Source organism: Bradyrhizobium sp. CCBAU 53415, assembly GCF_028128735.1.
In the GTDB taxonomy this organism is placed as follows: domain Bacteria; phylum Pseudomonadota; class Alphaproteobacteria; order Rhizobiales; family Xanthobacteraceae; genus Bradyrhizobium.
In genome coordinates this window covers 342,313-457,655 of the sequence record NZ_LBJF01000027.1, presented here as the reverse complement: position 1 = coordinate 457,655, position 115,343 = coordinate 342,313, and the positions used below count along the sequence as shown (strand labels likewise).

At 64.7% G+C, this 115,343-nt stretch carries 98 protein-coding genes (1 of these 98 running past the window's edge); 34 read left to right on the top strand and 64 right to left on the bottom strand.

Annotation, left to right across the window (positions count from 1 at the left end; genetic code table 11):
* Together XH87_RS30340 and XH87_RS30335 are read left to right on the top strand one after the other, a co-directional pair.
* Window positions 1–307 carry the 3' portion of a sulfite oxidase-like oxidoreductase gene (locus XH87_RS30340; RefSeq protein WP_271590060.1) on the top strand. 353 nt of this gene lie to the left of the window's left edge, so 307 of the gene's 660 nt are visible here — the last part of the coding sequence; its start codon lies off the left edge, out of view; its stop codon occupies window positions 305–307.
* 25 nt (window positions 308–332) lie between these two features.
* The gene (locus tag XH87_RS30335) at window positions 333–1,553 is read left to right on the top strand and encodes a bifunctional alpha/beta hydrolase/OsmC family protein (protein WP_271590059.1); all 1,221 of its coding nucleotides are present in this window, start codon (window positions 333–335) and stop codon (window positions 1,551–1,553) included.
* Between the two features lies 1 nt (window position 1,554).
* Here the strand turns inward: XH87_RS30335 and pdxR are convergent, their stop codons facing one another.
* Window positions 1,555–2,985 carry a MocR-like pyridoxine biosynthesis transcription factor PdxR gene (gene pdxR / locus XH87_RS30330; RefSeq protein WP_271590913.1) on the bottom strand — a complete coding sequence of 477 codons (1,431 nt, stop codon included), beginning with the start codon at window positions 2,983–2,985 and terminating at the stop codon, window positions 1,555–1,557.
* Between the two features lie 100 nt (window positions 2,986–3,085).
* On the opposite strand from pdxR, the gene XH87_RS30325 reads away from it, so the two are divergent.
* Complete coding sequence (locus XH87_RS30325) at window positions 3,086–4,000, top strand: DMT family transporter (protein ID WP_035710773.1); 915 nt, start codon at window positions 3,086–3,088, stop codon at window positions 3,998–4,000.
* Here XH87_RS30325 and XH87_RS30320 read toward each other — a convergent pair.
* From XH87_RS30320 to XH87_RS30245, 16 genes are all read right to left on the bottom strand, one after another.
* A complete protein-coding gene (locus XH87_RS30320) occupies window positions 3,979–5,037 on the bottom strand; it encodes a YeeE/YedE family protein (RefSeq protein ID WP_271590058.1) in 1,059 nt (352 codons plus the stop codon). The genes XH87_RS30325 and XH87_RS30320 overlap by 22 nt on opposite strands.
* Window positions 5,038–5,039: 2 nt before the next feature.
* Entirely contained in the window at window positions 5,040–6,044 is a 1,005-nt protein-coding gene (locus tag XH87_RS30315; RefSeq protein WP_271590057.1) for a quinone oxidoreductase family protein, read from the bottom strand.
* A 77-nt stretch (window positions 6,045–6,121) separates the two neighbouring features.
* Window positions 6,122–7,453, bottom strand: a complete 1,332-nt coding sequence (gene paaK / locus XH87_RS30310) for a phenylacetate--CoA ligase PaaK (protein ID WP_271590056.1) — start codon at window positions 7,451–7,453, stop codon at window positions 6,122–6,124.
* A gap of 33 nt (window positions 7,454–7,486) precedes the next feature.
* Window positions 7,487–7,936, bottom strand: coding sequence for a hydroxyphenylacetyl-CoA thioesterase PaaI (gene paaI / locus XH87_RS30305; RefSeq protein ID WP_199763294.1), 450 nt, complete (start codon window positions 7,934–7,936; stop codon window positions 7,487–7,489).
* A gap of 101 nt (window positions 7,937–8,037) precedes the next feature.
* Window positions 8,038–9,120, bottom strand: a complete 1,083-nt coding sequence (gene paaE, locus XH87_RS30300) for a 1,2-phenylacetyl-CoA epoxidase subunit PaaE (protein ID WP_271590055.1) — start codon at window positions 9,118–9,120, stop codon at window positions 8,038–8,040.
* 136 nt (window positions 9,121–9,256) lie between these two features.
* Window positions 9,257–9,760 (bottom strand): 1,2-phenylacetyl-CoA epoxidase subunit PaaD, encoded by a 504-nt coding sequence (gene paaD, locus XH87_RS30295; RefSeq protein WP_271590054.1) that lies wholly within the window; start codon window positions 9,758–9,760, stop codon window positions 9,257–9,259.
* Entirely contained in the window at window positions 9,754–10,530 is a 777-nt protein-coding gene (gene paaC, locus XH87_RS30290) for a 1,2-phenylacetyl-CoA epoxidase subunit PaaC (RefSeq protein ID WP_271590053.1), read from the bottom strand. Before paaC ends, paaD begins: the two co-directional genes overlap by 7 nt.
* Entirely contained in the window at window positions 10,530–10,817 is a 288-nt protein-coding gene (paaB, locus tag XH87_RS30285) for a 1,2-phenylacetyl-CoA epoxidase subunit PaaB (RefSeq protein ID WP_008136594.1), read from the bottom strand. The genes paaC and paaB overlap by 1 nt, the downstream gene beginning before the upstream one ends.
* A gap of 9 nt (window positions 10,818–10,826) precedes the next feature.
* Complete coding sequence (gene paaA, locus XH87_RS30280) at window positions 10,827–11,819, bottom strand: 1,2-phenylacetyl-CoA epoxidase subunit PaaA (RefSeq protein WP_271590052.1); 993 nt, start codon at window positions 11,817–11,819, stop codon at window positions 10,827–10,829.
* A 76-nt stretch (window positions 11,820–11,895) separates the two neighbouring features.
* Window positions 11,896–12,762, bottom strand: a complete 867-nt coding sequence (gene paaX, locus XH87_RS30275; RefSeq protein ID WP_035710716.1) for a phenylacetic acid degradation operon negative regulatory protein PaaX — start codon at window positions 12,760–12,762, stop codon at window positions 11,896–11,898.
* A 324-nt stretch (window positions 12,763–13,086) separates the two neighbouring features.
* A complete protein-coding gene (locus tag XH87_RS30270; protein ID WP_271590051.1) occupies window positions 13,087–13,857 on the bottom strand; it encodes an esterase/lipase family protein in 771 nt (256 codons plus the stop codon).
* Window positions 13,858–14,047: 190 nt separating this feature from the next.
* Window positions 14,048–15,334 carry a DUF445 domain-containing protein gene (locus tag XH87_RS30265; protein ID WP_271590050.1) on the bottom strand — a complete coding sequence of 429 codons (1,287 nt, stop codon included), beginning with the start codon at window positions 15,332–15,334 and terminating at the stop codon, window positions 14,048–14,050.
* A gap of 226 nt (window positions 15,335–15,560) precedes the next feature.
* Complete coding sequence (locus XH87_RS30260; RefSeq protein ID WP_271590049.1) at window positions 15,561–16,016, bottom strand: phasin; 456 nt, start codon at window positions 16,014–16,016, stop codon at window positions 15,561–15,563.
* 326 nt (window positions 16,017–16,342) lie between these two features.
* Window positions 16,343–16,936, bottom strand: a complete 594-nt coding sequence (locus tag XH87_RS30255) for a GNAT family N-acetyltransferase (RefSeq protein WP_271590048.1) — start codon at window positions 16,934–16,936, stop codon at window positions 16,343–16,345.
* A complete protein-coding gene (locus XH87_RS30250; protein ID WP_271590047.1) occupies window positions 16,933–18,015 on the bottom strand; it encodes a PHA/PHB synthase family protein in 1,083 nt (360 codons plus the stop codon). The genes XH87_RS30255 and XH87_RS30250 overlap by 4 nt, the downstream gene beginning before the upstream one ends.
* On the bottom strand, window positions 18,012–18,392 hold the full coding sequence (locus tag XH87_RS30245) for a hypothetical protein (RefSeq protein WP_158668827.1): 381 nt from the start codon (window positions 18,390–18,392) through the stop codon (window positions 18,012–18,014). The genes XH87_RS30250 and XH87_RS30245 overlap by 4 nt, the downstream gene beginning before the upstream one ends.
* Before the next feature lie 161 nt (window positions 18,393–18,553).
* On the opposite strand from XH87_RS30245, the gene XH87_RS30240 reads away from it, so the two are divergent.
* Window positions 18,554–19,468, top strand: a complete 915-nt coding sequence (locus XH87_RS30240) for an alpha/beta fold hydrolase (protein WP_271590046.1) — start codon at window positions 18,554–18,556, stop codon at window positions 19,466–19,468.
* On the opposite strand, the gene XH87_RS30235 is transcribed toward XH87_RS30240, so the two are convergent.
* The 6 genes from XH87_RS30235 to XH87_RS30210 form a co-directional block, all read right to left on the bottom strand.
* Window positions 19,465–20,139: a spermidine synthase gene (locus XH87_RS30235; protein WP_271590045.1), complete on the bottom strand. Its 675-nt coding sequence runs from the start codon at window positions 20,137–20,139 to the stop codon at window positions 19,465–19,467. The two genes, XH87_RS30240 and XH87_RS30235, sit on opposite strands and share 4 nt — an antisense overlap.
* A 128-nt stretch (window positions 20,140–20,267) precedes the next feature.
* Window positions 20,268–23,504, bottom strand: coding sequence for a bifunctional cytochrome P450/NADPH--P450 reductase (locus XH87_RS30230; RefSeq protein ID WP_271590043.1), 3,237 nt, complete (start codon window positions 23,502–23,504; stop codon window positions 20,268–20,270).
* Window positions 23,505–23,635: 131 nt separating this feature from the next.
* The gene (locus XH87_RS30225) at window positions 23,636–24,631 is read right to left on the bottom strand and encodes an alpha/beta fold hydrolase (RefSeq protein WP_271590042.1); all 996 of its coding nucleotides are present in this window, start codon (window positions 24,629–24,631) and stop codon (window positions 23,636–23,638) included.
* 10 nt (window positions 24,632–24,641) lie between these two features.
* Complete coding sequence (locus XH87_RS30220) at window positions 24,642–26,192, bottom strand: WS/DGAT/MGAT family O-acyltransferase (RefSeq protein WP_271590041.1); 1,551 nt, start codon at window positions 26,190–26,192, stop codon at window positions 24,642–24,644.
* 48 nt (window positions 26,193–26,240) lie between these two features.
* The gene (locus tag XH87_RS30215; protein ID WP_271590040.1) at window positions 26,241–27,041 is read right to left on the bottom strand and encodes an esterase/lipase family protein; all 801 of its coding nucleotides are present in this window, start codon (window positions 27,039–27,041) and stop codon (window positions 26,241–26,243) included.
* A complete protein-coding gene (locus tag XH87_RS30210; RefSeq protein ID WP_035710680.1) occupies window positions 27,041–27,298 on the bottom strand; it encodes a DUF6489 family protein in 258 nt (85 codons plus the stop codon). Before XH87_RS30210 ends, XH87_RS30215 begins: the two co-directional genes overlap by 1 nt.
* A gap of 373 nt (window positions 27,299–27,671) precedes the next feature.
* Between XH87_RS30210 and XH87_RS30205 the strand changes: the two genes are divergently transcribed.
* From XH87_RS30205 to XH87_RS30150, 12 genes are all read left to right on the top strand, one after another.
* Complete coding sequence (locus XH87_RS30205) at window positions 27,672–29,273, top strand: ABC transporter substrate-binding protein (protein ID WP_271590039.1); 1,602 nt, start codon at window positions 27,672–27,674, stop codon at window positions 29,271–29,273.
* Window positions 29,274–29,375: 102 nt separating this feature from the next.
* Window positions 29,376–30,356: an ABC transporter permease gene (locus XH87_RS30200; protein WP_271590038.1), complete on the top strand. Its 981-nt coding sequence runs from the start codon at window positions 29,376–29,378 to the stop codon at window positions 30,354–30,356.
* A gap of 10 nt (window positions 30,357–30,366) precedes the next feature.
* Window positions 30,367–31,338, top strand: coding sequence for an ABC transporter permease (locus XH87_RS30195; RefSeq protein WP_271590037.1), 972 nt, complete (start codon window positions 30,367–30,369; stop codon window positions 31,336–31,338).
* Window positions 31,339–31,366: 28 nt separating this feature from the next.
* On the top strand, window positions 31,367–32,353 hold the full coding sequence (locus XH87_RS30190; RefSeq protein WP_158668815.1) for an ABC transporter ATP-binding protein: 987 nt from the start codon (window positions 31,367–31,369) through the stop codon (window positions 32,351–32,353).
* Complete coding sequence (locus XH87_RS30185; protein WP_035710664.1) at window positions 32,350–33,339, top strand: ABC transporter ATP-binding protein; 990 nt, start codon at window positions 32,350–32,352, stop codon at window positions 33,337–33,339. Before XH87_RS30190 ends, XH87_RS30185 begins: the two co-directional genes overlap by 4 nt.
* An 81-nt stretch (window positions 33,340–33,420) precedes the next feature.
* Entirely contained in the window at window positions 33,421–35,226 is a 1,806-nt protein-coding gene (locus XH87_RS30180) for a gamma-glutamyltransferase family protein (protein ID WP_271590036.1), read from the top strand.
* A gap of 10 nt (window positions 35,227–35,236) precedes the next feature.
* Complete coding sequence (locus XH87_RS30175; RefSeq protein ID WP_271590035.1) at window positions 35,237–35,947, top strand: DUF1028 domain-containing protein; 711 nt, start codon at window positions 35,237–35,239, stop codon at window positions 35,945–35,947.
* Window positions 35,944–36,933, top strand: coding sequence for an ABC transporter ATP-binding protein (locus XH87_RS30170; protein WP_271590034.1), 990 nt, complete (start codon window positions 35,944–35,946; stop codon window positions 36,931–36,933). The genes XH87_RS30175 and XH87_RS30170 overlap by 4 nt, the downstream gene beginning before the upstream one ends.
* A gap of 169 nt (window positions 36,934–37,102) precedes the next feature.
* Window positions 37,103–38,212 carry an ABC transporter ATP-binding protein gene (locus tag XH87_RS30165; RefSeq protein WP_271590033.1) on the top strand — a complete coding sequence of 370 codons (1,110 nt, stop codon included), beginning with the start codon at window positions 37,103–37,105 and terminating at the stop codon, window positions 38,210–38,212.
* Window positions 38,213–38,229: 17 nt separating this feature from the next.
* Entirely contained in the window at window positions 38,230–39,741 is a 1,512-nt protein-coding gene (locus XH87_RS30160) for an ABC transporter substrate-binding protein (protein WP_271590032.1), read from the top strand.
* A gap of 160 nt (window positions 39,742–39,901) precedes the next feature.
* Window positions 39,902–40,843: an ABC transporter permease gene (locus XH87_RS30155; protein WP_271590031.1), complete on the top strand. Its 942-nt coding sequence runs from the start codon at window positions 39,902–39,904 to the stop codon at window positions 40,841–40,843.
* A 3-nt stretch (window positions 40,844–40,846) separates the two neighbouring features.
* Entirely contained in the window at window positions 40,847–41,731 is an 885-nt protein-coding gene (locus tag XH87_RS30150; protein ID WP_271590030.1) for an ABC transporter permease, read from the top strand.
* A 63-nt stretch (window positions 41,732–41,794) separates the two neighbouring features.
* Here XH87_RS30150 and cnbZ read toward each other — a convergent pair whose 3' ends face one another.
* The 9 genes from cnbZ to XH87_RS30105 all read right to left on the bottom strand — a co-directional run bounded on the left by cnbZ (window position 41,795) and on the right by XH87_RS30105 (window position 53,247).
* Window positions 41,795–42,541: a 2-amino-5-chloromuconate deaminase CnbZ gene (gene cnbZ / locus XH87_RS30145; RefSeq protein WP_158668807.1), complete on the bottom strand. Its 747-nt coding sequence runs from the start codon at window positions 42,539–42,541 to the stop codon at window positions 41,795–41,797.
* A gap of 9 nt (window positions 42,542–42,550) precedes the next feature.
* Complete coding sequence (locus XH87_RS30140; RefSeq protein WP_271590029.1) at window positions 42,551–43,801, bottom strand: adenylate/guanylate cyclase domain-containing protein; 1,251 nt, start codon at window positions 43,799–43,801, stop codon at window positions 42,551–42,553.
* On the bottom strand, window positions 43,798–44,187 hold the full coding sequence (locus tag XH87_RS30135) for a response regulator (RefSeq protein WP_035710643.1): 390 nt from the start codon (window positions 44,185–44,187) through the stop codon (window positions 43,798–43,800). The genes XH87_RS30140 and XH87_RS30135 overlap by 4 nt, the downstream gene beginning before the upstream one ends.
* Window positions 44,184–46,790: a sensor histidine kinase gene (locus XH87_RS30130; RefSeq protein ID WP_271590028.1), complete on the bottom strand. Its 2,607-nt coding sequence runs from the start codon at window positions 46,788–46,790 to the stop codon at window positions 44,184–44,186. The genes XH87_RS30135 and XH87_RS30130 overlap by 4 nt, the downstream gene beginning before the upstream one ends.
* A gap of 129 nt (window positions 46,791–46,919) precedes the next feature.
* Entirely contained in the window at window positions 46,920–50,015 is a 3,096-nt protein-coding gene (locus XH87_RS30125; RefSeq protein ID WP_271590027.1) for a MexW/MexI family multidrug efflux RND transporter permease subunit, read from the bottom strand.
* Between the two features lie 68 nt (window positions 50,016–50,083).
* Window positions 50,084–51,274 carry an efflux RND transporter periplasmic adaptor subunit gene (locus tag XH87_RS30120; RefSeq protein ID WP_035710635.1) on the bottom strand — a complete coding sequence of 397 codons (1,191 nt, stop codon included), beginning with the start codon at window positions 51,272–51,274 and terminating at the stop codon, window positions 50,084–50,086.
* A 1-nt stretch (window position 51,275) separates the two neighbouring features.
* Window positions 51,276–51,962, bottom strand: coding sequence for a helix-turn-helix domain-containing protein (locus tag XH87_RS30115; RefSeq protein ID WP_035710633.1), 687 nt, complete (start codon window positions 51,960–51,962; stop codon window positions 51,276–51,278).
* Window positions 51,963–52,117: 155 nt separating this feature from the next.
* The gene (locus XH87_RS30110) at window positions 52,118–52,708 is read right to left on the bottom strand and encodes a thiamine pyrophosphate-dependent enzyme (RefSeq protein WP_271590026.1); all 591 of its coding nucleotides are present in this window, start codon (window positions 52,706–52,708) and stop codon (window positions 52,118–52,120) included.
* A complete protein-coding gene (locus XH87_RS30105; RefSeq protein WP_035710616.1) occupies window positions 52,705–53,247 on the bottom strand; it encodes a phosphonopyruvate decarboxylase in 543 nt (180 codons plus the stop codon). Before XH87_RS30105 ends, XH87_RS30110 begins: the two co-directional genes overlap by 4 nt.
* Window positions 53,248–53,352: 105 nt before the next feature.
* Between XH87_RS30105 and XH87_RS30100 the strand changes: the two genes are divergently transcribed.
* From XH87_RS30100 to XH87_RS30090, 3 genes are all read left to right on the top strand, one after another.
* Window positions 53,353–54,585 (top strand): cytochrome P450, encoded by a 1,233-nt coding sequence (locus XH87_RS30100; protein WP_271590025.1) that lies wholly within the window; start codon window positions 53,353–53,355, stop codon window positions 54,583–54,585.
* 227 nt (window positions 54,586–54,812) lie between these two features.
* Window positions 54,813–56,027, top strand: a complete 1,215-nt coding sequence (rocD, locus tag XH87_RS30095) for an ornithine--oxo-acid transaminase (protein ID WP_271590024.1) — start codon at window positions 54,813–54,815, stop codon at window positions 56,025–56,027.
* Between the two features lie 257 nt (window positions 56,028–56,284).
* On the top strand, window positions 56,285–57,985 hold the full coding sequence (locus XH87_RS30090; protein WP_271590023.1) for a Spy/CpxP family protein refolding chaperone: 1,701 nt from the start codon (window positions 56,285–56,287) through the stop codon (window positions 57,983–57,985).
* Window positions 57,986–58,003: 18 nt separating this feature from the next.
* Here the strand turns inward: XH87_RS30090 and XH87_RS30085 are convergent, their stop codons facing one another.
* From XH87_RS30085 to XH87_RS30045, 9 genes are all read right to left on the bottom strand, one after another.
* The gene (locus XH87_RS30085) at window positions 58,004–58,867 is read right to left on the bottom strand and encodes a sugar phosphate isomerase/epimerase family protein (protein ID WP_271590022.1); all 864 of its coding nucleotides are present in this window, start codon (window positions 58,865–58,867) and stop codon (window positions 58,004–58,006) included.
* Complete coding sequence (locus XH87_RS30080; protein WP_271590021.1) at window positions 58,867–60,057, bottom strand: dihydrodipicolinate synthase family protein; 1,191 nt, start codon at window positions 60,055–60,057, stop codon at window positions 58,867–58,869. Before XH87_RS30080 ends, XH87_RS30085 begins: the two co-directional genes overlap by 1 nt.
* Window positions 60,058–60,193: 136 nt before the next feature.
* On the bottom strand, window positions 60,194–61,345 hold the full coding sequence (locus XH87_RS30075; RefSeq protein WP_271590020.1) for a Gfo/Idh/MocA family protein: 1,152 nt from the start codon (window positions 61,343–61,345) through the stop codon (window positions 60,194–60,196).
* Window positions 61,342–62,739 carry a hypothetical protein gene (locus XH87_RS30070; protein WP_271590019.1) on the bottom strand — a complete coding sequence of 466 codons (1,398 nt, stop codon included), beginning with the start codon at window positions 62,737–62,739 and terminating at the stop codon, window positions 61,342–61,344. Before XH87_RS30070 ends, XH87_RS30075 begins: the two co-directional genes overlap by 4 nt.
* Window positions 62,740–62,743: 4 nt before the next feature.
* On the bottom strand, window positions 62,744–63,589 hold the full coding sequence (locus tag XH87_RS30065) for an ABC transporter ATP-binding protein (protein ID WP_158668556.1): 846 nt from the start codon (window positions 63,587–63,589) through the stop codon (window positions 62,744–62,746).
* Between the two features lie 117 nt (window positions 63,590–63,706).
* Complete coding sequence (locus XH87_RS30060) at window positions 63,707–64,699, bottom strand: ABC transporter substrate-binding protein (RefSeq protein ID WP_271590018.1); 993 nt, start codon at window positions 64,697–64,699, stop codon at window positions 63,707–63,709.
* 63 nt (window positions 64,700–64,762) lie between these two features.
* The gene (locus XH87_RS30055) at window positions 64,763–65,572 is read right to left on the bottom strand and encodes an ABC transporter permease (protein WP_035710598.1); all 810 of its coding nucleotides are present in this window, start codon (window positions 65,570–65,572) and stop codon (window positions 64,763–64,765) included.
* A 424-nt stretch (window positions 65,573–65,996) separates the two neighbouring features.
* On the bottom strand, window positions 65,997–66,704 hold the full coding sequence (locus XH87_RS30050) for a TetR/AcrR family transcriptional regulator (RefSeq protein ID WP_271590017.1): 708 nt from the start codon (window positions 66,702–66,704) through the stop codon (window positions 65,997–65,999).
* A 242-nt stretch (window positions 66,705–66,946) separates the two neighbouring features.
* Window positions 66,947–67,795 carry a VOC family protein gene (locus XH87_RS30045; RefSeq protein ID WP_271590016.1) on the bottom strand — a complete coding sequence of 283 codons (849 nt, stop codon included), beginning with the start codon at window positions 67,793–67,795 and terminating at the stop codon, window positions 66,947–66,949.
* 212 nt (window positions 67,796–68,007) lie between these two features.
* Here XH87_RS30045 and XH87_RS30040 point away from each other — a divergent pair, with 212 nt between their 5' ends.
* Window positions 68,008–68,901: a sugar kinase gene (locus tag XH87_RS30040; RefSeq protein WP_035710593.1), complete on the top strand. Its 894-nt coding sequence runs from the start codon at window positions 68,008–68,010 to the stop codon at window positions 68,899–68,901.
* An 18-nt stretch (window positions 68,902–68,919) separates the two neighbouring features.
* Window positions 68,920–69,828 carry a ribokinase gene (locus XH87_RS30035; protein WP_271590015.1) on the top strand — a complete coding sequence of 303 codons (909 nt, stop codon included), beginning with the start codon at window positions 68,920–68,922 and terminating at the stop codon, window positions 69,826–69,828.
* Between the two features lie 49 nt (window positions 69,829–69,877).
* On the opposite strand, the gene XH87_RS30030 is transcribed toward XH87_RS30035, so the two are convergent.
* Window positions 69,878–71,098, bottom strand: coding sequence for an NAD(P)/FAD-dependent oxidoreductase (locus XH87_RS30030; RefSeq protein ID WP_271590014.1), 1,221 nt, complete (start codon window positions 71,096–71,098; stop codon window positions 69,878–69,880).
* Window positions 71,099–71,326: 228 nt separating this feature from the next.
* Between XH87_RS30030 and XH87_RS30025 the strand changes: the two genes are divergently transcribed.
* On the top strand, window positions 71,327–72,121 hold the full coding sequence (locus XH87_RS30025; RefSeq protein WP_271590013.1) for an enoyl-CoA hydratase/isomerase family protein: 795 nt from the start codon (window positions 71,327–71,329) through the stop codon (window positions 72,119–72,121).
* Between the two features lie 19 nt (window positions 72,122–72,140).
* On the opposite strand, the gene XH87_RS30020 is transcribed toward XH87_RS30025, so the two are convergent.
* On the bottom strand, window positions 72,141–73,853 hold the full coding sequence (locus tag XH87_RS30020; RefSeq protein ID WP_271590012.1) for an IlvD/Edd family dehydratase: 1,713 nt from the start codon (window positions 73,851–73,853) through the stop codon (window positions 72,141–72,143).
* 218 nt (window positions 73,854–74,071) lie between these two features.
* Between XH87_RS30020 and XH87_RS30015 the strand changes: the two genes are divergently transcribed.
* Window positions 74,072–74,998, top strand: coding sequence for a hypothetical protein (locus XH87_RS30015; protein WP_271590011.1), 927 nt, complete (start codon window positions 74,072–74,074; stop codon window positions 74,996–74,998).
* 454 nt (window positions 74,999–75,452) lie between these two features.
* A complete protein-coding gene (locus tag XH87_RS30010; RefSeq protein ID WP_271590010.1) occupies window positions 75,453–76,373 on the top strand; it encodes a hypothetical protein in 921 nt (306 codons plus the stop codon).
* 156 nt (window positions 76,374–76,529) lie between these two features.
* On the opposite strand, the gene XH87_RS30005 is transcribed toward XH87_RS30010, so the two are convergent.
* Window positions 76,530–77,354: an NAD-dependent epimerase/dehydratase family protein gene (locus XH87_RS30005; RefSeq protein WP_271590009.1), complete on the bottom strand. Its 825-nt coding sequence runs from the start codon at window positions 77,352–77,354 to the stop codon at window positions 76,530–76,532.
* A 90-nt stretch (window positions 77,355–77,444) separates the two neighbouring features.
* On the opposite strand from XH87_RS30005, the gene XH87_RS30000 reads away from it, so the two are divergent.
* Window positions 77,445–78,413 (top strand): SMP-30/gluconolactonase/LRE family protein, encoded by a 969-nt coding sequence (locus XH87_RS30000; RefSeq protein WP_271590008.1) that lies wholly within the window; start codon window positions 77,445–77,447, stop codon window positions 78,411–78,413.
* Window positions 78,414–78,608: 195 nt separating this feature from the next.
* Here the strand turns inward: XH87_RS30000 and XH87_RS29995 are convergent, their stop codons facing one another.
* Both XH87_RS29995 and XH87_RS29990 read right to left on the bottom strand, forming a co-directional pair.
* Window positions 78,609–80,039 carry an aldehyde dehydrogenase family protein gene (locus XH87_RS29995; RefSeq protein WP_271590007.1) on the bottom strand — a complete coding sequence of 477 codons (1,431 nt, stop codon included), beginning with the start codon at window positions 80,037–80,039 and terminating at the stop codon, window positions 78,609–78,611.
* A gap of 325 nt (window positions 80,040–80,364) precedes the next feature.
* Window positions 80,365–82,728: a transketolase gene (locus XH87_RS29990; protein ID WP_271590006.1), complete on the bottom strand. Its 2,364-nt coding sequence runs from the start codon at window positions 82,726–82,728 to the stop codon at window positions 80,365–80,367.
* Between the two features lie 134 nt (window positions 82,729–82,862).
* On the opposite strand from XH87_RS29990, the gene XH87_RS29985 reads away from it, so the two are divergent.
* Entirely contained in the window at window positions 82,863–83,324 is a 462-nt protein-coding gene (locus tag XH87_RS29985; RefSeq protein WP_035715451.1) for an Lrp/AsnC family transcriptional regulator, read from the top strand.
* Between the two features lie 3 nt (window positions 83,325–83,327).
* On the opposite strand, the gene XH87_RS29980 is transcribed toward XH87_RS29985, so the two are convergent.
* The 11 genes from XH87_RS29980 to XH87_RS29930 all read right to left on the bottom strand — a co-directional run bounded on the left by XH87_RS29980 (window position 83,328) and on the right by XH87_RS29930 (window position 98,319).
* Window positions 83,328–84,407 carry a zinc-binding dehydrogenase gene (locus tag XH87_RS29980; protein ID WP_271590005.1) on the bottom strand — a complete coding sequence of 360 codons (1,080 nt, stop codon included), beginning with the start codon at window positions 84,405–84,407 and terminating at the stop codon, window positions 83,328–83,330.
* Window positions 84,408–84,467: 60 nt separating this feature from the next.
* Entirely contained in the window at window positions 84,468–85,409 is a 942-nt protein-coding gene (locus tag XH87_RS29975; protein ID WP_271590004.1) for a DMT family transporter, read from the bottom strand.
* Between the two features lie 184 nt (window positions 85,410–85,593).
* Window positions 85,594–86,433, bottom strand: coding sequence for an aldo/keto reductase (locus XH87_RS29970; protein ID WP_271590003.1), 840 nt, complete (start codon window positions 86,431–86,433; stop codon window positions 85,594–85,596).
* 45 nt (window positions 86,434–86,478) lie between these two features.
* Window positions 86,479–87,381 carry an SMP-30/gluconolactonase/LRE family protein gene (locus tag XH87_RS29965; RefSeq protein WP_271590912.1) on the bottom strand — a complete coding sequence of 301 codons (903 nt, stop codon included), beginning with the start codon at window positions 87,379–87,381 and terminating at the stop codon, window positions 86,479–86,481.
* 367 nt (window positions 87,382–87,748) lie between these two features.
* Window positions 87,749–90,454, bottom strand: a complete 2,706-nt coding sequence (locus XH87_RS29960) for a nitrate reductase (RefSeq protein WP_271590002.1) — start codon at window positions 90,452–90,454, stop codon at window positions 87,749–87,751.
* 2 nt (window positions 90,455–90,456) lie between these two features.
* Window positions 90,457–91,674, bottom strand: coding sequence for an NAD(P)/FAD-dependent oxidoreductase (locus XH87_RS29955; RefSeq protein WP_271590001.1), 1,218 nt, complete (start codon window positions 91,672–91,674; stop codon window positions 90,457–90,459).
* Between the two features lie 10 nt (window positions 91,675–91,684).
* Complete coding sequence (locus XH87_RS29950) at window positions 91,685–92,113, bottom strand: globin family protein (RefSeq protein WP_271590000.1); 429 nt, start codon at window positions 92,111–92,113, stop codon at window positions 91,685–91,687.
* 129 nt (window positions 92,114–92,242) lie between these two features.
* Entirely contained in the window at window positions 92,243–93,634 is a 1,392-nt protein-coding gene (locus XH87_RS29945) for an MFS transporter (RefSeq protein WP_271589999.1), read from the bottom strand.
* Between the two features lie 327 nt (window positions 93,635–93,961).
* Complete coding sequence (locus XH87_RS29940) at window positions 93,962–95,680, bottom strand: ABC transporter ATP-binding protein (RefSeq protein WP_271589998.1); 1,719 nt, start codon at window positions 95,678–95,680, stop codon at window positions 93,962–93,964.
* Between the two features lie 10 nt (window positions 95,681–95,690).
* Window positions 95,691–96,779 carry an ABC transporter permease gene (locus XH87_RS29935; RefSeq protein WP_271589997.1) on the bottom strand — a complete coding sequence of 363 codons (1,089 nt, stop codon included), beginning with the start codon at window positions 96,777–96,779 and terminating at the stop codon, window positions 95,691–95,693.
* A gap of 76 nt (window positions 96,780–96,855) precedes the next feature.
* Window positions 96,856–98,319 (bottom strand): CmpA/NrtA family ABC transporter substrate-binding protein, encoded by a 1,464-nt coding sequence (locus XH87_RS29930; protein WP_271589996.1) that lies wholly within the window; start codon window positions 98,317–98,319, stop codon window positions 96,856–96,858.
* 731 nt (window positions 98,320–99,050) lie between these two features.
* Here XH87_RS29930 and XH87_RS29925 point away from each other — a divergent pair.
* Window positions 99,051–99,890 carry a formate/nitrite transporter family protein gene (locus tag XH87_RS29925; RefSeq protein WP_158671514.1) on the top strand — a complete coding sequence of 280 codons (840 nt, stop codon included), beginning with the start codon at window positions 99,051–99,053 and terminating at the stop codon, window positions 99,888–99,890.
* A gap of 60 nt (window positions 99,891–99,950) precedes the next feature.
* A complete protein-coding gene (locus XH87_RS29920; protein WP_271589995.1) occupies window positions 99,951–101,687 on the top strand; it encodes a bifunctional protein-serine/threonine kinase/phosphatase in 1,737 nt (578 codons plus the stop codon).
* A 75-nt stretch (window positions 101,688–101,762) separates the two neighbouring features.
* Here XH87_RS29920 and XH87_RS29915 read toward each other — a convergent pair whose 3' ends face one another.
* A complete protein-coding gene (locus XH87_RS29915) occupies window positions 101,763–102,632 on the bottom strand; it encodes an SDR family oxidoreductase (RefSeq protein WP_271589994.1) in 870 nt (289 codons plus the stop codon).
* Between the two features lie 101 nt (window positions 102,633–102,733).
* Here XH87_RS29915 and XH87_RS29910 point away from each other — a divergent pair, with 101 nt between their 5' ends.
* Window positions 102,734–103,627, top strand: a complete 894-nt coding sequence (locus XH87_RS29910; protein WP_271589993.1) for a LysR family transcriptional regulator — start codon at window positions 102,734–102,736, stop codon at window positions 103,625–103,627.
* A gap of 16 nt (window positions 103,628–103,643) precedes the next feature.
* Here the strand turns inward: XH87_RS29910 and XH87_RS29905 are convergent, their stop codons facing one another.
* On the bottom strand, window positions 103,644–104,561 hold the full coding sequence (locus tag XH87_RS29905; protein ID WP_271589992.1) for an intradiol ring-cleavage dioxygenase: 918 nt from the start codon (window positions 104,559–104,561) through the stop codon (window positions 103,644–103,646).
* Between the two features lie 163 nt (window positions 104,562–104,724).
* Between XH87_RS29905 and XH87_RS29900 the strand changes: the two genes are divergently transcribed.
* On the top strand, window positions 104,725–105,999 hold the full coding sequence (locus XH87_RS29900) for a serine hydrolase domain-containing protein (protein ID WP_271589991.1): 1,275 nt from the start codon (window positions 104,725–104,727) through the stop codon (window positions 105,997–105,999).
* A gap of 52 nt (window positions 106,000–106,051) precedes the next feature.
* Here XH87_RS29900 and XH87_RS29895 read toward each other — a convergent pair whose 3' ends face one another.
* The 3 genes from XH87_RS29895 to XH87_RS29885 form a co-directional block, all read right to left on the bottom strand.
* Window positions 106,052–107,371: a TRAP transporter large permease gene (locus XH87_RS29895; protein ID WP_035715487.1), complete on the bottom strand. Its 1,320-nt coding sequence runs from the start codon at window positions 107,369–107,371 to the stop codon at window positions 106,052–106,054.
* A complete protein-coding gene (locus tag XH87_RS29890; RefSeq protein WP_035715490.1) occupies window positions 107,368–107,883 on the bottom strand; it encodes a TRAP transporter small permease in 516 nt (171 codons plus the stop codon). Before XH87_RS29890 ends, XH87_RS29895 begins: the two co-directional genes overlap by 4 nt.
* Before the next feature lie 82 nt (window positions 107,884–107,965).
* Window positions 107,966–108,964 (bottom strand): TRAP transporter substrate-binding protein, encoded by a 999-nt coding sequence (locus XH87_RS29885; RefSeq protein WP_271589990.1) that lies wholly within the window; start codon window positions 108,962–108,964, stop codon window positions 107,966–107,968.
* A 382-nt stretch (window positions 108,965–109,346) separates the two neighbouring features.
* Between XH87_RS29885 and XH87_RS29880 the strand changes: the two genes are divergently transcribed.
* A complete protein-coding gene (locus XH87_RS29880; RefSeq protein WP_271590911.1) occupies window positions 109,347–110,804 on the top strand; it encodes a sensor histidine kinase in 1,458 nt (485 codons plus the stop codon).
* 276 nt (window positions 110,805–111,080) lie between these two features.
* Here XH87_RS29880 and XH87_RS29875 read toward each other — a convergent pair whose 3' ends face one another.
* On the bottom strand, window positions 111,081–111,812 hold the full coding sequence (locus XH87_RS29875) for a cytochrome c biogenesis CcdA family protein (RefSeq protein WP_035715495.1): 732 nt from the start codon (window positions 111,810–111,812) through the stop codon (window positions 111,081–111,083).
* 205 nt (window positions 111,813–112,017) lie between these two features.
* Window positions 112,018–112,284, bottom strand: coding sequence for a hypothetical protein (locus XH87_RS29870; protein ID WP_158671508.1), 267 nt, complete (start codon window positions 112,282–112,284; stop codon window positions 112,018–112,020).
* Between the two features lie 481 nt (window positions 112,285–112,765).
* Here XH87_RS29870 and XH87_RS29865 point away from each other — a divergent pair, with 481 nt between their 5' ends.
* The 3 genes from XH87_RS29865 (at window position 112,766) to XH87_RS29855 (ending at window position 115,325) form a co-directional block, all read left to right on the top strand.
* Window positions 112,766–113,815 carry a LysR family transcriptional regulator gene (locus XH87_RS29865; protein WP_158671507.1) on the top strand — a complete coding sequence of 350 codons (1,050 nt, stop codon included), beginning with the start codon at window positions 112,766–112,768 and terminating at the stop codon, window positions 113,813–113,815.
* A 29-nt stretch (window positions 113,816–113,844) separates the two neighbouring features.
* The gene (locus tag XH87_RS29860; protein WP_020608151.1) at window positions 113,845–114,216 is read left to right on the top strand and encodes a helix-turn-helix domain-containing protein; all 372 of its coding nucleotides are present in this window, start codon (window positions 113,845–113,847) and stop codon (window positions 114,214–114,216) included.
* A gap of 287 nt (window positions 114,217–114,503) precedes the next feature.
* A complete protein-coding gene (locus tag XH87_RS29855; RefSeq protein ID WP_271589989.1) occupies window positions 114,504–115,325 on the top strand; it encodes an enoyl-CoA hydratase in 822 nt (273 codons plus the stop codon).
* Window positions 115,326–115,343 lie beyond the last annotated feature (18 nt).

Below are 115,343 nucleotides of genomic sequence, written 5' to 3'. Positions count from 1 at the left end.
CTGCCGACCGCGCGAGGATGCACGCTTCGTCGTGCTGCACTCCTACGACGGCTACACCACCAACCTGGCGCTGGATGACTTCGCCGCCGAAGACGCTCTGCTCGCCCATAGCTGGTCGGGACAGCCGCTGTCGGAGGAGCATGGCGGCCCGGTGCGGCTGGTCGTGCCGCATCTGTATTTCTGGAAGAGCGCCAAATGGCTCCAGGCCATCGAATTCGTGACCGACGACGCACCCGGCTTCTGGGAAGTCCGCGGCTATCATAATCGCGGTGATCCCTGGGCCGAGCAGCGCTATTCGGGCGACTAGATTCAGACAAGGACGGGAGGACCTCATGCCGACGGAACGCTTCCAGTTCACCGGAGAGGGCGGCCATCAGCTTGCGGCTGCGCTGGAGTTGCCGGACGGCGAGCCCGTGGCCTTCGCGCTGTTCGCGCATTGCTTCACCTGCGGCAAGGATACGCTGGCAGCCAAGCGCATCTCTGTCGCACTTGCCGCCAGCGGCATTGCGGTGCTGCGCTTCGACTTCACCGGGCTCGGCTCCAGCGAAGGCGAATTCGCCAATTCGACCTTTTCCTCCAACGTCGCCGATCTCGTGCGCGCGGCCGATCATCTACGTAGCGTCCGCAAGGCGCCATCGATCCTGATCGGGCACAGCCTCGGCGGCGCGGCGATCCTGGCCGCAGCCGACCAAATCCCGGAAGCCCGGGCGGTCGCGACCATCGCGGCGCCGTCCGATCCCGCCCATGTCACCGGTCTGTTCAAGGAGCACATCGACGAGATCCGCACCCAGGGCGAGGTCGAAGTCTCGCTCGCGGGACGCCCGTTCCGGATCAAGCGCGAATTCATCGACGACATCGCCGAGCACGAACTGATGAAGGATGTCACCGGCCTGCACAAGGCGCTGCTGGTGATGCATTCGCCGGTGGACGACACGGTCGGCATCGACAACGCGACAAGGATTTTCGTTGCGGCCAGGCATCCCAAGAGTTTCGTCTCGCTCGACCACGCCGATCATCTGTTGACCAAGCCGACCGACGCGCTCTACGCGGCCGACGTGATCGCGGCCTGGGCGAGCCGTTACATCGCAGCAAAGCCCGCCAAAGCGATGGATCTGCCCGGGGAACCGCGAAAGGTCGTGGTGCAGGAGACCCGCAAGAGCAAGTTCAACCAGACCATCACCGTCGGGCCGCATCATCTCGTGGCGGACGAACCCGTTGCGGCCGGCGGCGCAGATGCCGGGCCCGGACCGTATGACTTCCTGCTCGCCGGGTTCGGCGCGTGCACCTCCATGACCATGCGTCTCTACGCCGACCGCAAGTCACTGCCGCTCGAGCGCGTGACCGTCACCCTGAAGCATTCCAAGATCCATGCAAAGGACTGCGAAGAGTGCGAGACACGCGAGGGCATGCTCGACCAGATCGAGCGCGACATCGCGATGGACGGAGCCCTCGATGCCGAGCAACGCAGGAGGCTGATGGAGATCGCCGACAAGTGCCCGGTGCACCGAACGCTGACATCGGAGATCCGCATCGTGACGAAGGCAGTGGACTAAACTAGAAGCACGATGCCATCGTCCGCACGGCCGCGCTGATCTCGCTCTCGCGCCACGCCGCAAAGCCGAGCAGCAGGCCGTGATCGCGCGGCCGGCCGAGCGCCAGGCCGGACAATGCGCGCGTCTCGACCCCCGCCGCAACCAGCCGCTTCACCGCCGCGTGATCAGTACGACGGCGCTTGAGGCGGGCGACGAGTTGAATACCGCCAGGAGGTACTTCGACCGAGAGCATCCCGCCCAGTTGCCGCTCCAGTTCCTCGACGAGATGATCGCGGCGTGCGCGATAGAGCCGACGCATCCGGCGCAGATGCGCGAGGAAGTGCCCGTCGGCAATGAATTCGGCGAGCGCTTCCTGAATGTGGCTGGCGGCGATCAGCCCGATATGCCGCTGCGCAATCTCCAGAGTGCTGGCCAGTGCCGGCGGAGCGACGAGATAGCCGAGCCGGATCTCCGACGTCATCACCTTCGAAAAGGTGCCGACATAGAACACGCGGCCATGGGCGTCGAGCCCCTGCAAGGCCGGGACCGGCCGGCTGTCGTATTGAAATTCGCCGTCGTAGTCGTCCTCCACGATCCAGGTCCTGCCGGACCTGCTCAGATTGAGAAACTCGGTGCGGCGGGCCAGCGACATCAGCCGCCCGGTCGGATGCTGATGCGAGGGCGTCATGAAGATCAGCTTTGGCGCCGCAAGGCCCGGCATCCGTTGCATGCCCTGCTCGTCCAGTCTGATACCGGTCACGCGCGCGCCGGAGGCCCGGAAGGCCGCCGCAGCACCGGGATAACCGGGATCCTCGACCCAGACCTCGTCACCGGCCGCAAGGACGGTCGCGGCAATCAAGGTCAATGCAGCCTGCGCGCTCGGCAGAATCAGGATCTGGTCTGCGGTGGCCCGCACACCCCGGCTGGTCGCCAGATAATGCGCGAGCACCTCGCGCAGGCGCGTCCGGTTGACCGGGCCGAGCTCGCGCCTCGCAGCACGCACGGCACTGCGGCGCAGACAACGCGCCCAGACCTCGTTCGGAAACTCTCTGAAATCGCCATGCCCCGGGCGCAGCGGCTTCAGTGATGCCTGATAGGACATCGGCCAGTCGGTCTGCCCGAGATTCAAGGCCCAGGGCGAAAGTCGCGGCTTTGCCGAGCGGCCGCGCGCCACGGCGGCACCCGTTCCTGCACTGCGTTCGCCTCCATCGACCGTGACCACCGGACGGCGGCCGTGCGACGCCTCGACATATCCCTCGGCGGCAAGCTGCTCGTACGCATAGGAAACCGTGTTGCGCGAGACGCCAAGATCGCCGGCAAGGCGACGGCTCGACGGCAGCGCGCGCCCCTTGCCGAGGCTGCCGGTCGCAATCAGCTCTCTGAGCCGGCTCGTCAGTCGCGCCGCCAGCCCGCCGTCGTCGGCCGGCGTCAGGTCGATCAGGGCCGAGATCATGTCTTCCGAAACTGGCACCTTTTTATTCTCCAGTCTGGCACTTTCTCAGGTGCCAGCGGCAATGCTATCCGGCGAACCGGACTGCTTCAAGGACTCCTAGATGAACTCGCTCTCACCCCGCGCCGCCGTCGGCCTGTTTCTCATCGTGGTGCTGGCCTGGGGCGTGAACTGGTCGGTGACGAAGCAACTGGTGCAACTCGTCCCGCCATTGTGGAGCTCGGCGATCCGGAGCTGGATCGCGTTGATTGGCCTCGCCGTGATCCTCGGACTGAGCAGGAATCTGGTGATCCCGGAACGAGGCGACGTGCCGGTCATCCTCAGTGTCGCGCTGCTGCACATGACGCTGTTCTCGATCCTCGTCGCCGCGGGCCTGCGCTTCCTGCCCGCCAGCAAGGGCGTCGTGCTCGGCTACACCACGCCGCTTTGGGTCGCCCTCGCCGCGCCCATGCTCGGACAGGACACCTTGACCGCGCCCAAGCTTGCCGGCGCTCTGCTCGGACTGATCGGGCTTGCCGTCATCCTGAATCCGTCCTCGATCGACTGGACCAATACAGGAGTCCTGCTCGGCGCCGGCATGGTCATCCTCGCCGCGATCTCATGGGCCGCGAACATCATCTATATCCGCGCGCATCGCTGGATCGCCTCCCCGCTCCAACTCCTGCTCTGGCAGGTGCTCGTCGCCACGGCCGTGCTTTCGACCCTGGCGATGATCATCGACGGGCTGCCGCAAGTCGAGTGGTCATGGCGGCTCGCGTCGCTCTTCCTGTATTCGGGCCTGATCGGGACGGCGCTGGCCTATTGGGCGATGTCGATGGTCAACAAGAGCATCTCTGCGCTGACGACGTCGCTCGGAACCACTGCGACGCCAGTCGTCGGCATCGCCAGTGCCGCAATCCTGCTGAGTGAGCCGATCGACACGAGCCTTGCCATCGCGGCCGGGCTGATCGTTACCGGCATCGGTCTTGCAACGCTCGGCGATCGGCTGCTGCGCGGTCAGGCCACTGCGAGGGGTTGAACCCGCAGGCTTCCGCGCAGGCCTGCCGTCGTGCCGAGAAGGATGCCGGCGAGCGCCACGAACGACCCCAGCGCGAGCGTCGATAGGCCAGTGAGCCCCTGCCCGATCGAGCAGCCGAACGCCATCACGCCGCCGACCCCCATCAACGCAGCACCAGCGCCCGAGCGCAGCATGTGGCGTGGTGAGGAATAGCCCTCAAGCTTGAAGCGGCCCGTAGCGAGCGCCGTCGCGAGGCTACCGGCGAAGACGCCGACGACCGTCGCGACGCCGAAGTTGAGTGTCAGTCCGGTCGAGAGCATGGCATATTGCAGGGCATCCGCGATCGGCGCGATGAAGGTGAGCGAGGTCACCGGGACGGGGTTGAAGTCGTCGGCGCCGAGATAGCCGGTGACGTACCAACCGCCGGCGACGAGCAGGCCGACAATCACACCCGCCGCGATCTGGCCCGGTGACCGGCGGAACGCCGGCTGCGCGAAAGCGAACAGGATCAGCGCGACGACGGTCGCGGCGGCGGCAAGCGCGCGCGAAAGCGATTCGGCAAGACCGAACACCACCAGCAGGGACGGCAGCGAATTTACGCTGACGGTCGTTTGCGAGGCCTGGACCAGCGCGATACGCGCCGGCGCGATCAGGCCTTTCAGCGTCATCTGCGCGGCGATGGCCAGCACGATCACGACGACGAAGGAGCGGAGATTGCCGCGGCCGAGCAGCACCAGCGCCCGCGAGCCGCAGCCGTTCGACAGCACCATGCCATAGCCGAACAGCAGGCCGCCGAGGAACAGCACCGGTACCGAGAATGTCTGTTGCAGGTAGATCGACTTGCCGAGATCGACCATGCCGCTGCCCGCCAGGAACTGACTCGTAGCGATCGCGATCGCGATTGCCAACGCGTAAGTCCGCACCAGTCGCCCATCGCCCTCCGCCAGCCAGCCGCGCATGCTGCTCATCAGGCAGAAGCCGCTAAGCAGGCCGACGGCGCCGTAGATGAGGCCGATGGCGAGGCCGGCGAGGATGACGAGTTGCGCGGAGGATTCCATCGTTACGGCTTCAGGATCACACGGTCGCGCGACGAGCCCGCGACCGCAGCGTATGCCTCCTTCGCGCGTTCCAGAGGATAGATCGCGTTCGTCTTGATCGGGAACGGCTTCAGATGGCCGCTCGCGAAACCCGGGCCGAGGTCCCGCAGCACCGCGCCCGTCGCAGACGACGACAGGCCCAGCGTGTCGATGCCGACATAAGTGTGCTGGCCGCGATAGAATTCGAGGATGTTGAACTGCACGATGCGGTCGATCGCGGCGATCAGGACCTGACGTCCGCGCAAGGCGAGCGACTTGTGAGCGGCCTGGAAATAGGGGTCGCCGACCGTGTTGAAGACGATGTCGGCGCCCGTGCCGCCGGTCAATTCGCGCACGCGTTCGGCAACGTCGGTTGCGGAGGCGTCGATCACCTCGATGGGCGCGTTGGCGTGGCCTTCATAGGCTTCCGCCTTGCGCACCACGCCGACGACGCGCGCGCCCTGCCAGGTCGCTATCTGCACCGCAGCCTGACCGACCTTGCCGTTGACGCCCATCATCAGCACGGTCTCGCCGCCCTTTGGCACGCCGGCACGGCGAAAGCCTTCCATCGCGGTGACGAAGGGCACGCCGATGCCGGCGGCCTCCTCCCAGGATACGGTCTTGGGCTTCTCCACGACAGCATCAGCCTCGACGACGAGATGGCTCGCATGGGTACCGTCGCGGCGGATGCCGAGATCGCCGGACGAGCCGAACACCTCGCGGCCGACCGTTCCAGCCGGTCCGTCGATCACCACGCCGGAGTAATCGCGGCCGGGGGTCCGGGGGAACACGGCATAGGGCATCAGCCCGGTCGCGGCCTTGACGTCGGACGGATTGACGGCGGCGGCCTTCACCTCGATCAGCAGATCGTTCGGCCCGCGCGTGAGCGTCCGGCGCTCGACGACCGGCGCGAGCGCTGCGGCATTTTCAGCTTTGGCATTGAGGCGCACACAACGCGCCTCGACGGTCTTGGTACCGGCTGGTGACATCGAAAAACCCGCGATTTCTCGCGGGCCTTGTCGCCTCTTGGACCGGTCAAGTCAATCCGTCAAGTCAGTCCGTCAAGTCAGTCCTTGGGCCGCTTGTCGTAGAGCCGCTTGGCCTTGCCGAGCGAACGTTCCAGCGTGGCGGGCGCAACCACCTGCACCCTGGAGCTGATCCCGATCGTGTTCTTGATGTGGGTCGAAACACGGTCGGCGTGATCGATCAGACCCCGGCCGTCCCAGCTTTCGGGCCGCGCCTCCGCGATGATGGTCAGTTCGTCCATGCGGCCTTCGCGGGTCAGTTCCAGGATGAAGTGCCCGCCGCACCAGTCGGTCGCAAGCAACACTTCCTCAATCTGGGTCGGAAACAGGTTGACGCCGCGCAGGATGATCATGTCGTCCGAGCGGCCGGTCACCTTCTCCATCCGCCGCATGCCGGGGCGCGCCGTGCCCGGCAGCAACCGCGTCAGATCGCGGGTGCGATAGCGGATCACCGGAAAGGCTTCCTTCGTCAGCGAGGTGAACACCAGTTCGCCCTTCTCTCCGTCCGGCAGCACCGCGCCGGTCTCGGGGTCGATCACCTCGGGGTAGAAATGGTCCTCCCAGATGTGCAGCCCGTCCTTGGTCTCGATGCATTCCTGGGCGACGCCGGGGCCGATCACCTCGGAGAGACCGTAGATGTCGGTCGCATCCATGTCGAAGGCCTCCTCGATCTCGCCGCGCATCGCATTGGTCCAGGGCTCGGCCCCGAAGATGCCGACCTTGAGCGAGCACTGGCGCGGATCGAGCTTCTGCCGCTTGAATTCGTCGAGGATCGCGAGCATGTAGCTCGGCGTCACCGTGATGATGTCGGGGCGGAAGTCGTTGATGAGCTGCACCTGCCGTTCGGTCATGCCGCCGGAGATCGGCACCACCGTGCAGCCGAGCTTCTCGGCGCCGTAGTGCACCCCTAACCCGCCAGTAAAGAGCCCGTAGCCATAGGCATTGTGGATGATCATCCCGGTGCGCCCTCCGGCGGCACGGATCGATCGCGCCATGACCTCCGACCACGTATCGATATCGCGCTGGGTGTAGCCCACGACGATCGGCTTGCCCGTCGTGCCGGACGAGGCATGCACGCGCACCAGCTTCTCGCGCGGCACGGCGAACATGTCGAAGGGATAATTGTCGCGCAGGTCCGTCTTCGCGGTGAATGGGAATTTCGCGAGATCGGACAGCTCGCGAAAGTCGGACGGATGCACGCCGGCCTTGTCGAACGCGTTGCGAGAATGCGCGACGTTGTCGTAGGCGTGCTTCAGCGACCAGGCCAGCCGCTGCTTCTGCAACGCCATGATCTCGTCGCGCGAGGCGCGCTCATGCGCGTCCATCTCGGCGCTATAGGTGCTGGCACCTTCCCTGAGCTTCGTCAGAGCCATCCTCGTCTCCCCACATTGGTTTGTTCTTTTGTCTTATTGATCTTGCCCCGGCAGCCACGTGCCGGGAATGACGCGCGAATGCCCGCGGAATTCCGCGATGAGAGCGTCGCCCGCCGTGACACGCACGTCGTAGATGCCGGAGCGGCCACCGCGAGCGATCTCCCGCGCCTTCGCAGTGAGGCGGTCGCCAAGCTTGCCCGGCTTGATGAAGGTGATCTGCCCCTGCGCCGCCACCACGCGCTCATTGTGCGAGTTGCAGGCGAACGCGAAGGCGGAATCGGCGAGCGTGAAGATGAACCCGCCATGGGCGATGCGCTGGCCGTTGACCATGTCCGGCCGCACCGTCATTGCGAGCGTCGCGAAGCCCGGGCCGACCTCGACGATCTCCATGCCGAGTCCCTTGGAGGCGTCGTCCTCCGCCCACATCGCGTCAGCGCAGGCGCGGGCAACATCTTCAGGTGACAGGACGGCTTTGACGTTCACGCGCTTCTCCCGGCCAGATGCTTGCACACGATGTTCTGCTGGTTGGCTCAAGCTGTCAAATAATGCGACGCATTTGCATTCATGGGGCCCGATCTGCCCGATCAGACATGGTCATAATCGACCACGACACGCTCGGACGCCGGCTTTGCCTGGCAGGTCAGGACGAAGCCGGCCTTCAGCTCCCACGGTTCCAGCGAATAGTTGATGTCCATCGGCGCCTCACCCTCGACCAGCTTGGCGCGGCAAGTCGAGCACATCCCGCCCTTGCAGGCGAACGGCAGGTCGACCCCGGCGCGCAATGCGGCATCGAGGATCGCCTCATCCTCGGCGACCGGCACGTCGCGACGCTTGCCGTCGATGATCAGCGACGCGATCGCCTTTGGCGGCGCGTCAGGCGCAACGGCCGTCTTCGGCCGCGGCTTGCCGCCGAATTCGGAGACGAAACGCTCGACGTGAATGCGCTCGTCTGCAATGCCGAGATCGCGGCAGGTCGCCTCGATCTCCTCGCTCATGCCAAGGGGACCGCAGACGTAGACGTGATCGACGCTGCCTGCCGGCACCAGCGAACGCAGCAGCACCCTCACCTTGTCACCGTCGAGCCGGCCATGCAGGATCGGGATGTCCTGGTCCTCGCCGGAGATGACATGGAAGATCGAGAGGCGATCGATGAAACGATCCTTCAGCTCCTCGAGCGCTTCGAGGAACATGATCTTGTTGGTGGTGCGGTTGCCGTAGAACAGGAAGAAGCGGCTGTTCGGCTCGCGCGCGAGCACGCCCTTCACAATCGACAGGATCGGCGTGATACCGGAGCCAGCGGCAAAGCCGACATGAATACGGCCGCCATCGGCGGGCGGGACGACGCCGAAGCGGCCCGTCGGCGTCATCACGTCGAGCTCGTCGCCGCATTTCAGTTCTTCGGCCGCCCAGTTCGAGAACGCACCGCCGTCGACCTTCTTCACGGCAATGCGGATCTCGCCGTCGTCGGGGCCGGAGCAGATCGAATAGGAGCGGCGCACTTCCTCGCCATCCAGCATGGTGCGGAGCGTGAGATACTGGCCGGGTGCGAAGGCATAATCGCCGGCGAGCTCGCCGGGGATGGCGAAGGTCATCGAGACGGCGTCGGACGCCTCGCGGCGGAGGTCGTTGACGGCCAGGCGATGGAAGCGCGGTGCAGCTGCAGACATTACGGGTAACCTCGTTCCGTCTTTCCGTCGTCATTGCGAGGAGCCCTTGCGACGAAGCAATCCAGACTGTCTCCGCGGAGGTAGTCTGGATTGCTTCGCTTCGCTCGCAATGACGATGAGGTTGGCATTTGTGCGCTCAATGACACTTGAAGTAATCAAAAGGTTCGCGGCAGGACCTGCAGCGCCACAGCGCCTTGCAGGAGGTCGAGCCGAATTCGGACAGCAGCTCGGTGTTTACGGAGCCGCATTGCGGGCACGCAACGGCCTGTTCGCCGAACAAAGCGCGACGCGAGCTTGACGCCTGCGGCGGCGCGATGCCGTACGCGCGCAGCTTTTGGCGCCCTTCCTCGCTCATCCAGTCGGTGGTCCAGGCAGGCGACAGCACGGTGCTGACTTTTGAATGGCGAAAACCGGCGCGCTCCAGCGCCAGCTCGATTTCCAGCGCGATTATGTTCATCGCCGGGCAACCGGAATAAGTCGGTGTGATCGCGACCTCGACATGGTCGCCGTCGAGAACGACATCGCGGAGCACGCCGAGATCGGCAATGGTAAGCACCGGAATCTCCGGGTCGACCACGCTCGCCGCGGCGTCCCAGGCGCGCCGGCGCAGCTCGCTATCGCTCTCCAGCACGCTCACCATGTCAACCCCGGGAAGGTGCGCTGCATCGATTGCAACTCGGACAGGAGATGCCCGAGATGCTCGCTGTGCCGGCCCGCGCGGCCGCCCTGCTGCATCCAGTCGTTCTGCGGCAGCACCAGCGTGGCCTCGCTGACGACATCGGAAATCGTCTGCAACCATCGGCCGCGCAAGCTCGCCGGATCAATGGCGATACCGGCATGGATCAGGCCGCGCTCGCCGTCGTCGACCGAAAACATCTCGCCGGTGAAGGCCCAGAGATGATTGATCGCGTCCTGTGCCCGTCGATGGCTCTCCTCCGTGCCGTCGCCGAGCCGGATGAGCCATTCCGAGGCGTGGCGCAGATGATAGGCGCTCTCCTTCTCCGACTTGGCGGCAATGGCGGCCAGCGTCGCATCGCGCGAGGTCATCATCGCACGCCAATAGAGGTCGGCGAACGCGGAATAGAAGAACTGCCGCACCAAAGTCTGGGCAAAGTCGCCGTTGGGCTGCTCGAGCAGCAGCAGATTTCGGTACTGCCGGACGTCGCGCAGGTAGGCGAGCTTGTCCTCGTCGTTGCCCTTGCCTTCGACCTTCGCTGCGTAGCTGTAGAGCTCCCGCGCCTGGCCGATCAGGTCGAGCGCGATGTTGGAGAGCGCCATGTCCTCTTCCAGCATCGGCGCGTGCCCGCACCATTCCGACAGCCGATGGCCGAGGATCAGCGCATCGTCGGCGCGGCGCATCGCGTAGAGCACCAGCGGCGTCTCGGAGACCTGGATGTTGGCGACCGCCATCACATGTGCCCCACTTCCTCGGGCACCTCATAGAACGTCGGATGCCGGTAGATCTTCGATTCCGCCGGCTCGAACATCATGCCCTTCTCGGCGGGATCGCTCGCGGTGATCGCGGTCGACGGCACCACCCAGATCGACAGGCCTTCGCCGCGGCGGGTGTAGATGTCACGGGCGGCCTGCAGGGCCATGGTGGCATCGCTCGCATGCAGCGACCCTACGTGCTTGTGCGCGAGCCCGTTGCGGCTGCGAATGAAGACTTCCCACAGCGGCGTGTTCGGCGTGGCCATATCGATCTCCTATTCCGCAGCTTGTGCGGTCTGACGCTGCGCGCGCCTCGCCGCATAGGCGGCTGCCGCCTCGCGCACCCAGGCGCCCTCTTCATGCGCCTTGCGGCGCGCGGCCATGCGGTCGCGGTTGCAGGGGCCGTTGCCGGCGAGCACCTGCTTGAATTCGGCCCAGTCGATCTCGCTGTAGCGCCAGTGCCCGTCCGCATCCTGAATCATGCCGGGATCGGGAATGGTGAGGCCGAGATATTGCGCCTGCGGTACGGTGGCATCGACGAACTTCTGGCGCAGCTCGTCGTTGGAGAAGCGCTTGATCTTCCATTTCGTCGAGGCGTCACTGTGCTGGCTGGTCGCATCAGGCGGGCCGAACATCATCAGCACCGGCCACCACCATCTGTTCAACGCTTCCTGCGCCATCGCCTTCTGCTCGTCCGAGCCGCGGCACAGCGTCAGCATGATCTCGTAACCCTGGCGCTGGTGGAAGGACTCCTCCTTGCAGACCCGGATCATCGCACGTGCATAGGGGCCATAAGAGCAGCGGCACAGCGGGATCTGGTTCATGATCGCGGCACCGTCGACCAGCCAGCCGATCGTGCCGATATCGGCCCAGGTCAGCGTCGGATAGTTGAAGATCGAGGAATACTTGGCTTTGCCCGCAAGCATCGCGTCGACCAGTTCCTCGCGCGAGGAGCCGAGCGTCTCGGCGGCGGCGTAGAGATAAAGGCCGTGGCCGCACTCGTCCTGCACCTTGGCGAGCAGCGCGGCCTTGCGCCGCAACGTCGGCGCGCGCGTGATCCAGTTGCCTTCGGGCAGCATGCCGACGATTTCGGAATGGGCGTGCTGGGAGATCTGGCGGGTGAGCGTCTTGCGGTAGGCCGCCGGCATCCAGTCGTTCGGCTCGATGCGCTCCTCGGCATCGATGCGGGCCTGGAACTGCGCAGCCTTGGTCGCATCCTCGAGACCGCGGTCGTCGGTCTCGGCCGTGTTCAGCGCCTGGGTGTACATGCGCATCCTCCCATTCTATTGGGAGTTAATATATAACAAAAATTACATAATGCAAGATATTTCTGTAACATAATGATCAGGTGCCAAACCTTCGTTCCAGCAGCTTTCGCGCCGGCGGCAACGGCCCCTTTTCGTTGGTGCCATGATCATCGAGCCATTGCTCGGAGGGAGCGAGCAGTGCGCGATAGATTTCGCCACAGAGCTCCCGCGCCGCCCTGCCCGGCCAATCTGCCGGCAACAGGGTTTCGGGCAGCAATGGATCGCGCAGCACGACACGGCGGTAGTAGTGGATCAACAGGATGCGCGCGGTGAAGGCTTCGGCCTCGGACAAATCCGCGCCGCGCGCGATCGCGGCGCGGAGCGGCTCGAATGTCTTCATGAATTTCAGATAGGCGTCCGCGGTGCGATCCAGCGGCCAGCTCGCACTGAGCAAGCGACGCCCGCTGTCATCCTCGGCCGAGACCTCGAGACGGATGGCGCCCGCGGCCTCGTCGGGAACTGGCACGCCTGACGGCGCGACCCAGACGCCAGGCAGCGGACTGCCGAAGCCGGCATTGCGGAGCGCTTCGCGCGAGACATCACGATCCTCGCCATTGCCGATCAGCAGCAGCTCGAACCGCCCGGTCCAGTCAGACGGCGGCGGATCGTAGATGTGGCGCGTCGCGGCTTCAAAGGTCTGGCGTCCCTTGTCGGCCAGCCGATAGAAACTGTTGCGGCCGACCTTCTCCCGTGTGAGCCAGCCATCTGCCGCAAGCCGCGACATCGCGGTGCGCACCACGCCGCTGTCGATGTCCAGGCTTTCGAAGAATTCCAGCAGCGTGCCGAGCCACACCACACCGCCGCGCGGCACGATGGCATCGCCGAACACGGTAATGACGATGGAGCCGGTGCGCGACGGCTCGCGCTTGAGCTGGTCGATGATGCGGGAGAGCGGATGCGCCATGCGGCATGGCATAGCGCGTTTGGTGCGGGCGCGACAATGGATGGAAGCGACAATGCGAGAGCCGGTCTCGATCCTTCGAGACGGCGCTTCGCGCCTCCTCAGGATGAGGTCTAGAGCCTTTCCCGTTCCGATGGAATCGGAACGGGGCTCTAGACTCTTGTTTTGACGCGTTTTCTTGACGCGAACCGGTGTCCACTTCGCTCGAAAACGCTCTAGTCGCTTTCGCGCGGCGTCATTTACTCATAACCCTCATGGTGAGGAGCGCGGCAAGGCCGCGCGTCTCCGGACGATGCTTCGCATCGCCGGGAGAACCATGCAGGCCGCCTACCGATGCGGATCGGGATAGGCGAGACTGCGCCAGCCGCTGCGGTCGAAAGGTCGCCACTGACCTTCCTTCTGGGCGAGCCGGTCGGCCACGGCATAGACGACCGCAGGATGATGCCCCATGCCGCAATGGCTGCTCTCGACCTCGATGCTCTCGGTCTGCGCGCCCGCCTTCTCGATGCAGCCCTGCCAGGCGCAGACGCCGTCGGTGCGGCTGAAGATGGCCGTGGTCGGCACCGGCGGCGGCGCCGCGAGTTCGCCGCCGAACTGCGGATCGACCTCATCGGCGCGGCGGCCGCTCGCCCATTCGTAGACGCGCCAGGCGTTGGTCGAGCGCGGATCGCCCGCGAAGGGGCTGCCGAGCGTAATCACCTGGCGCACGCGCTCGGGCATCATCTTGGCGAGCTGACGCGCATAGAGGCCACCGAGGCTCCAGCCGACCAGGCTGATCTTGCGATCGTGCGTGTCGCTAAGCTCCTGCACGAGGTCGACCATCGCATGCTGCACGCCCTCACGCAGGCCGTAATTGCGGCCCTGGCGCCAGCCACTCGCCGCATAACCCTTGCTGGTCAGGAACGTGCGCAGCGCGCGCGTGGACGCATCGGAGGCGACGAGGCCCGGCAGCACCAGCACCGGATGCCCGTCGCCGCGCGGCGCGAGGCTCAAGAGCGGCAGCGCGCCGAGAAATGCACCGAACTCGTGGATCGCACGCCCTTCCAGCAACATCAGGGTACGGGACGGCGGACGCAGCGTCTGGGCAGGAGCGGTCATCAATGTTTCCCCTGGGAAGAAGGCACCGGCCGCGATGCCGGCAATGGGCATGAATTCCAATACGCCGGCTTCTTGATCGTTCCGCAGCGCAACATGAATCAGCTAGGCGGCCGGTTCCCGACATTCAAGCGGGAGAGACGCAAGGCGACAATAGGCCCACGCGCTAATGCTAGCGGCCGTGACGCAAAAGTCACAGCAATCGAAGCAGGAATTCTACGGAGTAAAGCACCAGGCCGGCGAGGCCGCCGATCAGCGAGCCGTTGAAGCGGATGTATTGCAGGTCGCGGCCTATGTTGATTTCGATCAGCGAAATCAGCTGCGTCATATTCCACGCCTTGACCTGATCGGAGATGAAGGTGGAGACACCGCTCTTCTGGTCGGCGACGAAGCTGCGCAGCACCGTCACCAGGCCCTTGTTGATCTCGCCGCGCAGCTCGGCATCGCCGGCGAGCGCTTCGCCGGCGGCGACGAACATGCCGGCGAGGTGATGCTGCAGCACCTGCGTCTCGCCGCTCGCACTGCGCTCGATGAAGGAGCGCGTGTTGGCCCAGACGGTGCGGGCGAGATCGGCAAGCTCGGGCCGCGCGAGCAGATCACGCTTCAGCCCGGCGATACGATCGATATAGGCCTGGTCGGTGCCGAGCCGGTCGACAAAGCTCAGCACCATGCGGTCGAACTCGCCACGGAACGGATGCTTGGGATCGCTGCGCACCTCGTTGAAGAAAGCGGTGGCCGAGGCCACGATCTTGTTCACCAGGAATTTGTCGGCGCGATAGAGCCTGAGCAGGGTCGGCAATTCCGCGCGCACCTTCTCGCGGATCATCGCCATCGTCTCCTTCTGGTTCAGCGTCTCGTGCAGCACGCGCAGGAAATCGTCGAACAGGATCTGGTGGCGCCCCTCCGCCACGAAGCCGCGCAGAGTGCCGGCAGCAAGCGGTGCAAGGTCGATCGCCTGGAGCTGCGATGACAGGCGGCGGATGATGAAGGTCATCAGGCCGGAGCTTTCCGTCGCAGAGACCGCCTCCGGCAGCAGGCGCAGCGCGAAGCGCGCGAGATCATTGCTCCGTTTGCGGTCGCGTAGCCAGTCGGCGACGAAGGAGCCGAAATCGATCTCCTTCAGCTTGGCCTCCACCGGGCCGGCCTCGAGGAAATGCACCTGGATGAACTCGCCGAGCTTGTCGGCGATGCGGGCCTGGTTGCTCTGGATGATCGCGGTGTGCGGGATCGGCAGGCCGAGCGGCCGTTTGAACAGGGCGACCACGGCATACCAGTCGGCGAGGCCACCGATGGTCGCAGCTTCCGCGAAGGCTGCGACGAAGCCGAACATTGGATGCACCGGCAGAAGCCATTTCGCGACGACGAACAGCGCCAGCGTCGACGCCAGCACCAGTGTCGCCAGCGCCTTGACGCGGCGGAGTTCGGCCGCGCGTTCGGCATCGCCGGGGGAATCGAAGGAGAAGGTGGCGGGTGCGTTCATAGCGGATACTTAGCGCGTCAGTCTCCGCATGTCCCGGACGTGGTGCAGCGTGCAACGATGCACCGCAGAGCCGGGCCCCAGCGGGCCAACAGGATGGACCCCGGATCAGCAGTGCACCACGCCGCAAGAGCGGCGCGCTGCACCGCATCCGGGGAACGCAAGAGGCCATAAACAAAAGGCCCGCCGAAGCGGGCCTCAAATTCAGTTTCTCGTCTCAGGCGCCGGATCAGGCGGTCTTGTTGTAGACCTTGGCGAAATTGTCCTGAGCGGACTTCGCACCGTTGGCCGCGAGCTTGCCGAGATAGTCGGCGGTCGCCTTGGCACGCGAGACGAACACTTCGCCGCGGGAACGGAGCAGGCTCGACTGGATCTCGACGGCTTCGCTGATCGACTTTGCGGACGCGAGCTTGTCGATGCCCGAGAAGAACGCCTCGGCATCCTCGTAGATGGCCTGCTGGATGTTGCGGCTGACCTTGCCGGCCTCGGCTACGGATTCGGTCACCGCGTTCTCGACGGCGGCGGTCACCCGCTCGGAGCCGGCGAAAGCCTCGGCGGCGCGGTCCTTGGCAGTGTTGGCAGTCTTCTTGACGAATTCGCGGGCTGCCGCGGGAACTTCCAGATTCTGGATGTTCTTGAAAGCGTCCTTGAAGCCCTCGAAAGCGGCGTTGGTTTCAGTCGTCATGGGTTCTCTCCATCCTCATTTGATCTGAGCTATGGGCTCACCCCGTCCGCATTGGCCCGGGGCAAGGCTTATATGACATGGCAAATTGTGCGTTGCAATATTCTTATTGCACCGCAATATCACAAAATCGTGATCCTCCTAAGCGAGAGGCATCATGATGCCTCCTTAGCCAATTGGGCCCCGATGAAGGCGTCCGGGCTTCGGTCCCTCAGTGCTCGACGGCGCCTCCAAAGCGCTGCGATTAGGATGAATTGTCATCGCGCTTTAGGTTGTTGTTTAAGCATGATCTTTTCGGAAAATCGCTGCGCACTTTTCCGGATCATGCTTTAGTGCTGGACAGCACTCGGCAGCCCATAGGCCTCCATCTGCGCCTCGACTTGTGCGACGTTGTGGCCGAGCACGACGATGTCGTGGGTTTCGCCGTCGACATCCCGGACATGGTCGCGCAGCAAGGCCTCGGCCTTGAATCCGAGGCTTTCGAACAGGGCGATCGCCGCCTGCTGATCGACGGTCATCTGGACCGAGAGCTTCTCCAGGCCGGCGCCGAGCGCGAGTGCAAAGGTCTCCTGCGAGAGCGCCTTGCCCACTCCCTTGCCGCGAACGTCGGCCGACACCACCATGCGGATCTCACCGACATGGGGCGACCAGGAGTGTGGATCGCGTACCAGCGTGCCACAACCGACGACCTTTCCATCTTTCACCGCGAGCAGGCTCGTGATCGCCCCGCGCTCGATCTCCTTGACCCAGGCCGACAGCACCTTCGGCTCGCTGATATTGCGCGGCAGGAACAGCAGATCGTGGGTCGGCAGGCCCTTGCCGAAGGCCAGCACGGCGGCCTCATCCGCAGGCGACATCAAGCGGATCTCGATATCCCCGGCGTCGGTCCTGACGTGACGCGGATAGGAACGCTGCTCACTCATGTCGATCTCTTTCCCAGCCAGGAATCCAGTTTCGGCCACAGCCGCTTAACGGCGTTCGCGCCGGCGACCAGCGAGACGTGACCGCCCTTCAGGATCACCTCTTCCTTGTCCGCCGACCCGATCTTGGCGATCAGATGTTTGGCGGCCTCATACGGCACGATGTGGTCGTGCTCGGCGACCGCATGCAGGATCGGCACCTTGATGTTTTCGAGCTTCGCCGCGCGGCCGCCCACCGACATGGTGTCGTTGAACAGCTTGTTGTCCCACATCAGGTCCTTGGTGATGGCGCGGAAATATTCGCCGGCGAGCGGCAGCGTGTCGGTCGCCCAGCGGTCGAACATGCGGTACGACTTGACGAACTCGTCGTTCCAGATGTTCTCCCAGAGCTGGATCTGGCTCACCGTGCGCGAGGCCGGGCGCAGCAGTTCGAACGAGGACAGGATCATCTCCGGCGGCACGTTTCCGACGCTGTCGACGATACGGTCGACGTCGAAATAGCGGCGGTCGGAGAAATTCGAGAACAGCTTCATCTCGCGGAAATCGATCGGCGTGGTGAAGCAGATCAGATTCTTCATCGGCCCGTCCTTGTGGATCGAGCCGTAGAGCAGCGACAGCACGCCGCCGAAGCAGTAGCCGATGACGGAGACGTCCTGCTCGCCGGAATCGGCTTGCACGCGGCGGATGCAGTCCGGGATGAAGTCGAGGACATAGTCCTCCATGCGCAGGTTCTTCTCCTCAGGCCGCGGCGCGCTCCAGTCCAGCATGTAGACGTCGTAGCCGCGCCGCAGGAGGAACTCGATGAAGCTCTGGCCGGGAACGAGGTCGAGGATGTAACCGCGGTTGGTGGTGGCCATCACGATCAGCACCGGCACGCGGTAGATCTCGTCCGACATCGGCCGATAGTGGTAGAGGCTCATCGTGCCGCGCGAATGCAACACGTCCTTCGGCGTCGAGCCGAGCGACGGGCCCGCGGTCGAGAAATATTCGACGCCCTTGATGCTGCGCATGATAGCGCGCTGCACTTCGGACTGGATGCGCTCCGGGATCGCAGCGAGATCAAGTCCCGTCGGCGCGTTCATTTTTGGTCTCCGCCTTCGGACGGCGGACGTTTCGTACGCGGCGGTCGCGGAGCGGCGCCGACCTGCTGCGCGCCTGAGTTGGCCGACATCTGGCTCAGCATCGACTTGATCTCGCCGAGTTGGCCTTCGATCGACTGAAGCCTCTCCGCGATACCGGTCATCTGCTCGCGGCTCGGCAGGTTCATGGAGAGCAGGTATTTCTCCATGAGATCGCCGATTTGCTTCTGCGCACCTGCAGCAACGCCGCCGGCGCGGTTCATGGCTTGCGAGAATTCGGGCGTCTCCATCGCCTTGGTCGCGAAGGAGTTGAAACCCTTCTCCATCTCGCCAACCATCTTCTGCCACAAGGCGACCGGATCGGTGATCTTGTCGGTCATCAGCGTCCTCCCAATATGGAGGGCTTCGCACCCTTCTTTTCCCGCCATACCACACCGTTGCGAGGTGCCGGTCAACCGGCAACAGCGGGCGCGGCGTCGCGCACGCGGCTTCTTCGCGGAACGAAACCGTGCGATACAGCATCGATCAGCAGGAGGGACCCGTGACCGCCCATCAGCCGCCCCAGACCGTCCGCGCCAATGGCATCGACATCTGCTACGAGATTTTCGGCAACGACAATGCCGAGCCGCTGCTGCTGATCATGGGGCTCGGGGCCCAGATGATCCATTGGGACGATGGGTTCTGCGAGCAGCTCGCCGCGCGCGGCTTCCGCGTGATTCGCTTCGACAATCGCGACATCGGCAAGTCGAGCCATCTCACGGGCGGCAAGCGCCTGACGCCGCTCGAGCTGCTGAAGCTGCGGTTCCTCAGGATTCCGGTGACCGCAACCTACAAGCTGATCGACATGGCCAAGGACACGATCGGACTGATGGATGCACTCGGCATCAAGTCGGCGCATCTGGTCGGGGCGTCCATGGGCGGCATGATCGCGCAGGAGGTGGCGCTGTCGTTTCCGCATCGCGTGCGTTCGCTCACCTCGATCATGTCGACCACGGGCAATCCTCGCATCCCGCCGCCGACACGCGAGGCCGCCGCGATGCTGATGGCGCCGCCTCCGCGCAGCAAGGAGGAATTCATCATCCGCTTCGGCCAGACCTGGAGGGTCTTGCGCGCCGGGTCCTTCCCCGAAGAGGAGGCGCAGGATCCCGGACGCGCCGAGCGCGTGTTCGCGCGCGGACTCAATCCGGCCGGCGTCGGCCGCCAGCTCCGCGCCGTGCTTGCCTCCGGCAGCCGCAAGGCGCGGCTGCACGCCGTCAAGATTCCAACCCTCGTGATTCACGGCACAGTCGATCCATTGGTCCATCCCGAAGGCGGCAAGGACACGGCGGCGTCAATCCCGAACGCCAAGCTGTTGATGATCGAAGGCATGGGCCACGCCCTGCCTATGCGCTTCTGGCCAGAGATCATCGACGCGGTCGACAAGCATGCGCATGGCGCAGCGGCGCAGGCGGCCTAGCTCTTCCGCGCGATCCAGATCACGTGGCGCGCGCCGCCGCCTCTGCCGGTGGCGCGGACGTTGATTTCATTGACGTCGAAACCGGCGCTGCGAAGGCGCTTGGCGAACGCCGGATTGGGTCCCGACGACCAGACTGCGAGCACACCGCCCGGCCGCAGCGCCGTCTTGGCCGCCGCCAATCCGCTCGCACTGTAGAGGGCGTCATTGCCCTTCCGGGTCAGCCCTTCGGGTCCGTTGTCGACATCGAGGAGAATGGCGTCGAAGGCTGATCGCTGCGCTCGGATGATCTCGCCGACGTCCCTCTCCAGGATGCTCACCCTGACATCATCGAGACTGTCGCCGAAGACCTCTGCCATCGGGCCCCGTGCCCAGGTGACCACCGCCGGCACCAGCTCGGAGACCACGATCTTCGCCTTGGCTCCAAGCACGGCCAGCGCTGCACGCAGCGTAAAACCCATGCCGAGGCCGCCGATCAGGACGACGGGCTTTGCGACCTTCTCGATCTGCTTCGCTGCAAGCGTTGCGAGCGCGGCTTCCGAGCCCGACAGGCGGTTGTTCATCAGCTCGTTGCTGCCGAGCTTGATGGAGAACTCCTTGCCCCGCCGCATCAGGCGGAGTTCTTCGTCGGAGCCGGGGATCTTTGCGGTATCGAGCTTTTCCCAGGGAATCATGGGAGGTGTCTAGCATGATTTGCTTCGCATGCTCGCAGCCCGGGTGAGCGAAGCGACACCCAGGACCGCTCGTGCCGTGAAATCCCGGATATCGCTTCGCTCATCCGGGCTACAAGGGTGAACTTCGCCTACCCGCCCGCCCACACGTCCAGCACATACCGGTTCTTCGTTCCCATGTCCTCGATCCAGCGCGCACCGGCGGCGGCATCGCTGCCGCTCTTCTCGCGATGAATCGCGACGAGCGCGGCCTTCACGTCGGGCTCCATCCTGCCACCATCGCCGCAGACATAGATGATGGCGCCCTGCTCGATCAGCGGCCACACCTCATCCTTCTGCGCGGCAAGCACATGCTGCACATAGGTCTTCGGTCCGTTCGCGCGCGAGAATGCCGTGAAGAGCTCGGTGATGCCGGCTGCCGCCAGCGCCTTCAGCTCGTCGGCATAGAGAAAATCCTGGTTGGGATGGCGGCAGCCGAAGAACAGCATGGCCGGCCCGAGGACAGCACCCTTCGCCTTGCGCGCGGCGCGCTCCTGGAGGAAGCCGCGGAACGGCGCAAGCCCTGTGCCCGGGCCAATCATGATGATCGGCACCGACGGATCGTCGGGAAGCCGGAAGCCGGCCCTGGTCTCGCGCACGGTCGCGTAGATCGTATCGCCCACGCGCCGATTGGCGAGAAAGTTCGAGCAGATGCCCTTGTAGACACCGCGCCCCGACGCGGCCGGCCCCTCGACCACGCCGACCGTGATGCTGCAACGCGCCGGGTCGACCGACGGCGAGGAGGAGATGGAGTAGTAGCGCGGCGCCAGCAGCGAAAGCATTTCGAGATAGACGTGGAACGGCAATTCGCAGGCCGGATATTCGAGCAGCAGGTCGAACACCGATTTGCGCCTGGCCAAGATCTCGCCGCGGTAACGCTCGAGCGGTTCGGCCTCCTCGCCGACGAGGGCCAACAGCTTCGGCTTGGTGACGGGGCAGCGGGTGTGCTCCGCCATGACCTGGATCTGCTTGCGCGTCGCGACCTGCTGCAACTCGACGAACTCGCTGAGCAGGCGGCCGACCGACACCGCCTCGCCGACCGGCAATTGCGCGCGGCGGCCTTCCGCGACCTGCAACCTGATCTGGTCGGCGGGAAGGAAGCCGAAGCGGCGGGCCACCGAATCCACCAGCGTCGGGTCGTTGCGCGGGACGACGCTCAAGTGATCGCCGACGCGGTAGGTGATGTTGGCGGGCAGTTGCACCTCGATGTGACGCGTCGAACGCTCCGACGGATTGGGGCCGCTCTTGTTCTGAAGCTCGTCATTGACCAGCACCTTCATCGCCACCGCGCCGCCCTGGGCGACGATGGTGTTGACGGCGGTCACCGCCACCGGCTCGATCGCATAGAGCGGATCGTCCTCCGGCGTGCGGGTGAAATTCCAGTCGATGCCGAATTCCCTGGTCGCGACCTGGGCCGCTGCGGGGAACCATTTCTGGAACTGGCCGTCGAGATCGCTGCGCGCATCGCCCTCGCCGCGCGGATAGACGGCGCGCGCGCCATGCGCCGACAATTGCTCGTCGATGAAGCGCGGCACCGATTGATAGGTCGCAGCCCAATCGCTGTTGCCGCAGCCGAACACGGCGTAGCGGACATTGGCAAACGCGTCCTTCGGCAGGTCGCTTCCGAGCCATTTGACGAACTGCGTTGCGTTGTCCGGCGGCGCGCCGTTATAGGAGGCGCAGATGACGAGCACGCCGCCCTCCTGCGGCAGCTTGCCGACATAGTCGTCGAGCGGGCCGAGGTGCACGGCAAAGCCGTTGATCTCCGCAAGGTCCGCCATGCGCGTCGCGAGCTCCTCGGCGGTGCCGAGATTGGAGCCGTACAGCACCAGCATCGGCGTGTTGTGGCCGGGCCGCGCCGTCGGCTGGCGCGAGACCTTCGGCGCCGGGGCCGCCGCCGCGACCGGCCCGCCATAAGTCCCGCGCTCGCGATCGGCGCGTGGACGAACCCTGATCTTGAAGCCTTCCGGCTTGATCGTCAGCGTCTCCTTCAGGTGCATCTGGTAGCGCTGGTGATCGATCAGCCTGAAGCGCTGCAGGATCATGCCGAGCGCAAGCGCGGCCTCATGCATGGCGAAGCCGCGGCCGATGCAGGCGCGCTGGCCGTTGCCGAACGGCTTCCAGGCATTGAGCGGCCGCCCGGCCTCCGCCTCACGGCTGAAATTCTCGGGGTCGAAGGCATCGGGGTTCGGTCCCCAGACAGAGGGATCGCGATGCAGCGCGGTCACCAGGATGGTGGTGAACGTGCCCTTCCTGAGCTTGTACTTGCCGCCGCCGATGGTCTCGTCCTTGAGCGGCGAGATGCCATAGGCCGGCGCCGGCGGCCACAGCCGCAGCGCCTCTTTCAGGATTTGCGTGATGTAGATGAGTTGCGTCACCTGCTGGTAGGTCGGCTTCGCATTGACATCGGGGCCGAAGACGCGATCGACCTCCTCGTACGCCTTCTTGAGAATGTCGGGGTGCTTGAGCAGCGCATAGAGCGTGTAGGACAACAGGCCGCTGGTGGTCTCGTGGCCCGCGATCAGAAAGGTGTTGATCTGATAGCGGATGTTGACGTCGTCGAGCTGCTCGCCGGTCGCGCGGTCGATGCCGGTCATCATCGCGGCGAGCATGTCCTTCTTGTCGTCGATTCCTTCCGCGCTCTTGCGGCGCTCGGCGATGATCTCGTCGACCATCTTGTTCATGAAGGCGACGTCTTCCGCGAGCGTCCTGCGGCGCTTCTGCATCCAGAACTGCTCGAACGGCAGGCCGCGCGTCATCATGATGGTTTCGAGCGAGCGAACCAGCGATTCGACGAAGGGATGGTAGTCGCGCCGGTAGAACGAGTTGAAGCGGTAGTCGAAGCCGCAGAGGCCGATCGTGTCCAGCGTCAGCGCCGTCATGTCGTGGACGACGTCGATCTCGTCGTCGGCGTTGAGCCGCTCCCATTTGTGGACGAGCTGCTCGGCGATATCGACCATGCTCGGGTGATAGGACTGCATGGCGCGGTTGCCGAAGGGCTGGAGCAGGATGTTGTGCGCCTTGCTCCAGTTCGGCTCCCTGGTGTCGGCGGTGAACAGGCCGTCGCCGCCGACCGCGCGCACGCGCCGCAGCGCACCGCGTACGGTCTTGTCGAAGCGCTTCTCGTCAGAGAGCTCGTCGACGAGATCGTGGCCTGAAACGACCACGATCGGCGAGCCCATCATGTCGAGCCAGAAGATCGGACCCAGCTCCTTCGCGAGCCGTGTCAGGTGTTGCACGGGGGCAGACGAATCCAGCGACAGCATGTTGCCGACCACGGGCTTGGTCGGCGGATGCGGGATCGGGTCCAGACGGTTCTTGGATGACATCGAAATGTAGTCCCCCTGCCTCAATGTCGTCATTGCGAGCGAAGCGAAGCAATCCAGAATATGTCCGCGGAGGTAGTCTGGATTGCTTCGTCGCTTCGCTCCTCGCAATGACGAGTTCGCAATGACGAGCGCTAACCAAACCGCTTTCTACGCCATTCGATCAGCTTGGCGCTGACCTCTTCCGGCTTCTCCTGCTGCGTCCAATGGCCGCTGTCCTTCACGAGGTACTTCTCAAGGTCGCTCACGAGCTTCTCCATGCCGTCGGCTGCCGAGGGCGGCAGCACGGCATCGTTCTCGGCCATGATCATCAGCGACGGCACGTGGATATGGTGGTCCAATCCCTTCGCGCGCTCCCAATTGCGGGTGAAGTTGCGATACCAGTTGATGCCGCCGGTGAAGCCGGTATTCGTGAAGGTGTCGACGAACACCTTCTTCTCGTCGGCCGACAGGATCGGCGTGCGCGGATCGACCTTGGCGTCATAGGCTGCGATCATCTGCGGGAACGCCAGATTGGTCTTTGACGAGGCGCCGACGCCCGCGATCGGCGGCTTCTCCGGCTTCGCCGCCGGTCTGGCCAGTGGCTTGCGCATAAAGGCGTCGAACGTCTGCTCGACACGGCTGCCAAAAATCCTGTCCGGCTCGCGCGCCGGATCCTGGAACTGGACGATGTACATCTGGTCGCCGAAGCGCTGGCGGAACAACGCAATCGGATCGATCGGCGCGCGATCCCAATGCGGCGTGTTGACGCCGACCACGCCTGCCACGCGTGAAGGGTGCCGTAGCGGCATCTGCCAGACGACGAAGCCGCCCCAGTCGTGGCCAACGAAAATCGCCTTCTCGATCCCGAGGTGGTCGAGCAGACCGACGAGATCGCCGGTCAAATGCTCCATGTCATAGGCCTCGACCGGCTCGGGCCGGTCGGATGCGCCATAGCCGCGCTGGTCCGGCGCGATCACCCGGATGCCGGCCTCGCTCAGTGCCTTGATCTGATGGCGCCATGAAAAGGCGAGCTCGGGCCAGCCGTGGCAAAGCACGATCGGCGGCTTGTCGTCGACCGGGCCCGCCTCGTAATAGCCCATGCGGATTCCGTTCGTCTGCGCGAACTTGAGCGGCGGCATTTCAATCATTGCGGCATTCCTACTCGGCGGCGCCCTTGATGTCGGCCGCCGGCGGCGCATAGGCCGCCTCCAGTGCGTCGAACTCCTCCGGCAGCATATCGCACATCACCTGCACATGCGGAATGATGTTGGCGCCCACGATGAAGCCGAAATCGAGCTGGTCGCGATAGCTCTGCACCGTGATGTTGAGCGCCTGCCCATGGGTCGAGATCGATACCGGAAAGATATGCAATAACTCGGCGCCGGCGGCGTAGAGCGTCTGTCGCGGCCCCGGCACGTTGGAGACCGTGATGTTGGCGGCCGGCGGCAGCACGTCCGACAGGTTGGAGCGGCTGTAGAGCAGCGCCAGGATCTGCACCATGATCGGCGCGCCCAGCATCGAGATGTTGGAGACCTGCGGCATCAGCGCGCGCAAGGGATGCGACATCTCCTTGGACTTGGTCGACTGCGCGATGATCGCCTCCAGCCGCGCCTTGGGATCGTCGATATTGGTCGCGATCGAGCAGATCATGCCGAACACCTGGTTGTTGGCCTCGGTGTTGCCCTCCTCGCGCAGCGAGATCGGCACGGCCGCTGTCAGGGATTTCGCCGGCAGCGTGCCATATTGCAGGAGATAGCGGCGAACCACGCCGGAGGCGAGCGCCAGCACGACGTCGTTGAGCTTGCCGCCGGCCTGCTTGGCCAGCGTCTTCGCCCGCGACAGCGAAATCGACACGCCGGCAAAGCTGCGCTCGGACGAGATCGTCTTGTTGAGCATGGTCGGCGGCGACACCATGCTGGCGAGGCTCTCGCGCGATTTGGGATCGGCGACCTTGCCGAGCACGTCGGAGACGCTCTTGAGCACGGTCGGAATGTTGCCGGCGAAACGAACGGCGCTCTCGATCTGGTACATCGCGTTGTCGAACAGGATCGAACCGATATCGCTCTTGCCGGTGCGCGGCAGTTGCAGGTTCTTCGCCGCCTGCGAAGCGTCGAGCGGCTGAGAGAAGAGCTGCTGATAGGAATCGAGCAGGTTGGCGGCGATGTCGCGCGGCTCCTGTCCGGGCTTGCTTCCAGCGGTCGGCGGATCGACCTTACGCGGGATCGGCGAGATGTCGTAGATCATGTTGGTGAGGGCTGCACCCGCGCCGCCGTCGATTGCGGCATGATGCATCTTGGAATAAAGCCCGACCTCGTTGTCCTTCATGCCCTCGAACACGTAGAACTCCCAGAGCGGACGCGCGCGGTTCAGGAGCTTGGCGTGCATCCAGCCGACGATGCGCTCGAGCGTGGCGCGGTCGCGCGGCTGCGGCAGGCTGGCGCGAAAGATGTGACGGTCGATGTCGAACTGATCGTCCTCGACCCAGGAGGGATGGTCGATGTCGAGCGGTGCCTTCTCCAGCCGCGCCTTCAGGATCGGCGCGATGTGCAGGCGCGAGACGATCATCGCCTTGAAGTCTTCGAAGAAGTCGCCCTCGTAGTCTTCGGGCAGTCGAAAGATCGCCATGCTGCCGACATGCATCGGCATCTCAGGCGTTTCCAGATAGAGAAACGACGCGTCCAGCGACGACAGCTTCTTCCCGTCAGCCATGGTTCCCTCCCGCAGGATTCTTGACGGGCGCCTTGGTGGTGCTTCTCGTCAGGCCGATACTGCCTGTTCCGGCGGGGCATATGCAATGGCAAACGGTCCGGCCCGGTCAAATGGCGAAAATTCCCCCTCCGGTTGGGCCAGGCGGTCCGCCACGGCCCACAGCGCCGCGGGATTCACCCCGAGCCCGATATGGCTCGCCAAATGCACCTCGATATTCTCGGCGCGATTGGAGGGACGGAGCAGACAGGTCCGCCAGTTCACGACACCGTCGGCGCGCGAATAGATCGACGTCGCCGGCACCGGCAGATCGCCGGCAATCGCCTCGCGCGCTTCGGCAAAATCCTCCACCCGCTCGCCGGACAGCGCCTCGTAAAGCCGCGTGGCATTGGTCGCCCGCACGTCGTTGGCAAAAGGGCTGCCGAGCGTGACGACGTAACGAACCATGTCGGGTGCCCAGAGCGCGAGATCGCGGGCATAGACGCCACCAAGGCTCCATCCGACCAAGCTGACCTTGCGTCCGCTCGCGGCATGGATTTCGCTCAAACGGGTGCGCAACGAATCCCGCATCCGCCCGAGCCCGCCGAGATTGCGGCCCATCCGCCAGGCATGTGCCTCATAGCCGAGCTCGCTGAGATAGCGCCGCATCGGCGCCATCGAGAGATCGCTGGCGAGAAAGCCCGGCAGCGCCAGCACCGGATGGCCGTCGCCCCTCGGCGCGCGCATCAGGAGCGGCGACAACAGCAGGCTCGCATTCAATTCGAACAGCCCACGGGCCTCGGCAAGCAGCAGTCCGAGGCCCGGCGGACGAAGCCGGACTGACTCCCGCGCCCCATCCGGCCCGGACGACACTATTTTTTCTTGTCGCCGCTGCGCGTGCCGCCGAGGCCGGCCATCGCGACGAACATGTCCTGAAACCGCTCGGCGATCTTGGGATCGAAGGTGAACCAGCTCTGGATCAGCGATTCCGGCGAGACCTTCTCGATGTTGCTGAGAACCTGCTGCTGCAGCTTGTCCATCACCGCTGTCTGCATCGGCGCCACGTCGGGCAGACCGAAGAACTGGCGGGCCTCGAGAGGAGTGCAGTCGATTTCGATATTTACTTTCATGTCCCCTCCAGATGAGATTCGAGCGGCCTGTCGGAGTATCGCCGCGAGTTGTGGTGCAACGCAAGCGACCTGAAGCGGACGGGGGGCCCGCCGGCTTGCGCAATCGAGGGGTATGGTCGATCAAACCCCTTCGCGATCACCGCACCAGAGGCGCTGCCACCCTGATCCGGGGAATTCACAGGTCAAAAGTCGAATATCTCCCACCACGCTTTCACCCCCAAATTGCCGGCCAGCATTGCTGCACAGCGGCGCAACTTGGCGCGTTCCTTGCTGGAATGGCGCTTGCACCGGTCGATAACTCTGGGCAACATGGATCAATCGGCCGGCCGAACAATCAAAAACCACCGGCATGGCCGTGTGGAGAGGGTGAAGAATGTCAATATGTCGAAGTCTGTTTGCGGCGACGCTCGCCGGTGTGCTGGCGTTGGCAGCTTCGCCCGCGTCGAGCCAGACCTTGCGCTATGCCAATCAGGGCGAGCTGAAGTCGCTCGATCCCTATACGCTGAACGAGACCACGACGCACGCGCATCTCGGTCACGTCTATGAAGGGTTGGTCGAACGGGGCAAGGACCTGAAGATCATCCCGGCGCTCGCCGAAAGCTGGGAAACGCCTGAGCCGACGCGCTGGCGCTTCCATCTGCGCAAGAACGTCAAGTTTCACAATGGCGACCCCTTTACCGCAGACGATGTAATCTTCTCCGCCCAACGTGTACTAGCTAAGGGCTCCGACCTGCTGACCCGCATCCCCGCCGATGCCAAGGTCGTGAAGATTGACGACTACACCGTCGACTTCATCCTCAGTTCGCCCAATCCCATTCTGATTTCCCAATGGGATACTTGGTACATCATGGACAAGAAATGGGCCGAGGCAAACAATGCAGTGGCACCGACGCCAGTCGCTGCCACCACCCCGAGCTACGCCTCGCTGCACGCCAATGGCACCGGCCCTTTCATGATCGAAAGCCACCAGCCGGGCGTAAAGACCGTATTCAAGGCGAACCCGAATTGGTGGAATAAGCCTGAACACAACCTCAAAGAGATCGTGTTCACGCCGATCGCCTCCGATGCAACGCGCGTCGCGGCGCTTTTGTCGGGTGAAGTTGACGTGATCGAGCCAGTCCCGCTCCAGGACATCCAGCGCGTCAATAGCAGCCCCAACGCGGCCGTCCTGACCGGGCCCGAACTCCGGACGATCTTCCTCGGCATGGACCAGTCGCGCGACGAACTGCTCTACTCGAGCGTCAAAGGCAAGAATCCTTTCAAGGACGTCCGCGTACGCGAAGCCTTCTACAAGGCGATCGACATCGACTTGATCAAGAACCGCGTCATGCGCGGCCTCTCGACCCCTTCCGCGCTGATGGTTGCGCCCGAGCTGTACCCGCTGTCGAAAGACTTCACGCGCCCGAAGTTCGATCCTAATGCCGCCAAGAAGCTGCTCGCAGACGCAGGCTATCCTGACGGCTTCGAGGTGACGATGGACTGCCCAAACGATCGCTACGTCAACGACGCGGCGATCTGCCAGGCGGTAGTCGGCATGCTCGCCCGCGTCGGCGTCAAGGTGAATTTGCTGGCGCAGCCGAAGGCACAGTATTTCGCAAAAGTTCTGAAGGCCGGCGGCTTCAAGACCTCCTTCTACCTGCTTGGCTGGACCCCCGGCACGATGGATTCCCACAACGTGCTGCACGACATTCTGGGCTGCCGGGAAGACCCCAAGGATCCCAACCGTGGTCAGGCCAATCTTGGCGGCTACTGCAACAAGGATTTGGACGCGCTCACGGACAAGATCCTGGTTGAGGCCGACACGGCCAAGCGCGATCTCCTGATCAAGCAGGCCTTTGACATATCGATCAAGGACTACGCCTACATCCCCCTGCATCAGCAGTCGCTCGCTTGGGGCGTGTCGAAAAAGGTGAAGCTGACCCAGCGTGCCGACAATCAGGTGCTGCTCTACTGGGCCACCAAGCAGGGCGAGTAAGCGCTAAGAGTTGCGGAAGTCCCGGAAGTCTCGAGCTTCCGGGACTTCCTGTTTCGCGCTACGCCTTCGAACGGCGCCTCTGAAGAGACGTGAAGGGAAAATATGCTCGCTTTCACTCTTCGCCGGATCGTCCAGGCGATCGCCGTTATGTTTGCGGTCGGTATCATCGCCTTTTCGATGTTCCGCTTCGCCGGCGATCCCGTGAACCAGATGGTTGGGCAGGACACCACCATCGCTGAACGCGAAGCGATCCGCAAATCGCTCGGGCTTGACGATCCCGTGATCCTGCAGTTCAGCCATTACGCTGCAAATGCGGCGCAGTTCAAGTTCGGCATATCGTACCAGTTCCGCCTACCGGTCACCGATCTATTGATAGAACGCATGCCTGCCACACTGGAGCTCGCGATCTGCGCCACCGTGTTCGCAATGGTGTTCGGCATCCTGATGGGCGTCTATTCGGCCCTCAAGCGCGACACCGTGCTCGCCAAACTATTCCAGGCGGTTTCGCTTGTAGGCATCTCACTGCCGACTTTCCTGATCGGCATTCTCCTGATCTATCTGTTCGCGGTGACATTGGGTTGGCTGCCCTCGTTCGGCCGCGGTGAGGTGGTCAAGCTCGGTTGGTGGACGACGGGCCTGCTGACGCTGTCCGGGCTGAAGGCGCTGATCATGCCCTCGATCACGCTCGGCCTGTTCCAGATGACCCTGATCATGCGGCTGGTACGCGCGGAGATGCTGGAAGTGCTGCGGACCGACTATATCCGCTTCGCCCGCGCGAGGGGGCTGACCACCCGTGCCATCCATTTCGGCCACGCGCTGAAGAACACGCTGATTCCGGTGATCACGGTGGCCGGACTTCAGTTTGGCTCGGTTATTGCATTTTCGATCATCACCGAAACCGTGTTCCAGTGGCCGGGCATGGGACTTCTGTTCGTGCAGGCCGTGCAAAACGTCGATATCCCGATCATGGCCGCCTACCTGCTGATGGTCTCGCTGATCTTCGTCACCATCAACCTGGTGGTCGACATCCTCTACACCGTGGTCGATCCGCGCCTGCGCGCGACGGTCGGCCGCGCCGCATAAGGCCGCCTGCATGTCCGACGCAGTCGTCTCCAATTCCGACAAGCAGGGCGCGCAGCCGACGCATGCCGCCCAGAGCTGGTTCAGCCGCGCGCTCGACAGCGACCTGTTCTATTCGTTCCGGCGTTCCAAGCTCACCATGGTGGCGGCGGCCATCACGGTCCTGTTCTTCCTGCTCGCGATCTTTGCATCCTGGCTCTCGGTGCAGAACCCCTTCGATCCCGCACAGCTGCAATTGATGAATTCGCGGATTTCGCCGCTGTGGACCGCGGACGGCCAGAGCCCGTTCCTGCTCGGCACCGACGAGCAGGGCCGCGATGTGTTCTCCGCCATTCTCTACGGCATGCGCATCTCGCTCGCCGTCGGTGTGGCCGGCGTGATCTTCGCCGGCGCGCTCGGTATCGGGCTCGGCCTGATCGCCGGGTATTTCGGCGGCGCCGTCGACGGTGTGATCATGCGGATCGCCGACGTGCAGCTCACCTTCCCCGCCATCCTGATCGCGCTGCTGGTCAACGGCATCGCGAAATCGATCCTCGGCAACCGGCTCGACGCCACCAGCATGCTCGTCGTGCTGGTGATCTCGATCGGCCTGAGCTTCTGGGTGGGGTATGCGCGGACCGTGCGCGGCTCCGTGATGGTCGAGAAGAACAAGGACTACGTCGCCGCCGCGCAGCTGATCGGCCTGCCGGCGCCGAAGATCATGCTGCGGCATGTGCTGCCGAACACGATGGGGCCGATCCTGGTCATCGCCACGATCAACCTCGCCCTCGCCATCATCACCGAGGCGACGCTCTCCTTCCTCGGCGTCGGCCTGCCCGACACCATGCCGTCGCTCGGCACGCTGATCCGCATCGGCAACAATTATCTGTTCGCCGGCGAATGGTGGATCGTCGCCTTCCCCGGGCTTGCGCTCGCCGCCCTGATCCTCTCGATCAACCTGCTCGGCGACTGGCTGCGCGACGCGCTCAACCCGAAGCTTCGATGAGCAAAACTTCGATAAGAGCGCCTCGCCCATGACCGAACCCGTGCTCTCCGTACGCAATCTCCAGGTGGAGTTCGCCTCCCGCCGCGGAACGCTGCGCGCCATCGACGACGTCTCCTTCGACATCGCCAAGGGCGAGGTGCTCGGCGTCGTCGGCGAATCCGGGGCCGGCAAGTCCGTCACCGGCCTCTCGGTGATCGGCCTGATCGATCCGCCCGGCCGCATTGCCGGCGGCGAGATTCGTCTCGCGGGCCTGCGCATCGACAATCTGCCGCCGGAGCAGATGCGCCGTATCAGGGGCAAGCGCATCGGGATGATCTTCCAGGATCCGCTCACCTCGCTCAATCCGCTGTACAAGGTCGGCGACCAGATCGTGGAGACGATCCGGACGCACCTCAATCTGTCGGAGCAGGCGGCGCGCCGTCGCGCCATCGACCTGCTCGCCGAGGTCGGCATTCCCGCGCCCGAAAAGCGCATCGACGGCTATCCCCACGAGTTCTCCGGCGGCATGCGCCAGCGCGTGGTGATTGCGCTTGCAATCTGCGCCGAGCCGGAGCTGATCATCGCGGACGAGCCGACCACCGCGCTCGACGTTTCCGTGCAGGCGCAGATCATCTCGCTGATCAAGCGGCTCGGCCGCGACCATGGCACGGCCGTGATGCTGGTGACGCACGACATGGGCGTGATCGCGGAGACCTCGGACCGCGTCGCGGTGATGTATGCCGGCCGCATCGCGGAGATCGGCCCGGTGCAGGATGTCGTGAGGAACCCGCTGCATCCCTACGCCAAGGGCCTGATGGGCGCGATCCCGACGCTTGCGGGCGAGGACAAGCGCCTCGTGCAGATCCCCGGATCTATGCCCCGGCTGTCGGCGATCCCGCGCGGCTGCTCTTTCAACCCGCGTTGCGCCTTCGCCTTCGACCGATGCCGCGTGGAGCGGCCGGAGCCGCAGCCGCGCGGCGCGCAATCGGTCGCGTGCCATCTCTATGACACCGTACCGGCGGAGAGCGCCGCATGAGCGCGCCTTTCGTCCAGGCCACAAACCTGCGCCGCGTCTTCGACGTCTCAAAACCCTGGCTCAACCGCGTCCTCGAAGGCGGGCAGCTCGAATATCTCAAGGCGGTCGATCACGTCACCTTCGATATCCGCAAGGGCGAGACGTTTGCTCTGGTCGGCGAGTCCGGCTCCGGCAAGACCACGGTGGCGCGGATGGTCGTCGGCCTCCTGCCGCCCAGTTCCGGCGATGTCCTGATCGACGGCGTCTCGATGGCCGATCCGCGGCAGGCGCCGGCGCGGCGCAAGCTGCGTCGCCGCATCCAGATGATCTTCCAGGATCCCTATGCGAGCCTGAACCCGCGGTTCCGCGTCGACGCCATCATCTCCGAGCCGATCCGCGCCTTCGACCTGATCCAGGGCGAGCGCGATATCCAGGCCCGCGTCGGCGAGCTGCTCGGCCTCGTCGGCCTGCATCCGGACGACCGGCTGAAATTCCCGCACGAATTCTCCGGCGGCCAGCGCCAGCGGATCGCGATTGCACGGGCGCTCGCCTCCGATGCCGAGTTCATCGTCTGCGACGAGCCGACCTCGGCGCTCGACGTCTCCGTGCAGGCGCAGATCCTGAACCTGATGCGCGACCTCCAGGACAAGTTCGGCCTGACCTACATGTTCATCAGCCACAACCTCGCCGTGGTCCGTCACATGGCGAGCCGCGTCGGCGTGATGTATCTCGGCCGCATCGTCGAGATCGCGGACGGACGCGAGCTGTTCGCCCGTCCGCGCATGCCCTACACCAAGATGCTGCTCGGCGCCGTGCCGGATCTCGCGATGAGCGGCCGCCAGCGCATTCCGGTCAAGGGCGAGATCCCGAACCCGATCAATCCGCCCTCCGGCTGCGCCTTCAATCCGCGCTGTCCGCTGGCGTTCGATCTCTGCCGCAAGGAGACCCCGGAACTGATCGACGGCGTCGCCTGCCACGCCGTCAACACCGCGCCGGTCCCGGCGTGACGCGCGCGTGCCATGCGGCCTGCGCATTTGGCGGCGGCGTGGCCCTGTGATCAATTGCGCGCACCGCAAATGGGGTAGCCGATGACCAGCAAGATCAATCCCGATCCATTCACGACGAGGCCCGAGATCGAAGGCACCTTCGGGGTCGTCGCCACCACGCACTGGATTGCGACCGCCGTCGGCATGGCTATCCTGGAAAAGGGCGGCAATGCCTTCGATGCCGGCGTTGCCACCGCCTTCACGCTCCAGGTGGTCGAGCCGCATCTGAACGGTCCCGGCGGCGACGTGCCCATCATCGTCCATGACGTGAAGCGCGGCCGCACCGAGGTGATCTGCGGTCAGGGCCCCGCGCCCGCGCGCGCCACCATCGCGCATTACAGAAGCGAAGGCCTCGACATGGTGCCGGGCACCGGCCTGCTCGCCGCCTGCGTCCCCGGCACCTTCGAATCCTGGATGATGCTCTTGCGCGACTACGGCACGATGCGCGTGCGCGACGTGCTGGAGCCGGCGATCTCCTACGCCCGCGACGGCTATCCGCTGGTCGAGCGCGCCTGCGCCACGATCCAGACCGTCGAGCAGTTGTTCCGTCAGCACTGGCCGACCTCGGCCGCGGTGTATCTTCCGAACGGTGAGGTACCGAAGCCGGGCATACTCTTCACCAACAAGACGCTGGCCGCGACCTACACCCGCATTCTCAGCGAAGCCGAGAGCGGCGGCGGTGGCCGCGACGCCGAGATCGAGCGCGCGCGAAAGGCCTGGTCGCGGGGTTTTGTCGCTGAGGCGATCGACAAATTTTGTCGCACTCAGGACGTAATGGATGTCAGCGGCTCCCCGCACCGCGGCGTCCTCTCTGCCGACGACATGGCGCGCTGGCAGCCGACGGTCGAGGCGCCGCTCACCTACGATTACGGCCGCTACACCGTCTGCAAGGCCGGTGTCTGGAGCCAGGGCCCGGTGACGCTGCAGCAGCTTGCGCTGCTCAAGGGCTTTGCGCTCGACGGGCTCGATCCGACCGGACCGGAGTTCATCCATCTCCAGATCGAATCCGCCAAGCTTGCCTTCGCCGACCGCGAGAAATTCTACGGCGACCCCAAGTTCACCGAGATCCCGATCGCAACGCTGCTGTCGGATGCCTACAACGACGAGCGCCGCAAGCTCGTCACCGACAAGGCCTCGCTCGACTTCGTGCCCGGCTCGGTCGAGGGTTTTGGCGGCGAGGTCAAGCTGCGCCGCGCCGAGGGCCAGCGCGAGGCTGTCGGCGCACTCGGTGCCGGCGAACCGACGGTCGGGCGCTTCGGCGAGGTGCGCGGCGACACCGTGCATTTCGACATCATCGACAAAGCCGGCAACATGGTGTCCTCGACGCCGTCGGGCGGCTGGCTGCAATCCTCACCGATCATTCCGGAGCTCGGCTTTTGTCTGGGCAGTCGCGCCCAGATGTTCTGGCTGGAGGAAGGCCATCCCGCCGCGCTCGCGCCGGGAAAGCGGCCGCGTACGACGCTGTCGCCGACCATGGCATTGCGCGATGGCGAGCCGTATCTCGCCTGGGGCTCGCCCGGCGGCGACCAGCAGGACCAGTGGATCACGCAGTTCTTCCTGCGCCACGTTCACTGCAATCTCAACCTCCAGGAGGCAATCGACGCGCCGGCCTGGCACTCCGAGCATTTCCCGATCTCGTTCTGGCCGCGCACCGCGCGCCCGGGCGTGCTCGTGGTCGAGAACCGCGTGCCGAAGGCGACGATCGAGAACCTTCGCGAGCGTGGCCATATCGTCGAGGTCGGCCCCGACTGGTCGGAGGGTCGCCTCACCGCAGCCTCGCGCATCGGCGTGCGCCGCCGCGCCGCCGCCAATCCGCGCGGGATGCAGGGCTACGCCGCAGGACGCTGAAAGGCAGCCAATGACCTGGTCGATCATCGCACGCGATCCTGCCACCGGCCATTTCGGCATTGCTGTCGCCACTCGCTTCTTCGCCGTCGGCGCACGGGTCCCGTACATTGCCGCCGGCCTCGGCGCCATCGCCACGCAGGCCTTCGTCAACCCCTATTACGGCATCGACGGCGTCAAGCTGCTGCGCGAAGGCCTCAATGCACACGATGTGCTCGCCACCCTGCTTGCGACCGATGACGGCCGCGAAAGCCGCCAGATCCACATCATGGATGCCAGCGGCGAGATCGCCGCGCATACAGGGGGCGATTGTGTCGGCTGGTGCGGCCACGTCGCGGGCAGCGGCTTCTCGATCGCCGGCAACATGCTCGCCTGCGCCGACGTGCTCGACGAGACCGCAAGGACCTACATCGCCAATGACAGCCTGCCCTTCCCGCGCCGTCTGCTCGCGGCGATGCGTGCGGCCGAGGCCGCCGGCGGCGACAAGCGGGGCAAGCAGTCCGCCGCGCTGCTGATCCACGGCGAGGAGGAGTGGCCGGCGCTGGACATTCGCGCGGACGATCATCCCGATCCACTGGGCGAGCTCGAACGGCTCGAGCGGGTCAGCCACGAGCTCTGGGTGCACTTCCGCGCCTCCATGCCGACGCGGCAGAATCCGGCCGGCAACACCGATCGCAGCGTCATCGACGCCAGCATCGAAGCAGCGCGCGCAAGGCGGTCATGAGCGCGAGCCCCCTCATCGAGATCAGCGATCTGCGCATCCGCTTCCACGGCGACGACGGCCGGATCACCCACGCCGTCGACGGCGTCGATCTCAGCGTGGCCAATGGCGCCACGCTCGGCCTCGTCGGCGAATCCGGGTGTGGCAAGAGCGTGACGTCGCTGGCGATCATGGGTCTCTTGCCGAAGCAGAGCGCGGAGATATCCGGCGCGATCCGCTTCGACGGTTTCGACCTGTTGAAGACCCCGGACCAGACGCTGCGCGACCTCCGCGGCAACCGGCTGGCGATGATCTTCCAGGAGCCGATGACTTCGCTCAACCCGAGTTTCACGATCGGCGACCAGATCATCGAAACGATCTTGCGCCACCGCGGCGGCTCGCGGAAGAGTGCGCGGAACCGCGCAATCGAACTGCTGCGCCGCGTCCACATTCCATCACCCGAGCGGCGCATCGACGAATATCCGCACAAGCTCTCCGGCGGCATGCGCCAGCGCGTGATGATCGCGATGGCGCTCGCCTGCGACCCGCGCCTCCTCATCGCCGACGAGCCGACCACCGCGCTCGACGTCACCCTGCAGGCCCAGATCCTGGAGCTGATGCGCGAGCTGAAAGCCGCGAGCGGCGCCGCAATCATCCTGATCACCCACGATCTCGGCGTCGTCGCCGAGGTCTGCGACGAGGTGGCGGTGATGTATGCCGGCGAGATCGTCGAGCGCGCGCCGGTGGACGAATTGTTCTCCGCGCCGCAGCATCCGTACACGGTGGGCCTGCTCGGCTCGATCCCGCGGCTCGACCATCGCGCCGAGCAGCTTGCAACGATCGAAGGCTTGGTTCCGAACATGGCGCAGCCGCCGGCAGGCTGCCGCTTCGCCGCGCGCTGCCCGTTCGTGCTCGAGGCCTGCACCACCGTGCCGCCGCCGCTCGTGGAAGTCGGCCCCGGCCACCTCTCGCGCTGCATACGCGCGCCGCTCGAACGCCTGGTGTCGTGATGGCGCTGCTATCTCCTCTCGTGCCCCGGTGCAGCACAAGCGAAGCGCAGTGGTGCACCGCTGAACCGGGGCCCATGTGGCGAAGAGCTGGGTCCCGGTTCAGCGTCGCAATACCCCGTATTGCGCCGCGCCCGGGACACGAGACCGGATTTCGTGGGGTGTACAAACAATGACCGCCCTGCTCGAGGTGACAGGCCTGGTCAAGCATTTCGTCGCCGAGCGCTCGCTGCTGGGCCGGCCGCTGGCGCACGTCAAGGCGGTCGATGGCGTCAGCTTCTCGCTCGAAGCGGGCAAGACGCTGGCCCTGGTCGGAGAATCCGGCTGCGGCAAGTCCACCGTCAGCCGCCTGGTGCTGCGGCTGATCGAGCCGGATGCAGGCTCGGTCCGTTTCGACGGCCGCGATCTGCTCTCACTCGATGCCCGCGGCTTGCGCGCCTTCCGCCGCGAGGCGCAGATCATCTTCCAGGATCCCTACGCCTCGCTCAATCCGCGCATGACGGTCGGCCAGATCCTGACCGAGCCGCTGGCACTGCATGATCTCGCTCCGGCGCCGCGGCGATCCGAGCGCGTCGCCGAGCTGCTGCGGCTGGTCGGGCTCGAGCCACGGCTGGCGCGACGTTATCCGCATGAATTCTCCGGCGGCCAGCGCCAGCGCATCGCCATCGCTCGCGCGCTCGCGGTCGAGCCGAAGCTGATCATCTGCGACGAGCCGGTCTCGGCACTCGACGTCTCGATTCGCTCGCAGATCCTCAACCTCCTGCGCGAGTTGCAAGACCGGCTCGGCCTCGCCTACATTTTCGTCTCGCATGACCTCGCCGTGGTCAAGCACATCGCCGACCACGTCGCGGTGATGAATCTCGGCCAGATCGTCGAGACCGCGGAGGCGGACGCGCTGTTCGCCGCGCCGCGCCATCCCTACAGCCGGGCGCTTCTGTCCGCGATCCCCGTGCCTAAACCGCGGGCAAAGAGCAGCCGGATTGTGCTGCAGGGAGAGATCCCCAGCGCGCTCAATCCGCCGCCGGGATGTCGCTTTCACACCCGCTGCCCCTATGTGGTCGATCGCTGCCGCAGCGAAATGCCTCGGCTCGTCGCGGATGGCATCGGACATGCAACGGCCTGCCACCGAACGTCGGAACTGCCCTCCTCGGAGGCGATCGTCCCCATGGACGGCAGCTTCTCGCCGGTCCTGGAAAAACTGGTCGCAGCCTTCAGCGGCGGGCCGGAAGCAGCACGCGACGGCGGGGTTCGTTCATTGGGGGCGGCCCCCACATCGCCGTGAAACAGAGGTTGAGAACGATGAGCTTTATGCGTTTGACAATCCTGGCGTCGGCATTGCTGACGTCGCTCGCGGGCACGGCCCAGGCGCAGACCACGCTTCGCATCGGCATCGCCGAAGACCCCGACATCCTCGATCCGAGTATGGGCCGCACTTATGTCGGCCGCATCGTCTTCTCCGCGTTCTGTGATAAGTTGTTCGACATCGACGAGAAGCTCAACATCGTGCCGCAGCTGGCGTTGTCCTATGAGACATCGGCCGACGGCAAGGCCATGACGATCAAGCTTCGGCCAAACGTCAAGTTCCACGATGGCGAGCCGCTCGACGCGGAAGCCGCAAAATTCTCGATCGAGCGTCACATGGCGCTGCCGACCTCGTTCCGCAAGTCGGAGCTCGCCAGCGTCGACCATGTCGAGGTGGTCGATCCCCTCACGATCAAGCTGGTGCTGAAGACGCCGTACTCGCCCCTGATCGCCCAGCTCACCGACCGCTCCGGCATGATGGTCTCGCCCAAGGCTGCGAAGGAGTCCGGTGACAAGTTCGGCCTGCATCCGGTCTGCGCCGGTCCCTACAAATTCGTCGAGCGCGTCCAGCAGGACCGCATGGTGTTCGAGAAATTCGCCGACTACTGGAACAAGGACAACATCCACATCGACCGCATCGTGTTCCAGCCGATCGTCGACGCCACCGTGCGCCTCGCCAATCTGAAATCCGGCGCGCTCGACCTGATCGAACGCGTGCTCGCCACCGACATCAAGGACGTTCGCGCCGATCCCCGGCTCGTGCTGTCGACCGCGCCCGAACTCGGCTATCAAGGCCTCACGATCAACATCGCCAACGACAAAGCCAAAGGACCGCTCAGCCAGTCGGCGAAGGTGCGCCAGGCGCTCAGCCTGTCGATTGATCGCGAAGCCATCAACCAGGTCGTGTTCAACGGCGAGTTTACCCCAGGCAATCAGTGGGTCAGCCCGACGCATCCGTATTATCAGAAGTCTTTCCCCGTTCCGGGCCGCGACATCGCCAAGGCCAAGGCACTGCTGAAGGAGGCCGGCGTCAACCTCCCCGTGACCGTCGACTACATGGTCCCCAAGGGCACCGAGTACGAGGCCGTCGCCCAGGTCGTGCAGTCCATGGCCGCCGAAGCCGGCTTCGACATCAAGATCCGCGCCGTCGAATTTGCGACCACCTTCAAGCAGGCCCAGGCCGGCGAATTCCAGGTGTTTCAGATCCCCTGGAGCGGCCGGATCGATCCCGACGGCAATTCCTACATCTTCATGCGCAGCAAGGCGCCGCAGAATGACGGAGGTTATTCCAACCCAGACGCCGACAAGCTGATGGAAGAGGGGCGAGCGACATCCAACGTCGACGAGCGCAAGGCGATCTACGCCAAGCTGACCAAGATCCTGCTCGACGACCTTCCGATCATCTACCTCTATCACCGCACGCTCCTGATCGCGCACACCAAGAAGCTCGACGGTTACCGGCAGATGCCGGACGGATTGGTGCGCGTGGTTGGGCTGAAGTTCAAGTGATAGATCTGATGACGACGATGGCGTGTCCCGGACGCGGCGCAGCGCATAAGCGCTGCTCCGAAGAGCCGGGACCCACAGCAGCAGCGAACCGCGACCATTGGGTCCCGGTTCAGCAGCGCAACATTGCATGTTGCGCTGCGCCCGGGACACAAGCCGCATCATGCTGAACTTCCTCGCCCGCCGCATCGCGCAGATTGTGCCGACGCTGTTCTTCGTGTCGGTGCTGATCTTCTCGTTGCAGCAATTGCTGCCGGGCGATCCCGTGCTGGTGATGGCCGGCGAGGAGCGCGATCCCGCGGTGATCGAGCAGATCCGCCAGCAGTACAAGCTCGATCAGCCGATCCCCGTGCAATACTTCTATTGGCTCAAGGGCGTGCTGACGGGCAATTTCGGCGAGTCGCTGCGCAACAAGATGCCGGTGCGCGAGCTGATCGCGCAGAAGCTGCCGGTGACGCTGCAGCTCGGCTCGATGGCGATCCTAATCGCGTTCTTCATCGGCATTCCCGCCGGCATCGTCTCCGCGGTGAAGAAGGACACGGCCTGGGACTATGGCGCCAATCTGTTTGCGCTGTGGGGCATCTCGACGCCGAATTTCTGGCTCGGAATCCTCCTGATCTTCCTGTTCTCGATCAAGCTCGGCTGGCTGCCCGCCTCCGGCTACGTGCCGCTGACCGAGGACTGGCGCGCGAGCTTGGCCGCCACCATCATGCCGGCGTTCGTGCTCGGCAATGCGATTTCCGCGATCCTGATGCGGCATACGCGCAGCGCCATGCTCCAGGTGCTGGAAAGCGACTATGTCCGCACCGCGCGGGCGAAGGGCCTCTCCGAGCGCTCGGTCATCCTCAAGCACGCGATGCGCAATGCGCTGACGCCCGTGATCACACTCGGCGCGCTCGAACTCGGCACGCTGCTGTCAGGTGCGGTGCTGACCGAACAGATCTTCTCCATTCCCGGATTCGGCAAGCTGATCGTGGACGCCGTATTCAACCGCGACTATGCGGTGGTGCAGGGCGTCGTGCTGGTGACCGCCACCGTCTACATCACGCTGAACCTTGTCGCCGACGTCGCCTATATCCTGGTCAATCCGCGGCTGCGAGGCTAGCCCATGACCGACGCCGCGCTGCCCGGTCCCGTCACGCAAGCCTATGAGCTGGATAGCCCTGCTCGCCGCGCGCGGCGGCGGCTGTTCAAGCGCAAGGCAGCGGTGTTCGGGCTCGTCGTGATCACGGCATTCATTCTCCTTGCGGCCCTCGCGCCGCTCGTCGTGCCCTATGATCCCGTCGCGACGAGCTGGAGCCTGGTGCGCAAGCCGCCGACCACAACCCACTGGTTCGGCACCGACGAGCTCGGCCGCGACATCCTCAGCCGCGTCGTCTACGGCGCGCGCGCCTCTCTGCTCGCGGGCCTCATCTCGGTGGCGATCGCGCTCGGCGTCGGCGTGCCGCTCGGTCTCCTCGCCGGATATCGCGGCGGCTTCGTCGATGCGCTGATCAGCCGGATCACGGACGCGATGCTGGCCTGCCCGTTCCTCATCCTGGCGATTGCGCTCGCCGCGTTCCTCGGGCCGAGCCTCGGCAATGCCATGATCGCGATCGGCATCTCGGCGACCCCGATCTTCATCCGCCTGACCCGCGGCCAGGTGCTGGTCGTCAAGGCCGAGGACTATGTCGAGGCGGCGCGCGCCCTCGGCAATCCGCCTTGGCGGATCGCGTTCTCCCATATCCTGCCGAATATCCTGCCGGCGCTGCTGGTGCAGGCGACACTCTCGATCGCCGCAGCCATCATCGCGGAAGCTGCTCTGTCCTTCCTGGGCCTCGGCCAGCAGCCGCCCGCGCCGTCCTGGGGCAGCATGCTCAATGCCGCGCAACGCTTCCTGACGCAGGCGCCGTGGATGGCGATCTGGCCGGGGCTCGCGATCTTCCTCGTGGTGCTGTCGTTGAACCTGCTCGGCGACGGCCTGCGGGACGCGCTCGATCCGAGGCAGCGCTGACGTTGGATCAGAACCGCGATCTTCACCTCTGCCCCACAGAAGTGAAGAGCGACCGTCGACGGATCAGATCACCACTTCCCGCATCACCCGCCGGCAATCCATCTCGTATTCCAGGTCGACCACCGGCGGCCGGGCAAAATGCCAGGTCAAGCCGGAGCGCAATGCGCCGCGGCGGACCAGCTCGTCGACCAGCGCGTGGTGAAAGTCGTGCACGGAATAGGCCTGAACGCCGGTCGTATCCTTCCAGCCGAAGCCGAAGGCGGCCATCCGGGCCTCCATTTGCGAGGTCGTGGTGAAGCGAACCTTCTCCCGCAGGCCTTCCGGACTGAGGTCGCGGTAGCGCACGGTGCGCTCGACATAGGTCCCACTGCCTTCACGGGCCTCGGCGCCGCCGGCAATCACAAACGATGGTGCTTTCGAGTGGGTCGGGCGCGTGAAGGAGAATGCGTAGAAGGACGGCTCTGAGGGCGGCTCGATCTCCGGACACACATTGCTGCGCGCCACCGGATTGGTGGTCCCGTCGAAGATGCCCCACTCCGACAGCGTCTTCACGTAGTGCAGATTGAACGCGCGGAAGCCTTCCTCGCTGAACGCCGCCGGTGACCGCAGCTCGCAGGCACAGAATGCGGTCAGCGGACGCCCCGCCTCCTGGATGAATTTTGCGGCCCGCGCAAATCCTTCCGCGAGCGGTACCAGGCGGTCGAACCGGACGCGCTCGATCTCATAGCCCTCATCCGCGGCGGCGCCGGCGGAATACTGGAACACGGATGGGATGAAACGATAGTTGCCGGCGGAGAATTCACGCGTCATGACGGACTCCTATTCCAATTGCATGCGAATGCCTTTGGCGCCGTTGAGCAGACGCCTCAGGTGAAAACCGGCCAGCGGATCGTCGGCATGCATCCCGACCAGCGCGGCAAAGGCCGGCATGGCCCCGGCATCGCCGGCCTCCATCTTGGCAAAAGCTTCGGAATATTGCGCCGTCTCCGGGGCTTCGAATTTCGCCTCGGGCAACGGTTCGAACGCGCGCAGCGGCTCGCTGCGTCCACGCAGCATCAGGTCGCCCACGGGCCGACCATGGAAGTTCGCAGCCGCCTTTGCCACACTGGCGCTGACGCAGATGCGCGTTCCCAGATGCTTGTTGGCGGCTTCCAGCCGCGCCGCCGTATTGACGGTGTCGCCATAGGCCGTGTAGTCGAAGAAGCGGTTGCCGCCGAAATTGCCGACCAGCGCGGGACCAGCATGGGCACCGATGCGGGTGGCCCCGAAATTCACGCCTCTCGCCTTCCAGCGCGCCGAAAAGTCCTCCGCCCAGGCGTCGAGGTCATGAGCGCAGGCAACTGCACGCGTCGCATAGTCCGGCTGGTCGCCTGGTGCATTGAACAGCACCTGGATCGCATCGCCGATGATCTTGGCGACCGTCCCCTCATGAGCGAAGACGATCTCGGTCATGCCGCCGACATACTCGTTGAGAAGCTCGCCCAGCGTCTGCGGGGCCGCGGACTCGACCAGCGAGGTGAACCCGGTGATGTCGGTGAAGAGGGTGGCGACATCGCGCCACTGCACCTCCATGCCGTCGCCGTCGACATCCGCCGCCAAGCGCCTTGCGATCTCCGGCGAGAAGAAACGCGACAGCGAGGCATGGGCGCGCTCGGCTTCCATCTGGCGCCGCCGCACGTCGCGCAGCATCTCGACATGACGAATGGTCTTCTCGATCGTGGTCTCCAGATCGGCGAAGTCGATCGGCTTGGTCAGGAAGTCGAACGCGCCGCGGTTCATGGCGACACGGATGTTGCTCATGTCGCCATAGGCCGAGACGATGATGGTCGATTTCTTGTCCTCGGCTTCCTGGAGCTTCGCCAGCAGCGACAGCCCGTCCATCCGCGGCATGTTGATGTCGGAAACCACCATGTCGACATGCGGGTTCTGCTCGAGCGACTCCAGCGCCTCCAAGCCGTCGCGCGCGAATATGAGAGCGAACTGCCCATCGCGAATCTGCCTGCGGAATTTCTGCAGGATCAGTGCCTCGAGGTCCGGCTCGTCATCGACGAAGAGGATGGTCGCAGTCATGCGGCTTGCTCGAGCCTCGTGTCGATCTCCTGCCGCAACAGCACGAAATCGATCGGCTTGGTGAGGAGCCCGACCGCGCCGCGCTCGATCGCCTTTCGGCGCGTCTCGGCGTCGCCATAGGCTGTGATCATGATGACCGGAACGTCCGGATGTGCGGCACGCACCTTCGGCAGCATGTCGAGCCCGCTCATGCCGGGCATGTTGATATCGGACAGGATCAGGATCAGCGAGGGATCGCGAACCTCGGCGGCGCGCTCGAGCGCCTCGGGAGCCGAGAGAGCGAACTCCATCTGGAAGCGGCCGGCGCGCAGGTCGCGCCGGAACTGCTGCCGGAACAGCGCCTCGACGTCGGGCTCGTCATCGACGACCAGGATGTAAACGTTCAAGACTTGCCTCCAAGTGTACTGCCAGCTGTACTACCGGTCGTGCTGCCCGGTGTCATCGTCCGCGGCAAGGTGATGACGAATTCGGTGAATACACCGGGTGTGGTGTTCACGTCGATCGTTCCGCCGTGTTGTTTCACCACGATGTCATGACTCATCGAAAGACCGAGCCCGGTCCCCTCGCCGGCCGGCTTTGTCGTGAAAAAGGGATTGAACATCTTCTCCTTCACCTCGGACGGAATCCCGGTGCCGTTGTCACGGATCCGGATCTCGACCTTGTCGCCGAGGTTCTTCGTTGCGGCGCGCAAGGTCGGCTCGAAGGCGTCGCCCGCGCTCTCCTTGCGCTTGGCAGTGGCATAGAAGCCGTTGGAGATCAGGTTGAGGAAGACACGCGTGATCTCCTGCGGATAGATATCGACCATACCGGCGGCCGGGTCGAGCTCGCGCTGGAGCGTGACGTTGAAGGCCGGCCTCTCGGCGCGCGCGCCGTGATAGGCCAGATTGAGGCTTTCCTCCACGACGGCATTGATGTCGGCGGCGCGATGTTCGCCGGAGCCCTCGCGCGAATGCAGCAGCATGTTCCGGACGATGGAATCGGCGCGCTTGCCGTGCTGCACCACCTTTTCGAGGTTGCCCTTGAGCACGCCGGTCAGCTCCTCGATCTCCTCCTTCGTCTTGCCGTCGAGCGCGGCGGATCGCAGGGCCTCGTTGAGCTCGTCGATCAGCTCGGTCGAGAGAGCCGAGAAATTGTTGACGAAGTTGAGCGGGTTCTTGATCTCATGAGCGATCCCCGCGGTAAGCTGGCCGAGCGAGGCAAGCTTCTCCGTCTGGACCAGGCGGTCCTGCGCGGTGCGCAGATCGTCGAGGGATCGCGACAGTTCTGTCGTGCGTTCCTGAACCTCCTCGAACAATCGGACATTCTCGATCGCGATAAGGGCCTGATCCGCAAAGGTCGTAGCGAGTTCTATTTGCTTGTCGCTGAAGGGCCGCACCATATGCCGCGTCAGGACGAACACGCCGATCGGTGTCCCCTCCCGAAGGAGGGGGACACCGAGCATCGTACGCACGTTGGAACGCCGTCGCGCGGCCGAGGGGGCATAGTTTGGGTCGGCCTGCACGTCGGGAACATGGACCGTCCTGCCCTCAAGCAACGTGCGTCCGACCACACTCCCGCGCTCCGGTACGGACGCGAAGGTCCGAAGCTTGCTTTCCTGCTCCGCGTCGAGCCCGCAGCTTGCCGCCAAATAGAAGACGCCGTCGCGAGGCCGAAAGATCGTCCCCTCGTCGGCGTCGCACAACCGGGCGGCCGATCCGACCAGCGTGTTCAGGACGGTCTGCAGATCAAACGCCGAACGGCTGATGACCTTCAGCACATCGGCGGTCGCCGTCTGCTGCTGCAAGGACTCGCTCAATTCCGCAGTTCGCCGTTCGACCTTGTTTTCGAGGTCGGCATAGGATTCCTGCAAGCGCGCACCCATGTCGTTGAACTGATCGGCAAGGCCTTCGAGCTCGTCGCCGGTCCGGATCGAGATGCGCTGGGAGAAGTCGCCGCCGCCGATCCTTTCGGCGCCGCTGCGCAGCGCCTGGATGGGCCCGACCATGCGACGCGCCAGGAATATCCCGGCGAGCACGGCAAAGATCGATGCCGCGAGCAGCACGATCGCGAGCCGTTGCAACGCGGCGTAGAGCGCGGCATAGGCCTCCTCGACCGGCAGTTCGACGAACATGGTCCAGTGCAGCGGAGCGATCGGTGCCGACGCGGTCAGCACCTTCTGCCCTTCGATGTTGCGCGCCTCGGAGAGCCCGTCGCCCATAAGGCCGCCTGAGGCAAGCGCGGCCCGCACCTGCGGCAGGTTCGACATATCGGTGTTGCGCAGCACCAGGCTGATGTCGGGATGCGCGATCAGGCGTCCCTCGGGGCCGACCACGTAGGCGTGCCCGTGCTTGCCGACCTTGATCTGGGACACGAGGTCCCAGATCAGCTTGAGATTGACCTCGGCGATGCTGACGCCGGCATCCTTGCGCACACCGGCCAGCGCCAGCGTCATGTAGGGCTCGGACTCCCGGCGGAAATAGACCGGGCCATAATAGATCTTGTGCGCGACCGCCTCGGTGAACTTGGCATCCCTGGACAGGTCGACCCCGCTCTCGATGGCGTCCATCGCCAGCCGCGAAACGCGCAGCCGCTCCTTACCGGTCGAATCCGCCTGGGCAAGCTCTGTAATGGCGGGGACTTGGCGCAGGAGACGCAGTGCATCGAATCGGCGCTGCTCGATTGAGCCCGCCGACCACGGCAGTTGCGTGGTCCAGCCGAGCTGGCTCTCGATCTCCTTCACAAAATGGCCGATCTTGGCCGCGGCGGCCTCGGCCTGCTCATGCTGGACGCGGATCAGCGCCGCCTTGTGCTCGCGGTAATAGAAGACGACCTCGAACAGGCCGTTCGCAAGCAGGGCGACAGCAACGACCGCCACGAACAGCGCCACATATTTGATGAACAGCCGGCTTCTGATCCCCCGTGCCGCCTGGGCGCCGGAGGCAACGCCATTCGAAGCTCCGCTCGGCAAAGACCTCGCTTGCCGGCTATCGGGATGGACGGAAAGGCTCATACCGCGGAACCTAGCAAGAAGACCGGACCTTGTCTCTCGCAGGCGCGGAAAAGCGGCTATCCCGGGACACAACAAAAAGGGCGGCAGCGGATGACCGCTACCGCCCTTGGACCAGCTTGCCTTGCGGCCTCAGGTCGGCCGCAGCGCCTTTGAGCCGAGGTCGAGCTCGTTGACCTGCTTGTTCCGCTCCGAATCGGCTGCGGCGCGATGGTCGGTCGCCAGCACCACATAGACCGCCGGCAGCACGAACAGCGTGAACAGCGTGCCGATCGACATGCCGGCCACGACGACCAGGCCGATCGAGAAGCGGCTGGCCGCGCCCGCACCGGTCGCGGTCAGGAGCGGGATCAGGCCGGTCACCATCGCGGCCGTCGTCATCAGGATCGGCCGCAGGCGGATGCGGGCCGACATTTCGATGGCCGAGCGACGGTCGAGCCGTTCGTTGACCTGGAGCTCGTTGGCGAACTCCACCATCAGGATGCCGTGCTTGGTGATCAGGCCGACCAGGGTGAGCAGACCGACCTGGGTGTAGATGTTCATGGTCGCCGCGCCGAAGAACAGCGGGATCAAGGCGCCGACGATCGCCATCGGCACCGAGATCATGATGACCAGCGGGTCGCGCAGGCTCTCGAACTGCGCGGCGAGCACCAGGAAGATGATGATCAGCGCGAAGCCGAAGGTGATCGCGAGCTGATTGCCTTCCTGCACGTATTGCCGGGAGTCGGCCAGGTAGTCGTGGCTGAAGCCCTGCGGCAGCTTCTTCGCCTCGCCCTCCAGGAAGTCCACCGCCGCACCGACGGTCACGCCCGGCATCGGCACCGCCGAGAACGTCGCCGAATTGAGCTGGTTGAAGTGAGTCAGCGAATTCGGGTCGGTCTTGGTTTCGATGGACACCAGGGTCGACAGCGGAAGCTGCTGGCCGGTATTGGTCGTCACGTAGTAGCCGCCGAGCGATTCCGGCGACAGCCGCTTGGCACGCGGCACCTGCGGAATCACCTGGTAGGACCGGCCTTCGAGATTGAAGCGGTTGATGTAGTTGCCGCCGAGCAGCACCGCGAGCGTAGCGCCGAGGTTCTGCATGTTGACACCAAGATCCTGCGCCTTGGTGCGGTCGATCGTCACCTTCACGTTCGGCTGGTTGTAGGCGAGGTCGCTGTCGGAGACGATGAACATGCCGCTCTTGCGCGCGGCGTCCTTCAGCTTCTCCATCTGCTCATAGACCGTCTGGAACCCGGCGGTGGAATTGATCACCATCTGGATCGGGAGGCCGCCCGGCCCGCCCGGCAGCGGCGGCAGGTTGAACGCGAAGGCCTGGACGCCCTCGATCTTGGAGAGCTCGGCCTGCACCAGCGGCTTCAGCTGGATCGACGAGCGCTTGCGCTCATCCCACGGCTTGAGCAGCATGCCGGCGATGCCGCCCTGCGGGCCGTTGATGCCGTTCAGCACGAAGCGCAGATCGGTCTCGGGGAATTTCGCGAATTCCTTGTCGAGCTTGTCGCCGTAGAAATCGAGATAATCGATGTTGGCGTATTTCGGGGCCTTGGTCACGGCGAACACGATGCCCTGGTCTTCCTCGGGCGCCAGCTCCTTGGAGGTGTGCATATAGAGGAAGCCGACGAGGCCGAGGATCGTCACCGCGAACAGGCCGGTGACGGCCTTGTAGTCGAGCGAGCGATCGAGCCTGCGCCCGTACCAGCGCGTCATCGCACCGAACACCCGGTTCACGAGCTTGGCGAAGCGGCCCTCTTCGGCGTTCTTCAGCAGCACCGAGCACATCATCGGCGACAGCGTCAGCGCGATAATGCCCGACACGACCACCGAGCCCGCGAGGGTGAAAGCGAATTCGCGGAACAAAGAGCCGGTGAGACCACCAAGGAAGCCGATCGGCGCGTACACTGCCGCTAGCGTGATGGTCATCGAAATGACGGGGCCCACGATTTCGCGCGCGCCTTGTAGTGAGGCCTGAACCGGTGTCTTGCCCTCCTCGAGGTGGCGATGGATATTCTCCACCACGACGATGGCGTCGTCGACGACGAGGCCGATCGCCAACACCATCGCGAGCAGCGTCAGCAGGTTGAAGCTGAAGCCCAGCGCCAGCATCAGGGTGCAGACGCCGATCATCGACAGCGGAATGGTGACCACGGGAATGATGACCGACCGCAGCGAGGCCAGGAACAGGAAGATGACCACGATCACGATGATCACGGCTTCGCCGAGCGTCTTCTCGACCTCGTCGATCGAGGACTGGATGAACTTGGTCGAGTCGTAGGCCACCTTCATCTTCATCGATGGCGGCAGATTGCGCTCGAGCTCGGGGAACAGCGCGCGTACGCCCTTCACCAGCGTCAGCGGGTTGCCCTGCGGCGTTGCCTGCACGCCGATGAAGATCGCGTGCTCACCGTTGAAGGCAACACTGGCGTCCGTGCTCTGGGCGGCAAGCTCGACGGTGGCGATGTCCTCCATCCGCACGAAGCCGCCGTCCTTGGCCTTGACGATCATCTTCTTGAACTGGTTGACGTCGGTGAGGCCGGTATTCGTCGAGACGTTCGAGACGATGAGATAGCCCTTGGTCTGGCCCGCCGCGGACTGGAAGTTGTTGGCCGTGATCGCCGCGGCGACGTCGGCCGGCGACACGTTGCGGCCGGCCATCTTCACGGGATCGAGCCACAGACGCATCGCGAAAGTCTGGCCGCCGAGAATGTCGGCCGAGGCGACGCCGTCGACGGTCGATAGCACCGGCTGCACCACGCGCGTCAGATAGTCGGAGATCGCCGAACCGGACAGCTCCTCGGACGAGAAGCCGAGATACATCACCGCGGTGGTCTGGCCCGTGGTCTTGGTGACGATCGGATCGTTGGATTCCTTCGGGATCAGGTATTTGACCGAATTGGTCTTCGCCAGCACCTCGGTGAGCGCCTGGTTCGGATCGAAATTCAGCTTGATGTAGACCTGGATCGTCGAGGTGCCGAGCACCGAGGACGAGGTGATGTAGTCGACACCCTCGGCTGAGGCGACGGCCTGCTCGATCGGCGTAGTGATGAAGCCCTGGATCAGGTCTGCGGACGCGCCGGGATAGACGGTCGTGATGTTGATGACCGTGTTCGACAGCTTCGGATATTGCCGGATCGGCAGCACCATCGCCGCGCGCAGGCCGATCAGAAGGATCAACAGGCTGACGACGACCGACAGAACCGGGCGCTTGATGAAAATATCGGTAAAGGCCATCGCGGCGATCTCGATTTCTTTGTCTCAAGATGCGTGATCCGGCCGGGCCGGATCACGCGAGGATGTTGTCAGTAGCGCGGCGGCTGCGCCGGGATCTGCGGGGCCGGGTCAGTCGAAATCGCGACCGGCGCGCCCGATTGCAGCTTGAGCTGGCCGACGGCGACGACCTTGTCGCCCGCCTTGAGGCCCTTGACGATCTCGACACGGCCTTCGACCCGGTTGCCGGTCTGCACGAAGGTGCGTACCGCCGAGAGGCTGGTCTTGCCGTCCGCCTCCTTCTTCTCGGCGATCACGAACACCGAGTCGCCGTACAGCGTATAGTCGACCGCCGTCTCAGGCACGGTGATCACGGCCGGTTTGTCCGGCAGCACCACCGTGGTGGTCACGAACATGCCGGGCTTGAGGATCTTCTCCGGATTGGCGATCGTCGCCTGCACGCGGATGTTGCGGGTGTCGGCCGCGATCTGCGGCTCGATCGTGGTGATCTTGCCCTCGAAGGTGCGGCCCGGATAGGCGTCGACCTTGAGCCGGACGGTCTGGCCGACCTTGAGGCTGCCGGAATCCTTTTCCGTCACCGTGAAGTTGGCCCACAGCTCCGACAGATCGGTCAGCGACACGATCGCCGTACCTGCCGTCAGATATTGGCCGACCTCGACCTTGCGCATGCCGAGATCGCCGGAGAACGGCGCGCGCACCAGCTTTTGCGAGATCAACGCTTCGGTCTTGGCGATGCCGGCCATTGCCTGGTCGTAGGCGGCCTGCGCGGTATCGACGGTCGCCTGCGGACCGAACTGGCGCGCGGCGAGTTGCTTGGCGCGATCGAGCGACAGCTGCGCGACGGTCGCCTGCGCCTTGTAGTTGGCGAGGTCGCCCTGCTCCGGCGCGTCGAACAACTGCACCAGCGGCGTGCCGGCCTCGACACGCATACCCGGCTCGAACTTGATCTCGGTGACGCGGCCGTTGACGTCGGCACTGACGTCGACCTGATGCACGGCGACAAGGCTGCCGACCGCGGTGAGCAGGTTCGGCACCACCTCGGATTTGGCCTCGGCCGCGCTGACGGCGGTCGGCGGCGGCTTGTTGTTGGCGAAGAACTGCTTGATCATCTGGCCGCGGAAATAATTGAACCAGACGAGGCCACCGACGAGCGCGGCCAGAAGCGTGCCGATGATGATGAACCAAAGCACCGGCCGGACCGGACGCTTGGGAGCCTTGTCGATCGGTTCGCCCGAAATCTTGTGTTCGGTTACGATGTTCATGTCATGCACTTTCTGCAATCGCCGCCTCGCCGGCATCCGCGGCCTGATTGCGGCCCAGATGCGAAGCAATTGCGGCGTCGTTAAGTCCGATACCCCTCAGGAGAAACTCACACAGCTGCCGCTCCAGATCGTTCGCCTTGCCGTAAGCGAGACAAGGCGTGGCCGGCAGCCTGGTCAGCGCCGCGGTCATCACCGAGTGATGCGCGAACCAGAACAGATTGAGCGGCTCGCCAACGCACGGCCGCGCGTCACCGCTCGCAATCGCGCGCTCGAGCGAGGTGACGAAGACAGCCCCGATCAGCGTCTCGATCTTGGCATATAGCAACCGGGCGAATTCGCCATCATCCAGGTGGCTCGTGACCATCAGCCGCAGGCGCTGCGCCTCTTCCTGGTCGGGCCCGTCCGCGACCGCGAGGAAATGCTGAACCATGCCGCGGATCACTTCGACCAGCGTGGCGGTCGACGGCTCGCGTTCGAGCAGTTCCATCAGGGCCGGGTCCGCCTCGCATTCGTCGCTGAGGATCTCGGCATACAGCGCCGCCTTGGAGGGGAAATGCTTGAACAGCAGCGCCTCGGAAATGGCAGCGGCGGCCGCCACGCTCTTCGTCGTGGTGCCGGTATAGCCGTGTCGGGCAAAGCAGCGTTTCGCGGCACCGAGGATCAATTGACGCCTCAGGTCGCTCGTCATACGCAATGAGCTCATGCGGGGTGAGTAAGCACTCACCCACGCAGAAGTCAAGCACTATGTTGCATCGCAACCTGAATGCGTTGCAAATTCAGGGGAAATTCGCCCCGCCACCCCGCCTGCGTGCAGGGTGAACCCGTCTTGCGAGCCGCGGCGGGCTAGATCGGCTGGAAGCCGAGCTCACCGCGGATCCGGTTGAGGATGTAAGTCCCATCCCGGCTTGGCAGGATCCGCTCCAGGCTGGCGCCGTCGATCTTCACATTGGCAAAGCGCGGCCCGGCCGAGACGTCGTGGACGGCTTTGGCGAAGGCCTCGACCTCGGCCATGGTCGTGACAGCCCGGCTGTCCGCGATGCCACATGCCCTGGCGACGCCGACGAGATCGGCGGCGGCCGAGGTGTGGCTGGTCTGGCCGCCGGTCTCGCCATAGGCCTCGTTGTCGAGCACTGCGATCGAGAGGTTGGCCGGTTTCTGCAGGCCGATGGTGGCGAGGCTGCCCATGCCCATCAGCATCTCGCCGTCGCCGGTGATGACCAGCACCGGCAGCTTCGGCTGCGCCAGCGCGAGGCCCAGCCCGATCATCGCGGCACCGCCCATGCCACCCCAAAGGTAGAAGTTGCGCGCATGGTCGCCGGCCGCGCACATGTCGTTGGTGGAGGCACCCAGGCCACCGATCGCAACCACGTCCTTGCGGTCCGCGAGCAGCGTGGACACCACCTGGCGTCGGTCGAGGAGATTGGCCTTGCTCATTTGGTGAAGACCTTGGCGCCGATCAGGCGCTGCGACAGAAGGACGGCGGTGGGGGTGAGCGCGTTGTAGGCCTGCGCCGCGGCCGCCTCGAGCACCGCCGGCACCTCGGCTGCGTTCGAGGCGCGCAGCACCTTGACGCCGGAGAGCTCGAACACGCCCTGTGTGGTCGATCCCATCGGCACCTGCCACGGATTGAACTCGCCCCATTCGCCGCGCATGGTCACCAGCGTGAGGAACGGAAAGCGCAGGATCGGGATCAGCGACAGCATGTTGATGCAGTTGCCGACGCCGCTCGATTGCATCAGCAGCACGCCGCGCTGCCCGCCCGTCCAGGCGCCGGCGAGAAGCGCAACGCCCTCCTCCTCCGTCGTCAGCGGAATGCCGCGCATGGTGGAGGAGTCCAGCACGCGCTGGATCAGCCTGGAATGCCCGGCGTCAGGCACATACGGCACCTGCCGGACGTCGAAGCGCTGCAATGTCGCAAAAATATCGTCGGGCCAGTTCGGGGCCGTGTCGGGAGCGTCAGCGCGCGCGTGCATTTTCCTGTCCGGTCGGCTAGCAAGGTGCAACGACTGTAGACGCATGCACGCGCCGACCAGAACAACAAAAACGGCATAACGGCTTTAACCGGCGAGTATAACGGGATGAACGCAGATGCGAAAGCGCTGGCGGCAAGCTTCGACCTCGAGAAGCTGACGCCGGAGTTCTATGACAACCCCTACCCGACTTATCGTGCACTGCGGGAGAACGAGCCGGTCAAGCGCCTGCCGAACGGCACCGTGTTCCTGACCCGCTATGACGACCTCGTCGCCACCTACAAGAACACCAAATCGTTCAGCTCGGACAAGAAGCGCGAGTTCGCGCCGAAATACGGCGACACCCCGCTCTACGAGCATCACACCACGAGCCTCGTCTTCAACGATCCACCCTCACACACCCGCGTGCGCCGCCTGATCATGGGCGCGCTGTCGCCGCGCGCGATCGCCGGGATGGAAGGCGATCTCGTCAAGCTTGTCGACGGCCTGCTCGATGCCATCGCGGCCAAGGGGGCTTGCGAACTGATCGAGGACTTTGCCGCTTCCATTCCCATCGAAGTCATCGGCAATCTGCTCGACGTCCCCCACGACGAACGTGGACCGCTGCGCGACTGGTCGCTGGCGATCCTCGGCGCCCTCGAACCCGTGGTATCGTCCGAAGCGGCGGCGCGCGGCAACAGGGCGGTGACGAACTTCCTCGCTTATCTCGAAACGCTGGTCGCGCGCCGGCGCGCGAAGCCCGGCAATCCCGAGCGCGACGTGCTGACGCGCCTCATCCAGGGAGAAGGTAGCGGCGGGGAGAACGGCGAGCGGCTGACCGAGAAGGAGCTGCTGCACAATTGCATCTTCCTGCTCAATGCGGGCCACGAGACCACGACCAACCTGATCGGCAACGGCCTCGTCGCGTTGGACCGTCATCCCGACCAGAAGCAGCGCCTGATCGACAACCGCGAGCTCATCAAGACCGCGGTCGAGGAGATGCTGCGCTACGAGAGTTCCAACCAGCTCGGCAACCGCATGACCACTGAACGGGTCGAGCTCGGCGACGTCATGCTCGATGCCGGCACGTCGGTGACGCTGTGCATTGGTGCGGCCAACCGCGACCCCGCGCAGTTTCCGGACCCGGAACGCTTCGACATCGCGCGCACGCCGAACCGGCACCTCGCCTTCGCCACCGGCGCACATCAATGCGCCGGCATGGCGCTGGCGCGGCTGGAAGGGGCGATTGCGATCTCACGCTTCCTGGCGCGCTTCCCAAACTACAGCGTGAGCGGCCAGCCGGTGCGGGGCGGACGGGTCCGGTTTCGCGGCTTCTTGAGCGTACCCTGCGCGATCGGGTGAGGGCCAACAAAAAAGTGCGAAAACAACCCCATGCACAGTAGCGGGTGAGCCGGCGAACGGTGCCGCGTGGCCCCGTAGAACTATCTGACATTCCAGGTAAATCAGGCCGCGTGACGCGATCGGGCGCATGAAGGCTTCCGAGTGCCCAAACTGATACCCACATCAATTGGAGCGCGGCCCATGCCGTCGTCGACGCCCCGGCGCGCGCAGCAATGGAGTGGCGACAGATGAGCTCGTCGGTCATTGATTTCATCGCAACAGAAGCACGCTTTGGCGCCCAGAATTACGAGCCGATCGGGGTCGTCCTGTCGCGCGGCGAAGGTGTCTGGGTCTGGGATACCGAAGGCAACCGTTATCTCGATTGCCTCTCGGCCTATTCGGCGGTCAGCCAGGGCCACTGCCACCCCAAGATCCTGGCGGCGATGGTCGAACAGGCGCACAGGCTGACGCTCACCTCGCGAGCCTTCCACAACGACCAACTCGCCCCGTTCTACGAAGAGATCGCGGCGCTCACCGGCTCCCACAAGGTGCTGCCGATGAACAGCGGCGCCGAGGCGGTCGAAAGCGCGATCAAGTCGGTGCGCAAATGGGGCTATGAGGTCAAGGGCGTGCCGGACGGCCAGGCCGAGATCATCGTCTGCGCCAACAACTTCCACGGACGCACGCTGGGCATCGTCGGCTTTTCAACCGATCCCGAGACGCGCACACATTTCGGGCCGTTCGCGCCAGGCTTCAAGATCATCCCGTTCGGCGACGCCGCGGCGCTGGAAGACGCAATCACGCCAAACACCGTCGCCTTCCTGGTCGAGCCGATCCAGGGCGAAGCCGGTGTCATCATTCCTCCGGCCGGCTATTTCACTGAGGTGCGCAAGCTCTGCACCGCCAACAACGTGATGCTGGTGCTCGACGAGATCCAGACCGGACTGGGCCGCACCGGCAAGCTGCTCGCCGAACAGCACGAGGGCATAGAGGCGGACGTGACGCTGCTCGGCAAGGCCCTGTCCGGCGGCTTCTATCCGGTGTCGGCCGTGCTCTCGAACAACGACGTGCTCGGGACGTTGAGACCCGGCCAGCATGGTTCGACCTTCGGCGGCAACCCGCTTGCCTGTGCGGTGGCGCGCGCGGCGATGCGCGTGCTGGTCGAGGAAGGCATGATCGAGAACGCGGCGAGGCAAGGCGCGCGCTTTCTGGAAGGCCTGAAAGACATCCGCGCCAACACGATCCGCGAGGTGCGCGGCCGCGGCCTGATGCTGGCGGTCGAGTTGCATCCGGAGGCCGGTCGCGCCCGCAGGTACTGCGAGGCGCTCCAGGCCAAGGGCATCCTCGCCAAGGATACCCATGAGCAAACGATCCGGATCGCTCCGCCGCTGGTGATCACAGGCGACCAGGTCGACTGGGCGCTGGAGCGGCTCGCCGCCACCCTGACGCAGGACTTCTCCTGAGACTGCCCTGCGTCCGAAGATCGCATACCCGCCGCCGCCAGCAACGAACGATTCCGCAACCGGCGCGTTGAAATGTTGCGGGCGATTATGAGCTGGGAGCTAAGATCATGCTTCCGCGTGGCGTTTGCCTTACCTCTGCTCTAGTTGGTGTCTCGATGCTGGCGGCGAGCGTCGGCGCGTTCGGCCAGGGACATGGAAGGGGCGGGCCACCGGGTCAAGCCGCAGCGCCGGCAGCACGGCCAGCGGCACCACCGGCCATGGCCCGTCCAACAGCGCCGCCCGCCATGGCGCGTCCCGCCGCGCCGGCATTCCATCCGCCGGCCATGCCGCAGCGGCCGGCCATGGCGCCACATCCGGCGCCGCATATGGCCTCGCCGCCACCGCGTCCGACCCAGCATTTCGCTGCGCCGCCGCGGGCCGCCCCGCACGTGGCGGCGCCACGGCCGGAATTCCATCGGGCGCCGGCAGCGCCGCAAAGACCGGCCATGGCACCGCGGCCGACGCCGCACATCGCCACTCCCTCGGCCGCCCCCTCGCGGCCCAGCGCACCGCCGGCCGCGAGCGAGCGGATGTCGCGGCGGGATCAGATCGAGCAGCGCGCGCAACAGCGACAGCAGCAGATCCAGCAGCGCCAGCAGATCGTGCAGCAGCGGCAGCGTGAGATGCTGTCGCGCCAGACGACAGAGCGTAAGACCCGCATCGAACGCCTCCAGCAGCGCGTGCAGCAATTGCAGTCGCAAAAGCCGCAAGGTGCGCGGGCACAACGCCTGCAGCAACGGATGCTCCAGACCCAGAACCGCTTGCTTGGCCGTGAGCAGCGAGCGCAGCAGAGTGACCTCGCGCGCCAGCAGCGGCTTGGCCTCCAGGCTCCGGCCGCGCGCGCCCCGACTGCCACGGCCGTCGCACAGGGTGCCGAGCGCGGGCGGTTTGCAGCGCGCTTCCGCGAGCAAACCACTCCGCAGACCCAGGCGGCCCTCGTCGCCCGCCAAAGCGGCTGGGCACCCCGGCAGGCCTGGCGGCACCGTCATCCCGCGGTGTTCGTGGCGTGGCTTGGGCCGGTGTTCTGGCCATACGCTTACTCCGACATTTTTGACTACACGTTCTGGTCCTATGCCTACGAGCCCGGCTATTGGGCGTACGCGTATGACGACTTCGTCGACACCGTGTTCTGGGGCGGTGACAGCCCGTATTCCGCCTTTGCCAGCACCAACCCATATGATGATCCACAAGCCGGCGGCGGCCGCACACGTCCGCGCACCAGCGTGAGCCCGCAGACGCTACGGCAATTGTGCGGCACACCGGACAAGGGCGTCACCGCCTGGCCACTGGCCGATATCGCGCGAGCCGTGCAGCCGACGGCGGAGCAACGCGCGCTGCTCGACGAATTGAAGACCGCGGCGGCCAAGGCTGCCGATGTCTTCAAGGATTCCTGTGCGGAGACCTATGCACTGACGCCGCCTGGCCGCCTGCGCGCGATGATGAATCGCGTCAGTGCGACGCTGGAGGCCGTCAGGATCGTGCGACCGGCACTGGAGACTTTCTACAGCTCGCTCAGCGACGAACAGCAGGCTCGCTTCAACGCGCTCGGCCCCAATGTCGGCGACCGCTCGTCCCAGCAGCAGGAAGCGAGTAGCGAGAGCTGCGGTGATCCCAAGTCCGGCCTGACCCAGTTGCCGATCCAGAGGATCGAGGCGGTGCTCCACCCCGCGGGCAAGCAGAAGGAGGCGCTCGACCGTCTCAGCGAAGCGACGGCGAAGGGCGTTCAGGACCTGCAAGCGGCCTGCCCGAATGATGTGCCGCTGACGCCGGTCGGACGGCTGGAGGCGATGCAGCACCGGCTCGAGGCCATGCTGACGGCCGCCAAGCTGGTCGAACCTGCGCTGGACGAGTTCTACGCCACGCTGAGCAGCGAGCAGAAGGCCCGCTTCAACACATTGCAAAAGGTCGCGAGCCCGTGAGGGCAGCGCACGCGTGACCTAAACCACCGCCTTGTGCCGCGCAATGCAGGTGCGCAGCACCTCGTCCATCGGCCTACCCCACCAATCGTTAGAGAAGATCTCGATCTCGGAATAGCCGGCAAAGCCCTGCGCTTCCACCGCTTGACGCACCGATTTGATGTCGATGACGCCGTCGCCCATCATGCCGCGATCGTTGAGGATGTCTTTCGTCGGCACCAGCCAGTCGCAGACGTGGAAGGCGAGCAGCCGGTCCGTGCCGGCGCGCGCGATCTGGCCCATCAGCTCCGGGTCCCACCAGACGTGATAGACGTCGAGCGCAACGCCGAGCATGCCGCTGCGGCCGGAGTCGAGCCGGTCGCAGATATCGAGCGCCTGTTTCGTGGTGTTCACGCAGGCGCGGTCGGCGGCGTAGGCCGGATGCAACGGCTCGATCGCCAGCGGCAGCTTTGCCTGCCTCGCATAGTCGAGCATCTCGGCGAGAGCTTCCTCGACCTGGCCGCGCGCTGCCACGAGATCCTTCGAGGCCTCGCTGCCCGGCCGCGAATATTGCGGCAGGCCGCCGACGACGAGGACGATGCAGGGCGCGCCCAGCGCCTTGGCTTCGTCGACGCAGCGCCTGTTGTCGTCACGCACCTCGCCCCGGCGCGAGGCGTCCGAGGTGAACATGCCGCCGCGGCAATAGCCCGAAAGTTCGAGGCCGGCATCGCGCACAACACGCACGGCGCGATCGAGGCCGACGGCGGCGACCTGGTCACGCCACGGATCGATGGCGCGGATGCCGTGCTTCGCACAGGCGTCGATGATCTCGATGAGGTCACCCTGCTTGCGGACTGTCGCGGTGTTGAGCGACAGCCAGCGATGGTCGGACGAGAAATCGCGCATCAGGACTCCAGCCCATGCGAGGCCAGCACGGTCTTCATGCGACGTGTCGCCAGTTCCGGATTGGCGAGCAGGCCGGCCTGATCGGCGAGACGGAACAGCTCGGCCAGATGCAGCATCGAACGCGCGCTCTCCTGCCCACCCACCATGGTGAAATGATCCTGGTGGCCGTTGAGGTAGGCCATGAAGACGACGCCGGTCTTGTAGAACCGCGTCGGCGCCCTGAAGATGTGGCGCGACAACGGCACCGTCGGCCCCAGCACGTCGTGGAAGCAGGCTTCGTCACCGGCCGCAAGCCGCGACAGCGCGTAGGACGCCGCCGGTGCGATCGCGTCGAAAATGCCGAGCAGCGCATGCGAAAAGCCCTGTTCGTCGCCGGCAATCAGCTCCGCGTAATTGAAGTCGTCGCCTGTATACATCTTGATGCGCTTGTCGAGACGGCGGCGCATATCGATCTCGCGCTGCTTATCGAGCAGCGAGACCTTGACGCCGTCGACCTTGGCGGCGTTGTCGTTGATGATGGCGACGGCCGTATCCATGGCCTTGTCGAGATCCTTCGTGCCCCAATAGCCCGTCAGCGCCGGATCGAACATGTCGCCGAGCCAGTGGATGATCACGGGTTCGCGGACCTGCGACAGCACGCGGCCATAGACTTTCGCGTAATCGTCGGCGCTGCGGCCGAGCTTGGCCAGCGCGCGCGATGCCATCAGGATGATGCGGCCGCCGACCTTCTCGACGGCCGAGATCTGCTCCTCGTAAGCACGGATCACGTCATCGAGGCTCTTGGCATCCTCGACTGCAAGATGGTCCGTGCCCGCGCCGGAGAACACCAGCGCGTTGCGGCGCTTCGCGGCGGCGACCGAACGCGTGATCAGCTCCAGCGAGGTCGGCCAGTCCAGGCCCATGCCGCGCTGCGCGGTGTCCATCGCTTCGGCAACGCCGAGGCCGAGGTCCCACACGTGCTCGCGGAAGGCGATGGTCTTGTCCCAGTCGACGGCGACAGACAGCCAGGGATCATTGTCCGCGAAGGGATCGGCGACGGTGTGCACGGCCGAGAAGGCAATTCGGTTCAGCGGTCTCTCGAGCTTTGCGGGGAACGTGCGCGAGGCAGCTAACCGATAGGTCTCGATCGAGCGATCGGCCTTGGGCAGCTTGAGCGACAGGGATGACATCGGGAGTACGGGCTTGTTCATGGTCTCAGACCTCTCCCCGTCATTGCGAGCGAAGCGAAGCAATCCAGACTGCATCCGCGGCGGGACTCTGGATTGCTTCGTCGCTTCGCTCCTCGCAATGACGGCTTGGTGGGCATCGGGACTTATCTAATAGACATCACGCCTTGATCGGAGCGACGTCGATCCAGCGGCGTTCCTTCCAGCTCTTCAGCGCGCATTCGGCAAGCTGCACGCCCTTGGCACCCTCGAGCAGCGTGAACTTGTAGGGCGCATCCTCGTAGACGTGGCGGATGAACATCTCCCACTGCTCTTTGAAGCCGTTGTCGTAGGTGACGTTGTCGGGCAGCTTCTGCCAGTCGCCGTAGAAATCGTGCAGCCGCTTCTCGTCCGGATTCCAGACCGGCCGAGGCGTGGCCTGCCGCGCCTGGATCATGCAGTCGGTGAGCCCGGCGACCGCCGAGCCGAGCGTGCCGTCGACCTGGAAGGTGACGAGGTCGTCGCGATAGACACGCGTGACCCAGGACATGTTGATGTGGGCGATGATGCCGCCCTCGAGCTGGAACGTCGCGTAGGCGGAATCATCGGCGGTCGCCTTGTACTTTTTGCCCTGCTCGTCGTAACGCTCTGGAATGTCGGTGTTGCCGATGCAGCTCACGCTCTGGACGTTGCCGAAGAGGTTGTCGAGCACGTAGCGCCAGTGGCAGACCATGTCCAAAATGATGCCACCGCCGTCCTCGTCGCGGTAGTTCCAGGACGGCCGCTGCGCTTCCTGCCAGCCGCCTTCGAACACCCAGTAGCCGAACTCGCCGCGCACCGAGAGGATGCGGCCGAAGAAACCGGAGTCGCGCAGGAAGGCGATCTTCTTCAGGCCGGGCAGGAACAGCTTGTCCTGCACCGTGCCGTGCTTGACGCCCTTGGCGTTGGCGAGCTTCACGACCTCGAGGGCCTCCTCGAAATTCGTCGCGATCGGCTTTTCGCAATAGACATGCTTGCCGGCGTTGATGGCCTGGGTCAGCAGACCGGGGCGCGCTTGCGTGGTTGCGGCGTCGAAGAACATGGTGTCGTTCTTGTCGTCGAGCGCGGCGTCGAGGTCGGTGGTCCAGCGCGTGATGTTGTAGCGTTTGGCAAGCGCCTCGACCTTTTCGGCGCTGCGGCCAACCAGGATCGGGTCGGGCATCACGCGGTCGCCGTTCTTCAGGCGGACGCCGCCCTGGTCGCGGATCGCGACGATCGAGCGGATCAGATGCTGGTTGAGCCCCATGCGGCCGGTGACGCCGTTCATGATGAGGCCGAGGCGTTGGGTGGTCATGCCGGATACTCCTGAAGTGATCTTGGCTGTTCGAGCGGGCGGAGTGCCGACCAGTCCGGATGGACCGACGAGGCGAAGCCCGCGCAATGAAGCGATCCCGTCAGGAGATCGCCGTCGTGAATGGAGAGCCGGATGCCCTGCCCGGCATCGGCATAGAGATCGGAATGCGCGGCCGCGAAGGCCTGCGCTTCGGCGGCCGGCGCTGCGCCGAAACCGTCGACATAATGGTGGCCGTTGCGTTCGGCATGGGTGATGCCGAGGAAGGCACCGAGCGCGAGGTCCTGCTGCACGGCGAGGCCAGCCTGACAAGTGAGGTCCTCGCCGGTCACGAAGAACGTCTCTCCGCCCGCGCTCCATTGCGTCGCGCGCGTCGCGTTGACGATGGATTTGTAGAGACCCTTGCAGGATTTTGACGAGATGCCGGAATAGCCGAGCGCACGCGCCGCAGGGAAAGCGTCGTAGGAATCGTCGGCCTCGTCGATGATGAATCTGCGCGCGGCGAGCGAACCCAGCGGCGATTGCCGTGTAATGTCGCGCGGCATCGGCTGCTCGACATACAGCAGGCGCGATGCGATCGGGTGCAAGGCGGCATCGCGATCGAGCCGGTCCATCAGCGCCTGCAGCGCGCTCAGGTCAGCGTACTGCTCGTTGGCGTCCAGCGTCGCTCTAGTGTCACGCCCAAGCGTGTCGAGCTCCTTACCGATCCTCGCCAGCCGCGCCGCATCGGCTACGGGATCGCCCGACAGCTTCAGCTTGAAATAGCTTGCACCAGCGTTCTCACGGGCATCGGCTACACCGCCCTCGCCTTCAACAGTGTCGTCGAGGCCGACCGTATGCCTGATCGCAACACGCTGCCGCGGCACCCGGCCGGAGAGAAACGTTCCGATGTCGCTGTCGCCGAGGTCAGGAGAAAGCCGCGCATCGATGCCGGCGACGTTTGCGGCCATGCCCTCGAAGAAACTGGTTTCGACGGCGCGCAAAAGCGCATCGAGGATCGCCTTGTCGATCTCCGCGGGACCATAGGCGGCGGCCAGCGCCGGAATGTTCTTTGTCGCACACGTCGCCACCTGCGCGCCGATGCACGAGGCGTGGAGATCGAACGCGGTCAAAAATCCGGTCCGTGCCAGATAAAACCCGCGCGCGATCTCCAGCGATTGTCTCAACCCATCCACCGTCTGCGCCGGCGACAGCTCCGGCCGCTTGTCGAACCATTTCGGCACCAGCAGCTCGGCGCTGGCGCCGACCGCAACACCCCTGCCTTCCACCTCGATCTCGACCCGCACGAACAGCTGCGGCGTTGCATTGATGGTGATTGCGCCAAAGCGGAACGGCCGCGCGAACTGCACGGGACGTTCGAAGAAGGCGATGTCTCGCAGCTTCAGGCGGGGGGACATGGTTTTAGTCCAGCGAACCTTGCGAGAAGAAGTGCTTGCGGATGCGCTGCACGAGCTCGGTGAAGACGGGGTCGGCCATCACGTCGAGCGAGCGCGGGCGCGGCAGCGGCACGTCGTAGATCGCGGCGACCGCGCCGGGCCGCTCGGTCATGACCAGGACGCGATCGGCGAGCAACACGGCCTCAGGAATCGAGTGCGTGATCAGCAGCACCGTCTTCCTGGTCTCGCGCTGGATCCGCATCAATTCGACATTCATGCGCTCGCGCGTCAGCGCGTCGAGCGCGCCGAACGGCTCGTCCATCAGCATGATCCTGGGATCGTGCACCAGCGCGCGGCAGATCGAGGCGCGCTGCTGCATTCCGCCGGAGAGCTGCCATGGCAGCTTCTTCTCGAATCCTTCGAGGCCGACCAGCTTCAACAGCGACTTGGCGCGGTCGAGATATTCCTGCCGCGGCAGCCGCTTCATGTCGATCGGCAGCATCACGTTGTTGAGGATGTTGCGCCAGGGCAGGAGCAGCGCGTTCTGGAACACGATGCCGACATTGCCGTGCGGCGTCGTCACCTTCTCGCCCTCGACCAGAATCTCGCCCGTGGTCGGCGGCAGCAGACCCGAGATCAGCTTGAGCAGCGTGGACTTGCCGCAGCCGCTTGGGCCGACCACGACGAAGAACTCGCCGTCATTGATGTGGAAGTCGAGCGGCCGCAGCGACGGCACATCGCCGTCGCGCGTCCGATATGTTTTCGACACGCCTGACAGCTTGATGCCCGACGCATCGCCCGCCCGGTCGTTCACCAGTCTCAGATGGGCGGCCGGCTGCACGGTGTCATTTGGCCTTGTTGCTGGATTCATTCAATTAAGCCCGTTCGACGATAAGAACCGTCATTCCGGGATGGTCCGAAGGACCAGACCCGGAATCTCGAGATTCCGGGTTCGCCCTTCGGGCGCCCCGGAATGACGGTGTTTGGCTCACGAGCCGCTCTTCGGCAGATAGTCGTTGGTGTAAAAGGCCTTCGGGTTCTCCTTGGCCTTGGCATCAAGACCGCCATATTCGACCAGCAGGTTGACGGTCTCGGTCATGTTCTGGTCGGTGACCTGGAATGGCCGCTTGGACTTGGTCTCCGCGGTGCGGTACAGCGGAATGGTCAGCTCGAAGCCCTGCGTCAGCGTGTCGATCTTGCCGCCCTTGGGGTTGGCATCGAGAATCGATTGCGCAGCAGCCTTCGGCTCCTTCTCGGCAGCTTCGACAGCCTTGGTCGTTGCCGACATGAAGCGGCGGACGAGATCGGCATTGGCCTTCACGTAGTCGGTGTTGGCGATGATGCCGGAGGAGACCATGTTGATGCCGTAGTCGGCGAACTTGATCGGATAGACGTCCTTGCCGGTGGCATCCTTGATCTTCATCGACTGGTCCATGACGTAACCGAGCAGGAGATCGGCCTGGCCATTGATGACGGCGTTGAGCTTGGTCTGGCCGTCGCCGGCAACGGTCTTGAAGTCGCTCTCCTTCAGGCCGGTCTTCTTCAGGAACAGCGGCCAGATCTGGGTCATGGAGTCGGCCGGCGTGATCGCGACGGTCTTGCCCTTGATGTCCTCGGGCTTCCTGATGTTCTTGTCGGCGAAGCCCATGGCGGACATCGGCGAGGTCTGCAGCAGCACGCCGGTCGCAACCACAGGCGCGCCCTTGATGGCGGCGCGCATCATGGTCGGGACGTCGACATAGCCGAAATCGGCGGTCTTGGCGGCGACGGCCTGCGTCGTTGCAGCCGAGCCGCGACCTTCCTGGATTTCGAGATCGATGCCTTCGGCGGCATAGATGCCCTTGGCCTTGCCGTAATAGAACGGCGCGTGCTCGCCATAGACGTACCAGTTCAGCATCAGCACGACCTTGTCGGCCGCCTGCGCGGGCATGGCTGCGAAGGTCATCAGCACCACCGAAACAGCCCCTATCCACCGCTTCATCGTCACTCTCCCTTAGTCGTTGTTGCGTCGGCCGCTGGTGGCCGTTCGTTGCCGTAGTTCTTGCTAAGAGGCGAAAATCACGTCTTCGCGCTGGCTGACATGCCAGGGAATGACCAGCTTCTCGATCCGGTCCACGACCCAGAACAGAATCACGCCGAGCAGCGCCAGGATCACGAGCGCCGCGAACATCGTCGGCAGGTCGAACGTGCCGATCGAGCGCTGCATCACGTAGCCGATGCCGGAGTTGGAGCCGACGAACTCGCCGACGACGGCGCCGACCACGGCCAGCGTCACCGACACCTTGAGGCCCGAGAAGATCGCCGGCAGCGCATGCGGCAGGTTCACGGCGCGGAACACCTGCAAGCGGCTGCCCTGCATGGCGCGGGCGAGGTCGACCATGTCGGGATCGACCGACTTGAAGCCCTGCACCGCGGAGACCACCACGGGGAAGAAGCCGAGCAGGAACGCCGAAATGACCTTCGGAATGATGCCGAAGCCGAACCAGACCACGAACAGCGGCGCGATCGCGATCTTCGGCACCGATTGCGAGAACACCAGCAGCGGATAGACGTAGCTCTCCACCGTCCTCGAGCCCGCGATCAGCATCGCGACGGGAATGCCGAACAGCGCCGACAGCAGGAAGCCGCAGACGGTCGCATAGGTGGTCGGCCAGGACTGGCGCAGCAGCTCCGGCCATTCGGTGCGGAGCACGGCGACGACGTCCAGCGGCGACGGGATCTGGTAGGCGGGGATCTTGAACAGCCGGATCGCCAGATCCCAGGCGACGACGATGAAGACCAGGAACAAGAACGGCCGAACCCAGGCCGCATTCAGCATCTTGGACACCGCACTCTGCGGCTTTGGCTCGGCCAATTTCCACTCCCGGCATTTTTTTCGTTGCCGGGAGAAATTAACCCGTTGGATAAATACTGTCCAGAGCTTTCGCTGTGACGTTTTGCGGCGGTTCCTTGGAGCTTTGGGAAGGGGACTATCGCCGCGGTGTCCCGGACGCGCTGCGACGCGAAGCGTTGCTGCGCCGAGCCGGGACCCAGCGGCCGCGTGCTCGGTAGTGATATGGGCCCCGGCTCTGCAGCGCATCGCAAGAGCCCTGCGCTGCGTCCGGGGCACGAGATCGCCCCACCCTCGATGTCATTCGCCACGAAGGCGGGGAATCCAGTACGCCGCGGCCTCGCCATATCCCACCAGCGTCTCTGGAATGCCGGATTGCCCGCCTTCGCGGGCAATGACAGTGGAGATTGAGGAAAGCCACGTCTGCCCTGCGTGCGGACTCCGCCGGCTAGGCCGTCTGCACCACCGCGGCGCGCGACTTCGGCGCCTTGGCGATCTCGAACAGCGCGACCGATTGCCCGGTCAGCGCAGCCAGCACGAGGCCCACCATGTGCGCGAGACGCTCGTCCTTGGCCTTCTTGTCCAGGAGATCGCGGCCGAAGATCACGCTGAGCGTCGCCGAGTTCGAGAGATAGAAGAAGCTGAGCGCCGCGATCGAGATGTAGAGCTGTACCGGATCGACGGCGACCCGGAAATCGCCCGTCTCGACGCCGCGCCGCACCACGGTGCGGATCATCTCGACGAAAGGCGAGTGCATCGACTTGACCTTGGTCGAGCGCTTCAGGTGCTTTGCGCGCGCGAGGTTCTCGGTCTGGAGCAAAGACAGGAATTCGGGATTGCGCAGGAAATAATTCCAGGTGAATTCAATCAGGCGCCGGATGGCCTCGGGCGGATCGAGATGCTCGAGATCGAGCCCCCGCTCCTCGCTGCGGATCTTGTCATAGGCGCCTTCGAGCACCGCGAGGTAGAGGTCGTCCTTGTTGCCGACGTGGTAATAGAGCATGCGCTTGTTGGCGCCGGCCTTGGCCGCGATGCGGTCGACGCGCGCGCCGGCGAGACCATGGGCGGAAAACTCCTGCTTGGCGGCTTCGAGAATGCGCAGCCGCATCCCCTCGGGATCGCGCTGCCATTTCAGAGTTCGCTTTGCCTTCGCCAAACCGGGTGCTCGCTGGATGGTCTCAAGTCAGCGTGTAGCACGCGCACGGGTGTTTGAGAACGATCTCGTGCCCCGGACGCGGCGCAGCGCTCCCGGCGATGCGAAGCATCGTCTGGTGCGGTGCGCCGCAGAGCCGGGGGCCCATGTTGCCGATCGTCGTGCGGCCGCATGGGTCCCGGCTCTGCGCAGCAACGCCAAGGTCGTTGCAGCGCGTCCGGGACACGAGAGTGCATTACGCGGCCCTACCCCGCCGGCTTCGGCGAGCGCTCCAGCAGCACCGTCTGGATGCCACAGGTACCATCGCGCACCGTCATGATTCGCGTGCCCGGCTTGCGGCCGTTGCGGACTTCGCTGACGTCGAGGCCGGCAGCGATCAGGCGGGCGCGCGTGGCGTCGATGTCGGCGACGCGCCAGCTCAGACCCCAGAGCCGGTCATGCGCGGCATCGCCACCCGCCACCGGGCGGCGGACCACCTCGACAATGAGGTCGCCGCAGCGGAAGAACATCAGCTGGCCCCAGTCCTGGTGCGAGCGGTCCAGCGCCAGATCAAGCCCGAGCCGCGCACCATAGAGTGCGGCGGCGCGCTCGGAATCCTCGGTGGTGATCACGACGTGGTCGAGCGCGTCGATCGGCGCGATGTCGGTCGCGACCGACTTCGGACGCTCGTCGGCCAGTTCGAGGAAGAACATGCGCACGCCGCGCGTGAGCTCCGTGGCGGCACGCGTGCGCTTCCAGTGCAGCACGGCCTCGGTCACGGCATCGCTGCTTTCGACCTCCGCAACAGGGTCCGGCCTCAAGGCCACCCGCTCCAGCCGCCGGTGCATCTTGCCGATGTCTGCGACACGAAAGCACAGGCTGGCGAGCACGCCTTCCTGATCATCGAGCAGCGCGCGCATGCGGTCGGCGGTGACGCTGAAGCCGCTCGGCGCCATCAATTCGATCGTCATGTTGTCAAGCGTGAACAGCACCCGGTCAGCGCCCTCGCCGGAGTTCTGCCAGGCCGGCGCGCGGGCGAGCAGCGTCTGATATGCCGCCTTGGCCGCACCGATATCGCTCACCAGAGCGACGATGTGATCGAGGCCGATGATCATCCTGCATCCTTTTGATCGACTTGGAACCCATGGACCGGCAGACGGCGTTCGTCCGGGCTTGGCATTGGCCCGACATGGTCGTATTCCGGCACCATGCTGACCTCAAGCGCTTCGGGCGGCAGTTTTGCGAATAATTTCAGCGTCCCTCCGGAGCGGAACCGGTGCTAGAGTAATCCCGTCGGCCGGGACCACAAGCGCATCACGGACAAGCAATGCAGGCTCTCTTCATCGGACAGACCTATATCGACGTCGTCTTCATCACCGACCACATGCCCACCGGCGACGAGAAGCACGTGGCCTCGGACTACGCGGTCTCCTTCGGCGGCAATGCGGTGACGGCGGCCTTCTGCTGCGCCAAGCTCGGCATCGTGCCGGATCTCATCGCCACCGCGGCCAATGACTGGCTGGGGCGCATGTTCCAGGACATGTGCGCGAAGTACGGCATCTCGCTGCATGGGCGCAAGGTCAACCAGTCCTCGCTCTCCTTCATCATGCCCAAGGACGGCAAACGCGCCATCGTCCGCTGCCGCGACGACGAACACATCCACCCCTTTCCGATGCTCAACCTCGGCGGCTGCCGCGCGCTGCATGTCGACGGCCATCAGCCGGACGCCGCGATCCACTACGCCAAGGTCTGCCGCGAGGCCGGCATCCTGACCTCGCTCGACGGCGGCGGGCTGCGCACCAATACGCATGAGCTGCTCGAATTCATCGACGTCGCGATCGTCGCCGAACGGCTGTGCGAGCAGATGGACCTGACGCCGGAGAAGATGCTCGACTACCTCAAGGGCCGCGGCTGCAAGATCGGCGGCGTCACCATGGGCGAGAAGGGCCTGCTCTGGTACGACGAAACCGGAACGGTGCAGGTGATGCCGGCGATGCCGATCCCGCGCGAGCGCGTGATCGACACCAACGGCGCCGGCGACGTCTTCCACGGTGCTTATGTCTACTCCTATCTCGCCCATCCCGGCAAAAGCTGGCGCGAGCATTTTGATTTTGCCCGCGCCGCCTCGACCTTCAAGATCCAGCGCCTCGGCAACGAGGCCGGCTTGCCGACGCTCGTCGACATCGCCAAGGTCAGGCACGAGTTCGAGGTCAGGGTCTAGCAGTCGCAGAGGTCTCATATGGGACGCGTCTTCGTCGCCGGCAGCATCAACATGGATGTGGTGGCGACCGCCGATCGCCATCCCAAGGTCGGCGAGACCGTCGCCGGCCGCCAGGTGCTGTATTTTCCCGGCGGCAAAGGCGCGAACCAGGCGGTGGCCGCGGCCCGGCTCGGCGCGCGGACCACGCTGATCGGGCGGCTGGGGAAGGATTCATTCGGAGGCGAGCTGAAGGCCTTTCTCGGCGAACAGGGCATCGATCTCGGCTATGTCCAGGAGACGGCGGAGGCCCACACCGGCACGGCCATCATCACGGTGGCGGAGGCCGACAACACCATCGTCGTCATTCCCGGGGCGAACGGGCTGGTCGGCGCCGACGACGTCGACGTCGTGCCGCTGCTGGAGGGCGACGTCGCCGTCAGCCAGTTCGAGATTCCTCTGCCGGCCATCGCCGGGTTCTTTCGGCGCGGCCGCGCCGCCGGGGCCACGACGGTGCTCAACCCGGCACCGGCGCAGGCCATGTCCCGCGAGCTGCTCGCGCTCGTCGACATCCTCGTGCTGAACGAGACCGAGCTCGGCTTCCTCGCCGGCAGCGAGCTCTCCGAGAGCGACGAGGCGGCAAGGATCATCGACGTCGCGCGAAAGCTTCAGGCGCGCGAAGACCAGACCATCTGCGTCACGCTCGGCAAGCGCGGCGTGCTCGCGCTGGCGGGGCGCGACGAGATTGCCGTGCCCGGCCGCGTGGTGAAGGCGCTCGACACCACAGGCGCCGGCGACTGCTTTGTCGGCGCGCTGGCCGCACAACTGGCCGACGATGTGCCCTTGCGCACCGCCCTCGCCTTCGCCAACGCCGCCGCCTCGATCAGCGTGCAGCGCATGGGCGCCGGGCCGTCGATGCCGACGGCGAAGGAAGTGGCGGCAGTGATGTAGACCACGGCGCTTTCTTCGCCTCTCCCCGCAAGCGGGGCGAGGGAGACGATCACGCCAGTGCGCTCTTGAGGTCAAAACTCTCGTCCGCGGCCTGCTCCGGCGTGATCGAGCGATCCATGGCCTGCAAGCGGCGGCCGAACATGTGGTCGCCGGCGCGGTTGATCGATTCGATGCCGAGGAGCTTGTCGCCCTTGTAGCAGAAGGCCGAGAATGCCTTCCTGGCGGGGTCTCCGCGCAGCACGACGCGGTCGTAGCCGGTGGTGAGCCCCGCGATCTGGAGCTTGTCGTCGCCCTGGTCGCTCCAGAACCAGGGATGACCGTCGTAAGGTTTGCGGTCGCCGGTCAGCCGCGCCGCGAGGCAGCGGGCGTGATCGGTGGCGTTCTGCACCGATTCCAGCCGCAGCGAGCCACCGAAGCGCGGGCTTGCGAACAGCGCACAATCGCCGATCGCGGAAATGTTCGGGTCAGCCGTCGCAAGATATTCGTCGACGATGATGCCGGCCGCGACCGGCAGCCTGGCCTCGGCCGCGAGCTCGATGTTCGGCAGCACGCCAACGCCGACCACGACGAGGTCCGCAGGCAGATGTCGGCCGTCGCTCAAGGAGACGCCGGTCACCTTGCCGTTCTCGGCTTCGATCGAAGTCGCCTGCACGCCCAGATGGATGCGGATGCCGGCCTCGCGATGGCGCTCTTGAAAATACTCCGAGACCTCGGCCGTCACAGCGCGCGCCATCACGCGCGGGGCAAGCTCGAGCACGTCGACATCGAGGCCCTTGATCCGGGCGGTGGAGGCGAATTCGAGGCCGATGAAGCCGGCGCCGATGATCACCGTACGCTGCTTCGTGGACATGATCTTGCGCAGCGCCTCGCTGTCGTCGAGGATGCGCAAGTATCTCACGTCGGGCAGATTGGCATTGGGCAGGTCGAGCAGGCGGTTGCGCGCGCCTGTCGCCAGCACGAGGTGGCCGTAGGCCAGCGTCTCGCCGGATGCGAGATGCACCTTGCGCCCCGCGCGGTCAATCGAGGCCGCGCGGCCCGCGATCAGCTCGATCTTCTGGTCCTGGTAGAATTTTTCGGGGCGGAACATCAGGCTCTCAGGACCGGCGGAGCCCTTGATATAGGCCTTTGACAGCGGCGGCCGCTGATAGGGCAGATGCTCCTCGTCGTTGATCAGGCAGACGCGCTGCGAAAAGCCCGCCTGTCGTAGGGACGCCGCGACCTGATAGCCGCCGTGGCCGGCACCGACGATGATCACCGGACCTTCGCTCATTGGACGGCCCATTTGCGGAAGACACGAGCGTGACCCATGCCGCCTCCTATCTCGCTGATTTTGATTGCTGACCTTACGAGGAGCCGGCGCTCGTGTCCGTCCCTTGGAAAAGGCGGGTCCATTTGAGCCTATCGTTCCGTCCAGTGCAAGGGCGCACCGCGGGGATTGTCTCCCCCGCGCTTCTGCGATTTAGTTGCGCGAACGACCTCATTGCCGGGGACATTCCAGATGCCAGCTCCAATCTCCCAGCCCGACGATCCCGCCTTGCTGCGAATCGACGGCCCGATCGCTACCATCACGCTCAACCGCCCTGCCGCGTTCAACTCGATCAACCTCGCCATCGCGCAGAAGCTCGAGCAGCTCGCCGCTCATATCGAAGGCGACGACGCAATCCGAGTCGTGGTTCTCGAAGGCGAAGGCCGCGCCTTCTCTGCCGGCGGCGATCTGCAGACGATCGGGGCGGCCGCCGAAGCCGGCACGGTGACGCCGGTCGTCGGGGAGCTCTTGAAGCACTATCATGCCTTCATCGAGATCGTCAGGCGCATGCCGAAAATCTCGCTGTCCAGCGTGCACGGCTCGGCCGCCGGTGCCGGCATGGGCCTCGCCTTCGTCACCGATCTGTGCATCGCCGCGGAAGACGCCAAGTTCACGCCGGCCTATGCCAAGATCGGAGTGTCGCCGGACGGCGGCTCGACGGTGGGCATCGTCGGCACGGTCGGATCGCGCCGGGCGCTGCAGATTTTCCTCGCCGAGGACAATTTTACCGCGCAGCAGGCCTATGAATGGGGCCTCGTCGCCAAGACCGTCCCCGCAACCGAGCTGAAGGCGGCGACGCGGCAGCTTGCCGAACGGCTGGCGCAGAATCCGCCGGCGGCGATCGCCGGCACCAAGCAGCTGGTCTACCAGGCCGCAACCACGCCGGTGAAGCAGCAGCTGGATGCCGAGGAGCACAAGATCATCATGGCGATGAACACGGACGCGTTCCGCATCGCCGTGAAGAAGTTCACCAGCAAAGTGAAGTAGAGGCCACGCGGTCGGTGTCTCAGCCCCTTACCGGCCCCGTCCTCTGCATGAAATCGAAATCGCAGCCCTCGTCGGCCTGCATGATGGTCTCGTTGAACAGCCAGGCATAGCCGCGCCGCGCTTCCTCGGGCGCAGCAGCCGGCTTCAAGGCGGCGCGGCGCCGTTCCAGCTCGGCGGCATCGACCAGCAGCTCGATGCTGCGCTTGGCGACGTCGAGGCGGATCATGTCACCGTTCTGCACCAGGGCCAGCGGTCCGCCGACGGCGGATTCCGGCGTGATGTGAAGCACGATGGTGCCGAACGCGGTGCCGCTCATGCGCGCGTCCGAAATGCGCACCATGTCCTTGATGCCGCCACGCGCGAGCTTCTTCGGGATCGGCAGATAGCCCGCCTCGGGCATGCCGGGCGCGCCCTTGGGGCCGGCATTGCGCAGCACCAGCACATCGTCGGCGGTCACGTCGAGATCGGGATCGTCGACCCGCAAGGTCATGTCCTCGACGGATTCGAACACCACCGCCCGCCCAGTGTGCTGCAACAGTTTCGGGCTCGCGGCCGACTGCTTGATCACGGCGCCGCGCGGGGCGAGATTGCCGCGCAGGATGGCGAGGCCGCCTTCCTTCTTGATCGGGTTGTTGCGCGGACGGATCGCGTCCTGACCGGGCACGTCTTCCGCATTCGCCGCGACCTCGCGCAGCGTCTGGCCGGTGATGGTCCTGGCATCGAGATCGACGAGATCGCCGAGCTGCGCCAGCAGTTTCGGCACGCCGCCGGCGTGATGGAAGTGCTCCATATAGTGCTCACCGGACGGCTTGAGATCGACCAACACCGGCACCTCGCGGCCGATCTGATCGAAAGCTTCGAGATCGAGCCGGTGCGGCGAGCGATGTGCCATCGCGGTCAGGTGGATCAGGCCATTGGTCGAGCCGCCGATCGCCTGGAGCACGACCTGCGCATTCCTGAAAGACGCCGGCGTCAGCACTTCGCTCGGCTTCGGACCCTTGGACTTGGCCATCTCGGCCGCCACCTTGCCGCTCGCCTCGGCGAGGCGGAAACGCTCGGCATGCGGCGCCGGGATCGTCGCGCTCATCGGCAGCGAGAGGCCCATGGCTTCGATCATGCAGGCCATGGTGGAGGCTGTGCCCATCACCATGCAGGTTCCGACCGACGGCGCGAGACGGCCGTTCACCGCCTCGATCTCGGCATCGTCCATGTCGCCGGCGCGGTATTTCGCCCAGAGACGACGGCAGTCGGTGCAGGCGCCCAGCACCTCGCCCTTGTGATGGCCGACCACCATGGGGCCGACGGGAATGACCACGGTCGGCAGATCGGCGCTGATCGCGGCCATCACCTGCGCCGGCAAGGTCTTGTCGCAGCCACCGATCACGATCACCGAGTCCATCGGCTGCGCGCGGATCATCTCCTCGGTGTCCATCGCCATCAGATTGCGCAGATACATCGAGGTCGGATGCGCAAAGCTCTCGGCGATCGAGATGGTCGGGAACACGAACGGCATCGCGCCCGACAGCATCACGCCACGCTTGGCGGCTTCGATGATCTGCGGGACGTTGCCGTGGCAGGGATTGTAGTCGCTATAGGTGTTGGTGATGCCGACGATCGGTCGCTCCAGCGCGTCGTCGGAATAGCCCATCGCCTTGATGAACGCCTTGCGCAGGAACAGCGAGAAGCCGGCGTCGCCGTAGCTCGTCAAACCCTTGCGCAAGCCGCTCGTCATCAGGTCGCTCCGTCCCGTTTGCCATGGTGGTACCGCCTCGCCCCGTATTGTCAACAAGACGCGCAGGTGGATGGCGGAGCTCATCCCTCCCGAGGACAATCGTCTGGTAGATGCTCCTCGATCGCACAACCGATTAACGACTTGTTAGAAGACTCTAGCGCAAATGGTTCTCGAAACAAATAACAACCATGCCGGGTTCCTTGACCCGGAGAAATCCCATGAATGTACCCGGTGTCCTGATCGCAGCGGCTTTCGGCGCAGCTTTTTTCGCCGTGGAGTATGTGTGGTACTATCAGCCCGAATTGATCAATCCTGACGTCCTGATCAGCGCGCTCTCCACTGAACACATGAAAGCTCGCGCAGCCGTTCGGCATGCGCTGATCGATCCAGCGACGGCCACATTCGGCGCGTTGCGTTCGGTAGAGGCCGGAGCAGCGCGGTATGTTTGCGGCGGCGTCAAGGCAAGGGACAAGTCCGGCCAGGTCATCGACGCCCCTTTCGTCTACACCGTGGCGATTGATTTTGCCCGCATCGATGATGACGGACGCATCACGCGTCAGCGTTCGGGATACAGGCCCTGCCCCACTGAGGACGACAAGGTCGCGCAACAGCGGCCTGCTCTGCCACCCGGGGCGGCGGCGGTCGTCAACACCGTTCAGAAGGTTGCTCCCGACGTACAGACCTCGATTGCGCCCGGTCTGACGGCGCCTGCGCGCTCGGCGGGCGGACCGTCGGCTGGCGGGACAATGGAGCAGCAGATCCGCGAGTTGGCCGGCCGGACCGTTCCGCCTGATGCCGCACATGGACGGGCAAATCCGCCCGCGAAGCGCGAGGCCGCCAAGGAAGGCGACTGGCGAGCCGATCGGCCTCCCACCGCCTGGCCCACATTCCCTCCGGACCACGCATTGGCGAAGCCAACCCGGAAGCGAACCCCGTCGGAAGCACTGGCCCTGGCGAAAGAGGTCGAGGACCGCTGGAAGCGGGCGGAGTCATCGGGCGACATCTCCATGCGTCCTTCAGCGGACGACATCAACGAGGCCTGCCGCGCGCTGCTCACGATCGATTCGAGAGACGCCCAATATCCAAACGCGTGGGCCGCCTTTGCACGATTGCAGAAGATAAGCCGGGCAATCGCCGGAGGTTGATTTCGATTGGCCTGACTGGCCCGGCAGACGTCCTTTCGCAGCCTCTTGCCGGCAGCACGGTCAATGCCTCCGGCCCGGCACGCCGTGGCCCACAAGCGCGCAAGGACCGCACAATCTTCCCAGCCGCTCGCGATCCGCACTGGTCTCGCATAGTCGGTGCGGCCATCTGGTCTTGCATCAATTGAGCCTGACCTGCGCGCGCCCCCCCCCCCCGGCCTCCCCAAGGCGATTTGCGCTGGGGCTCAGTCCAGCCGCGACACTTGAACGCAACTAAGAACGAGTCGCAACAATTGTATCGAGGGCAATTTCATGGAATGTCTTGCGAATGACTTGCATTTGCATACGGTCGGCGCATGCCTGAGACCTTCCGTCCATCAGCGAGTCCCGGGTTAGAGGTGAATTGTTCGTGTCTGGAATATTGAGTTTCCCGCGCGCCGTAGCGGCGGCAACGATCGTGGCCACTCAGCTGGCGAGCTGTGCCTTGGCCTTCGCCGACGACAAGCCGGGGCGCACATATGGCACGCCTCGCGGCCCGCTCAGCCACGCCGCCTCGAAGCCTGCGCAGAACCTGCCGTCAGTTCACGCGGAGATCGACACCGAGCACATTTTCGGTTTCAGCATGGGCTCCGACATCGGCAAGCCCGGCGAGATCGAGGTCGAGTTCGAGAATGTCGGCGCGTTCGGCAAGCGCTCCGGCAGCTACGCAGCCTTGGCCAATCTCAATCAGATCAAGTACACGGTCTCGGACAATTTCCGGATCGCCCCCGGATTTGCGCTGAGCGGACAGCGCATCCAAGGCGTTCCGGGACTTACCGATCATTCGGATGTCTCTTTCGGCGGCGCCGCGCTCGAACTGCGCTACAAGCTGGTCGATCGCGCCGTCGCACCCTTTGGGCTGACCCTCCACGCACAGCCCGGCTGGAGCCGGATCGACGACGCCAGCGGCATGCACATCCAGCAATATGGCGCGGAGTTTGCCGCGCTGTTCGATCGCGAGCTGGTCAAGGGCAGGCTGTTTGCGGCCTTCAACGTCTGGTACGGGACCGGCGGGACGCGCGAGATCGCGACCGATCTGTGGCGACACGATTCCGAGATGCAGTTCCAGGCGGCGCTCTCGTACGCCCTCCAGCCCGAACTCGTGCTCGGCCTCGGCGTTCGCTACGCGCGGGCCTATGACGGCGGCGCGCTCAACCGCTTCGTAGGCGATGCGGTCTTCGCCGGCCCGACCTTCTCCTACACCATCTCGAAGGAAGTCGGCATCTCCGGTACCTGGCAGATGCAGGTTGCCGGCAGCGCGATCGGCGACAGCCGCAGCCTCAACCTGGAGCAGTTCGAGCGGCACCAGGCGCTACTGCGTCTCAACCTGCATTTCTGATGTGATGGGTATCGCTACGTTCCCATCCCACGCGTTGTAGCAGCGCTTCGTCACGAGGTCATTTGCGAGTGCAGCAAAGCAGCGCCTCACCCCAACGTAAGAACGGGGCGAGGGAGCGCAGCTCCGCCGTGGCAGCTTGGGCTACGCCATCGATGACTACCGCTTGTTCCAATCAATGATGCGGCTCGGGTCGGCGTCGAACTCCATGCCGCAGAACGTGCCGCCCTGGAAATAATCGCCGACGGGATCCGGCCTGAGCTTGGCCTGCTCCGCCATCGCGTGCTCACGGAAGTCTTCGGCGCGGCCGGTCGGGCGATAGCCTAGTTCGTAGGCGCGGTGATTGTCCCACCAGGCGCGCTCGTTGAATGAGGCACCGTAGAAGATTTCGAAATGGATGTCGGGATGTTCGAGCCCGATGCGGCAGAGCTGCACCAGGTCATCGGGCTTGAGCCAGATCGCGAGCCGGCGCTGGTCGAGCGGCATGTCGCCGAAATTGCCGATGCGCAGGCAAGTCACCTTCAGGCCATGCTTGTCGGCATAGAGCGCGCCGACGGCCTCGCCGAACACCTTGCTGACGCCGTAACGGCTGTCGGGCCGCGCAGTGACGTCAGTGCCGATCTTGTGGTGGCGTGGATAGAAGCCGACCGCGTGATTGGACGAGGCGAACACCACGCGCTTGACGCCCTTGCGGTACGCGGCCTCGAACAGATTGTAGCAGCCGATAATGTTGGCCTGGAGGATATCGTTCCAGGGACCTTCGACCGAATAGCCGCCGAAATGGATGATGCCATCGACGCCCTCACAGATCGCCTCGCACTGCGCGAGATCGGCGAGGTCCGCCGCCTCGAACTTTTCGTTTGCGTCGAGATCGGCTGGCGGCTTGATATCGGAGAGCAGCAGGTCCGGATAGATCGGCGGCAGCAGTTTGCGCAGGCGCGTTCCGATTCCGCCCGAAGCTCCCGTCATCAAGATGCGCGGCATGTCTTTCCCCGTCGATTGCGCCGATTTGCGGCCATGGATATCTGATGCTAGCAGACTTGGACAGAGGGAACGCAACGACGAGAACCGCACATGAACGATGCATCGTCCCATGATCAAGGCTGGCGGCCGGCGACCTATTACCCCGATCCAGCGATAAAGGTGCTCGATCCCCGCTTCGAAAAATACTGGCTGAAACTTTCCGCGGTGGAGCGGCTGACGACCGGCCTGCGCTGGGCCGAGGGTCCGGTGTGGTTCGGCGACGGACGCTATCTGCTCTGCAGCGATATTCCGAACCAGCGCATCCTCAAATGGGAGGAAGAGACCGGCACCGTCAGCGTGTTCCGCAAGCCCTCGAATTTCGCCAACGGCAATACGCGCGACCGGCAGGGACGGCTGATCACCTGCGAGCACGGCGGGCGGCGCGTCGTTCGCACCGAGTATGACGGCAGCATCACCGTGCTGATGGACTCGTTCGACGACAAGCGGCTGAACTCGCCGAACGACGTCGTGGTGAAGTCCGACGGCTCGATCTGGTTCACCGATCCGACCTTTGGGCTGCTCGGCAACTACGAGGGCTACACGGCAGAACCCGAGATCGAGCCGAACGTCTACCGGCTCGATCCCGCGACCGGCAAGGCAACCATCGTCGCCGAAGGCGTGCTGGGTCCGAACGGGCTGTGCTTCTCGCCGGACGAGAGAATCCTCTACGTGGTGGAGTCGCGCGGCGTGCCGAACCGCAAGATCCTCGCCTATGATGTTTCGGCCGACGGCGCCACGATTTCCAACAAGCGCATCCACATCGATGCAGGTCCGGGCACGCCTGACGGCATGCGCTGCGACATCGACGGCAATCTCTGGTGCGGCTGGGGCATGGGCGATCCCGAGCTCGACGGCGTCGTGGTGTTCGCGCCCGACGGCGTCATGATCGGCCGCATCGCCCTGCCCGAACGCTGCGCCAATCTCTGCTTCGGCGGCCCCAAGCGCAACCGCCTGTTCATGGCGGCGAGCCAGTCGATCTACGCGCTGTATGTGAACACGCAGGGCGCGGTGGGGGGATAGCAGGTCTCTCTCCGGCGTCATTCCGGGGCGCGCCTCTTCGGCGCGAGCCCGGAATCCATCTGGCCGCGGAGTTGGTGGGTGAATGGATTCCGGGCTCGTCGCTGCGCGACGCCCCGGAATGACGAGAGAGATAGACAACGAAAAACGCCGGAGCGGTTGCCCGCTCCGGCGTTTCGTTTGTTCAGGCGTGAAGACTTACGCTGCGTTGAAGCCCGCGACGGCCTTCACTTCGAGGAAGTCCTCGAGGCCGAATTTGCCCCACTCGCGGCCGTTGCCGGACTGCTTGTAGCCGCCGAACGGCGCGGTGCGGTCGTTGGGCACGCCCTGCAGGTTGACGTTGCCGGCGCGGATCTGGCGGCCGACGCGCTTGGCATCCTCGACCGTCGCACCGGTGACATACCCCGCCAGGCCATAGGGCGTGTCGTTGGCGATCTGCACCGCGTCGGCTTCGTCCTTGGCACCGATGATGGTCAGCACCGGTCCGAAGATCTCTTCGCGGGCGATCGTCATGTCGGGCGTGACATCGGCGAAGATGGTCGGACGGACATAGAAGCCCTTGTTGACGCCTTCGGGCAGGCCCGGGCCGCCAGCGACGAGGGTAGCGCCCTCGTCGATGCCCTTCTTGATCAGCCCCTGGATCTTGTCCCACTGGCCGCGGTTGACCACCGGGCCGATGGTGGTGCCTTCGGCGCGGGGATCGCCCGCCTTGGTCTTGTCGGCGACGGCCTTCGCGATCGCGGCGACTTCCTTCATCTTGGACAGCGGCACGATCATGCGCGAGGGCGCGTTGCAAGACTGGCCGGAGTTGTTGAACATGTGCATCACGCCGCCGGTCACCGCCTTCTGGAGGTCGGCACCCTCGAGGATGACATTCGGCGACTTGCCGCCGAGCTCCTGGCTGACGCGCTTCACGGTGGGAGCTGCGCGCTTCGCCACATCGATGCCGGCGCGGGTCGAGCCGGTGAAGGAGATCATGTCGATATCGGGGTGCTCGCTCATGGCGGCGCCGACCTCGGGGCCGAGACCGTTGACGAGGTTGAACACGCCCTTGGGCACGCCGGCTTCATGGAGGATTTCAGCGAAGATCAGCGCCGAGGTCGGGGTGAACTCGCTGGGCTTCAGGATCATGGTGCAGCCGGCGGCGAGCGCGGGCGCGACCTTGCAGGCGATCTGGTTGAGCGGCCAGTTCCAGGGCGTGATCATGCCGACCACGCCGATCGGCTCGCGCAGCACCATGGCGGTGCCGACCGGTTCCTCGAAATGATAGTTCTTGAGCACGTCGAGCGTGGTCATGAGATGGCCGAGGCCGGCGCCGGCCTGCAGCTTCTCCGCCATCGGCAGCGGTGCGCCCATCTCGTCGGAGACGGCAGCGCCGATCTCCTTGAGACGGCCCTTGTAGACCTCGATGATCTTGGTGAGCAGCGCGACGCGCTCCTCGCGGCTGGTCTGGGAGAAGGTCGCGAAGGCGCGCTTGGCGGCGGCAACCGCCTTGTCCACGTCGGCCTTGGAGCCCAGCGCAACCTCGTACATCGCCTCTTCCGTCGCAGGATTGACCACGGCGGTGGACTTCTTGACGGCGGGATCGACCCAGGCGCCGTCGATGTAGAATTGCATGCGATTGACCATCGTTAACCTCTTCTTGGGGGCATGGTGGGGGCGTTTCGGCAGGCATCCTTGCACGAAAGCGCCGGCAGTTGAACCCGCCATATGCGGGGCCAGCGTTGCGGCGGACGCGCGGAATATGGGACGCGATTTGAAGCGAGGCAAGCGGACTGGGTCCCGGCTCTGCGTGGCGACATTTCATGTCGCGCCGCGTCCGGGACACGAGATTAGAACGATTGCAAACACTCTCGTGCCCCGGACGCAGCGCAGCGCTTCCCCGGCGATGCGAAGCATCGTCCGCCGCAGCGGTGCGCTGCTGAGCCGGGGCCCATGCGCCAGGTTACTTCCACTACACCGCCATCTTCCGATGCAGCACCGGCGCGCCGGTAGTGAGGCTCTCCGCCGCATCGATGATCGCGTTGGCATCGATGCCGTAGTGCCGATAAAGGTCGGCGATGCTGCCGGTCTGACCGAACTGCTCGACGCCGAGCGCCTCGACGCAATGGCCGCGGACGCTGCCGAGCCAGCCGAGCGCGGACGGATGGCCGTCGATCACGGTCACGATGCCGCAGTCGCGCGGCAGCGGCGCCAGCAGCTTTTCGATGTGGCTGAGATGCTGCACGCCGCGGCGGTCGCGCCGCAGTTTTCGCGCGGCGGTCCAGCCTGCGTGGAGGCGATCCGCGGAGGTGATCGCGAGCAGGCCGATATCGCGGCGGCTCTCGCCGATGAAGCCTGTGGCCTCGATCGCCTCGGGCGCGACCGCGCCGGTATAGGCGATCACGACCTCGGCATTCGGCCCCGGCCTGCGCAGCCAATAAGCGCCGTCGGTGATGCCCTGCCTCAGCTCCGGCGTCATGATCCGCTGCGCCTGCTCGATGCTGCGCGTGGAGAGGCGCAAGTAAACGGAACCTCCCTCGCCCGGATCGCGCTGCATGTGCTCAAAGCCGAAACCCATGATCACGGCGAGCTCGTCGACGAAGGCCGGCTCGAACGAGGCGAGCCCGTCTTGCGCCATGCCGATCAAGGGCGTTGCAATCGACTGGTGCGCGCCGCCCTCGGGCGCGAGCGTGATGCCGGACGGCGTCGCCGCCACCATGAAGCGGGCATCCTGGTAGCAGGCATAGTTCAGCGCATCGAGCCCGCGCTCGATGAAGGGATCATAGAGCGTGCCGATCGGCAGCAGCCGCTCGCCGTTGATCTGGTGCGACAGGCCGAGCGCGGAGAGCATGATGAACAGGTTCATCTCGGCAATGCCGAGCTCGAGATGCTGGCCTTTCGGCGAAGCGTCCCAATTGTAGGTCGACGGAATTTTCTCGCTGCGGAATAAATCCGCCTTCTCGGCGCGGGCGAACAGGCCACGGCGGTTGACCCAGGGGCCGAGATTGGTCGAGACGGTGACATCGGGCGAGGTCGTCACGATGCGTTTTGCGAGCTCGCTGTCGCTGCGCGCGATCTCGTTGAGCACGAGGCCAAAGCCCTGCTGGGTCGATATCTGCGGCGACGGCTTGAAGGCGAGCTGCTGGGACACCTCGATGACGGGAGCCGTCAGCCGGCGGCCGTCCTGGTTGAAGGGCACCCGCGCGAGGAACGCTTCGAGTTCGGCCGCATCCTGCGTCAGGCCTTCGAACTTGTCCCATTCGTGTCCGGGCCGGATGTTCTGGCTGTCGCGGTACTTCTCCATCTGCGCGACCGTCATCAGGCCGGCGTGGTTGTCCTTGTGACCCTGGAACGGCAGGCCTACGCCCTTGATGGTGTAGGCGATGAAGCAGACCGGGCGATCGTGATCGATGGAGTCGAACGCCTCCAGCATGCTCGCCATGTCGTGGCCGCCGAGATTCGACATCAGCGCGAGCAGATCCTCGTCGCTGCGCTTGTCGATCAGCTTCGTGATCGGGCCCTGGTCGCCGATCTCGTCGTGCAGATGCTTGCGGAAGGCCGCGCCGCCCTGGAAGCACAGCGCCGCATAGAGCGCATTCGGGCAGTTGTCGATCCAGCGCTTCAAGGCTTCGCCGCCGGGTTCGGCAAAGGCTTCGCGCATCAGGCGGCCGTATTTCACGATCACCACGTCCCAGCCGAAATTGCGGAACATGGTCTCGAACTTTTCCCAGAGCCCCTCGCGAACGACGGCATCGAGCGACTGCCGGTTGTAGTCGACCACCCACCAGGTGTTGCGCAGGCCGTGCTTCCAGCCCTCTGCCAGAGCCTCGAAAATGTTGCCCTCGTCCATCTCGGCGTCGCCGACGAGCGCAATCATCCGCCCTTCGCGGCGGTCCTTCATCCAGCCATGCGCCTTGACGTAGTCCTGCACCAGCGAAGAGAACAGCGTCTGCGCGACGCCGAGACCGACCGAGCCGGTGGAGAAATCGACGTCGTCGACGTCCTTGGTGCGTGATGGATAGGACTGCGCGCCCTTGAAGCCGCGAAAGTTCTCCAGCTTCTCGCGGCTCTGGCGGCCGAACAGATACTGGATGGCGTGGAACACCGGGCTCGCATGCGGCTTCACCGCGACGCGGTCCTCGGGGCGCAGCACGTGGAAATACAGCGCCGACATGATGGTCGCGAGCGAGGCGGACGAGGCCTGATGGCCGCCGACCTTGAGCCCGTCCACATTGGCGCGGATATGGTTGGCGTGGTGGATGGTCCAGGACGACAGCCACAGCGCCTTGCGGCTGAGGGCGGTCAATGTGTCGAGGCGGGCGGAATCAACGGGCATGGCAATGCTCCCGGAAACAGGTCGGCCGATGATACGCCCGGGAGGAGCGCCAGACTTCTCAATTTTTCGCGCCATACCCACTCGTCTTGGGATATTTTACCAATGGATCGCGACAAATCCCAGGTTTTATCCCAATGCCCGAACTCGATGCCATTGACCGAAAAATCCTCGCGCTGCTCCAGACCGACAGCCGCATGACCATGCAGGAGCTCGCCGACAAGGTCGGGCTCTCGGTCTCGCCCTGCCACCGGCGCGTCAAGCTCCTGGAGGAGCGCGGCGTCATCTCGCGCTATATCGCGACCGTGGACCAGAAGGCGCTGGGGCTGCATGTCAGCGTCTTCATCTCGATCAAGCTGGCGCGGCAGAAGGAGGAGGACCTCAACCGCTTCGCCCGCGCGATCTCGAAATGGGACGAGGTGCTGGAATGCTATCTGATGACCGGCAATCGCGACTATCTGCTCCGCGTCGTCGCCGCCGACCTCGCCTCCTACGAGACGTTCCTCAAGACCAAGCTGACCCGCCTCGACGGCATCGCCTCGATCGAGTCGAGCTTTGCGCTGAGCCAGGTGAAGTATTCGATCGCGCTGCCGGTGTAGGGGTCACCGCCACGGCTGCACGATGATCTTGGTATGGGCCTCGGGATTGGCGAGATCGGCGAACGCCCTGGCGACGCCGTCGAGGCCGACGTCGGCCGTCACCATCGCGGCGGCATCCACCTGCCCGTCCGCGATCAGGCGCAGCGAGGTTGCGAATTCGTCCGGCGTGTAGCCGAGCACGTACTGGACGTTGAGCTCCTTCATGATGCCGAGCATCGGCTCGCTCCGATCGGTCTCCATGCAGACGCCGACCACGACGATCCTGGCATCGCGCGGCGCGCCTTCGAACACCTGCTGCAACAGGCCGGGCACGCCGACGCATTCGAGGATCAGCGCAGGTTTAAGCGCCGGCAGCATCGCCTGGAACGGCGGCCGCGCGGCCTTCTCGGCGTCCGACATCTGCGCGTGCTCGGCCCAGGTCGCATAGGGTTGCGACAGCCTGGGATCGACCACGACGTCCGCGCCGAGCTTTACGGCGAGCGCGCGGCGGGCCGGCGAATAGTCCGCGGCGACGATCGGATGCACGCCCCTGAGCTTCAGCGCGGCGATCACCGCGAGACCGACCGGGCCGCAGCCGATCACCAGCGGCACCTCGCCGCCGCTTATGTGGGCCTTGGCGACGGCGTGGACGCCGACCGCCAGCGGCTCGGTGAGCGCGGCATGCTCCGGCGCAAGACCGTTGGGCACCTCGAGCAGCAGAGGCTCGCTGAGCAGCATCGCCTCGGCGTAGCCGCCGATATTGTCGTTGGAATAGCCGATGCCCTCGATACCTTGCGGCGTCAACAGCGCCGGCAGCGAGCAGACGCGGGTGCCGGGCTTGAGCTTGCGCGCGGTGCCGGGGCCGTAGTCCACGACCTCGCAGCAGAACTCGTGGCCGAACACGACGTCGCGGCTGAGGTCCATCGGCTTGCGCCCGACCTTCCGCGCCATCTCCACCATGCGATGGGCGTGCTGGCGCGCGTGCAGGTCGGAGCCGCAGATGCCACAGGCGAGCGTCCTGACCAGCACCTGGCCGGGGCCCGGCTTCGGCTCGACGATCCGGTCGACGACGATCTCTCCGTTCCTGAAAATCGCGGCCCGCATCCGGCTCCTCCCGCATTGTCTGGAGCGCTGATACCACGACGCCCAAGGGGCGAACTTGCGTCAGGCGTTCGGGGAACGCTCCTCCAGCACCAGGAGCTGGGCGCGGCGGACACGTTCGCGATGGGCGATATAGAGGCCGCTGGCGACGATGAAGGCCGCGCCGGTGATGGTCCAGACGTCGGGCACTTCGCCGAAGATGAAGAAGCCCAAAATGCTGACCCAGAGCAGCTGCGTGTAGGAGAACGGCGCCAGCACCGAAGCATCGCCGTAGCGATAGGCGAGTACGACGATCCACTGACCCGCGGTCGAGGCGACGCCGATGAAGATGCCGAGCGCGACCGCGGTCCAGGATGGCGTGACCCAGACGAACGGCACCAGCGCGGTCAGGATCGCAAGCCCCGTCACCGAGGAATATGCCATGGTGGTGACGACGGCTTCCCGCCCGCTCATCATGCGCGTCAGGATCAAGGTGCCGGCCCAGCATGCCGCCGAGACCAACGGAAAGAATGCGGCGGGGTGAAACGCGCTGGTGCCCGGGCGCAGGATGATCAGCACACCGATAAGGCCGAGCGCGATCGCGAGCCAGCGGCGCATGCCGACCTTCTCGCCCAGGAAGACGATCGAGAGCGCGGTGACGAACAGCGGCGCGACGAAGCCGGTGGCGGATGCCTCCGCGATCGGCAGGAAGCCGAGGCCCGTGATGAAGAACAGCGAGGAGCCGAGCAGCGCCGCACCGCGCATCACGTGCAGGCCGGGACGCTTGGTGCGCATCGCATAAATCGGCGAGGCGGGCAGCATCACCGGCGTAAACAGCAGCGTGAAGGTGAGGAAGCGGATCCAGGTGATTTCGATCGAGGGCAGGCTGGTCGACAGATATTTCGCGGTGACGTCGGAGCAGCCGAGGAACACCGTCGAGAGCAGGATCAGTGCGATGCCTTTGAACGGATGATCGACGCGCGCCGGTGCGCGGCGGCCGACATGCTTCCTCTCGGGCATGGACATGGAAATACTGTCGAGCCTTGCGGCTGCGGCTGGCGGCGGGGTCACGGCTTGAACTCGGGAAAAATGCGAATCGAGCGCCATAAAAAACGACAAACGCGCCCCGTTCACAACTTCCGAAAACAGGATGCCGATATGCGCGAGCCGCCGCGCGCGTCAATGCTCCGTTAATATTGCCCGTTGTGCACTACAGCATGGGCAGGCTGTGCGGCTTCGGTCCGCGCGGAAACGCCGTATCAAGCGCGGCAATCTCGTCTTTCGTCAGCACGAGATCGCCTGCAGCGGCATTTTCGCCGGCATGTTCCGCCGACGAGGCCTTCGGAATCGCAAACACCGTAGTCGCACGGGTAAGGAAGCTCAGCGCGACCTGGCGCGGTGTCGCGCGCCGCGCCTCCGCAATGCGCGCCAGCACGGCGCCGCCCTTGCTGTTGCTCGCCGGGAAATCATCGTGACCGAACGGGGAATAGGCAACGACGGCGACACCGTGCCGCTCGCACCACGGGATCACCGCATGCTCGATCGCGCGCTCCTTCAGATGATAGAGCACCTGGTTGCAGGCGATGCGGCCTTCCCCGGCGACCTCGAGAATCTCGTCGAGATCGTCAGCATCGAAATTGGAGACGCCCCAGGACTTGATCTTGCCTGATTTCACCAGCTCCTCGAACGCAGCGACGGTGTCCTCCAGTGCATAGGAGCCACGCCAGTGCAGGAGATAACAGTCGAGCCGGTCGGTCTTGAGTCGCTTCAGCGAGCGCTCGCACGCCGCGACGGTGCCTCGGCGCGAGGCGTTGCTCGGCAGCACTTTTGAAACGAGGAACACCTCATCGCGCCGGCCTGCAATCGCATCCGCGATGACGGGCTCGGCATCGCCATACATTTCGGCAGTGTCGATGTGGGTCATGCCGAGATCGATCCCGCGCCGGAGCGCCGCGATCGCGCGCTTGCGGTCGCCGTGATCGAGATACCAGGTACCCTGCCCGATCACGGAGACGTTGGCGCCGGTCTGGCCGAAGGGGTTCGTGTTCATGTTCGCTCCGCTATCGCTCTTCCGCTCAGGCAACCGCGACCAGGCTCAAGAGTTCAATCCGCCGATGTCGGCGACCAGCACGCTGCCGGTCGCCGACTCCGTGATATAGAGCCTGTCTTTCCTCGCGCCACCGATCGCGACGTTGGTGCAGTTCGGTCCCGCGCAGGATTTGATCCGCGCGATCAGTTCGCCGTTCGGCGCGAACACGAAGACGTGGCCGAGCGAGGCATGACCGACGAACAGGCGGCCCTTGGCATCCATGGTCATGCCGTCAGGACCGCTCGTGCCGAACAGCGAGCAGAAGCGGCCGACCTTGGACACGCTGCCGTCCTTCATGAACGGCAACCGCCACACCGCATTGTCGCGCGTCATCGCGACGAACAGCACGGTCTCGGTCGGGTCGAGCACGAGGCCGTTCGGGCTGATGCCGGTGTCGATCAGGCAATCGAGCCGGCCATTCGATGCGAGGCGATAGACCCGGCCGCTGGGATCATGCAGGCCGGTCTGGCCCTGATCGGTGAAATAGATGTCACCGTTGGAGGCGAGATGCAGGTCGTTGCAGCCGCGAAACGATTCCGAATTGCGCGCGGTCAGCACCGGCTTGACGCGGCCGGCTTTGGCATCGAGCTCCATGATGCCGTGCATGTAGTCGGCCACCAAGATGCCGCCGTCGGATGCGATCTTCAGCCCGTTCGGCCAGCCCTCATATTCGGCGACCTGCGACCACTCGCCGTCAGGCGCAATGCGGAAAATGCGGCCGAACGGGATGTCGACGATGTAGAGATTGCCATCCTTGTCGAATGACGGGCCTTCGATGAAGCTGTCGGTGGCGATGCCCGGCCGGTTGGCGTCGGCCCAATCCGTCCGCACGCCCTTGCGGCGGAACTTGTCGGGCATGGCGGAGAAGACTTTTGTCTCGATCAGGCGGGGCGGCGTTTCCAGATACATCATTGCTTTTTACGGGTGCTAATAGGGAGGCCGCGACACCATAAGGCGCAATCGGCGACGCGTCGATTGGGGCGCGGGGCATGGCTGCGTACCAGCCCATACCACTCTCGTGTCCCGGACGCGCTGCAACGCGCAAGCGCTGCGGCGCAGAGCCGGGACCCAGGAAGCCCCGCAACCCGGTGCACCATGGGCCCCGGCTCTGCAGCGCACCGTCGAAGAGACGACGCGCTGCGTCCGGGGCACGAGACCGCAGCGTTAGCCCACGCTTGCATCCAAGCCGTCATTGCGAGCGTAGCGAAGCAATCCAGATTCCCTCAGCGGAAAGACTGCTTCGCTGCGCTCGCAATGACGATGGAGAGAGCCAGCCCTACCCCGCCGCGCCAGCGACCTTCGCCTGCTTCGCCGGCGCCACCTCGGTCGTCGCGATCAACCGCTTCAGCTCGGGGATGCAGGAGCCGCAATTGGTGCCGGCCTTCAGCTTGGCGCCGATCTCGGCGGCGGTGCGCGCGCCAGTGGCAATGGTGTCGCAGATGGTGCCGCGGCCGACGCCGAAGCAGGCGCAGACGATCGGGCCGGTCGAATCGGCGCCCTCTATCGACTTGCCGGACAGCAGCATCCGACGCTGCTCGTCGCCAACGTGATCGGCAGCGAATGCGCTTTTCACCACCTCCCAATCGCCGGCGTCGTGCGCGGGTCCGACGAACAGGCAGGTCTCGATGCGGTCGCCTGCGAACGAGGCGGCGCGATAGACCCCGCCGCCGAAGTCGCGGTACTCGGCAACGTCCTCGCCCGCGACGCTCTCGAGCCACGCGGGCCAGCGCGACAGATCGGCGTTGTCCGCGAAGAGATAACCGAAGCCGCCGGCGACCGTGACGCGGGTCCACAACAGGTTCTGCGGCAGGTCGATCTGCTTTCGCGACAACGCGAAGCCGCGGAACACGAATTCATACGGCGCGATCGCGGCCGGCGTCGCCTTCGCCTCTGGCTGGCCCGAGAACGGATCGGTGAAGGACTGCACCAGCGCGCCGACGCGGCCGTGCGAGGTGTTCATCGCGCTCCAGTGGATCGGCACGAACAGGGTGCCGCGCTGCTGCCGTTCGCTGACGACGGCCTTCAGGATGCACTTGCCGTAATCGGTGGTGATGCGGGCATAGCTGTCATGGGCGACGCCGTATTTGCTGGCGTCGGCGGGATGAATCTCGACGAAGGGCTCGGGCAGATGCGCGCCCAGCCGCTGGCTCAGACCCGTGCGTGTCATGGTGTGCCACTGGTCACGGATACGCCCGGTGTTGAGCCGCAAGGGGCGCGACGGACCGGTCTCGCCGCGCAGCGCCGGCACCTCCGGCGCAACGAAGCGGCCCTTGCCGTCATTGGTGAAGAAGCCGCCTTGCGCAAAGAAGCGCTCGCCAGGCATCCCGCCTTCCGGCATCGGCCACTGCACCGGCTTCAACGCGTCGAACGCCTCGTCGGACAGCGAGGTCAGCGCGCCGATGTCGAAATCACGGCTGCCGTCGTTCTCGAAGGCGGAGAGCGCGGCGTGCTCGCGGAAGATATCGGCGGCGGATCTGTAATTGAAGCTGTCACCGAAGCCGAGGCGCTTTGCGGTCTCGCTCAGGATCCACCAATCGGGGCGCGCCTCGCCCGGCGCCGGCAGGAACGAGCGCTGGCGCGAGATGCGCCGCTCGGAATTGGTCACCGTGCCCGACTTCTCGCCCCAGGCGAGAGCCGGCAGCAGCACATGCGGGCCCGCCTCGACCGTGTCGTTGGAGAGCACGTTCTCGGAGACCACGAACAGTTCGAGCTTCTTCAGGGCATCGCGAACCAAGTCCGCGTCGGGCAGCGACACTGCGGGATTGGTGCCCATCACCCACAGCGCCTTGACCTCGCCGCGGTTGATGGCCTCGAACAGCTGCACCGCCTTCAGCCCCTCATGGGTGGCGATGCGCGGCGCCTTCCAGAACCGCCTGACACGGTCGATGTCGGGCGGCGTGAAACCCATATGGGCGGCGAGCATATTGGCGAGGCCGCCGACCTCGCGGCCGCCCATCGCGTTGGGCTGGCCGGTGAGCGAGAACGGCGAGGCACCGGGCTTGCCGATGCGCCCGGTGGCGAGATGGCAGTTCAGGATCGCGTTGACCTTGTCGGTGCCCTGCGCCGACTGGTTGACCCCTTGCGAATAGAGCGTGACCACGCGCGTCGTGTCGCGGAACATCTTGAAGAAGCTGGCGACGTCCTGCTCGGACAGGCCCGTGGCAAGCGCGGTTGCACCGACGCTACCAGCGATGCTGCGCGCGCGCGCCAGCGCGTCGTCGAAGCCCGACGTGTTCCGCGCGATATAATCCTGATCCAGCGCGCCGTTGTCGGCGAGGTGGACGAACAGGCCGGAGAACAGCGCGGTGTCGGTGCCGGGCCTGAGCCCCAGGAAAAGATCGACGTCATCAGCGGTGTCGGTGCGGCGCGGGTCGATCACGATCATCCGCGCGCCCCGCTCCTGCCGGTTCTTCAGCATGCGCTGGAACAGCACCGGGTGACACCAGGCCGCGTTCGAGCCGACGAAGACGAGCAAATCGGCCTGGTCGAGATCCTCGTAGCAGCCGGGCACGGTGTCGGCGCCGAAGGCGCGGCGATGGCCGACAACCGACGACGACATGCAGAGCCGCGAATTGGTATCGACGTTCGCCGTGCCGACAAAACCCTTCATCAGCTTGTTGGCGACGTAATAGTCCTCGGTGAGGAGCTGGCCGGAGAGATAGAACGCGACCGCATCGGCGCCGTCGCGCGCCACGATGTGCTGCATGCGATGGGCGACATGGTCCAGCGCATCGCTCCAAGCGACGCGCTCCAGCACGCCCTTGCAGCGGATCATCGGGTAGAGCAGACGGCCTTCCAGGCCCACGGTCTCGCCGAGCGCGGAGCCTTTCGAGCACAGCCGGCCGAAATTGGCGGGATGATCTGGGTCGCCGGCGATCGCAGCCCCGCCCCCGCCGTCGGGCGTCGCCAGCACGCCGCAGCCGACGCCGCAATAGGGACAGGTCGTCTTGGTGGTACGGAGGTTTGGATCGATCGCCGTCATTATCAAGCTGCTTTCGAAGGAAGCGCGAGCGCGCGTCCGAACATCATGTCGGCGCGGATCGCCGCCACCTTGTCGCGATTGCGGATCAGCTCGAGATACCAGAGCGCATCGACGGTATCGCCGATCAGCACCGCGCCGGTGAGCCGGCCGTCGGCGATCACGAGCTTCTTGTAGGTGCCGCGCCTGCGGTCCGACAGCACGAGGCTCTCGCTGCCTTCCCCGCCCATGAAGTCGCCGGCCGAGAACACGCTGACGCCGGAGACCTTCAGATTGGTCGAGACCACGCTGCCCTGATAGGCGGCGGGGCGGCCGGCAAGATGCCGCGCCAGCACGCGCGCCTGCTCATAGGCGGGCTCGACCAGGCCATAGCAGGTGCCGCGATGCTCGGCGCATTCGCCGAGCGCGAAGATGTCGGGCGAGGCGGTCTGCATGACGTCGTTGACGACGACGCCGCGATTCACCGCAATCCCTGCCTCCTTCGCCAGCGCGACGTTCGGCTTGATGCCGGCGGCGAAGATCACCGCGTCGGCCTCGATGCGGCTGCCGTCGGCGAGTTCGACGGCCTCGACATGGCCGTCGCCATGGATGCACTTCGTGCTGGCGTTGAGCAGGATGCGGATGCCCTTGCGCTCGACCAGCGTCTTGAGCAGATCGGCGGCCGGCGCATCGAGCTGACGCTCCATCAGCCGGTCCATCAGATGCAGCAGCGTCACGGGAGCGCCGGCCTTGGCGAGGCCGTAGGCTGCCTCGAGTCCGAGCAGACCGCCGCCGACAACGACGACGCGCTTCTTCGTCGCGGCCAGCGTCAACAGAAGGTCGACGTCGCGCGTATCGCGAAAAGTGTGCACGCCCGCGAGATCGGCGCCCGGCACATTCAGCCGCAGCGGCGTCGAGCCGGTGGCAAGCACGAGCTTGGAATATTCCATGCTCTCCTCGCCCGCGATCTTGAGCTCGCGGCGGCCGGTGTCGATTTCGGTGACGCGATAGCCGTAGCGGACGGTGACGCCGCGATGGCGCCACCAGTCCGCCGGCCGGAGCTCGATCTCGTGCGAGCCGGTCTCGCCGGCCAGCACGGAGGAGAGCAGCACACGGTTGTAAGCGAGCCGCGGCTCCTCGCCGATGACGGCGACCGCGTAGCGGCCGAGCGCGGTCTTGGCGAGTTCGTCGACCAGACGCGCGGCCGCCATACCGTTACCGACGATGACGAGCGGTTCACTCACGAGGCATCTCCTATTCGGCGGCCTGCGGCTGTGCGCCATAGGCTTCGGACATCATGTAGCCCGACAGCACGCCGTAAGCGTCGGTCCAGGCCTTTGCCAGTTCGGGCGTCCAGGCTTCGCCGAGACCCTTCTCCAGGGTCCACAGCAGGGTCGCACCGACCACGGGATAGTGCTCGGCCACTGCGCCGTAAGCGACATGACGTTTGGCGAGCGCGGAGGCCGCGGGAAGAATCGACTCCAGGTTCGACAGGCCGCCGACGACGGCGGCGAGCATGCCCATCAGCTTCTTGCGCTGCTCGGTCATGTCCTCGGGAAACATCGTGCGCACCGACGGCGCCATCTCGAACAGGCGATCGTAGAACAGCACCGCGGCCTGCTCCGATATCGGCGCGACCTTGGAAAAGCTCTGCTGGATGAGGGTGATCTGTTCGGGCGTCATGATGTTCTCCTGTCTGTTTCAGTCTGTCTTCGTCCGCGCCGTTGCGGAAGAAGTTCATGGGTCAAACGTCATCAGAGAGACTCCTCCCCGCGTACGGGGAGAAGCGACATTCGTGCCAAATGGTCACGCTCACACACGCGCTCCAGCAAGGCTTGGCGCGCCTTCACCCTGCGGGCTGCGACGCAGGTAGAACCACCAGGTCAGAGCGAGGCAGGAGGCGTAGAAGGCGAGATAGATCGCGAGCGCGAGCTGCGGCCCGCCGGTCATGGCGATCGACTTGCCGAAGCCGCTCGGGATCAGATAGCCGCCGACCGCACCGATCGCGCCGATGAACCCGACCGCCGCGCCGCTCTCGATGCTCGCGGTCTTCAGCGCAGCCGCACGCGCGACATCGCCCTTGCCGCGCACCCTGAACAGGTTCTCCTCGCGGAAGATCGAGGGGATCATGCGGTAGGTCGAGCCGTTGCCGATGCCCGTCGTCACGAACAGGATCAGGAACATCGACAGGAAGCCGATGAAATCCTTCTGTCCGACGAAGTAGAGCACGCCGACCGTGGCGCCCGTCATCAGGATGAAATTCCAGAAGGTGATGATGGAGCCGCCGATCCGGTCCGCAAGCCAGCCGCCGAGCGGACGCGACAGCGAGCCGACAAGCGGGCCCAGGAAGGCGATCGAGATCGTCACCGCCGGAAACTGCGTCTTGATCAGAAGCGGAAACGCCGCGGAATAGCCGATGAACGACCCGAACGTGCCGACGTAGAGATACGCCATGATCCAGGTGTGCTTGCGCTTGACGATGGCGAGCTGGTCCTTCACCGACGATTTCGCCGAGGAGAGGTTGTTCATGAAGAACACCGCGCCGAACACCGCGATCGCGATCGGCAACACCCACATCAGGCCGGCATTCTGGAGATAGATGCCGTCGACGGGCGTCGCCTGGAACAGGTTCAAGACGGCCAGCGTCATCAGGATCGGGGTCAAGAGCTGCACGCTGGAAACACCGATATTGCCGCCGGCAGCGTTCAGGCCGAGCGCCCATCCCTTCATCCGGTCGGGGAAGAAGAAGGAGATGTTGGTCATGCTGGAGGCGAAATTGCCGCCGCCGAGACCCGCGGTCGAGGCGATCAGCAGCATCAGCCAGAACGGCGTGTCGGGCTGGCTCACGAAATAGGCAAGCGCCAACGTCGGAATGAACAGGATCGCCGCGCTGAAGATGGTCCAGTTGCGGCCGCCGAAGGTGGTCACTGCGAATGTATAGGGAAAGCGCATCAAGGCGCCGATCAGGCCGGGCACGGCGACGAGCTGGAACAGCTGGTCGGTGGTGTAGTGGAAGCCGGCCTGCGGCAGCTTGGTGGTGACGATGCTCCAGATCAGCCACACCGAGAATCCAATATGTTCGGCTACGATCGACCAGATCAGGTTGCGCCGCGCGATCGTCTTGCCGCCTGCATTCCAGAACGCCTCGTCTTCAGGGCGCCAATCGGAAATCCAGGTCGAGTTCAGAGTCGGATTCTTCGTCATTGATATCCCTTCCAGGCTCACCGCTGCGTCGTTGCAGGCTCAGCCTCCGGCCACGGAGGCGCGCTCCGAGGCTTCACCCCGGTGGCGAGATCACGATGCTGATTGATGATGTTGAGGGACGTCGTCGTTGGCGTCGCACAAAGACGCTTCAATTTCCGTGCCAGTTGCGCGCACGCTGGAAATCAAGGGATTTCAGGACCTTATTCGTTTTGACCGAATTTATTGCAGGGGGTTTCCGCACGCTAAATTTGCGATTCGCTCAATCCTTGTGCGACGCACAAGGATTGAGCGGGGTGTCGATTATTTGAGCGTGTCGTGGATGAATGATCACGCCGCTTCAGGATTCGCTGTGGAGACGGCCGCCGGCGCCTTCGGCGCAGCCCCGTGCTCATAAGCCTCGAGGAAATCGAGCAGCTCGCGGCGGTAGCGGTAGTAGTCGGGATGCTCGAGCAGGGTCTTGCGTGTGCGGGGCCGGGGAATGTCGACCTCCATGATGTGGCCGATCCGCGCGTTGGGCCCGTTCGTCATCATCACGACGCGATCGGCGAGCAGGATCGCTTCGTCGACATCGTGGGTCACACACATCGCCGTCACCTGCGTGCGCTTCCAGACCTCCATCAGCACTTCCTGAAGATCCCAGCGGGTGAGGCTGTCGAGCATGCCGAACGGCTCGTCCAGCAGCAGCAGCTTCGGTGACAACGCGAAGGCGCGCGCAATTCCGACGCGCTGGCGCATGCCGTTCGACATTGCAGCCGCCGGCTTGTCGAAGGAGTCGGCGAGACCGACGCGCTCGAGATAATAGTCGACGATCTCGTCGCGCTGCCGCCGTGTGGCGTGCGGATAGACGCGATCGACACCCAGCGCAACGTTCTCGCGTGCCGTGAGCCAGGGAAACAGCGAGGGCGCCTGGAACACCACGGCCCGGTCGGGGCCGGCCGTCGTCACCTCGCGGCCATCGAGAATGATGCCGCCGAGGGAGACGTCGTTGAGGCCCGCGGTCATCGACAGGACCGTCGACTTGCCGCAGCCGGAATGCCCAATCACCGAGATGAACTCGCCCTTGCGCACCTTGAGATCGAAGTTTTCGACGATCGTGAGCGGGCCTTTCGGGGTGGGATAGACCTTCGAGAGCTGGGAGAATTCGAGATAGCGATCGGTATTGAAGATCACCGACGTTGCAGCCTGCTGATAGGCTGCCGGCGGTTTGTCCATCTGCGTGATCGGAATGACGTTCGGCAGCGTCCGCACCGCCGCTTCCGACGCCGCCGCACGCTCGTTGACCACATCCATCAGATAGCCGGTGACGGCCTGGCGCAAACGCTTGAACGCCGGATCCTCGTTGATCGACGCACGGTCGCGCGGTCGTGGAATATCCACCCTGAACTCCCGGCCCAGGGTCGCGTCCGGACCGGGCAGCAGCGGGATGATGCGGTCGGCAAGCAGGATCGCCTCGTCGACGTCGTTGGTGATCAGCACCACGGTGCGCTTGTCGCGCGACCAGATGTCGATGATCTCGTCCTGCAACTTGGCGCGGGTCAGTGCATCGAGCGCCGACAGCGGTTCATCGAGCAGAAGGATCTCCGGGCTGGTTGCGAGCGCACGGGCAACGGCAACCCGCTGCCGCATGCCGCCGGACAATTCTGCAGGCAGGCGCGTTGCGGCGTGTGACAGCCCCACCATGGCGATGTAGCGATCGACCCGAGCCGCGCGCTCGGCCTTGCTCTCGCGGGCGAAAACCTGGTCGACCGCGAGCGCCACGTTGCCGCGCACCGTGAGCCACGGCATCAGGGAATAGGACTGGAACACGACGCCGCGGTCGGGACCGGGCCCGTCCACGGGCTGCCCCTTGAGCACGATCTCGCCGGAATCGGGCTGCACCAGCCCTGCGATGGTCGAGATCAGCGTCGTCTTGCCGCTTCCCGAGAAGCCCACGATGGCGATGAACTCGCCTTCGGCGACCTCGAGGTTGACGTCGGAGAGCACGCTGGCCCGCTTGGCGCCGGTGCCGTAGGCCTTGCACAGCCCCTTGAGAGACAGGAACGACATGCGGACCTCATCAGCGCTGGCTGGAGAAAGTGAAGGCGGACTGCAACGCGTACATCACGCGATCCAGCAGGAAGCCGATGATGCCGATCGTCAGCACCGCGACGATGATCCGCGCGAGCGACTGCGACGAGCCGTTCTGGAATTCATCCCAGACGAACTTTCCGAGGCCGGGATTCTGCGCGAGCATCTCGGCCGCGATCAGCACCATCCAGCCGACGCCGAGCGAGAGCCGCAGACCGGTGAAGATCAGCGGGAGCGAGCTCGGCAGCACCAGCTTGGTGATGGTCCGCCACGTCGGCAGCTGCAGCACGCGCCCGACGTTGAGCAGATCCTTGTCGATCGAGGCGACGCCAAGCGCGGTGTTGATCAGTGTAGGCCACAACGAGCATAGCGTCACGGTGATCGCAGAGATGACCAGCGATTTCGGCAGAAACTCCGAGGGATTCACGTAAAGCGCTGAAACCACCATCGTCACGATGGGGAGCCAGGCCAGCGGCGACACCGGCTTGAAGATCTGGATCAGCGGGTTGAGCGCGCCGTTCATGGTCTTGGACAGGCCGCAGAGGATGCCGAGCGGAACAGCGACGAGTGTCGCCACCACGAAGCCGAGTGCGACCGTCACGAGGCTGGTCACGATCTGATCGAAATACGTTGGCTTCCCCGCATAATTTCGATGGCGAACCTCCTCGGGATGCCCGTCGGCGACGGCCTTGGCGTTGCGCGCATCCTGGCGCTCGTAGAAGGCCGCCTGCTTGGCGCGCTCGGCGCGATGGTCGGCATAGAGGTTCTGCGCCTGAACCCACACCTCGGCCGGACCGGGAATGGCACCGAGCGAGGTCTTGACCTGCGGCGCGGCCAAGGCCCATGCCAAGAGAAAGGCACCGATGCCGACAAGCGGCACCAGCAATCCCTGCCGCAACTCCTTCAACTGGGGCTTGACGATGTCGCCGGCGGCGATGCGCGCAAGCGGCGCAAGCCAGCCGAGGCCCAGGATGTTCAGATAGACGGCTACGCCATTGATGCGCGCGAGCATTCGCTCGCGGCGCGCGCGCTTTGCGTCTTCCGCGCTGACGTCAACATATTCGCTAACCAATGCCATTTGCATATTCCCTTGGCGTCCACCGCCGGATTGCGAGCAGGGCGCCGGGCCGCAAGAGCGGCCCGGCTGCGTTCTCTCAGCCGTCGATGACCTTGGCACCGTCGATCTTCTGCTTGCCCTTCAGGCCGATCTTCAGGCTGTCGATGTAGGCGTTGGGCTTGCGGCCGTCATAGGTGATGCCGTCGATGAACTCGGATGTCGGCGCGCGGTAGCCGTCGGTGTCCCAGGGAAAATCTTCCTTCCTGGCCTTGCCGTCGGCGACCAGAAGCTTGGCCGCGGCTAGATAGAGATCGGAGCGGTACACGCTCTTCGCCGTGTCGTGATACCACGCGTCGGTCTTGGCTTCGCCGATCTGTCCCCAGCGGCGCATCTGGGTCAGGTACCAGACGGCGTCGGACTGGTACGGATAGGTGGCGAAGTAGCGGAAGAAGACGTTGAAGTCGGGTATCGGCCGCTTGTCGCCCTTCTCATATTCGAAGGTGCCGGTCATCGAATTGGCGATGACCGCCTTGTCGGCACCGACATATTCCGGCTTCGAGAGCAGCTCGACCGCCTTGGCGCGGTTGGCATTGGCGTTCTCGTCCAGCCACATCGCGGCGCGGATCAGCGCCTTGGTGAGAGCAAGCACCGTATTCGGGTTCTTCTCGGCGAATGCCGCGGTGATGCCGAATACCTTCTCCGGGTTGTTCTTCCAGATCTCGTAGTCGGTGATCACGGGCACGCCGATGCCCTTGAAGACGGCAGCCTGGTTCCAGGGCTCGCCGACGCAGTAGCCGTTGATCGTGCCGGCCTCGAGGGTCGCCGGCATCTGCGGCGGCGGCGTCACCGACAGCAGCGCTTCGGCCGCGACCGTTCCGGTCACGTCCTCGCCCGAATAGAAGCCGGGATTGATGCCGCCCGAAGCGAGCCAGTAGCGAAGCTCGTAATTGTGAGTCGAGACCGGAAACACCATGCCCATCTTGAAGGCCTTGCCGTCGGCCTTCAGCTTCTCGATGGCCGGGCGCAACGTGTCGGCCTTGATCGGATGCACGAGCTTGCCGCTCGCATCCTTCGGGATGCTCGGCTTCATCAATGCGAAGATCTCGTTCGAGACCGTGATGGCGTTCCCATTGAGGTCCATCGAGAACGGGGTGATGATATGCGCCTTGGTGCCGAAGCCGATCGTGGCGGCCAGTGGCTGGCCGGCAAGCATATGCGCGCCATCGAGCTCGCCGCTGATGACGCGGTCGAGCAGAACTTTCCAGTTGGCTTGCGCTTCCAGCGTGACGAACAGGCCCTCGTCCTCGAAGTAGCCGTTCTCCTTGGCGACGGCCAGCGGCGCCATGTCGGTAAGCTTGATGAAGCCGAGCTTCAGCTCTTCCTTCTCCGGCTTGAGAGCGGCCGCGCTCACCCGGCCGCCGGAGATGGCGTAAGCCGCGGCGGCAGCGCCCCCGGCAAGGAAGGTGCGGCGGTCGAGACCCGTGAACGGGTTCACGCCAGCGTCGCCGAGGAGATTGCTCTTATGGCGGCCGCGCAAGGACTTATCAGTTCGCTTCGTCATTGAATGTGATGCTCCTTTGTGACCGAAGGACCATCCGCGCACGCCAACTACCCCCACGCGCACAGGAGCGCGTCCCCAGGAAGGCCCCGGATGGCGAAGGTCACGATTCGGATGGGAATCTTCGAGGGACGGCGTCGATGGCGTCGACCTGCTCTCAAACAAGAAGCGTGCCAGATCGAACTATTCGGTAACATATAACAATATCAGTCAGTTATTGCGAAATCGCCGGTGCCGCGGACCTCGGATGCGCCCGCAAATCCAGCGGATCGCCCAGACCTTGTGCGACGCACAAGAAATGGGCAGAGGTCGCTGCGGAGGGTCAGGACGATCACGTGCGCGCCTATGGCGAGGACAGCGACAACGACGGTTTCAGGATCCCGGCAGGGGTTTTGTGTTCTGAATAGCCGTCTCATCCGCATCAAATCGGCATCTGACGACGCCGGCGGCGAACCGCATGGTTTGGCACGTGGATTGCTTTCTCCTTGATCACTCAGTCAACGACGACTGCGGTTCGCCGAAATGTTGAGGCCTCCAGGGGCTGAAACGCGCGGAGAGCTTGACCGTGCTTCGCCGGGCCCCCGGCGCAGTCGTCGTGCCGCGATCCACGCGAAAACTTGCGCTCCTGGAGTCCGATCCGTTGCCGGCTCGCCAATACGCGCGGAAGGGACACGCCGATAACTGCGCGCCCCGGAACGAACGTACCTTCATTCATACGAGCAAAGGAACCATTGATGTCGTATCTCGCGCCTTCGGAATTCGTCACCAAGATGGTGGATGCGGGCGAGTCCAAGATCTTCATGTCCACCCGGGATACCATCATCCGCGCCTATATGGCGGGCGCCATCCTGGCGCTGGCGGCCTGGTTCGCCGTCACGATCAACGTCAACACCGGCCAGCCGCTGATCGGCGCGCTGCTGTTTCCGGTCGGCTTTTCCATGCTCTATCTGCTGGGATTCGACCTCCTCACCGGCGTCTTCGTGCTTGCGCCGCTCGCCCTGATCGACAAGCGCCCGGGCGTCAGCCTCGGCGGCGTACTGCGCAACTGGGGTCTCGTCTTCATCGGCAACTTCGCCGGCGCTCTGACGGTGGCCTTCATGATGGCCTTCGTCACGACGTTCGGCTTCACGCAGGCGCCCGACAAGGTCGGCACGGTCATCGGCAATATCGGTGAGGGCCGGACCCTGGGCTATGCCGCGCACGGCGCGGCGGGGATGGCGACGCTGTTCATGCGCGGCATGCTCTGCAACTGGATGGTCTCGACCGGCGTCGTCGGCGCCATGATCTCGACCTCGGTCCCCGGCAAGGTCATCGCGATGTGGATGCCGATCCTGGTGTTCTTCTACATGGTGTTCGAGCATTCGGTGGTGAACATGTTCCTGTTCCCGTCGGGCCTGATGCTGCACGCGAAGTTCTCGATCATGGATTATCTGATCTGGAACGAGATCCCGACCGTGCTCGGCAACCTCGTCGGCGGCCTCGCCTTCACCGGCATGACCCTCTACGCCACGCATGTCATGACCCTGCCGAAGCGCCAGGTCGACAAGGCCGCGAAGCCCCGCGTCGCGGCCTGATCGAATACATCTCGACAGGGGAGCCTCGCCCGATCAGGGTGAGGCTCCCCTCTCCTGGTGATGACGATGACCCGCGGACTCCTGATTTCGGTCGGCCAGCATTCCGACAAGGGTCGCAAGCCCGTCAATCAGGATTTCCACGGCGTCCTGGTTCCGGAGGAGCCGCTGCTCAGCCTGAAGGGCATCGCGGCGGTCCTTGCCGACGGCATTTCCAGCAGCAGCGTGAGCCAGATCGCCAGCGAGTCGGCGGTCAAGAGCTTCCTGACGGACTATTACTGCACGTCGGAATCCTGGACGGTGAAGACCTCCGCCCGCCGCGTGCTGGACGCGACCAATTCCTGGCTGCACGCACAGACGCGCAAGAGCCAATATGCCCATGACCGCGACAAGGGTTATGTCTGCACCCTCACCGCGATGGTCATCAAGGCGACCACCGCGCACATCTTTCATGTCGGCGACTGCCGCGTCTACCGCCTCGCCGGCAAGGCGCTCGAGCAGCTGACCGACGATCACCGCATCATCGTGTCGTCGGAGCAGACCTATCTCGGCCGCGCGCTCGGCATCAATCCGCAGCTCGAGATCGACTATCAGGCCTTCGAGGTCGAGACCGGCGACATCTTTCTGCTGGCAACCGACGGCGCTTACGAATTTGTCGACGCACGCTTCGTCACGAGCGCGCTGAATGAGCATGCGGGCGATCTCGACGCGGCGGCGAAGGCCATCGTCGGGGAGGCCTACCAGCGCGGCAGCGACGACAACATCACCGTCCAGATCCTGCGCATCGATGCGGTCCCGCAGCGCGAGCCGGCCGGCATCTTCAATCAGACCGCGCAATTGCCGCTGCCTCCGCTGCCGGAACCGCGCGCGATCTTCGACGGCTACCGGATCGTCCGCGAGATTCACGGTAGCAGCCGCAGCCACATCTACCTCGCCGTCGACATGGAGACCGAGCAGCCGGTTGCGCTCAAGCTGCCGTCAGTCGATCTGCGCGACAACGCCGCCTATCTCAAGCGCTTCCTGATGGAGGAGTGGATCGCGCGCCGGATCGACAGCCCGCATGTGCTGAAGCCGCTGTCGCAGTCGCGGCGCCGCAGCTATCTCTACGTCGCGACGGAATTCGTCGAGGGGCAGACCCTGAAGCAGTGGATGATCGACAATCCGCGCCCCGATCTCGAAACCGTACGCGGCATCATTGAGCAGATCGCCGCGGGCCTGCGCGCCTTCCATCGCATGGAGATGCTGCATCAGGATCTCAGGCCCGACAACATCCTGATCGACAAGACCGGCACCGCCAAGATCATCGACTTCGGATCGGTCAGGGTGGCCGGCGTCGCGGAGGCCGCACCTCGCGACGAGGCTGACGAAATCCTGGGAACGGTCCAGTACACGGCGCCGGAGTATTTTCTCGGTCAGGGCGGCTCGCCGCGCTCCGACATGTTTTCGCTGGCCGTGATCGGCTACCAGATGTTGACGGGAAAGCTGCCCTACGGCACCCAGATCGCCCGGATCCGGCGCAAGGCGGACGTGCGGAGACTCAAGTACCGCTCGGCCGACGACGACCGCAACGTGCCCGCATGGGTCGACGGCGCGCTCCGGCGCGCGCTGCATCCCGATCCCTACAAGCGACACGAGGATCTGTCGGAGTTCGTCTTCGAGCTGCGCACGCCCAATCCGGCCTATCTTGACACGCGGATCACGCCGCTCCTGGAGCGCAGCCCGCTGATGTTCTGGAAGCTGACCTCGGCGACCCTCGCCTGCGCGGTCGCCGTGCTGTTGGCGTTACTGCACGCGCGCTGATCGAGACTGCTCGCTCACCATATGATCAATGGCGAGCGATGCAGCCAGGCCTCAGCGCGCAGCTCAAGCAAGCCCTCAGACGGAAGTTGCGATCTCGGCAACGAAGTCGCGATAGGAGCGCAAGGGACGGTCCAGAATATCGGTCAGACGCTTGACGTCGCCGGCTTCGGGGACCATTCCCTCCGTGAGGAAGCGCTCGCTCATCACCCGCATGTCGAAGGCCATCCAGCCCGGCATGGACTGCCTGAGGTTCTTCTCGAAGCCCGCAGTGTCGTCGCCGCCATAGGCGATCGAGCGCCCGAGCACCTCCGACCAGATTGCAGCAGCCTTGGCACCGGTGATCGTTTCGGGACCAACGAGATTGATGCGCTCGAGCGGAAGCGGCGCGGCGGATGTCTCGCGGCGGATCAATTCGATGGCCGCAACCTCGCCGATATCGCGCGCGTCGATCATCGCAACTCCCTTACTGCCGATCGGCATGGGGTAGACGCCGTATCCGGTCACGGCGTCCTTGATCATGAGCTCGTTGTTCATGAAATAGGCGGGGCGCAGGATGGTCGCCTTGAAGCCCATCTGCTCGATCATGCGCTCGACGCCGAACTTGCCGGCGAAGTGCGGCACGTTCACGTAGCGGTCGCTGTGAATGACCGACAGATAGACGAACCGCTCGATGCCGGCCTCGCGGGCGAGGTTGAGCGCCGTCAGCGCCTGGGTAAATTCATCCGGCACCACGGCGTTGAGCAGGAACAGCGTCGAGACGCCCGAGAACGCACCGCGCAAGGAATCGACATCCAGCAAGTCGGCCTGGGCGACGGCGACACCTGTCGGGAAATTGGTCCTTGCGGGATCTCGAACGAGCGCGCGCACATCGGCGCCGCGCTTGACGAGTTGCTCGACGACCTGGCGGCCGATCGTGCCGGTTGCGCCGGTAACGAGGATAGTCATGGGATCACTCCGGTTTGGGTCTGAAGACGCCCGAAAGTTAGCGATCCACATGCGAGCCGAAAGACGTTATATTTAGACATATCGTTTCATAAGTGGAACAAATGGATTTGCTTGCCCTTGCCGACTTCAATCTCGTCGCCCGCCACGGAGGGGTCGGAAAGGCCGCCCGCGCCACGGGACGTCCAAAAGCGACCTTGTCCCGGCGCGTGTCCGAGCTTGAAAGCAGCCTCGATTTGCGTCTCTTCGAGCGTGGTGGGCGCACCCTCAAACTGACCCAGGAAGGACGAGCGCTTTACGAGCGTACGGGCGCACTCCTCACCGAACTCGACGAGACCGCGGCTGCGATCGCGTCGGGCGGGGACAAGCCGAAGGGCAAGTTGCGGATCAGCGCTCCCCTGCTTTTCTCCCAGACTGCCATGGGCCGGCTCGCCGCCGGTTTCGCGCTTAGGCATCCGCAAGTCCGGCTCGAGGTCACGACGGATGATCGTTACGTCGACATGGTCGAGGAAGGCTTCGACCTCGTGATCCGGGTCAATCCCGATCCGGATGAAAGTTTGGTCGGCCGCATCTTCTTGCGCGACCGGCTTGTGGTCGTGGCAAGCCCCACGCTGAAGCGACCGAAGGGCCATATCGCGGTTCCGGTCGTCGTGCGCGGAACGGACGACGCGGCTGCAACCTGGGACATCAGGCGACCGAGCGGCACGTCGCGTATCGCGGTCGATCCGGTGCTTCACCTGTCATCGCTGATGATGGTTCGCGATGCCATTCGAGCCGGCGTCGGCGCTGCGCGGCTGCCTCTGTCGCTCGTCAGTCACGATCTGGCCGACGGCACGCTGGTCCGCTGGGGCGATGTCGACGGGTTCGACATCAACCTGTGGACGCTCTATCCCTCGCGGCGATTGCTCAGCGCGCGCGTCTCCGCCTTCCTCGACTATCTGAAGGAGGCCTTTCCGAACGGAACGCCCGACGAGTTGGCAGCCTACATCGGGGGGTGACCGAAATGCCGAGGCCTCACGCCGGCTCCGCCGCCTTCACCCCCAGCGGCTTCGGCGCCATGCCGCCGCCGGGCTTGAGGTGGAATTCGTAAGTCATCAGATGCCATCGCCCGTTCGCCTTGGTGCCGTCGGGCATCGCGGCATCGCTCCGCGGCTCGACCTTGGCGATCAGGTCGTCCTTGACCCCGAACACCACGTCGGAATCCAGATATTTGTCGCCGCCGATGAAGACGTGGGTGATCAGCGGCTCATGGCCCTTGGCATTGACCAGGAAGTGCACATGCGCGGGGCGCATCGGGTGGCGACCCGTCTGCACGATCATCTCGCCGACCGGGCCGTCGGTCGGGATCGGGTAGCTGCACGGCAGGATGGTGCGGAAGAAGAAGCGGCCGTCGCTGTCCGTGATGAAGCGCGCCCGCGCAGAGGCGCCGACCTCGTCATAGTTCGGCTTCTGGGAGTCGTAAAATCCGTCATCATCGGCATGCCAGACATCGACGGGAACGTTCGCGAGCGGCTTGCCCTCGAGATCGGTGACGCGGCTCTGCACGAACATCTTCTCGCCGGTGAGATTGTGCGGCGAGATGTCCGTGCCATGCGCGGTCACCTTGTGCTCGCCGACATAGAACGGACCGAGCACCGTGGTCTCGGTGGCGCCCTCGCGGTCGCGGTGGTTGACGGCGTCGACCAGCATGGAGACGCCGAGCACGTCTGACAGCAGGATGAACTCCTGGCGCGTGTCGGTGCATTTCTGCCCCGTTCGGGTCAGGAAATCGATGGCGTATTCCCATTCCTCGAAGGTCAGGCCGGTCTTGCTCACATAATCGTGCAGCGACTTCACCAATTCCTGGAGCAGGAATTTTGCCCGCGTATCAGGCGTCTGGTCGAAGCTCCGAACGACGGCTTCGGTGAGTTCGGTCTCGTTGAACTGGGTCATGGTGGGTTTACCCTGCGTTTTTCTGGTTGGCCCCCTGGGGCTCCTTCGAGGCGTTCCAGGGTGCAGCCTACACCAGCCGGCGGCCTCGCGCTAAGCGCGACCGGCTTGGAATGGGGCCGCCGTTTGGCTATCACCGTCCTCGAGAAACTGCCCGGAGGAACTGATGCTCGCCCCCACCCCCGCCTCGCCAGAATCCGTCGGCCTGTCCAAGGCCGCGCTCGACCGCGTCGATGCGCATCTCAGGCGCCGGTACATCGATGCCGGCCGTTTCCCGGGCACGCAGCTCCTGGTCTATCGCCGAGGCAAGATCGCCCACAACTCGGTGCAGGGCTTCGCCGACGTCGAGCGCAAGGTCCCGGTCAAGGACGACACCATCTACCGCATCTATTCCATGACCAAGCCGCTCACCAGCGTCGCCTTCATGATGCTGGTCGAGGAAGGTCTCGTCGCGATTGACGAACCGGTCGCCAAATACATTCCGGAATGGAAGGATCTCGGCGTATTCGTCGCCGGCACCTACCCGGCCTTCCTGACCCGGCCGCCATCGCGGCCGATGCTGATCGTCGACCTGCTGCGCCACACCTCCGGCCTCACCTACGGTTTCCAGCAGCGCTCCAATGTCGATGCCGCCTATCGCAGTGAGAAGATCGGCGAGGTCGAGAAGTCAGGCACGCTCCAGACCATGATCGACGGCCTGGCAAGGATTCCACTGGAATTCTCGCCGGGCGAGTCCTGGAACTATTCCGTCGCGACCGACGTGATCGGCTACCTCGTCGGCAGGATCTCGGGGATGCCGTTCGAGCAGTTCCTGAAGCAACGCATTCTCGATCCGCTCGGCATGACCGATACCGATTTCCACGTGCCGGCCTCCAAGGCGCATCGCTTCGCGGCCTGCTACTCGGCGGACCCCGGCGGCGGAATGACCTTCCATGCCGGCCAGCGCCGCGAGGGCATCACGCTGCAGGACGATCCGACGACGAGCTCGTTCCTGTCACGGCCTTCCTTCATCTCCGGCGGCGGCGGCCTGTGCTCGACCGTCGCCGACTACCTCACCTTCTGCCGCGCGCTGCTCAATGGCGGTGAGCTCGGCGGCGTCAGGCTGATCGGGCCGAAGACACTGGCGTTGATGACGACGAACCACATCCCAGGCGATCGCGCGTTGCCGGAGGTGTCGCGGTCGCTGTTTTCGGAAGCGACCTATAACGGCATCGGCTTCGGTCTCGGCTTCGCCGTCACCATGCGCCCGGCCGAGACGCTGATCGCCGGCAGCCCCGGCGAATACAATTGGGGCGGCGCGGCCACGACCTCGTTCTGGATCGACCCGGCCGAAGAGCTGATCACGATCTTCATGACGCAGGTGTTGCCGTCGAGCGCCTACCCGATCCGGCGCGAGCTGCGCAGCATGGTCTACGCCGCGATCACCGAGAGCAATCTGTAACACATCGAAGCGATCCCGTGGCCGCCGGCCGCGGGATCGCGCGATCCGATCCTCATTTGAGCATCTGCGGCACGATCAGGCGCGGCAGGAAGAGCGACACGCTGGGCCAAACGATGACTGCCGCCAGCACGAGAAGCATCGGTATCAGCATGATCACGGTGTCCTTCAGGGCATAGCGCAGCCGCACGCCGGCGATCGAACAGGCGATCATCAGACAGAGGCCATAGGGTGGCGTCACCAGTCCGAAGGCCAGCGATACGATGGAAATGATCGCGAACTGGACCGGGTGGAGATCGACGGACTTGGCGAGCGGCTCCAGCACGGTGCCGACGATGATGATCGCCGGGATCGCGTCGAGGAAGCAGCCCACCACCAGAAAGCAGAAGGAGATGAAGAAGCCGGCCGCCACGGTGCCCATGCCCCATGTCGAGACGTTCGCCAGCAGCTCTTGCGGGATCCTGTAATAGGCGAGCAGCCAGCCGAACGCGCTTGCAGTGCCGACACAAAACAGCGCCACGCCGGCAAGGCGCCCGGTATCGAGCAAGGCCTTGTACAATTCGCGCGGACCGGTCTCGCGGTAGAAGAATGTCGAGAGCGCAACGGAATAGAGCACCGCGACGCAGGCGGACTCGGTCGCGGTGAACCAGCCGAGCAGAATGCCGCCGACGATGATGAACGGCGTCATCAGCGCCGGTATCGACCGCCAGATGGCGCATCGCATCTCGACCCAGGTCGCTTTCGGATAGGTGGGATAGCCCCGGCGCACGGCATAGATGTGCACCGTCGTCATCTGCGCGCCCGCGATCAGCAGGCCCGGCACGATGCCGGCCAGATACATCGCCGCAATCGAGGTCGAGATCAGCCCACCCCACACGATCATCAGGATCGAGGGCGGGATGACGACTGCGAGCACCGCCGACACCGCCGTGATGGCGATGGAGAACGACAGGTCGTAACCCTCCTTGTTCTGCGCATCGATGAAGATCTTGGACTGACTCGCCGCATCGGCGGTGGAGGAACCGGAGATGCCGGCGAAGAACACCGACAGCACGACGTTGATCTGCGCCAGCGAACCCGGCCAGTGCCCGACCATCGAGCGCGACAGCGCCACCAGGCGGTCGGTGATGCCGCCGATGCTCATCAGGTTCGCCGTCAGCAGGAAGAATGGCACCGCCAGCAGGATGAACGAATTGTACGCATTGAAAGTCTCCTGCGCGAGCATCATCAGCGACAGGCGCGGCTCGATCAGCAGGATCGGCACGCAGGCAAGACCAAGCGCGAAAGCGACTGGCACGCGCAGGATAAGCAGGCCGATGAACACCCCGAACAGCACCATCGCAGCCTGTCCGGCAGAGAGTACAGTCCCGTTCATCGCCTCGCCCCAAACAGAACGCGCATTTCATCGATGATCTGCTCACCCGCAAACACGATCCACGTCGCGCCGGTCACGGGCCAGGCGACGTGAATCAGCCAGAGCGGCAGATCGGCCAGTTCCGACGTTCTGTTCCAGGCAAAGCGGGTGAACTCGATGCCGGCGGATACGAACACCAGCGCCAGCGCCAGCACGCCGAGCCGGGCGAAGATCCGCACCGCGGCCTCCGACCGCCGCGACAGGTCGGGCCACACGTCGACCTCGAAATGCTGCGCCTCCCGGATGCCCACCATGGCGCCGATCATGATCGTCCAGACGAACAGGAACCGCGCCATCTCCTCGGTCCAGATGTAGGACGGAATGAACGGCGTGTAGCGGGAGATGATTTGCAGCGTGACCGGAACAACGATGATGCCGACGCAGGCGGCCAGCAGGAATTCCAGCAGTTTCGCATAGGCCGCGGTGACGCGACGCCACAGCGACGGTGTGGACGGAACGTGCATTTCGGACATGGGAGCTCCGTACGGCGCTCATCCGGCGCGTCCGGGCAGGAAGCGGGGCCTGCCCGGACTATCGTCGGCGGACAGAGCGACCTCAGACGACGTTGATCTTCTCGAAAATGCCTTCCGCGCCAATCTCCTTGGCGTAGGCGGCCATCACGGGGTCGGCGAGCTTCTTCATGGCGTCCCGCTCCTCGAAGGGAACGCGCTTGAGCTTGCCGGCCTTCTCGAGCGTGTCGAGCTTGACGACCTCTTCGCTCGACTCGAGCTGACGGCCGTAATCGCCGGCTTCCTTGCCCGCCTTCATGATCGCGTCCTGCAAGTCCTTCGGCAAGGTCTTCAGCGTCTTCACCGAGAAGCAGATCGGCCGGATCGACACGGCGTGCTGGGTCAGGCTGAGATGCGGGGCCACTTCGTAGAACTTCATCGCCTCGACGCCGGCCGCCTCGTTTTCGCCGGCCGATATCACCCCATTCTGGATCGCGTTGTAGATTTCGTTATAGGCGATCACGGTCGGGCTCATGCCGACGGCCGCAAAGGTCTTCGACCAGATCGGCGCGCCCTGCACGCGAACCTTGAGCCCCTTGAGATCGGCGAGAGTCTTGAGCGGCTTGTTGGCGAAGATGTTGCGGATGCCGCCGCCGGCATAACCGATCAGAACGACCTCGGCCTTGGTCGCGACCTCGTCGGCGATCGGCGCCAGGATGTTGGCCTCGACGACTTTGTTCATGTGCTCGATGCCCTTGAAGACGAAGGGCGCATCGATGAACGGGGCCGCCTTGGCGAAAGTCGACATGTGGGCCGGCGAGACGATGCCGTAATCGACCGCCTTGCCCTGCGACATGTACTCGAAATACTGCTTCTCGAGGCCGAGCGAGGAGTTCTTGTGCAGGGTGAAGTTGACGGGCTTGCCGTAATACTTCTTCACTAGTTCCTCGAACCGGATCAGCGCCCGGTTGAAGGCATGGTCGTCATTGAACTGGACCGCGCCGTTCAGCGTGATCGGGGCTTGCGCCCTGAGGATCGACGGCATGCCTAGCGTAGCAGCCGCAGTGGTTGCACCGATACCGGCGAGAAATGACCTTCGCTTCATCGTCTCCCCTCCCTTTGATGCTCCGCCCCTGTCGCCGGGCCGTGAGCGCAGCCGCTATGCGGCTTGCGTCCAGGGAGGGTATGAAAAACCATGGCGGCACGGAAGCCAAATTCGCAGGCTTCGTCCGGGCAATGACGAGCCCTCCGCTGATTCAGTTCGACGCAGGCTCGGCGGTCACGCCTTCTGTTGCACTGCACCCTTCATCTCTCGCCCTGTCTCACGAGAACCGAAGCACGCGTGGCCCATGACCAATTGTGCAGTGGCGCAACGCCGTTCCTGCACTATGCTTCGGTCGTCCGGCGCCGTCGCGCCGGAACCGGGACGCCTGCGTTTGTCAAAGCTCACCCTTCCGGTCCGGCTCGCTCTCCTCGTCGCGGGAACGATGTTGCCGCTGATGGTCTTTGCCGTCGGGCTTGCCTATTCCAACTATCGCCAGGATCGCACCGAGGCGACACGCCGGGTGCTCGAGACGGTGCGAAGCATGCGCGTGGTGCTCGATTCTGAAGTGCAGCGGGTGACGGGCGGCTTGCAGGTGCTCGCGCTCAGCGATTCCCTGCAAAGCGGTGATTTCGACGGCTTCCGTCGGCTGGCAATCGGTTTCATCAGCCAATATGGCGGGGACAGCATTCTTCTGCTGGCCGACAGATCCGGCCACCAGCTCTTTTCGACCGTCACGACGGACACGGCGAATCTGCCACCGCGCAACAATCTAGAGATCGTCGAGCGGGTGTTTGCAAGCAAGGCACCGCAATATTCCGACCTGTTCGTCGGTTCGACCAAGAAACGGCCGATCGTGACTGTGGAAGTTCCTGTGCTGCGCAATGGCGAGGTCGCCTACGCGCTCTCCTTCAGTCCGCCGATCGCGATATTCCAGAAATTGGTCGAGCAGCAGCGGCCGAACGATCAATGGACGGTGTCGCTGCTGGACACCAAGGCTCGCGTGTTCGCGCGTACACCCAACCCTGCCGAGACGTTCGGCAAGCAGGCTTCCGGCGCACTCCACGATGCGATGTCCCGCACGTCGGAGGCCGCGCTTTCGACCGTTTCGCTCGATGGCGTCGCGCTGTCTTCCGCCTTTACCAGATCGCAACTGACCGGCTGGACGGTCGTGGCGGGCGTCGCCGAGAGCTCGCTGATCGCGCCGCTCTGGCGCGACATCGCAATCACGAGCCTGATCGGCGGCATCCTGCTGCTGGTTGGCCTCACCTTCGCCGTGCGGATGGCCACCACGATCGCGCGCGGCGAGATGCTGCACAATCTCCTGATCGAGGAGCTCAATCATCGCGTCAAGAACACGCTGGCGCTGATGCAGGCGATCGCGGTGCAGACCTTCCGCAGCGCCAGCCGTGACGAGCGGACCAAGTTCGAGGGCCGGCTCGGCGCGCTGGCCGAAGCACATAACCTCTTGAGCCAGGAGAAATGGGCAGGCTCGGAGCTGAGGGACGTCATCGCCCGCGCGCTCCGGCCGTTCCTGCTCAGCAATCCCGACCGCATCCGCATGGCCGGCCCGGCCGTGCCGCTGTCGCCGCGGCTCGCCGTGGTGCTGTCGATGATCGTCCACGAGATCGCCACCAACGCCGCGAAATACGGCGCGCTGTCCAACGAGACCGGCCGGGTGACGCTGGACTGGGAGATCATCGCCGATGCGCCGAAGCCGCGGCTGCGACTGATCTGGACCGAGATCGGCGGACCGCCGGTGACGGCACCGGTACAACGCGGCTTCGGCTCGCGCCTGATCGAGCGCAGCGCGCGCGATCAGCTCGGCGGCGAGGCAACCGTCGACTTCCTGCCGCGCGGCGTGGTCTGCACGGTAGTCTGCGCGCTGGACGAGGCGCCCTGAACGGAAGACGCCGTCACACCGGTGCTCCGCTATGCGCCAAGACGCGAACCATCAAGCGATGTCATGAACCCTCACTGCGTGATCGCGTTCCGCGTCGCGAGTTGTCTTTCGCAGGCCATTTCAACGGCGTTTGACAGCCTTTCGCGCGATCTCCGCTCGAAATCCGTCAATCTGAGCGGCGTGCGTTCATGAAAGTGCGCGCCTGCCCGAGCTGACGGGCGAAACGCGGAGCGATTGGCGCGGACGCGTGCGTTAGCAGCCGCCTCGGCACCGGGTCTATCCGATCGTCTGCAGCGCCGGAAACGTCTCGAGCAGCCAGATGCTCACGTTCGAGACCGCGCCGGTGAGAAAGCCGATGCCGGTGATCACCATCAGGACGCCCATGGCGCGCTCGACATTGACGAGGTGGCCCTTCATGCGCGCGAACAGCGCGGAGAACTGTTCGATCATCAGCGCGGCGATCAGGAAGGGAATGCCGAGGCCCGCGGAATAGACCGCGAGCAGTCCGGCGCCCTTCATCACCGTGGCTTCCGCCGCGGCGATCGAGAGGATCGCCGCGAGGATCGGGCCGATACAGGGCGTCCAGCCGAAGGCGAAAGCGAGGCCCATGATATAGGCGCCCCAGAGGCCGACCGGTTTGGGGATCGGCAGCCGCCCCTCGCGCATCAACAGGCCGATGCGTGTCAGGCCGAGGAAGTGCAGGCCCATGATGATGATGACGATGCCGGCGAGGATCGACAACTCCGCCGACCAGGCACGGATCAGCCCGCCGATCAGCGAGGCGCTGGCGCCGAGCGCCACGAACACCGTGGAAAAGCCGAGCACGAACAGAAGCGCCGACATCATGATCGCGCGCTTGGAGGCAGCGGCCGGCTCGTCGCTCTCGACATGCTCGATCGTGGCGCCCGTGAGGTAAATCAGATAGGGCGGAACCAGAGGCAGGACGCAAGGCGAGAGGAAGCTGACGAGGCCGGCAATCATCGCCGCCGGGATCGAAACATTTTGCATGATGCAGTCAGAGCCATCTCAGGTGCCGGTACGGCGCGCAAGGGGTGCGCCCGGCCCGGAGCCGAACGGCTCTGGTGTAGCCGATGCCAGAGAATGCGCAACAGAGGCGCACGAAACCAAGGCTCCTCCCGATGCCCTCCGTGATCACAGATGCGGCATCGGGACGCGCACAAACCTCGCCAAAAAGCGAGATCCGGCGGCGCGGCTACTTCACCACGCGGAGCAGCGGACGCCGGGGCTGGTCCTGCGTCTGCTTGGAAGGGGTTAGCGGCTCGCTCGCAGCGCTCCGCAGCATTTCGTCGCACAGCGCCTTGAGATCGGCACTGTCAATTCCTTTCAGTTTCATCCGCATGTCGAGGATGACAATGGACAGCATCTCGGCCGACTCACGGCTGTTGCACTCATTGAGAACCCTGCGGCACTCCTCGAGCGTTTCCAGCACCGACTGCAACTTTTCGTCTGAATGCGACACTGGTGTTCTTTCCGTTAATTCGACCTGCGAGACGCGTTTGTGACGTTCTCTTCGGCCCCCATGGAAGACCGAAGATAGCACGAGGCTACTGCGCCCCCGAACCCGATGTCAGTGTGTTTCTGCCGCGGAACCGCGGTTCCGTCCGCTATCGCCGTGCAGCGCCATTGGCGATCGCCAAACTGCTCCGGGAGCAAACGCCTGACGCGGTGTGATCGATCCATCAAGGGAGACCGCACCCGCGCTCGCGCGAGAATTTCAATTTCGGACAGCGCCGACAATCCCGCAGCCATCTCACGGCTCGCAACGGAACTCACGCCACACCCCCACTCGTGCGTTAGTCTGCCCGATCCCCAACCCATGACAGCACTCCAATACCGCCCGCAAGGTAGTAAGGATGACGTTCAAAACTCGTCATTCCCCAACCCGCAGTGGTTGTGGTTTGCGCCAGATTCTGCCAGTTTAGCGTCCCGAAAGGACTTGTATGCACTCCTTGGCGGAAAGGGGCGTTCCGCCGGCGGAACGCCCAAAGACAAATCTCAGCGGCCTCTCGGATTGGGATGCGGCCCGCATATTTCTGGAAGTTGTCCGGTGCGGAAGTTTCCGCTCGGCGGCCGAGCGCCTGTCGCTGTCGATCAATGCGGTGCGCCGGCGGATCGACGATTTCGAACGCCAGACCGGCACGACCCTGTTCACCCGCGACGTTCACGGCACCCATCTGACCGATGAAGGCGCATTGGTGGTCTCCGCCGTCGAGCGCATGGAGGCGGCCACCTTCGACGTGCTGCGCGCCAGCGATTCGATGGCCAATGCCTTGTCCGGCGAGGTCCGGGTTGCCGTCACCGAGGGGCTCGGTACATTCTGGCTGGCCCCGCGCCTGGTCGAATTCCAGCAGGCCTATCCGAAGATCCTGGTGGACCTGCATTGCGCGATGCGCTCGGCCGATGTCTCGCGCCATGAGGCCGACGTCGCCATCCATCTGTCGCGTCCCTCCGCGCTCGACATCAAGCTGGTGCGGCTGGGCCGCATGCATCTGATGTTCTGGGCCTCCGAGAAATACATCGAAAAGCATGGCGCGCCGCGAACGGCGGCGGAATTGATCAAGCATCGCCTGGTGCTGCAATTCGCCGACCAGCTCGCCGCCAAGGAATCCTTCGAGAGCTTCTTCCCGGGCGTTTCGGAACGTGACCTTCTGGTCATGAAGACGAACGTCTCGAGCGCCAACTACTGGGCGGTCGCGAATGGCGCCGGCATCGGCGTATTCCCGAGCTATGCCATTGCGCTTGGAGGGAGGTTGATTCCACTGGAGGTCGAGCTGAACCGACCGCTGGATATCTGGTTGTCCTACCATCCCGGTAGCGGCCGTATTCCGCGGGTGCGGCACATGATTGACTGGCTGATCGACGCTTTCAATCCGGCTCGCTTCCCGTGGTTTAAGGAAGAGTTCGTGCATCCGCATGAATTCAAGGACTCGTATATGGGCGAACCCCTGACCCAGCTCTTCGGGGGATTTTCAACCGAAGAACAAAGGTGAGAACAGAGATGAAAGCAGCGGCGAAAAGAATGAAGCAGCGCAGCGCCGGCAAGCCGGACATTGAGCTTGGCAAGCGGATCCGTCTGCGGCGCGTCGAGATGAAGATCTCGCAGGCCGAGCTCGGCGAAAAGCTGGGCGTCAGCTTCCAGCAGGTCCAGAAATACGAGAAGGGCGTCAATCGCGTCGGCGCGGCTCGGCTTCAGCAGATCGCCTCCGCCCTCGATGTGCCCGTGACCTTCTTCTACGACGGCGACAACAAGGCCCGAGAAGTCGAGAGCCTGCTCTTCCTCGACTCGGCCTTCAGCCTCCGCCTGCTGCGCGCCTACAGCAAGATCAAGGACCAGACGGTGCAGCGTCAGCTCGTCTCGCTGATGGAATCGATCGCGGCGAACGAGAGCTGAGGTCGGTCGGCGCTCTGGCCTTTACGGCCGATGTTCAATCCGCCGCGTCACGGGGGCGCGGCCGGATTGGACGAGATCCGACGAGATATGCCTGCCCGCGCGCTTGCGCGCGGTCTGTCGCGGAGCGGCTCGGCCGCTCTTTCTTCTTTGCGGTTTCGCCATTCGTCGAACTTCGCGCGCCATGCAATCGCAGCACAGGCGGATGCAAGCTCTCATCCCCTGCGCCGGTTGACCGCGGCGCCGGCGGCGCCGAACATTGCGCTCGGCCTATGACAAGCGAGCGCGCGATGCCCGACATTTCCAGCACGACCGGAACTCCTTACGCCGACGGCAAGATCCTCAAGCACTCGGCGAGTGGTGTCGGCGTGATCACCTTCAACAATCCCGACAGGCGCAACGCGATGTCGCTGGAGATGTGGGAGGGATTTGGCGAGGCGCTGACCGCCTTGCGCGACGACGACACCGTGCGCGTCGTGATTCTGCGCGGCGCCGGGAGCAAGGCGTTCGTCTCGGGCGCCGACATCAGCCAGTTCGAGAAGGTCAGGCACAATGCAGCAGCGTCCGAGGAGTACGCCAAGCGCAGCGCCGCCCAGCGTGCGCTGCTCGCCGACTATCCCAAGCCGACCATCGCCTGCATCGACGGCTATTGCCTCGGCGGCGGCATGCAGGTCGCGATGCTCGCCGACATCCGCCTCGCCTCGCATGGCAGCCAGTTCGGCATCCCCGCAGCCAAACTCGGCATTGCCTACGGCTTTGACGGCTTGCGGCATCTGGTGTCGCTGGTCGGACCGTCCTGGGCGCGGCTTCTGATGTACACGGGCATGCGCATCGATTCCGCCGAGGCGCTACGCATTGGCCTCGTCGAGCGCCTGTTCCCGGTCGACGAACTCTGGGGCGAGACCATGACGATTGCCGAGACGATCTCGCAGAACGCCCCGCTCGCGATCACGGCCGCCAAGATCACGATCGCGCAGGTGCTGAAGGACGAGAGCCGGCGCGACATGGATGCGATCAAGGCGATCGGCAACGCCTGCATGGATTCGGAGGATTTCCGCGAAGGCCGGCAGGCCTTCATGGAGAAGCGCAAGCCGCAGTTCCGCGGCCGCTGAAGCTGAACCGGCGTTCAG

What these genes read in the sequence shown, in the direction of transcription:
- XH87_RS30335 (WP_271590059.1), top strand. Translation starts at nt 333, where the DNA reads ATGCCGACGGAACGCTTCCAGTTCACCGGAGAGGGCGGCCATCAGCTT.
- pdxR (WP_271590913.1), bottom strand. Translation starts at nt 2,985, where the DNA reads ATGATCTCGGCCCTGATCGACCTGACGCCGGCCGACGACGGCGGGCTG.
- XH87_RS30325 (WP_035710773.1), top strand. Translation starts at nt 3,086, where the DNA reads ATGAACTCGCTCTCACCCCGCGCCGCCGTCGGCCTGTTTCTCATCGTG.
- XH87_RS30320 (WP_271590058.1), bottom strand. Translation starts at nt 5,037, where the DNA reads ATGGAATCCTCCGCGCAACTCGTCATCCTCGCCGGCCTCGCCATCGGC.
- XH87_RS30315 (WP_271590057.1), bottom strand. Translation starts at nt 6,044, where the DNA reads ATGTCACCAGCCGGTACCAAGACCGTCGAGGCGCGTTGTGTGCGCCTC.
- paaK (WP_271590056.1), bottom strand. Translation starts at nt 7,453, where the DNA reads ATGGCTCTGACGAAGCTCAGGGAAGGTGCCAGCACCTATAGCGCCGAG.
- paaE (WP_271590055.1), bottom strand. Translation starts at nt 9,120, where the DNA reads ATGTCTGCAGCTGCACCGCGCTTCCATCGCCTGGCCGTCAACGACCTC.
- paaD (WP_271590054.1), bottom strand. Translation starts at nt 9,760, where the DNA reads ATGGTGAGCGTGCTGGAGAGCGATAGCGAGCTGCGCCGGCGCGCCTGG.
- paaC (WP_271590053.1), bottom strand. Translation starts at nt 10,530, where the DNA reads ATGGCGGTCGCCAACATCCAGGTCTCCGAGACGCCGCTGGTGCTCTAC.
- paaB (WP_008136594.1), bottom strand. Translation starts at nt 10,817, where the DNA reads ATGGCCACGCCGAACACGCCGCTGTGGGAAGTCTTCATTCGCAGCCGC.
- paaA (WP_271590052.1), bottom strand. Translation starts at nt 11,819, where the DNA reads ATGTACACCCAGGCGCTGAACACGGCCGAGACCGACGACCGCGGTCTC.
- paaX (WP_035710716.1), bottom strand. Translation starts at nt 12,762, where the DNA reads ATGGCGCATCCGCTCTCCCGCATCATCGACCAGCTCAAGCGCGAGCCG.
- XH87_RS30270 (WP_271590051.1), bottom strand. Translation starts at nt 13,857, where the DNA reads ATGACCGCTCCTGCCCAGACGCTGCGTCCGCCGTCCCGTACCCTGATG.
- XH87_RS30265 (WP_271590050.1), bottom strand. Translation starts at nt 15,334, where the DNA reads ATGAACGCACCCGCCACCTTCTCCTTCGATTCCCCCGGCGATGCCGAA.
- XH87_RS30260 (WP_271590049.1), bottom strand. Translation starts at nt 16,016, where the DNA reads ATGACGACTGAAACCAACGCCGCTTTCGAGGGCTTCAAGGACGCTTTC.
- XH87_RS30255 (WP_271590048.1), bottom strand. Translation starts at nt 16,936, where the DNA reads ATGAGTGAGCAGCGTTCCTATCCGCGTCACGTCAGGACCGACGCCGGG.
- XH87_RS30250 (WP_271590047.1), bottom strand. Translation starts at nt 18,015, where the DNA reads ATGAACGCGCCGACGGGACTTGATCTCGCTGCGATCCCGGAGCGCATC.
- XH87_RS30245 (WP_158668827.1), bottom strand. Translation starts at nt 18,392, where the DNA reads ATGACCGACAAGATCACCGATCCGGTCGCCTTGTGGCAGAAGATGGTT.
- XH87_RS30235 (WP_271590045.1), bottom strand. Translation starts at nt 20,139, where the DNA reads ATGATTCCCTGGGAAAAGCTCGATACCGCAAAGATCCCCGGCTCCGAC.
- XH87_RS30230 (WP_271590043.1), bottom strand. Translation starts at nt 23,504, where the DNA reads ATGTCATCCAAGAACCGTCTGGACCCGATCCCGCATCCGCCGACCAAG.
- XH87_RS30225 (WP_271590042.1), bottom strand. Translation starts at nt 24,631, where the DNA reads ATGATTGAAATGCCGCCGCTCAAGTTCGCGCAGACGAACGGAATCCGC.
- XH87_RS30220 (WP_271590041.1), bottom strand. Translation starts at nt 26,192, where the DNA reads ATGGCTGACGGGAAGAAGCTGTCGTCGCTGGACGCGTCGTTTCTCTAT.
- XH87_RS30210 (WP_035710680.1), bottom strand. Translation starts at nt 27,298, where the DNA reads ATGAAAGTAAATATCGAAATCGACTGCACTCCTCTCGAGGCCCGCCAG.
- XH87_RS30205 (WP_271590039.1), top strand. Translation starts at nt 27,672, where the DNA reads ATGTCAATATGTCGAAGTCTGTTTGCGGCGACGCTCGCCGGTGTGCTG.
- XH87_RS30200 (WP_271590038.1), top strand. Translation starts at nt 29,376, where the DNA reads ATGCTCGCTTTCACTCTTCGCCGGATCGTCCAGGCGATCGCCGTTATG.
- XH87_RS30195 (WP_271590037.1), top strand. Translation starts at nt 30,367, where the DNA reads ATGTCCGACGCAGTCGTCTCCAATTCCGACAAGCAGGGCGCGCAGCCG.
- XH87_RS30190 (WP_158668815.1), top strand. Translation starts at nt 31,367, where the DNA reads ATGACCGAACCCGTGCTCTCCGTACGCAATCTCCAGGTGGAGTTCGCC.
- XH87_RS30185 (WP_035710664.1), top strand. Translation starts at nt 32,350, where the DNA reads ATGAGCGCGCCTTTCGTCCAGGCCACAAACCTGCGCCGCGTCTTCGAC.
- XH87_RS30180 (WP_271590036.1), top strand. Translation starts at nt 33,421, where the DNA reads ATGACCAGCAAGATCAATCCCGATCCATTCACGACGAGGCCCGAGATC.
- XH87_RS30175 (WP_271590035.1), top strand. Translation starts at nt 35,237, where the DNA reads ATGACCTGGTCGATCATCGCACGCGATCCTGCCACCGGCCATTTCGGC.
- XH87_RS30170 (WP_271590034.1), top strand. Translation starts at nt 35,944, where the DNA reads ATGAGCGCGAGCCCCCTCATCGAGATCAGCGATCTGCGCATCCGCTTC.
- XH87_RS30165 (WP_271590033.1), top strand. Translation starts at nt 37,103, where the DNA reads ATGACCGCCCTGCTCGAGGTGACAGGCCTGGTCAAGCATTTCGTCGCC.
- XH87_RS30160 (WP_271590032.1), top strand. Translation starts at nt 38,230, where the DNA reads ATGAGCTTTATGCGTTTGACAATCCTGGCGTCGGCATTGCTGACGTCG.
- XH87_RS30155 (WP_271590031.1), top strand. Translation starts at nt 39,902, where the DNA reads ATGCTGAACTTCCTCGCCCGCCGCATCGCGCAGATTGTGCCGACGCTG.
- XH87_RS30150 (WP_271590030.1), top strand. Translation starts at nt 40,847, where the DNA reads ATGACCGACGCCGCGCTGCCCGGTCCCGTCACGCAAGCCTATGAGCTG.
- cnbZ (WP_158668807.1), bottom strand. Translation starts at nt 42,541, where the DNA reads ATGACGCGTGAATTCTCCGCCGGCAACTATCGTTTCATCCCATCCGTG.
- XH87_RS30140 (WP_271590029.1), bottom strand. Translation starts at nt 43,801, where the DNA reads ATGACTGCGACCATCCTCTTCGTCGATGACGAGCCGGACCTCGAGGCA.
- XH87_RS30130 (WP_271590028.1), bottom strand. Translation starts at nt 46,790, where the DNA reads ATGAGCCTTTCCGTCCATCCCGATAGCCGGCAAGCGAGGTCTTTGCCG.
- XH87_RS30125 (WP_271590027.1), bottom strand. Translation starts at nt 50,015, where the DNA reads ATGGCCTTTACCGATATTTTCATCAAGCGCCCGGTTCTGTCGGTCGTC.
- XH87_RS30120 (WP_035710635.1), bottom strand. Translation starts at nt 51,274, where the DNA reads ATGAACATCGTAACCGAACACAAGATTTCGGGCGAACCGATCGACAAG.
- XH87_RS30115 (WP_035710633.1), bottom strand. Translation starts at nt 51,962, where the DNA reads ATGACGAGCGACCTGAGGCGTCAATTGATCCTCGGTGCCGCGAAACGC.
- XH87_RS30110 (WP_271590026.1), bottom strand. Translation starts at nt 52,708, where the DNA reads ATGAGCAAGGCCAATCTCCTCGACCGACGCCAGGTGGTGTCCACGCTG.
- XH87_RS30105 (WP_035710616.1), bottom strand. Translation starts at nt 53,247, where the DNA reads ATGCACGCGCGCGCTGACGCTCCCGACACGGCCCCGAACTGGCCCGAC.
- XH87_RS30100 (WP_271590025.1), top strand. Translation starts at nt 53,353, where the DNA reads ATGAACGCAGATGCGAAAGCGCTGGCGGCAAGCTTCGACCTCGAGAAG.
- rocD (WP_271590024.1), top strand. Translation starts at nt 54,813, where the DNA reads ATGAGCTCGTCGGTCATTGATTTCATCGCAACAGAAGCACGCTTTGGC.
- XH87_RS30090 (WP_271590023.1), top strand. Translation starts at nt 56,285, where the DNA reads ATGGCCCGTCCAACAGCGCCGCCCGCCATGGCGCGTCCCGCCGCGCCG.
- XH87_RS30085 (WP_271590022.1), bottom strand. Translation starts at nt 58,867, where the DNA reads ATGCGCGATTTCTCGTCCGACCATCGCTGGCTGTCGCTCAACACCGCG.
- XH87_RS30080 (WP_271590021.1), bottom strand. Translation starts at nt 60,057, where the DNA reads ATGAACAAGCCCGTACTCCCGATGTCATCCCTGTCGCTCAAGCTGCCC.
- XH87_RS30075 (WP_271590020.1), bottom strand. Translation starts at nt 61,345, where the DNA reads ATGACCACCCAACGCCTCGGCCTCATCATGAACGGCGTCACCGGCCGC.
- XH87_RS30070 (WP_271590019.1), bottom strand. Translation starts at nt 62,739, where the DNA reads ATGTCCCCCCGCCTGAAGCTGCGAGACATCGCCTTCTTCGAACGTCCC.
- XH87_RS30065 (WP_158668556.1), bottom strand. Translation starts at nt 63,589, where the DNA reads ATGAATCCAGCAACAAGGCCAAATGACACCGTGCAGCCGGCCGCCCAT.
- XH87_RS30060 (WP_271590018.1), bottom strand. Translation starts at nt 64,699, where the DNA reads ATGAAGCGGTGGATAGGGGCTGTTTCGGTGGTGCTGATGACCTTCGCA.
- XH87_RS30045 (WP_271590016.1), bottom strand. Translation starts at nt 67,795, where the DNA reads ATGATCATCGGCCTCGATCACATCGTCGCTCTGGTGAGCGATATCGGT.
- XH87_RS30040 (WP_035710593.1), top strand. Translation starts at nt 68,008, where the DNA reads ATGCAGGCTCTCTTCATCGGACAGACCTATATCGACGTCGTCTTCATC.
- XH87_RS30035 (WP_271590015.1), top strand. Translation starts at nt 68,920, where the DNA reads ATGGGACGCGTCTTCGTCGCCGGCAGCATCAACATGGATGTGGTGGCG.
- XH87_RS30030 (WP_271590014.1), bottom strand. Translation starts at nt 71,098, where the DNA reads ATGAGCGAAGGTCCGGTGATCATCGTCGGTGCCGGCCACGGCGGCTAT.
- XH87_RS30025 (WP_271590013.1), top strand. Translation starts at nt 71,327, where the DNA reads ATGCCAGCTCCAATCTCCCAGCCCGACGATCCCGCCTTGCTGCGAATC.
- XH87_RS30020 (WP_271590012.1), bottom strand. Translation starts at nt 73,853, where the DNA reads ATGACGAGCGGCTTGCGCAAGGGTTTGACGAGCTACGGCGACGCCGGC.
- XH87_RS30015 (WP_271590011.1), top strand. Translation starts at nt 74,072, where the DNA reads ATGAATGTACCCGGTGTCCTGATCGCAGCGGCTTTCGGCGCAGCTTTT.
- XH87_RS30005 (WP_271590009.1), bottom strand. Translation starts at nt 77,354, where the DNA reads ATGCCGCGCATCTTGATGACGGGAGCTTCGGGCGGAATCGGAACGCGC.
- XH87_RS30000 (WP_271590008.1), top strand. Translation starts at nt 77,445, where the DNA reads ATGAACGATGCATCGTCCCATGATCAAGGCTGGCGGCCGGCGACCTAT.
- XH87_RS29995 (WP_271590007.1), bottom strand. Translation starts at nt 80,039, where the DNA reads ATGGTCAATCGCATGCAATTCTACATCGACGGCGCCTGGGTCGATCCC.
- XH87_RS29990 (WP_271590006.1), bottom strand. Translation starts at nt 82,728, where the DNA reads ATGCCCGTTGATTCCGCCCGCCTCGACACATTGACCGCCCTCAGCCGC.
- XH87_RS29985 (WP_035715451.1), top strand. Translation starts at nt 82,863, where the DNA reads ATGCCCGAACTCGATGCCATTGACCGAAAAATCCTCGCGCTGCTCCAG.
- XH87_RS29980 (WP_271590005.1), bottom strand. Translation starts at nt 84,407, where the DNA reads ATGCGGGCCGCGATTTTCAGGAACGGAGAGATCGTCGTCGACCGGATC.
- XH87_RS29975 (WP_271590004.1), bottom strand. Translation starts at nt 85,409, where the DNA reads ATGTCCATGCCCGAGAGGAAGCATGTCGGCCGCCGCGCACCGGCGCGC.
- XH87_RS29970 (WP_271590003.1), bottom strand. Translation starts at nt 86,433, where the DNA reads ATGAACACGAACCCCTTCGGCCAGACCGGCGCCAACGTCTCCGTGATC.
- XH87_RS29965 (WP_271590912.1), bottom strand. Translation starts at nt 87,381, where the DNA reads ATGTATCTGGAAACGCCGCCCCGCCTGATCGAGACAAAAGTCTTCTCC.
- XH87_RS29960 (WP_271590002.1), bottom strand. Translation starts at nt 90,454, where the DNA reads ATGACGGCGATCGATCCAAACCTCCGTACCACCAAGACGACCTGTCCC.
- XH87_RS29950 (WP_271590000.1), bottom strand. Translation starts at nt 92,113, where the DNA reads ATGACGCCCGAACAGATCACCCTCATCCAGCAGAGCTTTTCCAAGGTC.
- XH87_RS29945 (WP_271589999.1), bottom strand. Translation starts at nt 93,634, where the DNA reads ATGACGAAGAATCCGACTCTGAACTCGACCTGGATTTCCGATTGGCGC.
- XH87_RS29940 (WP_271589998.1), bottom strand. Translation starts at nt 95,680, where the DNA reads ATGTCGTTCCTGTCTCTCAAGGGGCTGTGCAAGGCCTACGGCACCGGC.
- XH87_RS29935 (WP_271589997.1), bottom strand. Translation starts at nt 96,779, where the DNA reads ATGGCATTGGTTAGCGAATATGTTGACGTCAGCGCGGAAGACGCAAAG.
- XH87_RS29930 (WP_271589996.1), bottom strand. Translation starts at nt 98,319, where the DNA reads ATGACGAAGCGAACTGATAAGTCCTTGCGCGGCCGCCATAAGAGCAAT.
- XH87_RS29925 (WP_158671514.1), top strand. Translation starts at nt 99,051, where the DNA reads ATGTCGTATCTCGCGCCTTCGGAATTCGTCACCAAGATGGTGGATGCG.
- XH87_RS29920 (WP_271589995.1), top strand. Translation starts at nt 99,951, where the DNA reads ATGACGATGACCCGCGGACTCCTGATTTCGGTCGGCCAGCATTCCGAC.
- XH87_RS29915 (WP_271589994.1), bottom strand. Translation starts at nt 102,632, where the DNA reads ATGACTATCCTCGTTACCGGCGCAACCGGCACGATCGGCCGCCAGGTC.
- XH87_RS29910 (WP_271589993.1), top strand. Translation starts at nt 102,734, where the DNA reads ATGGATTTGCTTGCCCTTGCCGACTTCAATCTCGTCGCCCGCCACGGA.
- XH87_RS29905 (WP_271589992.1), bottom strand. Translation starts at nt 104,561, where the DNA reads ATGACCCAGTTCAACGAGACCGAACTCACCGAAGCCGTCGTTCGGAGC.
- XH87_RS29900 (WP_271589991.1), top strand. Translation starts at nt 104,725, where the DNA reads ATGCTCGCCCCCACCCCCGCCTCGCCAGAATCCGTCGGCCTGTCCAAG.
- XH87_RS29895 (WP_035715487.1), bottom strand. Translation starts at nt 107,371, where the DNA reads ATGAACGGGACTGTACTCTCTGCCGGACAGGCTGCGATGGTGCTGTTC.
- XH87_RS29890 (WP_035715490.1), bottom strand. Translation starts at nt 107,883, where the DNA reads ATGTCCGAAATGCACGTTCCGTCCACACCGTCGCTGTGGCGTCGCGTC.
- XH87_RS29885 (WP_271589990.1), bottom strand. Translation starts at nt 108,964, where the DNA reads ATGAAGCGAAGGTCATTTCTCGCCGGTATCGGTGCAACCACTGCGGCT.
- XH87_RS29880 (WP_271590911.1), top strand. Translation starts at nt 109,347, where the DNA reads ATGTTGCCGCTGATGGTCTTTGCCGTCGGGCTTGCCTATTCCAACTAT.
- XH87_RS29875 (WP_035715495.1), bottom strand. Translation starts at nt 111,812, where the DNA reads ATGCAAAATGTTTCGATCCCGGCGGCGATGATTGCCGGCCTCGTCAGC.
- XH87_RS29865 (WP_158671507.1), top strand. Translation starts at nt 112,766, where the DNA reads ATGCACTCCTTGGCGGAAAGGGGCGTTCCGCCGGCGGAACGCCCAAAG.
- XH87_RS29860 (WP_020608151.1), top strand. Translation starts at nt 113,845, where the DNA reads ATGAAGCAGCGCAGCGCCGGCAAGCCGGACATTGAGCTTGGCAAGCGG.
- XH87_RS29855 (WP_271589989.1), top strand. Translation starts at nt 114,504, where the DNA reads ATGCCCGACATTTCCAGCACGACCGGAACTCCTTACGCCGACGGCAAG.